Genomic DNA, 115343 nt, shown 5'->3' on the forward strand with positions numbered 1-115343 from the left:
TAACATGAAGATAATTGCTATCGTCACTATTCTAAATAGTGATAGTTTTTTCATTATATTACCTCCTTTCAAGTTTGAAATATAAGTTTATCGCGTCAAAATCCATTTAGGATGTATTTTGTCCAAAAGATGTAATTCCCTACTTTTTGTACTAACCCATGATAAATATGTTTAATGAAAGCCGCAGCAGAAAAGTTTTCTGGTCCTGCACCTGTATTAATCATTTCGCTTTGTGCAATATCAAAAGTTAACACCAGTAACAAAAAGATAATCACTGTTGTTACTATTTTATATAGTGGTATTTTTTTCATTGTATCCCTCTTTTTCAGTTAAAAATATAAGTTTATTTCTCTACAAATCATTTAGAATGTATTTTGTCCAAAAAATGTAATTCCCTACTTTTTGTAACAACTTCCGCTGCTCCTTATTGCAAAATACTTGTTGTTTACTTAGTTATAGGTATGAAGGTACCCTTGAAAACAATAAAAAAAGAGGCTCTATTGAGCCCCTTCACATGTTTTATTAGTCTAACAATGTAAAATCTAATTGCATAATCAATCTTTTGAGAGATGCTTTGAAATCTTTTTTGTTCTCCGACGCACCCTTTAAAAACTTATAAATATTACTTAATAATTCAATACAATCCTTATCATAAGAAAGTCTTACAGGAGCTTTCTCATATTTCTCTTTGTCGCTCAAATCGTATATTTGGTCGAAAATATCTAGTCCAACACTAGGAGTATCAATTAACTTTTTGTTTTGCAATATATTTAATTCTTTTAAGAATATCTCCTCTTCCAATTTTGAATGCTTTAATACCTCATAATAATCGAAATAAATTCCATCATCATCCACTTTGGTTGAGTGTTTCATAATTTTATAAATGAGTTTTCTTGTGTTTCTGTCTAATTCACTTAATGTTTCAGCAAATTCATTTACAAAGATTGTATCTTCGTCATAATATTCTTCATTGGAGAAGACATTTAAAAAACTTGCATAATTATCCCCTGTTTTTAGAACGACGTCTGTATACTCACTTTCATATAGGATGAAATCAGGAACGTTCCTCTTTAAATATTGTAAAATCTCTTCTTTTTCGTCTATTTCTCTTTCATCGATTTCTTTTCCTATTTCTTCTATACCAACAACATCTAATTTAAAGTGGTAGTCTTTAAAAGGATGAAATTTTTTCTTGTATCCTATTATTAAAACAACTAATTCATCGTACGTATTATCAAACTTGTGATTTATGAATTTTTCAATTGAGTCTTTAATTTTTTCTCGTTTGTTTTCAGAAGTAATTTGATAACAAACTCTAGATTGTTTATCGCCTAAATCAATGCCAGGTGTATTTTGTGATTCATGATTCAAGTTTTTCAAACTATAACCATAAATTAAATTTAATAATCCACAAAATAAGTTCTCTGCATCTTTGTTCGCATCGTTATAACCCTGTTTGTTTTCTATTCTTACATTGCATTCAATCCAATTTAATGCCCTGTTTATTTCTTTTATAAGTTTTCCTTCACGACTCATACTTATCATCCATCCTTTTTTATTATTTTTATAAATTCTTCACTTTCAATAATAAGCTATCTCAAAGAAAACATATTAACATCCTCCTTTTTATTTTTCTAATTATATCACATAAATTTAATATTTAGATTAATATATTATCGAAAACATTTTTTTCTAATATGTGAAAGCATATTGATGAAATGAATTACAAATAATATCATTTATATCCAATAGCTGAAGAGAAAATTTCAGTTTTTTTCCAAAAATAAAAAATTCTTGCTAAAATTAATATAGATTTGACTTTAAAATAAATTGCGATTGAAGGAAAAGGAGTGCTTTTAAATGATAAAGTTTTTTAACGGGGTACCAATTATGATAAACAACACAATCACAAAAAATAGTGAGGAAGAAAAGTATTATATCAGTTACAACCCTTCTCACCGAGATTATGGAATAGATACAACGGCTTTAGTTATAACAATAGGAGATAATGAAAGACAGGTATTTTATATACTAAAGGGTAATCATAAAGAACAATATGAAAACTGTAAAAACTTAAAAGATTGTGTTGCTTACTTTGTAAGTAATGAGGAGCATGCACATAAAATTAGTGATAAATTTGAGCATCAACATTTAATTTGACTGTTCGAAACGAAAAGACAATAAGATAACAAAAACCACAAAGGGCTAAGTTCCTTGTGGTTTTTCTTCATTTTATTAGCTAAATCTTGTTTTAATTACGTTGTGAATTAGTGTTTTGCACCTCTGAAAAGACCCTGATATATTTTCAACGATTTTTTATTTTTCTGATTTTACTTTAGACTATTTATGGAAATTCATGATAAGATTTTTAAAATAACATAAGGAGATGGGTAATGATGCAATTAACCATTGATGAAATTTTGAATTTGAAAGTTATTGAGGAGTATGATTATTACATGCCCTTTGATGAATTTGAAATTTTTGAACCATTAAACGGAATTAATGTTTCTAAAATCGAGATGGAAACAAATACGAACTTAAAAGAGAAATCATATGTGTTAGATTTATGTAATGATGGACGAACTAGACAACTAAATGTTATTTTCTATCAAAATCAACCCTTTGTCGTTTATCAATATACAGGTAAAGGTAATGTAGTAAACGAAGCAATCATAAACGAGGATGTTTATAAAGAATTTATTCACGATTATATTTCTGAGTTTTTATCCAAAAAAGAAGTCAAAGTATTTTCTAGAAAAGATATATACGAAATCAGAAATTGCGAAAAAGGTTACTATTTGATTGGTAATAACACATTAGTCTCTAAGATTGCAGCTGCTAGATAAATCATAAATTCATAGTGACTAAAAACAAATAATCTAAAGGAGAGAAATGAATGTTTAATGTTGCGCAAAAATCAGAGTGGGTTCACAACATCATGAAGAATAAAAAGAAGTTTACGAAAAAAGGAATGGAATCTAATCCTTACATTGGGAAACTAGTTAAGATAGATTGGTATATTGAGAACGATGAAGGAATAATGGGCGGTGTAAACTCAATAGAAGCCATTCCAGAAGAACATAAAAATTGGTTCTATGAACAAGGAGCATATATTGTTACTGATGTTATGAATTGGGGATTATCTTCTGTCGTAACATTGGACCATCGTATTCAAGTCAGCGTTTTTCGTGTATATGATATAAAAACGAATAAGTATCTTCAAGTTTTCGAAGGGATTAATGATGTAACTAACGGTGAATACATCCCCTGCCCTATTTGTAACGAAAAGATTGGATATTGTTCTTGTGGTGAGTTTGGAAGAATATAAAAAACAATGAAATTAAATACTTAAAAAGCAGAGAAATATTTCCCTCTGCTTTTTCTAATATAAATTGAATGTCAGTAAATAAAAATAAAAACTAATTTGTTTGTTGTTTTTGCATTTCCATATAATACTCAAAATGATAAAACAGTCGCTCATAAAACTTAGGTGTATCTTCTTTATAGATATTTTTACTTAAAGCTGCAACGAAGTTTTCATTGGAATTTCCGAAGGAATTCATATCTTGTCCTAAAGATAATTTCAAATAAGACATTGTTTCATGCATAAAATGAACATAATTTTCTTTTGTTAACAATTTAAATAATCTAGAAGGCTCTATGCAAATAATTTCGTTTAAATCATAAAGCCATGAGCTTCCCTTATTATCCATTTTCAATTCTTTAAGATGTTCTGTAATCGGACAACATTGTAAAACGTGATATGATGAGAAATCGATATCTTTTTCATCTATTACATATACCGAATCTAATTTATAGTGCAGCGACAAAGAAGAGAAAACGCTTCTATTTAAATATGAAAATCGTTTTGCACATGAATGTATAAATTCGAAAAATTCATCACCGTCTACTTCAACAAAGTTTAACTTCCCTGCTCTTTCAGAAGAATATGCTTCTTCAAACATTCGATGGATTAACTTATTCATAGCAGTCATATAGTGTTCTTCTAAAAATTTATAGTCATCTTCGGATACAATAATTGGTTCGTCACCATTTTCAAGTAAGTATTTCAACTTATTTTCTTCAAAATCATCCTCAAACATAAAACCTTTGTGAAAGAAAGAGCTTCTATACTTTCGTACCGCTTGTTTAATAGCAAATAAAGAAGCTTCTATTACTTCTTCTTTTGTAGATGGTTCCATTGCACATAATTGTTGAGATGAAAAAGAAAGTAATGATTCTAACACTTTTCTTCCTGTACCACGAACACTGTACATTTTGTAATGCATATGTTCAGTTGTATCATTGTGTATAGGAAAAGGACTTACAGTTCTTAAGTGAGAATTCAATGGTTTTTGAATCGATATCGAAGCTTCTCTCAAACTTGAAATCGTTGACTTCCGTGGTCTATACGGTTTTGGTGTATCAGGTTTTTCTATTGGTTTCTTTTCTGTTTGCATATAACCCATTCGTTGTTCTTGTAATTCTGTTTCATTTAAACCCCAAGGATTCCCGAATGCTCTTTTGAGTGTTGGGTCATCTGTGCCAAATATACCTTTCAAAACTGTTTTATCACCAAGAAATACTTTTAATTCTTTCACTTTGTTATCGATATTCATTTCCATCATCCTTTTTTGTTTTTCATTCTATTTTAGCGTAGTTTTCCATTATAAGAATAAAAAATAGTAATAAATTAGATTATTAGACAAATCGGCAACGCATTTATAAACACCAAAAAAGCCCTTAGATTTCTCCAAAGGCTGTCTGCGCATCTTTATTTTTGTTATTAATTATATCCCCAATTTGTTTTTTAATTCGCGGGCGAAAATCTTTGTTTTATCTCGTTGAAGGTTAATAATCTTATACTGGTCGCTTATATATTTGGTTTCATCCTTGTTAAACTTATCATTAAAAGTAACCAAAACATATTGAAGGTCCTCATTCTCACCCCATATCAAGTTATTAGCCCTATGGAAATCTTCATCAATTTTCACTGCATGAGCTGCTTTGACTGAAACCGCTCCTAATACCTGAAATTCTTCTTTGGTATTCCCTACTTGATTTGGATTAATAAGAGCAATGTCAATTTCGTTCTTCCCTGCTACATACTTATTTAGAAACTTTTGATTCGTAACAATGTCGTATTGCTTTGCGTTAATATAATAGGCATATAAATGATATACAAAACGATGCACAATGTATTCTGGTAGGCTTTTATAATTGGCATGTATTCCTGTTAATGCTTTAGAAGTATCTACAAAAGATTGATAGCACTCTCGTACTTCATCACAAGTGATAGTATCCAGGTTTTCTTTAATATAATCGTCCAGTTGTTTTAAGTAATTCACAGATATTTGCTGTAACATAGCTTTTTCCCCTTTTGTTGTTTTTAAGTAGCACGACCTTTGTATTAATTAAACATTGGTCTGTCATATTCCTCTACAATTTCTCAAAATATAAAAAGGTTATTAAATTCGTAATTAAATTATATTTCTCCCATAATGAAATTCAAAATATGTTACAATTCTTTCGAAATATGTTTGAAGATAAAGGAGAAAAAGTATGATAACGACAGCAATAAAAAATGTATACAATGATACAGCTTATGTTTTGGGAACGATAGTGGGTTCTGGAATAATGGCTATAATACTACATACAGATGAAATAAAATTTTTAGAAACAATAATCGCTAGTATGATGATTACAACTACGATTGAGTATTTTCGAATGAAAAATAGAAAAGAAAAATAAAAAGTATGCAAACCCAGAAATTCATAACCTATATCCATAATACATAAGGAAAAATTGAATGGGGTGAAACAAATGGCTAGCAAACCAAAATCGAAAACATATATTGTTCATCATAGAGGGCAAGCAAGTCATGGCGGTTATACTGTATTAGGGAGATATAAAATAGGTGCAAGAAATGAGAAAGAAGCAGAAAATTTCTTAAAAGAAGTAGTCGGTAAACACGCTAAAGTGAAAGTTTACTATGAAGACAAAAAAGAAATAGTATCTCATGGAATTGTAATTAGAGAATGTTAAGTGTAAATAATGAATCGGCAAGCTGTATTCATATAAGATGCCACTGCATATATAACTTCAAACACTGGCAAGTAAAGTATCACATAAAAAAGACCACGTATATATATAACGTGGTCTATCTTAATTTAATGTTTAATCTATTCATACTTTTTTTTGCTGAATATTATTTATCTGATTTGTAGTGATTCTTCCCCATTGAATTTAACTTCTTTCCAATCTAGCAGGTTACAAAAATAGTAATTATCATTAATTCCAACTATATCACTTATCGATAAGGAACGCATTTTATCACCATTCGGTCTATTTTCGTCATTAAATTTATTCCATATATGATTTAAAACCCACGTATCAGAATTTCCCGACAAGCTCTTATCTTCATATTCATACATAAGTTTATAATTATCCCTAAGAATTGTTACATTTGAGTTTGTATAAAATTCTATAAGTTTCGTAGCAAATTCCATATCTTTCAGTTGGTAAATCTTAATATCCATAAATAATCTCTCCATTTTCTATTTTTTATTTATCTTATCACACAAACTATGCGTTTGTTGAAATAAAGATAAGAGGCAGAATAGGTTTTTCTGCTTTTTCAACAACTTATTTTTAAAAGAATGTATAATATATGCAATAACAAAAACATGCACCAAAAGGAGAATATACAATGAATCAAACTATCCAAAAACAAATTATCAATGAAATTCAAAATTTCGATACAATTATTATTCATAGACATGCTAATCCAGACCCAGACGCATTAGGTTCTCAAGGTGGATTACAACATCTATTAAAAACTTCTTTTCCAGAAAAGAAGATTTATGTAGTTGGTGAAGAAGTCGAAGGTTTAACATTTTTAAACCGCATGGATAAAATTTCTGAAGAAATGTATCATGATGCTTTAGTAATTGTGTGTGACACGGCTAATACAAAACGTATTAGTGATAGTCGATACCAAAAGGGTAAAAAACTTATTAAAATTGACCATCACCCGAATCGTGAACCATATGGAGATTTAATTTGGGTAGATACAGAATTTAGTTCTGCTAGTGAAATGATTGCAGAATTAGCTCTACATAACCAAGATGTATTCAATATAAGTAAAGATGCTGCTCGTCTCTTATTTGCTGGTATTATTGGTGATACTGGACGTTTCTTATACAACAACACAACTCAACAAACGATGAAATATACCGGGGAATTATTATCATATGATTTTTCACCACAAGACATTTATAACGAGTTATATAAATCATCTCGTCAAGTGGCTCGTTTACAAGGAAGTGTGTTATTGAATCATGAAGTAACTAATCAGGGCGTAGCATATTTCAAGGTAACTGATGAAGTAATGAAAGAATTTGATGTGAACCAAGTGGAAGCAGCAAACTTAGTTAGTACATTATCAAATATTGAAGGTAATAAAGTATGGGTATTCTTTATCCAATATCCAGAAGAAATTCGTGTTCGTATTCGCTCAAAACAAATTGTAATAAACGAAGTCGCTTATCAATTTAATGGTGGCGGACATCCGTTGGCTTCTGGAGCTACAGTACAAAACTGGGAAGAAGCTTCGAAGCTAATTGAAGCTCTTAATACATTAATAGAAGAAAATGAATCAAAATAAAAAGTCCTCCTATGAGGGCTTTTTTCTAACTCATCACATTTATGAATGAAAAAGGACAAAACCATTAAGATTTTGTCCTTTGAATATGTCTATAATTTATACTTTTTATTAGCACCACTATCTCTTTATAGTGTTTTATTATCTGTTTAGACTCTGCATAAAACTAATTTTATCTCCGACTCTCTCAAAAAAGAAAACAAATGGAGATGATACTAACCCAATTAACAGATTAATTGGAAGCATCATTTTTAAATCGAACAGTTTCCCTCTTGTAATCAACATTAAGAATACAAATGGAACGTAGAACGGAGAAACAAGAATCAATGTAACCATTTGTGAAGTTTTTAGGAATTTCACATATTTCTTCCTAGATTTCTCTCCTCTATTAACAATCGTTTTCTCCCAAAAAGTTAATTTTTTAAGAGATGAATTGTGAAATTTCATGTCATTGTACTCATTAATGCTATTAGATAAATTAAATTCATCCAAAAGGTTACTCATCACACGAGATTCTTCTAAAGAGAGAGAAAATTTATCACTTAATGGCATTGCGGAGAAGTCATTTGGACTTTTAAAATATCCATCAACATTCCAATTTCTTAAATGCTTAGTAAAACAGAATTGTTCTCCTTTCCATTCTACCTTTGCTATATAATACCCTCTTCCGTGCACCATGTCATTGTCTTTGTCTTTAAATTCCACAAAACATGCTTTTAAATCAACAATCTGTACTTCCATTAGTAATTTTGAAACCTTTCTGACGTTAGGCTCTACATTGTTTAATCTTTCCTGGAAAAATCGGTTCCATCTTTCCTTTTCCTTAGTTAAAAAGTTAATTTCATCCTTCATAAATCGTTCTATTTTATTTTTTTTCATTGTTTTGTTATCCCCTTTTTAAGTTTTATAGATTATAAATTACATTTCTTTTTTTGGGGGATAATTTATCAGTTCTAGCGAGAATACCCCTTCCTCAAGCGCGCAACGGTAGGTGGGGGATGAATCGCTCTTTTTTAATTTTCACTATGGATTTGAAAAGAAAATTATTGAAACGTATGTTCGTATTTGGTATGATATTCCTATCAACAACTAGGAGGTGAATATTGTGCCAACTATTACGGTGAAAATTCCATTATACGAACCTACAAAAGCAAAACAAGAAATGTATGAAACTATGCAACAAAATTTTTCCATTGCCTGTAATGATACTTTGGATTTGAAACGAAATCATCCAAAGTTAAAGGCTTCTGAAATTGATAATAAACTGTCTCACATTCAATTACCTTCTACTCTGATTCAGGAATCTAGAAAATTAGGAATCAGCCGTTTTCAGGATTGGAAAAAGAATCAGAAAACCAAAGGTTTTCCTTCGTTTCGTAAGCGAATCTCTATTTTGTTTAATAACCAAAATTGGAGATTTAGATTTGATAATGGTTTTCTGAAATTAGGAATTCCAACTTTAGAAGAAGGCAATCTCACGATTGATAAATATATCCCTTTAAAATCAAATGATTATAACCTATTTTGGGTGAATTACCTATTGAATGGTGAAATGGATAAAGAAAGTAAATATTATCAAAAATCATATGAATCTATTTCAAAACCTAAAAAAGGGAACGGGCAGCTATTTTTTAAAAAGGGACAGTGGTTCTTTTCATTTGTTATCTCTTTCGAGATACAAAAGGAAGAAAAAGAAGAAAAATCCATCGGTGTAGACCGTGGATTACGTTTAATTGCAGTAGCTGGTGATGCTGAAACTGGTAAATACGTAACTTTTAATGGCAAACATATTGGACATATTCGTAGAAAATACTACAAGTTAAGAAGAAAACTTATGAAAGCTAAAAATATGAAGGCTGTTAAACGACTTGAAGACAAAGAACAGCGTATTGTTCAATATTGGAATCATTTGATTTCTAAACGAATTATTGAATTTGCAATTCAATATAATGCTTCTATTATCAAAATCGAAGATTTAAGTAGTATTCGTTCTATGAAAAAATATTGGAAGCGTTCCGATAGAAATATCAATTCTTGGGCTTTCTATGATTTGGAGTTGAAACTCACTTACAAAGCACAATTAGCCGAGCTAAAAGTGGAGAAAGTGAATCCATACAAAACAAGCCAAGAATGTTCAAAATGTGGTAAAGTCAAAAAATCCAATCGAAGAAAAGAATGGTACATATGCTCTTGTGGAAATAAAATAAACGCTGACGTAAATGCCAGCTTCAATATTTCCAAAAAACCATCTATTGATTTGCAAAAAACTGCGGCTTAAACCCGCTGTGTAAGGCTCAATACCTTACATAAGGCACCTGACTGTGCTGAACTCCTAGCCGTTGATGTGCTACCGGTTTTCGTTTGAATAAACGGAGAACGGACTGCGCGGAGGTAACGGAAACCACCTACGGCACTGACCGTTCTATACGCAGTGAAGCTCTCCGTGGGAATCCCCTTCCTCAAAAATTCGTTAGAATTTTAGGTGGGGGAGGATGTCAAAGTGTATATATTAAATCCCATCTTAGTAATTATTGAGATGTCTCCATATACCACTTCGTTCTTGAGGAAGGAACTACAGTATAAAAGGAACTGATTACCGCTCCTTTTAAAACCCTGATATTAAGTAATTGATAGCTTCATATTAACTATAATAATAGCAAGAAAATATGAAAAAAACAGGTACAATGATTTGTACCTGTTTACTACTTATCAAAAACACTAGTCGTATTGATTACATTTTGAATTTCGAAATAACCTCTTGTAGTTCTTCTGATATTTTAGTAAGTTTTGTTAATGAATCTAATACCTCATCTGTCGATTCTAATTGATTTAAAGATGATTTTGTAACTTCTTTGGTACTAGACAAAGCCTTTGTTGATATATTTAATACCTCATTAGAAGAAGCTGCTACTTCTTCAGAGCTCGCAGAAAGTTCTTCTGTTGCTGCTGAAATTTCTATGATTTGTTCATTTACATCCTGCACATTTGCGAAGATGCTATTAAAAATACTTCCAGCATGATTAATGATTTGAACTCCCTCATTCACGGATAACTCACCGTTCTTCATAGATTCAACTGCTAAATGTGTATTCTTTTGAACATTATCTATAATTTCATTAATTTGAGCCGCTGAAGCTTTTGATTGCTCTGCAAGTTTACGAACTTCATCTGCCACAACTGCAAATCCTTTTCCGTGTTCCCCTGCTCTAGCTGCTTCAATAGAAGCATTTAGTGATAATAAGTTTGTTTGTTCTGTAATGTTCGTAATCACTTCCATAACTTTTTGGATTTCTTTTGAATGCTCTTCTAATTCTTTGATTACCTCTGAACTCTTCGATACAGTAGATTGTATATTTTCCATTTTCTTAATAGCTTCTCCTATTACATCATTTCCGCCATTTACTTCTTGTAGTACGCTTCCAGAAGAATTTGTCACAGAAGAAGAAGATTGAGCAATTCTTTGAATACCAATTGCCATTTCATTCATAGCTGTTGTGATATCAGATAAATTCTGAACTTGTGCTTCTGCACCATCTACAACGCCATTTGATACTTTTTGAATATCTTGAGAAAGTTCTTTGTTTTGACTTGATTTGATATTTACTTCTTCTGCATATCGATAAACTTCTGTTGCTCGATTCATAACTCCAGAGATAGTTGTTTTTAGATTTTCTATCATATGATTAAAGTTATGAGCCATTGCTCCAAATTCATCTGCTGAGCGAATATCTAATGTTCCTGTAAGGTCTCCTTTTGATAATTGCAAAGATAAATCTTTTACTTTATTTAAGTTTCTAGTGATATAGCGAACATAGAAGTGAATCGCAACAATAATTACAACTATTAAAACTGCGCTAACTACTATTAAGTTGGTTAGAAGTGTAGAAACTGGTTGTAATATTTCTTTTTCTGATGCAACAATCCCCACTGTCCAATCCGTATTAGGCATATTAGCAAAGTAAATTCTCTTGTCTTCTTTATTTTCTGATTGGAATTTCACAATCCCATTTGGGTCGTTTAATATTTGTTGTCCTATTTTCGCAAGCGATGGATTAGATTCATTTGTAATTTTTTCTTTCATTATCTTAGATGAATCTGAATTTGATAAGTAAGTTCCATCTTTAGACAATAAAAATACATTATCACCTTTTGTCAGTTTTATTTTTTTTATCATATCTTGAATGCCTGAAACATCTAAATCTCCTGTAACTACACCAGCGAACTGTTTGTTTTTATCATAAAATGGATTAGAAACTGTGATTAATGTTTTCTTTAATACCTTGTCATAATAAGGTTCTGTGTAAGATAGCTTCTGATTATCCTTCCCAAGTTTATACCAATCTTCATTTGTGTAATGATTATTCGGATTGTTGTATTCATATGTTACCTTGAAATCATTACCGTCTCTATATTCATAAGTAGACTTTGATATATTATTTTGAGGTTCAAAAAAGACTCCAAAACCATAACTATGTTCATTACTTTTCAATTCAGATTTAATTGAATGATTTAATGTTGCTAAATTCGCATCTTTATAATTCTTATTTTCTAATTCATTTACTAAGATGTTAGTTAGATTAGAATGTGATGAAACTTCTTTTTCAATACTTCCAATAATCCCACGTAATTGGCTATTCATATTTTCATCTATTTCTTTGTTAAGTATGTCTTTGGAATTAGAATAGCTTAATACCATAGTGCCTATTAATCCAACAGAAATAACAGGAACCAGTAAAGCATACGTTTTTGATTTTAAACTTTTGAATTTCATAATAGAACGCTCCTTTCTAAAACATTACATAAGTACGATATAATAATATCAAGTTCCTAAAAAAAGGAAAGTTTTTTGTGTATCTTTTTTGATTGCTCAAATTCATTTACAATATTTTATATCTTTATAATTAAAAACGGGTTTTTATCATAATTCTGAAATAAAAAAGACACCTAGATGTATTTCAAATATCCAGGTGTCTTCTTAATTTTCATATGTTATTGTTTCGATACTGCTATTCTCAAAATTTGTTCTGATAATTTATCTTTCTGTAACGCGAACATTAATCCAGTAAATTCTTCTTTTACGTTCTCTATTACCCAACACGCAAATTCTTTTTGTGTTGATTTAGGAGCTTTTTCAAATGTTGCTTTTACATTTTGTAATATCGCTTCTTTCTTCTCTTCAAATTCATTTCTATAATCAATAAATGACTGTTTGTATTCATTTGGAAGAGAATCAATGATTCCATCGAGTTCTCCGTTTACCCACGCTTTCAGAATATGTGGACGCTCCATAACACGTATACATTTAAATACATGAACATGTTTTGGATTTTTCACTTTGATTCGTTCGTCATTCCCATAGCGAATAACAAAACCTTCGAAATTGTATTCACTATTCTCTGCTACAGAAACAGCTTCTTCAAATGTAAATTCATACTTGTCCGGAATTTTCATCCCAAGTGTATTTGCTAATTCTTTTAATTCTTCGTAGTTATAATCATGTTGTGTAATTGTATGTACAGCACCTACAAGGATTAAATCTTCAAAATCATAAGATGTAACTACTTTTACATCAGGATGAATAACCTCTACAACAAGTGTTGTGTTCTCAGGAACTAGATGTTCAACCTGTTTATATTTTTCATTCCAAATCTGATTTGCTATTTTAGCTGGAACAGAAATGAAGCTGCAATCAGAAGCGAATCGTAATTCTCCATTTAGTATATAAGACAGAGCTTCCATTCCATCATATTTTTCAGTAACTTCAATCTTATGATATGGATAATTTTCATCCAGATATTCTGTAGAAAATTTTCGGTTTTCTCTTTGACTGAAAAATTTAGTAAAGCCTCTTGCTACAATCTCTTCTGTTTGTTCATTTACTACTAAGTTACGGCATGCCATATTAACTCTATTCCATTTGCGACCAAATCTGCATCTTTCCGTATACTTCAGAATTACAATCTTCTCATTTTCTGGATGATGAATTCTTTTTACATTTTTCTTCTCGACTTCTTGCATATATGCTGCTTTAAACTCTTGAAAGTTCATATACATTCTCCTTTAGTGTAGTAGTAACATATCAGTAAGGGAATTGTAGCATATATATGTATTCAAAAAAGGCGTTTTGTATTTTTTTTGAATTCATTATGAAATTAAATAAAAAAAAGAAAAAACCGAGTATCTATCACTCGATTTTTTACTTAACAGACAAAAATATATGAAATTTTTATGTTTACAATCCCCTACTCTGCTCTAATATTAATTTTATATATCTATAAAGAACACTATTAATCTTGTAGTTAAACATTGTTCATTGAATAAAATATTCAGAATTTTAAAACCGACCTATTCTGTTTAAATATATCATCTGTCACTTGCAAAAAGTATGTTTTAAACTTTCATAGTTGAACACTTCTACCAATGTCATGGCTATGATGTATGACTTGTATTTTTTTTCAAACAACAAAGGGATATGAATAGATTTTTTTGTATCCACAAAAGGAAATTTCTTTGTGCACAAAAGTTTTTTTACTAAATCTGAATTCTTTCTTACAAACGAAACAAGTAAAGATACTTGATGTTTTTCCTCTGAGCTTAATTGGTGCTTGGTTAATTCCGATAAACTAATTGAAAACGATTTGAGCACTTTTGCAAAATGTTTGATTTCAATGGAAGCTATTTCCTTGTTGGCGGATTTTAACTTTGAGAGGAGCCGTGTCTTTGTCTTTAGTTCTACGTAGTCTATTCGATTAGTAATTCCTAATTGTTCCGATTCGTTTATAAGGTCCGCAAACAATTTCTGTCCATAGGTAATGAGTTCTTCGGTAGGTTTAGTAACCTCGCGAACCCAGGATTCAATATCATTTGCATATTGTATCGTATTATATGTACTTTTTGTTAGTCGGTCTGAATCGCAAAAAGGGTCTTTTTTCTTTGCTAGTTTTTTTGCAAGCGATAATAACAATCTCGTTTCCTCTCCTCACTCTCATATAATAATATATCTAATATTAAAAACAATATCATAAAAAAATAACAATAACAACGAACACTATTTCCCAAATTTCAAAATGACAAAATAAGAAACCATTTAAATATTGTACTTCCACTATACTATATCTGAATATCAAGAACAAAAGAATTACATCCGAAATGTCTCAAAATAACAAATTCTAGCACTGAAATGCTTATTTAACGACTCAAAAAGAAAACACTTCTCTAAAATAGAGAAGTGTTCTGTTTAAATTGTCTTACCACAAATTATCAACTTCCATAATTGCTTTGGAAATTATATTTTGTATTTCAATTTGCTTTTCGAAGTGTTTCTTTGTATTATCTTCAGTACCAAAAATATTGTGTGCTGATTCGTGTGCGATTGTATCTAGATTGCCAAGGATAAACTTTACATCGTGAATACTTAAACTGTTCTTTCCTAATTGTGTAGAAGAAATGCCGCCGAAATTCAAATCCTTTCGATTCAAGTGAATTTGGTTTCCTTGTGCATAACCATGAACATGTAATTTTTCACGATATATCTTCGTTCCTCTAAGCTGCACAGTCATTTTGCAGTCAATAGAAGAAATATTAAATGTTTCACCCATACCGAGTGTTTTTTCGATAAATCCAAGAAGTTCCATGACTCTTTCTTCTTTTTTTGTTCGAGCACCGATTTTTATTACTTTATAGTCTTTCTTAATAGCAGTTTCTTCTAATGAAGAAACATGCGGGATACCTAAATGTTCCAAAGCATTATCATATAGAACATGTGGAGATACAAATGTATATACACCGTAGTATTCATATTTAGAAATAAGAGATGCATAATCATCTGCTTTATCTTTTTCAACCCAAATGACATTCTTTTTAGACTTAATGTTCTTGATAGATATCTTGTTCATATCATCTTTTTGAATGATGGATGTTTTATTTGGTTTATTCCCTACATAAGAAGTCATTCTTTTATCTTCTTTGAGGCGTTTTGTATCTCTTTTTTCTTCCGTATTCATAACAACTTGATTTGTGCCTTCTTCACTTTCCACTGTTGGCTCAGATTCATTATCTTCCTTTTCCATTACAGCTACGGCTGCTGGTGCATGTTGTGCTGCATAAGTAGCTTGAGAAGAAGATGTTACAGATGAAATGTTTTGTACAGGCTCACAACTACCATTCATAGAAGATGCGTTTTCAATTTCTTCTTTCGTTATCTGAACAACTTCTCCTTCAGCTAATTCATTCATTGTATCCATCATTTCAACTAATTGAACTACATGTGATGAATCGGAGTGACAGACCATTTCATTATTTTCTTTTTGTGTCTTTTCTCGCGTCTCATATTGATTTAGAATACTTTTCGACTCAATCATTAGATACTGGATGTATTCATCTACGTTCATATGATAATTAATAATCTTAGCGAAATTTTTCATTTCTTCGCTGTTACCGATTTTAATCATATCTTTAATAAGTGTTTTTACATCTTTCGTAAGTTGTTTTCTAAGTTCTCGTTCTTTCGAATCGTAAATAATACCTCGTCTATCTGGTGTTCTAAGGTTTACCGCATTTGGTTTCAATAAAATAGAACCGCTTAATCCATCAAAACCCACTTCTGTTACATATCGATGTTCGAAATAAATCTTGATAGTAGAATCATAAGAATCCGTTAAAGACAATCTACCTTCGTATTTCTTATTGTTAAATGTACGAGTATATGAACTTGCTTCAACAATATCAAAGATGTCTTTTTTCTCAACTAGAATCCCATTGATATAAAAATCCATGTCCGGAATAATACTTGCTGCATTTTCAATGTAGTCCATTAAATCATAACGAAAATCACTGATTCTGTTTCCTTTGAGTTCTAATTCAAATCCATTTTTATAATCCGTTGATTCACTGATTGCAACATCTAGTTCTCCTTTGTTTTCATCTAATACCTCTTTGATATTTAATGAACCCTTCCATCCTAACGTACGAACTTCGAACCAATCAGCAATCATATAGATACTAGTGAAGCCTTCACCAAACCCATGTCCAAATCCACTAAAGTCTAATGTAAATAAGACCTCTGGTACTGGGCATCCTTTTCCATTGTCAGAAATGATAATCGTATCATGATGGATTGTAACAAACACTGTCGTAGCTCCTGCTCTTTTCGGATTTTGAACTACTACTTCATCAATAACAGAATAGATATCATTGTATACAATTCCGTCTCTAACCTTTCTTAGTCGGTTCTTAACATTGCTTGTTACTTTTAGTTTTTTCATGGTTATTTCTCCTCTTTTGTCTTTTTTTTGAACAAATTATACCATGTATTTGGAGTAGCAAATAAAATTCGCATAACTTATGAAATGAAAAACGTGCCAATAAATTTGGCACGTTACATAAAAACTATATAGAATTCTTGTTAAATCCAGATACCTATCAAGAAAATAACAATCATAATAAATTGAATAACACCTTTAGCAAATGTTCCGCTTAAGAATGCCATCAATGTTGCAAATGCTACTTTCAGTGATTTACTTGAAGATTTATGTTGCGTGATTTCTACAAGAAATACTAGAACGAAAGGAATCAAAATAACGCCAAACGGTGGCAATATAAAACTGCCTATAATTAAACCAATAGCAGCTGCTCGCGTCCCCCACTTGGAACCTCCTGCTTTTTCAACAAAGTATATATTCGCTACATAATCCGCAACAAACAGTAAGATAGTTAGAACGCCTAATGATATCCAAGTAATCATTGTTAGTTCATGAGGATTAATTGCAAAATGATACAGTAATACGCCGCCCCACACCATAAGAATAGATGGAATAATTGGATAGATTAAACCTACAAAACTTAAAATAAACAATAAAGTGATTAAGCTCCAAATCATAATGTTCATGTGTTTCACCTCTTCTATTAGTATTTATAAAAAATATCTTACTTCCCTATTCATTTTCCTATGTGGGTAAACTCTTTTAATCTACATAAAACAGGAAAAACAAAAAGGGGATTTAATTATAAGGAAATTATAATCTATGTATAATAGGAAAAACTAGGAGGGATGAAAAATGAATAACAAAATACTTAGTTTGTTACTTTTCTGTTTATGTTTCGGTTTAGAATATGTAAGTTTTCAAATAGTTGGAGATTATTTTGATTCGTTAAATTTAATGGATAATACATTGGCTATCATACTGTTTGTGGTTCTTTCATTGTTATACATTTACTTATATTCTGTCTTACTGGAAAAGTTTTTAAATATAGACGCTAAGAAAACAATGATTCGTGTATTAATTTTCTGTTTATGCTTTGCTTTGAATTATGTGAGTCTCACAGTAGTTATGGATTATTTTTATTCACTAATGTTAATCCATAATAAATTAGTAGCTAGTTTAATCAATAATCCATTGGTAGCTATTATACTGTTTGTGATTATTACGTTGCTATACGGTTGTTTATATTCTGTCTTACTTAAAAGGTTTTCAAATGAAGAATATAGCCAAATAAAGTCCGAATTCATAATACGAAAATATTTTGGTATCGCACTACTGATTTTTATTGCGCTAGTGTTATACAATATTGCAACTGCATTGAAATTGTATGGTTGATACATATAAAAAATAAAGCACTATATTTCTAATAAATAGTTCAGATAACGTGGAGAAAATTTAAAAAACACAGTGTAAAAAACAGTCGAATTCACAACGTAATTAACACACGATTTATCGTATAAAATAACAAAAAAACCACAAGGAATAAATGGTCCTTTGTGGTTTTTTTTGTTATTTTATTTTCGTTATGTTCATTAATTATTTAGCCAATCTTAATATCTATAAGTATCATTTCTACGTTTTAATTCTATATTTATTGAATGTTATATTTCCTCAATTGTCTCTCCTTCAATGATTATAGATTCTATAGAATTATCAGTTTGATAAAATACTTCATAAGTCATTTAATCATCTCTTAGCTATGAATTATACGCATGATTTTTCTTGCTTTGTTGATTAATGGTATAAATTCACTATGATAATCCAATTCAACGAAATCATCACTATATCCCTTAAAAGAGTTTTCAACACCTGCTTTTTGTGTAAGAAAATCATATTCATCGTAAGAAATTAAAACACGATTAAACTCTCCGCTTTTAGATACACTAGTTATGTCAGCATTTTGATAAATTTCTTCAATATTCATATCAAACAACTCCTTTAATTTATTGTACATAATGTGTCTAATGTTCATTAACGTATTCTATATCATTATACGCTAAAATTTATTTTTGTTGGAAAATAGGTAAATATTTATCACAAATTAGCAACCGAATTAACACCATAAATAACAAGAATTATGACAACATTAATTACTATGGGATTTACTTTGCTAATTGGTATGTGATTTAGTATGTTTCTCCACAAAAATTGAACTACTTATATTTCTAAGAGTGCTTTATTTTTTAAATATACTCTGGGCTTTTTCAAAATACTCTTGGATTTCTTTGCGTGTGATATTATCATGAATAACTAATTCTTCATCAAAGGCTAATTTCCACTTTTTCTTTGCTGCATCGATTTGTCTCTCTGTTGCTGGTCCTTTTTCATTATATTCTTCTTTTAACTTCATCATGGTATTTAGGAAAACTAAATAATCATCCGGCAAGTCCACATCTTTATTGATATCCTTACACATACCTTTGAAATATTCTAATTGTTTTTCTGTTGGTTTCTTATTTCTTAAAGCATCTACCTTCTTTTGAACCATATGTTTAAGTTCGCCATCTTCGAATTCCAATTCCTCTTCAGACCACTTTTGATTGTATTTTTTTGAACGCATATCCACAAATACTTCTTTCATGAATTCATCAGTTACTTCTGTAATGAAAATCATAGGATGCTCATGGTTAAAAAGTAAAATGTCATTCACTGATTTCGTTAAACTTCTTTGGAAGCTTTTTTTTACGTTTGCTTCTAAATCCTGATATCTCACATTCATTATTAAAACCTCCATATTCCAGAATCTTCTTTGTACTTTAAGTCATTAGTAATTTTAGTTTTGCTCTCTTCTTTCTTTCGTATGTTTTTTTGTATGTCGGGATTGTTATAATTGAGACTTTCCTTCTTTTTTTCGCATTCAATGAAATATTCTAGTCCAATGGACCAACAAGACCGACTACTTTTAAAATTATCAATGCTTTGACCGTATTCTAGTTCCCCTCCTCCTGCACATATACCGCTAAAATTAAATTCGCAGGTTCTACATGTATTCTCTAATTCGAAGGGATATTTACTTTTGTGTTTCAAGACCAAATTCCTTTCTAAACAAATTGTTAATAAACATGGGTCATTTCACTAATATCTACATTCATTCTACGCATAAAAAACGCTTAAATCAATTGATATGGAAATATAAGTATTAAATACCTTTACAAGTTCTTGTTTGAGTAAAATTAAATAATTAATATTTTCTTATGTGTTATTTACAATTTATGTATAATATCGAAAGTAGGAGGGATGAAAATTGAAAAAAATAATACTTAGTGTATTGCTTTTCTGTTTATGTTTTGGTTTGAATTTGTGGAGTTACCAAGTATTTGAGAATTCCAGTTTAAAAGTAAACTTTGCATTAAATACTCTAATAATAACTTTAATTATTAATTTGTTTTGTGGTTATTTTTATTCTGTTTTACTTAGAATATTTACATATAAAAAACTAAAAACAAACATGCAAATACTTATCGTACTAAATTTCTGTGTATTTGTTAGTTTAAATTTTTGGAGCATAATGATAATTGGTAATTTACATTTAAGCGATACATTATCAATCATTGTAGCTGTAATGATTCCCATATTTTATGGATACCTTCATTCTATTGTGTTTAAAAATTTGATATATACCAAGTTGAAAGGTATTAAAAAAATTGTAGCTTTAATGATTCTTTTGATTGTGGCAATAATTTCTATAAATTTTATATTTTTTAGAATGTATGAGTTTTCATTTTCGATGGAAGATGCCTTTGTTGATGAGAATTATTACATATGCCCAGACGGAATTGAAACAATGGACCTTAGTTCATGTAAATAAATCCAATAAAATAGAGTTTTTATGATTTTGAGTAAGAAAATATCATATATAACAACAAATATAAAACTCTTAATTTCAAAATCGTGCAGGTATTAACATTTCATCAAGAAAAATATGTTAATGGAATTTTAGTTTACAATTACGGGGTGACTTATTTTGAAGAAAAAAACAAAAAAGAAATTGTTATATTTCTTATTAGGTTTAATTTTGCTTATATGCTTTTGCTATTTCCAAAACAATTATATAGTTACGACTGAGTATAATTATAGTTCGAAAAAAGTCCCGGAAAGTTTTGATGGATATAAGATTGTACAACTGTCTGACCTGCACGGAAAATCTTTCGGGGAAAATCAAAAACACTTAATGAACAAAATAACAAAGGTAAAACCGAATCTGATTGTATTTACAGGTGATTTGATTGATGCCCATAAATACAATGAAAAAAATAGCCTTTTGTTAATGGAAAAATTAGTACAAATAGCTCCAGTTTATTATGTGACAGGCAATCATGAATGGCGTTCGGGGAAATTTAATTCATTAGAAAAATCATTGAATGATATAGGTGTTCATGTCATGAGAGATACATATGCAGAAATACGAAATGGAAACCAAAAAATGTACCTTTTAGGAATAGACGACCCTTCTTATAGAGATGAATCATATTCAGAACAATCAATAGCAGAAGAACGAATAAAACATTTAAATGATGAAATTAAAGATGAAGCGAATATTAAAATCTTATTATCTCATAGACCAGAATTACTAGCTTTGTATTCAAGATATAATATTGATTTAGAATTTTCCGGTCATGCACATGGTGGACAATTTAGAATCCCCTTTATAGGAGGGGTAGTTGCGCCAAATCAAGGATTATTACCGAAATACACATCTGGTATGTACGTTAAAGATAATACAACTATGATTGTAAATCGAGGACTAGGAAATAGTATTATTCCACTTAGGATATTCAACCAACCAGAGATAGTTGTTTTAACCTTAAAGAATGAAAATAGTTAAATACAACAGTTTATTGTTAATAGAAAAAAGAACATGAAATTCAAGTCTTCGTGTTCTTTTTTTATTTGTTACCTATTTTGTGTCCTATATAATTAATCCCTTTTATGCTGTTCACAAAAACTTTTCCCTAAAAACAAATAACATGTCTTAAAAAACATGTATCATAGCCTATGAGGTGAGAACATTATGGGAAAAATATTTATAAATTTTATAGTTATGATTAGTGTGTTGTTAACTGGATGTTCATATAATGACGTACAGGTTAAAGTAAATGGCAAATCAAAAGTAATTTCAGAAAGTGCATTGAGATTAGTTTCTTTAAAAAATAGATTACCTGTAAAAAGCTCAGTACCTGCAACTGAAATAGCTGATATCAAAATTGAGCACAATGGCATTCTACATGAAATATTTATTGTAGGAGATTCTGCTATTGTTTATTTTAATGATAGAGAAATTAAACAGTATGAAATATCGTTAGATGAATTACAAAAAATTCAAAGAGAAATAAAATAAAAAAGACTATTTATCTTGATATGTATAAACTAAGTTTTCTTACTTACATAATCCAAAAATATATTCTCTTGAACAAAGCATATAGTAACCGGTTTGCAGCGATGGAAAGATAGTTATTCAAAGAAATGTTTAGAATGAAAACAACTCGAAAAGTTATTTTAATGATATTTAAATTAACACAAAATTACATTTCTTCATCCATATAAATGACATTTCAAAAAAAACATGTATCATAATATCGGGTGATAAAGTTATGGGGAAAGTATTTATAAGTTTTATAATTATGATTAATCTATTCTTGGCTGGGTGTTCAAATGATAATGTAAAAGTTACAGTAAACGGAGAACCTAAGGTGATTTCTGAGAATGTATTGGAAATGATTTCGAAAAAAAATGAGATAGCTGTAAAAAGAGACATAAATCCAAATCAAAAAGGCGATATTGAAATCAAATATAATGGTATTTTACATAAAATATTTGTTGGTAAAAATTCTGCTATTGTTTATTTTAAGGATGAAAAGATTACACAATATGAAATATCGTTAGATGAATTACGAGAAATTCAAGAGAGAATAAAATAAAAGCCTACTCAGTTTAAAAAAACCACGTCATCGTGGCTTTTTAATTTAATACCTTATAAACAGGACATTCATCTTTTAAAATCCTGTAGTCATTTTATCTACTATAGATTTTCTAATAGGTCCAAAGAAATACTCAAACCAACCTATTTTCTCTATTTGTACACCACTATTTGGTTTTATTAAATTATTGTAACTGTTAGGTGTACCAACAAAAATAACTGTTTCATCTTTCATATTAGATTTAAGAATAATATAGTGTTCTTCTCTAATTAAATCTAGGTCGTTTTTCTTAACTTTTTCATTGAATTCTCTTGAGTGATTATGATATTTATATACAGATACATAATCAAACAACAAAACAAAAGAAAGTACAATGAGTGTTGCCCATAAAATCTTTTGTTTTTTCATATACCTATCCCCTTTTTATTCAAATCCCTTTCAAACTTTACCATAATTTCACTTTAAAACAAGAAATTATTTATTCCCATTTATTTAATCCGGAAAATCTCCCTTTTATGTTCAAAGAAATATAGACTAGTTAATTATTTGTGAAAAAAATACTATTAAAATATTAATTTTTTCACAAATAAACACAAATTTACGGTAACATAGTTAAGTGATGTTTTAGAAATAGAAAAGAGGTTTAATTAAATGAACAAAACGAAACGATTAATTCTTATAGATGGAAATAGTTTGCTAAGCTCTTCTTTCTTTGGCTCTATGGATTCTGCTGCTTGGTATAAAGGTGATAAAGACAAAGTAAGAGAGAAAATGATGAAAACGTCAACCGGTCAATATACTAATGCTGTATTGGGTATGACAAAAATACTATTAAAAGTATTTAAAGAACAAAATCCAGAATACATGGCAGTAGCATGGGATGTAAATAGAGATACATTTAGACGTAAAATTTTCCCTGAATATAAAAGTCATCGCGGCGATACCGCTGATGAATTACGTTCACAGTTTCCGGTTATGAGAGATGTATTGGATGCTATGGGAATCGCACAATTCCGTTATGAAGGTTTCGAAGCCGATGATATAATTGGTTCATTATCTACAAAATTCGAAACTGAAGTACCTGTTTTCATTATGACTAAAGACCAAGATGCCCTTCAGCTTGTATCAGAAAATACTCGCGTTTGGTTAAATACATCTACGGCGAAAGATAAAATAAGTGAGTTCTTTGGGGACTTGCCAAAAGGCGCATACAATGTTCCTTCTAATTATTTTGAATTTACTCCGGAAACTTTCCCATTCTATTATAAAGGACTTAGTCCTATTCAAATCATTGATTTAAAGGCTGTTGAAGGTGATAAATCAGACTTTATTCCTGGAGTAAGCGGTGTAGGAGAAAAAGCTATTTATCCGTTATTGAATGAATTCAAAACAATTGAAAATATATATGAATACATAGAGAATAACGATGAAAAAACAGCAAAAGAATTCTTTAAAGAATTAGGGATTAAACGTTCTCCGTTAAAGAATTTAAAAGAAGGAAAAGACATGGCATTTATGTCTAAAAAGTTGGCTACTATTAAATGTGATATGGAACAGCTGCAAGAAGTTACATTAGATAGTTTAAAAGTAAATATTGAACAAGAAAAGATGAATAAAAAATTCAAAGAACTTGAATTCAATAGTCTTATTAAAGATAAGAAGTAAAATAAACTCTCATAACTATAATGACAAAAACCACACTTAATATGTAATAAGGGTGGTTTTTATTTTATGTTTAAACGTAAATATTGAAAGAATGACCAGTAAATTCATTAAGGGCAAATTTAAAGGTTTATTACAATGATGCAAATAGGTATGCATAAGGACACCGGACACCTATTTGCATTATTCATTAGGTAATAAAGTCAAATCGTTTGTGTGAACAAAATTCCCTTTGTAATTCCAATCATCGGTTAACAAAATTTCAAATTCTCTATTTTCTAATTCTAATAAAATATATTTATTTATATTTTCAAAAACAGGAGTAATCTGAGCCATTTTCTCTGCGTATTTTTGACATGATGCAACTTTAATGGGTTGCAAATATTCATTGTATTCTTCATCAGTTCTTAGTTGTTCAAGTTTTTTTTCATAATGCGCTATTTTGTTTTCTGTACTAATTATATTATCGTTATTGTTTGGGACGTAGGATTTACTTAATTTATTAAACTTTCTTTTCATTGTTTTTAAATTTTTATTCATATTTTTTCTTAATTCATTCTCTATCTTTTCTTTTATCATTAAGACTGCGTTAGGGTGCAAGATTTGACCCTTATGTTTCTCGTCATATTCCGATTCAACTATTTTTTTTATATCTTCATCAAACGTATTTATCTTATTTTCAAGTTCATTTGCTTCTTTTTTATAATCATCCATACGTTTGTTATAACCCAGCAATGTTGTTTTCAAATCTCTTATGATATTTGGGATGTTTTTTTCACTTTTTATTCTATTTGATTCTTTTTCATACTCTTCAAAAGCCTCTTTATAAATTAAATCACTATCTGTAGCATCGAAATCAATTTTTATATCCAGTTCATTCTTTCCATTAGAATACATTAGTGATTTCTCTATATTTAGTTTTAATTCAACACTATTTTCAGTAGCAATTAGATTGTAAGTAAAGCGGAAATCAACCTTATATTTTTGTTTATACTTAAAAAAAATGAATTTAAAATCATCCTCTTTAGCATATGCGTTACTTGCGACGTTAAGAAGAATATTGAGGTTCCCATAAATAATTAATTCTGGTTCTTCAAATTTTTCGTCGCTATATGGATACCAATTGTCTGCAAAATATATTTTTTTAATGTTCATATCAATAACATCGCAATTTTTAAGAGCATTTAATTGAACTGACATAATATTATCTACCACCTTTTCAATTTAACATATACATTCTATACAGAATTCTGCAAATTTGTTAGAAATATAATCAAAAGAAGGCATTTAGATATGTCTGTTATGTAACGATTTCGTTATGAACTGTGGAACATTCACCGCAATAAAAATTATCCCTCTACAAACTATCGATGTAAGAAAAAAGGTCTTTGTATAACAACAGCAGATAATGAGTAATATTTAATAAAACAAAAAAAGACTCATCAAATTTTTGATAAGCCCTTCTCAACTTTTATTATAACTATCATCATCGTTCAATAGCTCTATCATTTTCTGTGCAAAACGAATAGATTTTTCTTTTGTTTCTCTGCTCTTTTCAACAAACATATCCCAATTTTCATGATTCATAAATTGTTTTGTTTCAATGTACCACTTTCCACTATTTCCAAATCTTTGTTGTGCCTTTATTTCCTTTTCCGTGCATTTTTTGCGAACTTCTTTAGCCGATATGCCAAGTATAATAGTTGCATCTAAAACTGTAATAAATTCGGGTATATTATATTCTTTGCGCAGCATTTCAAATTCTTTATCCTGTTCCTCTTCGCTCAGGTGATTATTCATGTTCTGTGCCCCTTCTATATTTAATGTTGTTTATTATAGTGATTAAAACAATACTTTCAATGATTTATGCGACAAACGAATATTTAAATATTTTTATGTATCTTCTCATTATTATTTATATTTGTCATCAGTATAATGAATACCTCTATCCCCTTCTTTATTCCATATTATATTTTTCGAAGCGGGAGTTAATATTTCTGGTCTCCCCAAGAAATTAATAAACAAAAAAAGAGTGGAAATCCACTCTTTTTTACAATTTCACTTTCCCTTCTGTCTCTTTTTTAATTTCTGAGAGAATCTCTTCCGGATTAAATCCGCCGTCTCGAATCGTTTTCTCAACGAATTGTCTCATCGTTTTAGGTCCTAATTTTTTTAAATCTTCATTATCAAGCATGCTCTTCACCATCATTTTTACCCGTTTTTTTTCTACAATCGATTGAACTTCTTCTCTACTAACTTTCATTTTTCCAAGCACCTCCAAAACTTTATTTAATGCATCTCCGTCAATTGCGTTAGCGATAAAATAAACAATGTTTGCTGCTATTTTTTTTGCAGTTTCTTCATCAGTCGAAGATGTAACAACTTCAACAACTTCTTTTGTTACATCTTCGACTGGAATGTTTCCGTTGTTCATATAAGGAATATAAGTTAATGCAATTTCTTCTGCCTTAGTTATTTCCTTATTAGTGTAAATTTTTCCCTTAATTTGCTTTAATAATTCTCGTCCATCTAAATCTGGTAGGAAAATTGCATCAAATTTATATTTCATAGTTCCATAATCTAAAGATGTTTCCCTTTTTTCCAACGGATAATCTTCAATATAAATAACACATGTGTAAACTTTTACTCCAAACGCTTCAATTAGTCGTTTGTCGTAATCATACCATCGCTTCAAGTCTTTTATTAAATATTTCACTTGATACTCCAAATGCAAGATTGAACCATCCTCAAGAAAAAAACAATTATCAATGGTTCTTTCTGCTGGTGAATCCCATTCTTTCCTTTTTGGGAATTCTTGTGGACCTGGCTTCAAAACAGGAGCATAATGTAAACCGAAATATTCAAGCAATCGTTCTCCGCCTTTTACATCAGTAAACAATATTTTTTGTCCGGAGTCTTTGTTTTTTCTTTCAACATTTGAATAACTTGTACGTTTTCTACTATTCCCTTTTCTACCCAAACATTTTACCTCCATTATACGCATTATTTTTGTTTTCTTTCAATTGCGCACAGATATTTTACCATTATTTTTAAAAATAAGAAGAAAATAAAATCAATCACTTATTTCATTATCTAAGCTATAATTGTAACTCGCTATAAAAAACGCTCCTATCATATATAATTTCTATTAAAAATTATATATGATAGGAGCACATATTGAATCAATCTAAATGGGATAATAAGATAATGGAAGGAATAAAAAAAAGGTTCGATGCCTTCATTCGAGACTTGTGTAAAGAACACTAGCTACATACAAGATGGCGATGTATTACTTATTGTTTTTCCAAATGATTTTCAAAGAGAATGGCTTTTTAAAAACACCTTGTGTTATTGTTCAAATTTTCTACTGCCGTTCTACAAGCTAGGGATTTACAAACTACCTTTAGCTATTTTTCAAGCCATTACTAAAACCCACAATTTCTACTTTTAGTATAAACAAGAGTTGCTGTAATATCAACTTTCACGCACTCATCCACTATGATTTTATTTTTTATAAATACCAAAGAATCATTGGTATATCTATATTTATTAAAAATCATTAGGGGATATCAAGCGCTTAATTCTTCATGTCATTACGATATTTTTCAAAATCGAATTTCTTGTATCCTGTGACCTCATCTACTATCATAAATTGCTCTCCATCTTCAATGTAATAGATAGAACCGATAGATTCTGAACAAGGAATTTCTTTGTTGTTTGGATGTGTTCGAATAGAGAAAGTAAACAAATTCATTTTCGCTGCTAATCTTGATAGTTTGATTTGTTTCTCTTCGAACGGCATTTTTTCATTATAAAATAAATCCTTATAATCTTCCCATACCGTAGCACCTTTAATTGACTTTTTCGATTCTTCATCGTGAAATTCATAATTTAAAAACAGTGTAATACTGTCGTCATCAATTAATTTCATTCGTTTTGCTACTTCTTTGAAATTTAAGTGCTTTACATCGTTAGTAAAGTTTTCAAAGTTTTGCTTGTGATAGCGTAGTTTATGTTCTTTCATTCTCTGTAACGGCAACTCATAGAAGCGTCCAAATTCCTTTCCTATCAACATCTTTTGTACGTCAGGATGATTTAAATCCTGTTCTAAGCGCCAATCTCCCTTATAAACCACGTCAGCTTCATCAATATGAAAGAAAAAAACCTTCCCAGCTCGCAAACTAGAACGATTAATACGACCACAAAACTGTTCTTCCGCATCCAGGATAGATATATCTTTGAGCCCTATGTCCATATCAATGTCCACGCCAGCTTCTATTACTTGTGTTGCTATGACGACGACATCTTTGTTTATGAAAATTCCGTTTTCATCTTTCTCATTGATAATAGACAGAACCTTTTTCCGATAACTAGAGCTGTCATATCCCGTTAGTTCTACAATAATCCTCCCTTCTTTTGTATGATTCTCTTTCATTTTATTAAACAACTCTCTTGCCGTTTTCGTACTGATGCACTCTATCAAGATTCGTTTCGGTCCTTCTTTTTCTTGAATATCACTTATAATGTTCTGCAATTTATCCAAAGAGAAGGTATTATCCTTTAACAACGAAAAATCCAACTCTACTCGATTTTTAAATAGCTTATTCAAGTAATATTTTTTGGCATTCGGTAGAAGATTTACTCTTGGAACAACAGCCTTTTCTTGTAAATCTAGTAAGAAATTCAAATCAGGAATTGTTGCTGACATTAGTACAATTTTAATATTCATTAGTTTGCTGATTTTATAGAAAAACGTAATAATTTCAGCCCAAATTGAGTTTTTATATCCTTGAATTTCATCCAAAACAATAACACTGTTGCAAAGCTGCACGAATGACAGATTAGATTCTCTTCCAATTCCAAAAAAACTATTAAACAGATTTACATGGGACGTAAGTGTAACTGGATATAACAACATTTGCTTTCGGAGCAATTCTTCTTTGTAATCAATGTCTTCTTCTTGGTCCTTTGTTTCTTTGTCATTTTCATCTTTGGTTTCATTTACTTGAACAATTGGTGTGACAGAATTCACGACCTGCATACGATACGTATCTCCAATTTCTTTGCCGAATACATTGTTTAAAGTGTCTTTTGTTTGCTCGATAAGCGCATTGAATGGAAATACGTATAGAATCTTGTTTAGACCTTGATGAGAGTCTAATAACTGCAATGATAAATGGATTGCATTGTTAGTTTTCCCGCTTCCGGTAGGTGCTTCTAAATAAAATAGTTGTTCCTGACTATTCGTCTTTATTTCTCGTTCTACCTCTAGGAAAATATCAGAGCGGAGTGCGTTAATAGGCGCATTTTTGAAAAATGTATCATCTTTAGAATATGCTTTTATCCCTTTATAGATAGGGATGCTCTGGTACTTGTTTAACAAAGCTTTAGTGTCTTTTTGGTTCAAATAGTAAGAGTTAGGTTTCTCACCTTTAAAGAAGGCATAAGTAGCCTTGAAATCGCAATGGACTATTGCTGAGAAAAGTAATTTTGAAAGTAAATAAAATTCAAATTCTGATATATTCCGTTTACTTGCATCCACCTTTGTTAACTTCTTAAAAGAAAATGACTTTAATCGTTCTTTTTCTTTATAGAAATCAACATATGGACATTCCTCATCTGTGATTTTTTCGTGTAAATCCTGTAATTTCATCAAATACTTTTCCATTCCATCGTTTGTACCATTTACTTCCCCCATATTTTCCAAGTGAGTATGATGCCTAGAGATAATATAAGAGAATGTGAAGACGACACGACGCAAGAATCCTTTTGTCTTTACATCTTTGAATCCACTTTCTATTTGAGGTATGAAAATATCTAAATACAATAGACTCGATAACAAGGAATGATTCGTGTCCGAATACTTATATGATGGTTGAAATGGTAATGGATTTTTCATCGTTTTTTGTTGGAATATAGGATTAATTTTTCCTAAATCGTGCAGGTATACCGCTTGCTTAAATAGCATGATGACAAAATCTTTTACAGTATCGTTTAATGATTGTTCTTTTCCGTAATGCATTTCATCTACAATTCGATGAAGCGTATCTTGTAACTTATTTTTCACCATCAATTCATGTAAAAAATAGATTGTTAAATCGGAATGTTCTTCTAACGTTTCCACTTTATCTGTTTTTGTATGGGCAAGGATGTTTTGCTCGGTTATATAGTGTGATATATTCTGCATGTTTGTCGTCCTTTCTATAAAAAAGAGAGGCATTTGCCCCTCCTCTGTTCCCTTATATAAATACTAAGACCTTATCTTCCGTCTCATACATGTGTTCAAACTCTATATTTTCCATATACATATTGGTGTATACAAGTGGTTCTAAATTATATAAAATCGTTTGTTCCTGTAAAGAAGTAGGCATATTTTCTCGGAAAAAGAAATCATCTTCTTCATCGAATGTATCCTCTTCAGTATCAAATTCTATTTCTTCACTCAACGGAAACAGAGATTGAATATAAGATACTTCCTCCACTTCAGAAATATTTACCCATCTAGGATTGATTATAGAAGCATAGTGGTCGTTTTTGCCTAGGTACGGAATGAACTCCGCTTTCTTATTGATTAGATAATCAGCTAAAGTATCAAACAATCCTTCTTCCATTTCATCAGAAGGAATCAAATAAATTGTCCAATGGGGATTTTCTAACCATTGTTCTTTTACAATCAAGTTGCTGCCCTTATTCGCAAATCCAGTTGTATTCGTAAATGTTTGAATTTTACGAGAGAAATAGCCTCTGTCACCATGCGGAACAATGCTGATACGTAAGTCTTTTAATTTTTGATAAAACTCAGGGAAGATTCGTTCTTCCCCTGAGTTGTTTCGTTTTGCTTGAGAATAACCATCTAATCCGATGATTGCTCCTAATATGCCTGTTAACGCTACCTTGTGAATATGACTATATGTGAAATAGTTTTCTTGATTCACATCGGGTTTTTTAAAAAAAGCGAAATCGCCTTTTAGTTCAAATGCAATTCCTTTCATGTTGAACCCTCCACCCTATTTTAATTTACTTCCTGTAAACACCTGAAGGTATTGTACATCTATATCTAAAGCATCTAATTTTGCTGTTTCTACTTCTACATTCAGAGGGTTGTAGTAGATTTCTACTGTTTTCACAGCATCTTTCACATCACTTAGAAGGTTAGCTAGGTTAGCAAGGTTATATATCGCTTTTTCACCTTCAAAAGTAACATCGACATATTTATTCAAGTTTGGTAATAATGCTTTTGATTCGTCTTCGAGTTCCACAAATAATGCAAATTCTACGAAGCAGCCAGCCTTTGTGTTTGTATTTAATGCTAAAGGTCCTAAACGAGCACCTAGTTTGAATGCTTCGTATGCTTCTACTGTGTAGCCTTCGAATCCTTCAATTAGACCTTCCCATTCTTTTACGTTATTCGGATTTACGGAGAAAGGATAGATATAATGCATTCTGTCTGCAAATATTTTCTTTCCGATTGTTCCTCTGTCTGCATCTTCATTGTTTGTATTTCGGAATGGAGATAAAATATCTTGCGTTCCTACTTCTGTATTCAAGAATACGTTTAATCCGTCTACAAATTGAACAGGTCCTGTAACCCCTATATTTACCTCTTTAGTAGCAAATGTTCCTCCGAAGTTTAGTACATCTACACATTGGAAGATATTTTCTAATGTTTTTTGCACATTCACAGGAGCTTCTCCAAAAAGAGATTCATATCTTTCTTTTAAGTCTGCTACTTGTAATGTATCTTTTTTTCCTTTTACTATTGATTTTATATAGAGCACATTATGACCCTCGTTTTTCCAAAACTGTCTAATTGGATATTTTAATGCTTTATCAGAGCCAAAATGTGTTCCGTTTGCCATAGATTTTGGCTTTCCTGTAAAATCAGCATTCCAATTTGCCATTTCTGCCTTTACACCGATAATTCCATATGCGCGATTATTCATTTTTGTCATTGTTCGTCATCCTCCGTTTTTCTATCTTCTGAATCATTTTCTTCTTTAGATTTCTTCTCTAAGAAAAAGTTTTCACTTGTGATACCATACAAAAGTGCTTCTGAATCAATGTTTGACATTCTTCCTTCAATTTCATAGTCAAGTAGTATATTTGTTGCTTTTAATAATTTGAAGTTATTTATAGAAATTGCATGACTATAATGTTTAAGTAATTCTCGTAGTTTTGTTTTAATGTTAGCGCCATTATTTACATTTACAATTTCCTCAAACATACCGATTGAACGATGTTTCGCTTTACTTTGATACATTAAGTAGTAAGCTAATTGACCAGCTAATATATAAAATTCCTTGTCGTTTTCGATTGATGGGTTTTCGTGTTCCTCTTTGACTTTTTCTTTCACATTTTGATAAGAATCTTTAAACAAGTAACTCAATTCTTTCACTCCTTCAATGTTTAGATACAGCAATAGTGACATTCCAAAGTTATAAGCATTACGCACACCTGCAAGTTTCAATCCTTCAGCCATACGAATTTTTTCTCTTATCAATTGGAACACCATTTTTTGAGCAACCGGACGAATTGTGATTGTAGTTCCAGTTTCCAAGAAATCAAACAATGCTTTTTTATTCATCATGAACTCGTCTTTCATGACGGCTGTAAACACGTTTGGTTTTGTATTTGGTTCAGAATCTAGGAAGTTTTCATGTAAAAACCCATTAAATAGGTATTTGCTAATAACTTTTAATAATTGCTGTTTATCCAGGATAGCGGGATATGCGTCAACGTTAAAACTTGCAAGGTGATTCTCGAATTTAAAACCCTTTATTGTGTTGCTTGTACTAAAAGGAATATTTTCATAGAAATCAATCGTTCCATTTTTATCTAGTTTCACAATTTTTGTACTTGATGAATCTTCTTCTTTTATAAAGATTGGTCTCATCTTTCCTTGTGATTCTAGCCATTTGTAAACGTCTTTTTGTGCTATAGCTTCTTGTACGGAAACAAGATTTGTTACTTTTTGTTCCTTTGACAAATGAAACTGATACGGTTTGTTGTCATTTACCGTGAAATCAATTGCGGGAATGCCTTTTAATTCACCATCCGCCATCATATTGAACTGATTTTTGGAAAAAATTCTTGGATAGATGTACAAGTCATATTCCTTTTCGTAATACTCCATAGGGACATCTAGAAACAACTTAATATAAGCACTTTTGGGTTTTACATGTTTAACGATATCTTCCGGAAGCTCACGAAAGAATTCTCGTATCTTTGTTATATTTTGAGAATAAAATTCTTTTGTGCGTTGATACAATGACTCTCTTTCGTCTGAATCTATATAACTCATAAGTTCCGGGAATGTTTCTCTTGCGATTACTAATTTTGCATCATTCTTTTTCACAAAAGGAAACATACTTATCATCTTCTCAGTAATAGACGGGCTATCCAATCTATTTAAGAATTGATTCGTATGTATAATTAGATGTTCATCCGTCAAAGTGCTTTTGTACGTAGGAAGCTGTTTGAGTTCGTTAAACGATTCAATTTTCATGAAAAGCGTAAACGGATTCGCGCTCCAGATAACTCTAGCTGGTATATCTATTACTTTGTTAGAGTCGTTATTCAAAATACTGCTGCAAGCATCTAATTTCTTGTACGAATCAACAAGATTAGGATTACGAATTGCTTCTCGTTTTTGATTGATAACCAGAATGCTATCTAAAACATCTTGTTTTTGTTCTTCAATGCTTTTATCAATGGATAACGTCATATATATACCTTCGGATAAGGTATATACATCTAGCGGTAACGTGGGTATTCGTTCCTCTAGTTTTTGATACTGTTGGATTAAATCCTTTATCACGAGTTCACACCACCTTTAGAAGTATTTTGCATAACAATATCCGGCACCGATGCTAGAGTTCTTCTCTCCAATGCCTGAACCTAAAAGAAGTTGTCCAATTTCTTGGGAGAGTGCATCTTCGTTTATTTTGATAGTCATTTTATGACCTAATAATTTAATGCCTTTGTAATGAGTTGCAATTGGTACTCTGTTTCCTAAATGAATCATTTTGATGAAGTTGTGGTCTCTTGGGATATCTTTCCCAGTAAAATCTTTGTATTTTTTGATTCCATTTGCTTCGATTTTATTTTGTAACACCATCAAGCTATGGTTTTTAGACAGCCAAGGCTTTCCGTCAACCGTTACAATAATCGGTGTGATAGTTGTTAATTCCTCAATCATCGGTGTTTTAATAACCTTTAGTTCTACAGCTAAAACTTGAAAATGATGATTTCCTTTTCTCAAGATGCGTTTCATTTTTTCGGCAAATGTTTGATTCGTAGTTCGAATACGAAACAAATACACTCTGCCTTTTTTGTATGTCCCATCTGATTCTATTGGATATAGATTGTTAAAAACATAATGTTTGTATTTACGAGATGTATGTAAATTACAAAGCCATTTATCTTCTTCCATACAACAATTCAAGAAAAAACCGATGTGCTGCCTTGTTTCCAAATGATGCATGTCTTGTTGTAAAAAGGCTGTGACACTTAATTCATGTACGAGCATCTTTTTTCTCCTTCGTTAGTATTTTATTTAAAACGTAATTACTTTGTAATTACTTCGTTTCCTTATATTACAAATTTTTAGTTGTATTTGCAAGTGCTTTCGAATAGAAGATAAAAAAATCCCGTTTCTTATTTGTAAGAAACGGGATTTCTTTAACATCTTATGTTATTGTTCAAGGGTTTTATTCACAATTTAATTAAAAAACTAAATTTAAAAACATCTTATGTTATTGTTCAACTTTGCTAGTTTGCTATATTTAAATAAGTTTTCCTATTTAAAAACATCTTATGTTATTGTTCAAAACTAGAAACTGGCACACCATAAATATTCTAAATTTAAAAACTACTTTTAGTTATTTTTCAATAAAAAAACACAAGCGACGAAGATTATCGGAGACATATTTAAAAACATCCTATGTTAGTATTCAAATCATACAACAAAATCTATGTAGCGAACAGCATCATTTAAAAACATCTTATGTTATTGTTCAACGTGACACCCATAGAGGTGGCTAATATGCTAATCTTATTTAAAAACATCTTATGTTCTTATTCAACTTTTTTAAAGGAGTAAAATGTCCACAATTATTTAAAAACATCCTATGTTAATTTTAAACACAAATCGGAACAAAAGTGTTTTATGCCCCTTAGTATTTAAAAACATCTTATGTTAGTATTCAATGAGAAAATTGATGACACTAATAGTAAACTATTTAAAATCACCCTATGTTTGTATTCAACTATTAATATCGCGATTAATAAAAGCAATATGTATATTTAAAAACATATTATGTTCTTGTTCAAATCTATTTACCATTAATTAGGGCAATCATATATACAATTTAAAAACATCCTATATTACTATTCAATAGACGCGTTGCACAAGAAAAAGATTCATTTAAAAACATTTTATGTTATTATTCAACCTTTACATGAACAAGCATTCCGTTTAATGGGCGTATTTAAAAACATCTTATGTTAATTTTCAACTTATTTTTATCATGTAAGTGGCTGATTATTTAAAAACATCTTATGTTCTTATTCAACTATATCTGGTATGAAGTTGAACAATTAACTTTATATTTAAAAACATCTTATGTTACTATTCAACTGTCTGTAACTTCTTGCTTTTTTTGCTGCATTAAAATTTAAAAACATCTTATGTTACTATTCAACCCCAGATAAACCAACTTTTTCTATTTTCATCATACACAAAAATCCTTTTCGCATCAATCATTTTATATTTTTCACAATCATTCTAAAACCTTGATATATTTGGTGGAACCGTTACAGAAAAGGATTAAACTATGATTTTTTATAAAAAACAGGTTATATATCATCTATATAACCTGTTTTTTTGCTTTCAATGAAACATTAAAATTTATACAAAAACATTTAAAATCAAAATAAGAATTAACGCTACCACTGATAAAATCGTTTCTAATGCAGTCCATGTAAGTAATGTTTCTTTAACTGTCATACCAAAGTATTCTTTGATTAACCAAAAACCAGAATCATTTACGTGAGAAAGAATTAGAGAACCTGCACCTGTTGCAAGAACAAGTAATTCTAAATTCACTCCAGGCATAGTTGCTGCGATTGGAGCAACGATACCAGCAGCTGTCATCATAGATACAGTAGCAGAACCTGTTGCTACACGAATCAATGCAGCGATTGTCCAAGCTAAAAGAATTGGTGAAACATGAGAATCTTTTGCTATATCAGCAATATATGTTCCGATTCCAGAATCTAAAAGAACTTTGTTAAATGCTCCACCTGCACCAATTACAAGTAGAATACTTGCTGTTGGAGCTAAAGCATCATTTGTAAATTTTAAAATCTTATCGCGATTAAACCCTCTTGCATATCCTAAACTAAAGAATGAATATAGTGTTGCAATTAATAATGCCACGATTGGGTCTCCAATGAATTTCAAAGTTTGGAATATCATTGTGCCTTTTTCCAATGTTAAATCTGCTACAGAAGAAGATAACATTAAAAATACAGGAATTAAAATGGTGAACAATGTATTTGCAAATCCAGGAAGCTCTTTGATTTCATCTTTGTTAGATGTTAATTGTTCTCCCATTTCTTTTGGAACAGTTTTATGTATTCTCTTTCCAATCCATTTACCGTATAGTGGACCAGCAACAATTGCTGTTGGAAGACCTATTAGTAAAGAATATAGAATTGTAATACCAACATCTGCTTTATAAATACCTACAGTTGCCATTGCAGCTGGATGCGGAGGAACTAATCCGTGTACAACTGATAAACCAGCAACTAAAGGAACACCGATAGCTACTAATGAAATTCCAGTTTCCATAGCAATCGTAAATAAAAGTGGAACTAATAATACGAAACCTACTTGGAAGAATACAGGAATACCAACAATAAATGCAACGAACATCATAGCCCAATGAACGTGTTTTTTGCCAAAGCGGTCAAGTAATGTGCGAGCAATACGTTCTGCCCCACCTGATTCTGCCATCATTTTTCCTAACATTGTACCTAAAGCTAATACAATTGCTAAAAATCCTAATGTATTTCCCATTCCAGCTTTAATAGAATCTATAATACCTGGTGTGGTTGCCGGGTCAGACGATACAATCGGCATACCTGTTGCAAGACCTACACCAATAGCCGTAATTAATAACGCAACAAACGGGTTCATTTTTGCCCAAGTGATAAGCAAGAGCAAAGCTACGATTGCTGCTAATACAATAAATAGCAACATAATATATCCTCCCTAATCAAAAGTAACCATGTCTTTGGAATTGTGAGATGATATCAAAATCATCTTTTAGTTTGTGATATAAACGGTCATACATATAATACATCTCCATATATATAGCGTTATTCTCTAGATTTGGTTCATGTTGATGTGTAATATGAATCTGGTTTTTTACATCTTCTAAACTATGAATGTGTTTTGTAGCTAAAAGAACGAGTGAAGCTGCTCCTAAAGCAGAAGCTTCATGACTTTCAGGAACCAACACTTCCCTTCCTGTTACATCGGACAATATTTGTCTCCATGTTTCCGAACGTGCAAAACCACCAGAAGCCCTAATAATAGAACTAGTCCCAGTTAAAGAACGGAGAGCAACACCTACAGAGAATACACTTAAGATGACTCCTTCTAAAACTGCGCGAATAAAATGCTCTCGTTTATGGTGCAAGCTTATACCGAAGAATACGCCTCGTGCATTTGCATTCCAATATGGAGCTCGCTCTCCTGATAAGAACGGTAAGAACAATAAGCCATCAGCTCCAGCTGGAACCTTTTCAGCATATTGAATCATTAAGTCATAAGGGTCTACCTGTAAACGCTTTGCAATTTCTTTTTCTGTGCCGGCAAATTCATCGCGTAACCATCTAAGCATAATCCCCCCATTATTGGTTGGACCTCCAATTACCCAATGGTCATCTGACAAAGCATAACAAAACGTTCTTCCTTGCTCATCCACTAATGGTTTATCAGCAACTGTACGTATTGCTCCACTCGTACCAATTGTTACGGCTGTTTCTTTTGGACTAATAGCCCCTACTCCGACATTCGCTAATACGCCATCACTCGCTCCAATTACAAACTTAGTAGAAGTTTGTATACCCATACGAGATGCGAATTCAAATTTCATGTTATCTAAGATATGAGTGGTTGGTACCGGTGTAGATAATTTGTTTTTATCTAAATTTAGTAAATTTAATACATCTGTATCCCAATCCAAATCTTTTAAATTGAACAGCCCCGTAGCAGAAGCAATAGAATAATCTACTACATATTCACCGAAAAGATGATATAAAACATATTCTTTAATAGAAATGAACTTATGCGTTTTTTCGTACAGTTCTGGTTCTTCTTCTTTAAACCACATTAATTTTGATAATGGAGACATCGGATGAATTGGTGTCCCTGTTCGTTTGTAAATCTCCATTCCGTTGTATTCATTTAATATTTTTTTGGATTGCTGAACACTTCGGTTATCCGCCCAAACAATCACTTGTGTGAGAGGGTCACAATTTTCGTCCACAGCGATTAACGAATGCATAGCGGTACTTATACCAATCCCAACAATCTGCTGCGCTGTAACGTTTGCTTTTTGTATAGAAACGGAAATGCTATCAATAAATGCATTGAAAATAGTTTGTGGGTTTTGCTCAGCCCATGATGGTTTTGGATTAAATAATGGATACTCTACCCCGTGAGTTGCTAAAACATGACCTTTCATGTCAAACACTACGGATTTTGTACTAGTTGTTCCAATGTCTACTCCGATTACCACTTCAGAACGATGCATTTATTCATCACCTACCTTATAATTGATTAATAAATTCTTTTTTTACTTCATTGTTATGTTTCATTCTCGGATTTGGAACCCCTTTCATTTTTTTAATAAAATATAAAATGCGAAAAATTTATTACTTACCACGTCCTTAAAACATATAATTCTAATAAAAGGATAGAATTCAAATGAGTCTAAATACCCAACAAATATTTTATTGATATAACAAAAAAGCAACCAATCGGCTGCTTTTAATTACATATTTATTGTGGTGGTATAAATTGCTTTATTATGCTTCAAACAAAGTTAAGCAGAAACAACAGAATTTCTAGGTTCTTTCATGAGTAATGCCAATCTCTGTTCTTCCCAATAGGAAGCACCCTCTTGGCAGAAAACATGTTCATGTTTCTCTAATAATGTCACCATTTCGGAACTTCCTATATTATCAATGACAAATTTATATTTTTTAATACGTCCGCCCTTTTGGATTAAAAACTCCGATATCTGAATATCATCATGAATAACTGAAAAAGATAGACCTTCATCTCCCTCTTCATTCACCTTATTTACATCGGCTCCTGCTTCAACTAAAAGCTTTATGGTTGTATAATCATCTCTTCTCAAAGCTTCTGCTAAAGGGAATTGTTTCATTTTATCCCCTTTCATTAAGTCTATACCTAATGTTAGTAACTCCTTTATCCATTCATGATTTTTGCGAGCTATAGCATCAAAGAGAATCGTTTCCTCGAAAATAATTGGTTCATATACTAACTCTGGATAATTCTTTAAAATTTCCATACATTGATTTATCTTGTTGTCCGAATAATAAACATACACATCATTTTTTGGATTCATGTTTTTTTGCTCCTTTGTTTTTTGTATATATTGTAGACTATTTCTAGAAAATTGTGCTAAAAATAAATTTCTGAAAAAATTATAAATAATAAAAACCAAATCCAAAATTTTTTTCTGAATTCATGACATTTCAAAACCCAATATGCTATAATAGCCAAAGCAATTAAAAAAACAAAACCATATATATTCATATTACTTATGTTTTCAGCACAATTTCGTAAAGACTAGAAGAATACATTCTAGCTTTTTTATTGTGTTTATAATCATATGTAAGAACATTGAATGTTCGGAAAGGAAAAGGTGATTGCAACATGAAAAGACAACTGATTGAGGTACGTGTAAGTAGTAATTCTGATTTAAATTCTAAAAAAATTGATGGTCTTAATATCGAGCGCGTTTGGACTATCTATGATGCTCAATTACTAGAACAAATCAAAAAAAATCCAGAAAAACTTAATGAAATTAACTTAGAAGAGAACAAAGGATTGTTTTTTGAACATAAAAAAAGTGATTGGAATGTAGATGAAGACAATCTATTTTGGTATTACACAAGATTAGCAAGCCGTAATGACAGAATGAACGTTATTTTAGAAATTAATGAATAAGAAATTCTAAATAAATAAATTCAGAAATTACCTACACATTCAAATATCGGTCTCTCAATACAAATAAGTAAGAGCGGACTTTTATCCATTTGTTGCATATAAACAAAACGCAACAAGTAGATGACCTAAATATACATATATTGATAATTTCAGGGTATTCATCGCAATAAGTGATGATAATTGATACATAATGAAAACAAAAATAGTTATGCCTATTTAGATTAGTAAAAGGAGACTCTTTTTATGAGTTATAATGAATCAAAAACAGTGTTAAGAGCCGAACTTCCTATGTTAAGAGGAAAAAGCATTCATGAAGCATACGAATACTTCTCCCCTCTTCTTGGAAAACCAGATTATGTGGATGAATGGGATGGAAAAGTGGAACTCTTTCAATACATGAACTCGAAACATGACTACGTTCCAGTTGAAAAACATGTATCTGGCAAAGAAAGTGATACGCGATGGGGCGTCGATTACATTCTTGCATATGCGAATGATTACGGAGACAAAAAAGGTAAGGCGAATCATTCTCTAAAAGAATTGCGAAGCATCGCAGAAGAAATGGCAAAGAAATTCGAAGTCAATCCTGAAGATTGCAGATTGGTATCCTATACTTGGTACAATGGTAGCGAGGAACCAATAGAATTCGAATTATAATAGATTAACTACAAAACAAGGACCGTGTTCCTTGTTTTTTTTGTATATGGACACCTGATAATGAAGGTTGCTCATTTATTTATAGAAAAAATGACAATCCTTCCAAAAACATCTTATAATATAGAAAACTCTTGAGGTGATATTATGTCAAAATACAACATAACAAAAGCTTGGTTAAACCGCCCTACTCTAAAATTTATAGATGGAGCTTGGACTGCAAAAGGAAGATTTAAACTAAATACCGGAACAGCAGGAAAATTCGAACTAAAATTCTATAATGGATATCAAAATGAGTTTTTCATAACCTTTTTTCCTGAATCCTATAAAAATATTCGGCAACAAACATTTAATAAACATGAAAAAGAATTCCAAAAGCAAGCAGCTGAATTAGTAAAAGTACAAATTCATGAACGTTTAGAAGAAATACGAGCTGCGGAAGCGGAGTTATCAAATCCAAGTATAAAAATTATTACAGCATATGCACAAAGCGGAAATATCGGAGTTAAATTTAAAATCGGTGAAAACCCCGAAAGGTTTTTGGCTCTTGTTAAAAAAGGTGACGCTGATTGGAAATTTGATATGTTCTTCTTAAATGGAACAACCGCTGGAGTTGTAACTTCTACTTGGTTGCAAGAATTATGGGAATTGGCTCAAGAACATGAAGATATAAAATTACCATTGCTATTTTAACGTATCTTTTGGTATCCTCCCCTACTTGTTCAAAGAATAAATATAAGGTGAAATATAAACAAAGGAGAATGGAAATGGATAAATTCAATAACCTGGTGACGTTTTTAAAGAACAATGGATATTCAGTAGAAGTTGAAGAACGCCGAACATATACATTTGCAAGAGTTACTGGAAACAACATATTAGCAGGTTTTTGTACAGAGCATGATAAAAATCATACACATGCTGCCTACGGCTACATTAACGGTAGAATTTCTGCTGACCATGTTGCTTGTTTCGATAGGTGGCGCAAATGCCCGATGCAATTAGATTTACCTTCTAGTAATAAGGAAATGGAATATGTATTAAATCAATTAAAATACTGGGGCAGTGATGAAGGTCACGAAATGTCTGAGGAATACAATTATGAGAAATGGGTTTTAGATTACTCCAATATGTAGTTATGCAACGAAAAAAGAGAGAAATTCCAATGTAATATTATTAACCAATGAATCATGAGCCTTACATAATACGGGTTAAAGGAGAAAAATGAACATGTTTAGAAATACACAAGTGGAAATTGATAAAGTAAAAGAACAACTCTCAAACGGAAATTCACGATTTGAAAACGGTAAAGCTTTAACTGAAATTCATGTATCTGAATTAAATAAGTTATTGGATATCGCCTATAAACATGAAGAAGAAAATTATAAGATAAAACAATTGCTTCAAGGATTTTTGCTTTGGGAAGAAATGTTTCCCTGCATTAAGCAATATAACAACTCCCATCCTGCTTTAATCAATGAAGACTATGAAACTTATAGAAAACTTATATCTGAAACAAAAGCAGTTTTACAGAATTTTTCAGATAGATAGTTACAAAACAACATAATAATAGATACATCAAAAGACGTTCAATTAACTGAACGTCTTTTTTACATATTTTGTGGCAACAATTAAAACACATTTTCCGGAACGTTTTTCATGTCCCCACCGGCGGAGAACCGCAGGGTTGCCTTCCTGGGTGAGCTGAATTACTCCAACTCCAATAGGTAGCTAGCTTAGAATTTAGATTCTAAGTAATGTGGACCAACGGAATTTAACCCTAAACCGCCTGGGCAATGCTGTACGCTACCTAGTACATGAGCACATTGTATTACTTTTTTTGTAATCCAATAGTGCTATAGGTATATTTACATAAATATCATTTTTATCCTTTTTATCTATTGAAGTGCACTTAAACCAACGAGAAATATAGAAATCATTAAAATTAATTCATAATGATAAAATAAATCCAGAAAACACAAAAAAACAAAATGAATAATAGTAAAATGGGTCTATACAAACCATAAAAAATACATATACGATTTCTGGAGTTGAAAATTATGAAAACCATTATTAAAAATGCAACGCTATTCCCTATTGTCTCCCCTTCCTTTAAAGGAGACATTTTACTAGAGGATGGTCTTATTAAAAAAATAGAAACTCATTTAGAAGAACAAGCCGATAATATTATTGATGCCGACGGACAGTTTGTATTTCCTGGTTTCATTGATGCGCATACACATTTAGGAATGTACAATGAAGGTGTAGGTTGGGAAGGAAAAGATACAAATGAAGTAACACAACCAGTAGCTCCTTTTGTACGAGCAATTGATAGTGTCAATCCTCAAGATATTGCTTTTGAAGAAGCAATACAACATGGAATTACCACTGTTCAAGTCCTTCCTGGTAGCTTTAATCCTATTGGTGGCTTAACTAGTGTTATTAAAACACATGGAAAAAATGTTGATTCTATGATTTTAAAAGCAAATAATTCTCTAAAAATTGCATTAGGTGAAAATCCAAAAAGTAAACATAACCTTACTCGAATGGGTATTATCGCTTTAATTCGAAAAGCGTTTGTTGATGCTATGACAGAAAAAGAAACGTTTGAAAATGTACATTTAAAAAGGGTATTAGCAAGAGAAATCCCTATTCGTGTACACGCACATCAAGCGAATGATATTTTAAGCGTGATTCGTTTAGCAGAAGAATTTAATTTGGATTTACGTATTGAGCATTGTACAGAAGGACATTTCATTGTAGATGAGCTAATAAAGAATAAACCTTTTGTTACATTAGGTCCTACAATGTCTGCAAGAAGTAAATACGAAACAAGAAATAAAACATTCGACACTTATAAAATATTATCTGATGCCGGTCTTGATATTTCCATCACTACAGACCATCCATACATGGAAGTTAGATATTTACCTCTAGCAGCTGCTTTAGCTGTGAAAGAAGGATTATCTGAAGAAGCAGCATTAAAAGCAATTACCCTCCACCCTGCTCGTAATCTGGGTGTAGATAATCATGTAGGTTCATTAGAAGTTGGAAAACATGCAGATATTGTAATTTGGGATAAGCATCCTTTTGATATCATGGCAAAAGCAACAATGACCTTTATTAATGGTGAGCTTGTTTATACAAAAAGAAAATAAAAAATGACAAAAGTAGCGATACTCCTCTCTATTGGTAACGGGCTCCGTTATAAGGGAGGAGTTTTCGTTTAATAGGACGAATTTTGATGTATTGGTTCTTTCGGCTGTATTAAGCAATGAGAAGGAACTATAATGCATCCAATGAATATAAAAAATGGAGGCGATTCATATGATGGTAGTTACCACAGAAAACATTGAAGGATACAAAATTGTAGAAGTTAAAGGACCTACATTTGGTCTAATTGTAAGAAGTAGAGGTCTTGGCGGTGATATTATGGCAGGTTTGAAATCCCTAGTAGGCGGAGAAATTAAACAATATACCGCTATGCTTGAAGATTCAAGAAAAGAAGCTATGGACCGTATGATTAAAAATGCTACGCAAATGGGAGCAAACGCAATTATAATGATGAGATATGACTCTGGAGAAATCGGAAAAAATATGAGTGAAATCGTGTCATATGGCACTGCTGTTGTTGTGGAAAAAATATAATGAAATTCGTTATAGGATATTATGTCTTAGAAGTTATAATACTTATTGTATGCATATTGCTTGGGTATTTTATATATGACAAACGGTTTAATCGTAATCACGGTGAGAAGGTTCCCAATGGATTTCAATCGACAGAAGAAGTAAATATTGACCCTGTAACTGGAGAAAAAACAAGAGTGTATTACAATCCTGATACAGGTGAAAGATTTTATAAAAAAGAAAAATAATAGCAAAGAAATTAACATATCGAAAAAACCACGTTTTTTTATAAGTTGTGGTTTTTTTGTTTGTTGCTATGTAAAATTGACACATATTTATCCTTGCTAACAGACCCCCTTCCCCTACTGAATTGATGTTTCACAACATTTTTATGAAAATTTACCCAAAATAATAATTTCAATTTACAATGTATAGGTAAATTAAATAAAAAATGCTCGAAATAAGAAAGGAAGATTTAAAATGTCAAAAGAACTTAATGGAATTATTAAAAACTCTTTATTTGCAATGGTAGATTTATTCTTGGATTATGTTTCTGGAGAATGCGTAGATAGTCAAATAGAAAATATCTCAGAATTTATCATCGACTGTACGAATTTAAAACCAGAAGAACCTGAATTTGAAATCATTAAATTAAAATTCGAAGAAGAGTTTGAAAATGCGAATTTCTTTGTTGACCTAGAAAAAGATGAAGTTACGGAAAGAATAGAAAAAGCAGTTACAAAACTAGTTCAAGATTTAGAAGTTCCACCACTCGTTTTACAAGCGATTAATAAATCTTATTAATCTTTCAACGAGTCCTAAAAAGTAAATAAATACATAGCAGAAGATGGTACATAATCTTCTGCTTTTTTGTTTTGCTTTTTCCTATGACGTACCAAGATACTCATTAGGTCTATAATGCGAATTTTGAAACTTTAACCCACATAAAAGGTTTATAAGTAAAAGCTTTAATATTATATATGTCTCGAATTTGAGATTTTAATTGATTAATGACGAAACTATGTTATTTTTCAATTGTTTTAAAGACGAAAGGTAGATGTAAATAAATGATGAATTTTGAAGAATTAGCAAAAGCAAGGCGTTCAGCTGTTAACTTCGTTGAGGGAGTAGAAATGACAGATGAAGATTTCCATAAAATTTTTGAATTAACAAAGCTTTCCCCTTCTTGTTTCAACTTACAACATGCTCACTATGTTGTTGTAAGAGATAAAGAAACAAAAGAACTTATTAAAGAGGCTGGTTTCCGCCAACACAAAATACACACGGCTTCTGCTGTTGTTTTGGTATTTGGTGATAAAGATGCTTATCAAAACGTAGAAAACATCTATATGGGCATGAAGATGTTGAAAATGATTGATGAGTGGGAATATGAAAACATCGTAAATGGAGCAAGAGGCTTATATGAAAGCAAAGGCGAGCGTTTCCAAGAAGAAGAAGCAATCCGTAATGCTGCATTAAGCGCAATGTCCTTCATGTATGCTGCACAACATTATGGTTGGGAAACATGTCCGATGATTGGCTTTGATGAAGATACCATTAAATCTATATTAAACGCTCCTGATAACATGAGACCAGCGCTTATGATTACAATTGGTAAAGGTGATGAAACGAAGATTAGAAAACGCGGATACAGAAAACCTATGGGTGAATTCGTAAAATTTGATTCGTTTTAATCTAAAAAAAGACTTATCCTAATTCAACAGGATAGGTCTTTTCTGTATTTAAGTTCACTGGTTAAATATTTTTATCTGTTTAAAATCTTTATCCTCTAAGCCTTTTGTATAAACTTCTATGTTATTAGCATTTATTTTTTTATTAATTTTATAATTTTCTACATACTCATTGGGATGCTTATGGTAGCCTATCTGGTAAGGGAGTGGACGATTAGATTTGCCTTTTATTATATAAATTCCAACCTTCTTTTTGTTATTTTTCATGTAGTAATTTTCCACTGAATCAACATAACCTAAACCAACAGAAATTACAGTTTCTTTGTTGTTGATATAGTTGATTCTATATGCATTTTCATAACCAAAATACTGCCCATAAATTTGATGATTTTCTTTAAATTCAATTTGTTTTACCTGAAGAGGACCAAAATACCAATACGCATAATATAAAAATGGGAAGAAAAAAATTATAGTAAGGATATAAAATACGATATTTTTCTTTTTCAATTTAAAACCTCTCTTCGTTTAAATTTGATGAATTTTTCTAGATTTATAATTAATAAAATCTAAATTGTTAATATAATAATTTTGAATTCTCAAAAGTAAACGAAGATTTATTGATTTATTGAATAAAAAAGAACCCTATTTACTCGTTAATAGAGTAAATAGGGTTGGTTTAATGTAGTGTATACTTTGGCTGGTTACAATACATTGGCTCCACAAGTAGGATTCGAACCCACGACAGATATGTACATCTGCTCTACCACTGAGCTATTGCGGAATGAATGATGAGCCGAGTGAAGGAGTTGAACCTTCAAATTCGTCATATGTGCCATACACTTAAGAGGATTCGAACCTCATGACGCTGAGTGCCCTCAGTGCGTTTGCCAATTTCGCCAACTCGACATATTTAAAAGCGGGTGATGGGAATCGAACCCACGCTATCAGCTTGGAAGGCTGAAGTTCTACCATTAAACTACACCCGCATATATGGTGGACCCTGTAGGACTCGAACCTACGACCGGACGGTTATGAGCCGTCTGCTCTAACCAGCTGAGCTAAGGGTCCAAGTGAAAAGGAACAAAAGTCCCTTTACCTTTGAAAATAGCTGAGATTACACTTTTTCAAGAGCACCTTTAGAGACATTATTGATTCGTCTCTTATCCACATACTCCCTTTCGGCAACTATGTATTGCTCACGACTGCCTTTTTAAATAGGTGGCGGTTCCTATATGCTACGTCACTACTCAGTAACTCCTATTCCGTGAATGGTGCCCCACTCTAAGTCTCCGCTAAGAGAACCGTGCAATTCATTACTAAACAATCCAAGAGTTGCGCTCTTTTCATGTCCCTCATTCCACCAAAGTAGTGAGGGATTAAGTCGCTTTCGTGCCGTAGAGGAGCAGGCTTTCGCTTTGTATTAGATATACTTAATAAAGTAAATTCACCAATTGAATTTTTAATTAGATTCTTATTTGACCGACGACGTGCTACTCCAGTGGATTCGTAACCTTTTGGATTACAAAATACCACACGCCATCATATCCTTTCCCTGACCAGGTACTTAGACCGTAACAAAAGGTACCATGCCATCCCGACATTTCTCTTCTGTTACTGGCTACCGCCTTTAGTTGTCACGCCTCAGACTCTGTAACCTCCCAATTCCCTCTTGTTTCTTAACTGTTTGGCTAGAGTGTATGCAGCCGCCGAGCCGCTACTTCCTATGTCAGCGTTGCCCAATAGGTTTTTCTCTCAGTGTCATGAAACTATCTCCGCCTTCATACGAAGACAAGGAGGGTTGGTTCTGCTTAGATTGACTGTCGTAAGACAGCGATAGGTTGTCACTCTACCTTTACATAGCTCACACTATGCTATCAGCGCCAAGCCACTATATATATGATTGACACGGCTAAATGCCGTAGAACGCAAGGGTTCTTTGCAAGACCAATCATGAAATCTTACGAGATATTGGCTAACTTGGGAATTGTTATTCTTACACCAGGTTACTTTTCAGTTAACTCCATCACTCACCCACGAGTCATGCCAATGTAATGACCAATATATGTACCGGGCTAGCATTTCGCTTAGTCACCGGGGTCGATATTAAGCAGCCGTTTCGGTCAGCATCAATACCTGGGAAACACTAAGTAAGTATTTACACCCTACTCATGTTTTTTTCGTACTAGGTAAGGATTTTCACCTTACATGGTAGCCGCAAATTTTATCAGGAAAGCAGCTGTCTCTTTACCCTGAAACCCTATACTCTAATCCACCCGCCTGTTTGCACATTTGTCTATCCTTTTAGGGGCTGTGGTTCCTGCACTTCGGGAATTCTTTCTTCGCTACCTATCTCAACCCACGTTGCGTTAGCGTCTACTTATTCCGCCACTAATTCGAAAAGGTTATTTCCCTTATCGGAGTCCTTAAACTCCGAACAGTGAATGAACACTGAAATCTGTATGTTTATTCGAGAGGTACTGTGTGTTTTGCGGATTAAGAAACCCGATAAGAGAAATAAATAATTAAAAATTGGGCAAAGATTTACACTCTGCATGATATATATCCCTATTCTGTCACCAATGGTTAACTTATGTAGGAATCATATCATATTGAAAAAATGTTTTGTTGATTTTCTGGATTTTTTTAATTTTTTTCTGAATTTAATTTGTAATAGGTAAGGATTTACACCTCACATGGAAGCGAAACGTCTTCCTAGATTCGTTCATTTCTTCCCGTCATCTATCGCGTCTACTTATTCCGCCACTAAAACAAATCATACTATGATTTTGAAGACAGTAGGCGAACCCAATTCAGCGTTCATCTTCAAAATGGAGCGGGTGATGGGAATCGAACCCACACTATCAGCTTGGAAGGCTGAAGTTCTACCATTAAACTACACCCGCATGAGAATTTTATAATTCATCCTCTTCTACCATTCGAGAATGGCAATGTTGACAAATTAAATTAATATTAGCTCCACAAGATTTACAAACAGAAGACCTAGATTCATAACAATGTTTGTTAGAACAATGAAACGTTGCTATATCATGACAATACCCACAATGTCCCAAGTAAATCACTCCTCTAAATTAGCTTATGAGAGATAAAAAGAATCTTATATGATAGCGGTTATATACGGTTACGACGTATCCCTGTACTCCCTACAGTAAACGTCCGGGCTACTCAGAACGGGAGAGTTGTTATGGGCTGTTCTTAACATATTTAAACCTGATTGGTTCCCTAACCTATGTTCTTTTCACTTGTCTATCATATAAGATAAGATGTTGGTGATTGTGCATGGAGTTGGACCAATAACACAATCATGATATGTATGGTCTTCAGTGACAGGACTCACACCTGCTACTTCGCTAGCCTCGCGCTGTTTTGCTGCGGATAAAATTGGCTCCGCATAAACTACACTGAAGATGAATGGCTCCGCAAGTAGGATTCGAACCTACGACCTATCGGTTAACAGCCGATTGCTCTACCACTGAGCTATTACGAAATAATGAATGTATAAGTTATATCCATTAGGCAAAGGTCGAGCAACGTACCTTTACCTTTCTTTCCTTATACTCTTTTTTGAAATATAAGGTTATGGAGAAAGTTATAATGGGTTGGGCTCAGAATGATGAGAATCCATTCCCTAATAGATATAACAATATGATAATGGCTCCGCAAGTAGGATTTGAACCTACGACCTACCGGTTAACAGCCGGTTGCTCTACCGCTGAGCTATTGCGGAACGATGAATGTGTACTTTATATCCATTAGGCAAAGGTCCAGCGACGTACCTTTACCGTTTTCTTATATTTCCGTCGAAATATAAGATTGATTTCGGAGAAACCCATCATGTTAGGGTTCGGAATGCTGCAATACCATTCCCTAATGGATATAACAATATGAGAAACTGGACTTACAGGTTTTGCACCTGCATCCACTTATGTATAGAGTATTATACATAAATGAAACTAGATAATGACGAACGTTCCTTTTCACCTTTTTACTGAAAGTCCATAAGGACCTTCAGCTACCTATGCTTGACATTTTACAAGCTTAAATCCAGTTTAATAAAATATGTACCCTAAAACCCCCTACTCTCTAGTAGAGCTTGCCTACAATAATAGGTCTTATAACTTTGGTACAACGTTATTAGGGAGGGTTCGCACTTACCAGCGTTGACCCAATTCGTCACGCCCTAATACAAGTTTTCATTTGTGTTGTCTTGGATTGGTAAGTTTCCACATTCACCACACAAACTTGTAGAGGAAAAAACATTAGAATGCTACTTCAAATGTCTTTTGCTATCGGATTGTGGTTTATCCTACAGTTTTCACATTCAGCACACAAACTTTTAGAAAACATTAGAACGCTACTTCACATGTCTTTTGCCATCGGGTTGGCTGGGTTCCCCTTATCCACTGTTCATCCTACAGCACCATGAGGTAGGACTTACGATGATGACAACCGTATGGTGTTTTTACGGGAGTACACCCTTCCCAAAAGTTAAACTAGTTGGATTCCCACCAACAGACGATTCATACTAGGTCTTATTTCGATATCGTCTACGTTGTAGGGCTTTCACCTACTACAAACCTAGTAAGTTAACACTATTTGTGTCTTAATCTCATATTAAAATAGGTTGAAGACCTTAAACCACTTGGCGCTTTGGCTCTAACTTTGTCTTCGAGGACTTCGGGGTACGTATCACCAGTGTCCGGTTCTACGGTTTTCGTCTTGACCTGTTCTCAGTTTTTCCCCACTTTTATCTCTCCCCTATTTGACACTAGGCTAAAGAGGCAGGGAGTGGTTTTACCAGTCTAGGTGATTATGTGTGGAATCGAACCACATTCGACTTATCGCGAAATCGTCTCACAACAAGCCAGAAGCATAACCATATTTAGCTCCGTAACTAAGTTTCAAAATTACAACATACCGACTAAAAGCCAGTTTCTATGCAAGTGAATTACTACGGAATTACGAATATATAAGTTATATCCATTAGGCAAAGGTCCAGCGACGTACCTTTACCTGACCGATTTAAGCTGGAGAATAAATTACATAGACTTGGAATAGTCTTTCCAAACAATTCCCTAATAGATATAACAAATATAATGGGTGGCTCCGCAAGTAGGATTTGAACCTACGACCTACCGGTTAACAGCCGGTTGCTCTACCGCTGAGCTATTGCAGAATAAATTGGAGCCGGAAGGTTGGATTTTCACCAACAACCTAGGATAATAGCACGATGCTTCTTCCGACATATTAAAAAGCGGGTGATGGGAATCGAACCCACGCTATCAGCTTGGAAGGCTGAAGTTCTACCATTAAACTACACCCGCATGAGATTTCAACCCCTCCATCGAAACCCTTGTAAAGTCTCAGTACACGTCCTTGTTAACTATACCATTGATGGCGATTGTCCTAACGGCATTCGTCACATCCCTTACAATATCCCTGCTGAAAAAAGAAAACAAGTCTTCTTTATACAACTGACCAAAGGTAAAAATTACGGATTAAAACATAGGATATTTATTTTCAAACGTTAAAATTTCATTTGGTAATTTCTCATACCAAGCAGGCAGAGAAAATTTAAATAAATAATAACGACATGCTTTATATTTTTTTCGAACTATTATAGAAGAATGATAATTCACGTTGTATGCGTGACAACGATGAACTTTTTCTAAAAAAGAAAGATAGCGATGAAAACAACGTTGAACTACATGAAGAGAAGGTTTTGTTGCATTTGTTTTATGAACAAACATATGTCTGCAACCAATCAAATATCGCAACACTTCTCGTTCTTCTATGATGTTCTCTTTTTCCGATAGCTCAATTCCCCATGTTGACAACAAATCATGTCCCCACTTTTCATTATCAAAGTGATTCAATATTTCGTCATAACGGTTCTGAATATCGGCTATCGCTTGGAAGTATTTTAAATGCATTAGCATTCACTTTCTTTCGTTTTAGATACTCTCATAAAACATTTTTTTAAGATTGAGGTTAACATCTTTAAAAATACATGAAACCATTTTAGATTTCATGTATTGTATGTTGGAACAAAAGTCAATCAGAGAAACAGTTACCAGAATCACTAACGTGATGAGAATTATGATTATTTTGGTGATTACAACTATTATTAGATTCGTAATAGTTTGATTGGTATGAATTCGTATTCGTTTGCATTGCAGAATTTTGCATTGCGCGTTGCTGACGTCTACGTTTTTCTTCCTCTTCTTTGCGACGATTGTACATATCCAACACCTCACAATTTTATATAATTTATCAAGGGAAGCTTATTTTGAAGGGTCATATGATGTGTCGCATTCAGTTAGAATGAAATGCATCGGATTATTACTTCCCTTGATAAAAACGTCCCTGGAGAGATTCGAACTCCCGACTCTTCGCTTAGAAGGCGAATGCTCTATCCGCTGAGCTACAGGGACATGATTGGTGGACCCTGTAGGATTTGAACCTACGACCGGACGGTTATGAGCCGTCTGCTCTGACCAGCTGAGCTAAGGGTCCAAGACTTAATTTTAAAGGGTTAATTATTCCCTTTCAAAGAGACTAGTTACCTACTAATTATACAAAGTATAATCCTTCGGTAGCATGCCAACCACTCCTAATAGCCTCTTTGGAAAGGAACAACCGTTCCATCCTATTAAATTATCGTTAGGAAGATACTATTTTTGTAGTCCCTGTCCATCAAAGTGAACCGCTATTGCAATTCGACTTCCAACTTCCCTACGATTGTATGGGCGTAGAGTTTGAAGGATAACTTATTTTCGAAAGGCTGAGATTACACCTTATCAAGAGCATCTTTAGAGACATTATGGATTCGTCTCTTATCCACATAATCCCTTTCGGCAATTATGTATTGCTCACGACTGCCTTTTCTGAATGGGTGGCTTTTCCCATCTACTACGTCACTACTCAGTAACTCCGATTCTGTGAACGATGCCTCGCTCTAAATTCCCGCTAAGGAAACCATGCAATTCATTACTAAACAATCCAAGAGTTGCGCTCTTTTCATGTCCCTCATTCTATCGAAATAGTGAGGGTTTAAGTCGCTTTCGTGCCGCAGGGGAGCAGGCTTTCGCTTGTTGTATCGTTGAATATACTTATTATAAATTCACCACGAATTTTAATATTTATAAATATTAGGTTAGTTTTTGACTGACGATGTGCTGCCCCAGTGGATTCGTAATCTTTTGGACTACAAAATACCACACACCATCCTACTCTTTCTCTGACCAGGTACTTAAGCGGTTAAATAGGCTACCATGCCTTTCGACACTTCGCAAAACTATCCAACTGGTTATCGCCCTTGCGTGTCAACACTCGGACTGAATAACCTCTCCGTTCTCTCTCATTTCTTAACTGTTCAGCTAGAGTGTATGCTGCTGCCAAGCCGCTACTTCCTATGTCAGCGTTGCCCAATAGGTTTTTCTCTCAGTGTCATGAAACTATCTCCGCCTTCATACGAAGACAAGGAGAGCGGATTTTGCTTGGGTTGACTGTCGTAAGACAGCGATAGGTTGTCAATCTACCTTTACATAGCTCACACTATGCTATCAGCGCCAAGCCGCTACGAGATATTTATTTGAAAGATTTATCGTTTTATTTCCGAATACTTTATAATCAAGAATCCTATATTTCTTCGAAAAATTGATAAACCCTTTTTTTAGTTTCTATTTTTCTAGGTTTAATTATATTATGTATAAGAAAATAAAGATTATATATTATTTGCATTGCTTATGTTTACTTTGTACACACAGTATATTAAATCCAGAATCAAATTGCAATAGTTTTTCTGAATTTATTTTTCTTTTTTTGAATTTAATTTCAAAGGCTTTATACACCTGTTTACTATACAATGTAAATCATTTCGTACGCTTACTATATACAAAATCAAAATGTATTTCAATGGGTTTTTCTGAATTTATTGTTTTTATTTTGAAAATTTTAAAGGGATTCTTGTTTCGAATTGATAATTCATTATACGAATTAAAGATAGAATAGCTTTTATATGAAATACTACAATGTGAATGAAAAAGACGAATCGAATAAAAAAGTATTAAAAAAAAGCTATTTTATTAGAAAAAAATGGAATCATATGTATAATATGAATGTTTTTATGAATAGAGGTGAAAAACGTGAAGTTTTCAGAATTAAAAACTAACGCTCTTGAAACAATTAAACCACATAAGAAAACTCTTTATAAAGGAGCTGGGATATTTTTATTCGTGACAGCAATATTTATGTTAGCATCTATTATTTTAAATGCAAATAACCATGATGATGCTGCTGATAATATTGATGCTATACGTGATTTATTAATATATCCTATTATTTTAGCAAACATTGCGATGGTAGCTAGAGTTTATAAAGGCGAAACTATTAAAGCGAGTGATGCATTGGAAAATTATTCATCATTAAAAAGATTTGGAAAGGCATTATGGGCTTATATATTGCCTGCTTTGTATGTGCTTTTATGGACATTACCAGTCATCATAATTACGCTTGTAATTACTGCGATTGCTGGAATTTCGTTTGATGATATAAACTCGTTTGCTCCTAGTGTTGGTGCAATTTGTTCAGTAGCTGCATTAGTAATTGGTGTAGTTGGAATTTCAATAGTAAAAGGACTGCAATATGCTTTAAATCCTTACATTTTGGGTGATAATCCAGATATGTCTGTTAATGAATCTATAACTTTAAGTAAAGAATTAATGAAAGGATACAAAAGAAAGTTCTTTTTATTTGGTTTATCATTCATAGGGTGGGCTCTTCTTATTCTACCTACTTTAGGCTTAATCCTTATTTGGTTACTTCCTTACTGTGCCGCAGCTACATATGAATTTTATAATCATATAAAACGCGAAAAGGCAGAAGAAAATAAGAATGCAAGTGATAATGAATCTGTTAGCACTGATGAAAATGCAAAAACTGATGAAACTACAGATGCTGAATAATTAAAAAGGATGATTCTTAATGAATCGTCCTTTTTTTATGTAATCATTTATCTAATTTACTCTCTTCTTACTATTTTTCTTTTCGGCTCTGTTAAAGAACGATGTTGATTTTAGACATAAAACCGTGTGAATAATGAGATTTGGCACCTTCGTTTAAATTGAGTCTAACTTGATAAAAATTTTTTCTACCTAGTTAGATGTTCTTTGAATATCTGTTTAAAATAAGGTTTAAAATCTATTTCAATCATTTGTTGTGAGTCTTCATTTATAACTGTTAACAATATGCTTGAATGGTCTTTTTTGTTTGTCGTAATCTCAAATTTTTCAACCTGTTTTAAATCTAATAGTGATAATAATCTATTTGAATCTCGTTTGGTTACTTTTATTTTCACTTCCCCATATGAGGGAGAAAGGATAACAACAAAGTCTTCATCTCCGTTAGAGAATCGGTAAGTTGCTTCATTGTAATAAAATGGGTCACTGGTATCCAATAAAGTTGGTTCAGTCTCAAATAAGGAAAGTAAGTCGATTTCGCTAGGAAATACGGGCATTTCGTCCACCTCTTTGATATTTAAATTTTGTACAGTTCTGGTTCCATTGTTAACTATGTACTTATATTATATCTTATTTTATTTGCAACAGACCTGCTAAGCTAATTTAATAATCAACAACAGACTTTAACAGAGCCTTCTTTTTAAATAAATAACAGACCATACACCACTACCAATCACATTGTATATAAATGCTCTTGATACAAAAACTCCTTCTATCGAAAAAAATAATAAGAAAGTATTAAAAAAACTATATTATTAGAAAAAAATGGAATTCAATGTATAATATTAATGTTTTTATGAATAGAGGTAAATAAACGTGAAATTTTCAGAATTAAAATCTAATGCTCTTAATACAATTCAACCACATAAGGAAGCTCTTTATAAAGGAGCTGGGGTAGTTTTATTAGGATGGTTTCTGTTCCTTATAGCTGCTCTAATTTTACAGAATAAAGGAATGAAGGATGCCGCTGATAATGTTACTAGTTTACGTGGCTTGTTATTATATCCTATTATTTTAGCTAATATCGCAATGGTGGCTCGAATTTATCAAGGAGAAACTGTTCAAGCAAGTGATGCATTGAAAAATTACTCATCCTTAACAAGATTCGGCAAAGCATTATGGGCTTATATATTGCCTACTCTTTATATATTTTTATGGATATTACCTATAATCATATTTATGGTTATATTTCCACGCACCGATATCGGTTTATTAATTTCAAGTGATGAAATTGTTACAAAATGTACTTTCGCTATATTAGTAATATTATTATTTAGAATTATAATAGGAAAATCATTACAATATGGTTTGAACGCTTATATTTTAGGTGATAATCCAAATATGTCTGTTAACGAATCTATAGCTTTAAGTAAAGAATTAACGAAAGGATATCTAATAAAGTTCTTCTTATTAAGTTTATCCTTTATAGGATGGGCTTTACTTATCCTACCTACTTTAGGTTTAATTCTTATTTGGTTAATTCCTTACTACAATGCAACTGTATATGAGTTTTATAACCATTTAAAACGCGAAAATGCAGAAGAAAATAAGAATGTAAGTGATAATGAATCTGTTAGCACTGATGAAACTACAGATGCTGAATAATTAAAAAAAGACGATTCCTATGAATCGTCTTTTTTTGTTATGTAATCATTTGTTTAATTCCCTCTTCTTATATGATTTTTCAATATAAATGGTTCTGAAATAGCAGACCCTAAACCTCCACCAACCACGGTATATATAAATACTCTTAATGCAAAACCATCCCCTACTGAAAAAAGGTAAAGAAAAAAATAATTGAAATAACAAAAGACAAGAACTTTTACGCTCCAAGAATAGAAAACATACTAAGGGGATATGAAGATGAAATTATTTGATAGAGAAGTAATTGTTTCCTTTCTTTCAGGAAGCCATAATCGAAATCTAGACACAGAGACTTCTGATAAAGATTACAAAGCGTTTGTAATGCCTACATTCGAAGATTTATATACAAAAAATCAGTTTAAAGATACACAAGTTACACCAACAATAGATACAGAAGTTCATGATATTAGAGCATTAGAGAATTTATTTTATAAATCTAATATTACATACTTGGAATTATTATATTCAATTGAAATTCAGACATATGGTTACGATGAAATGGAAGAAATCTTGTCTATGAGAGACGATATTGTAACTATGCACCTAGGTAATTTCTTCAATGCTAGTTTTGGAATGTACAATTCCCAGATGAAGATTTTAAAAAATCTAGAAAAGAATTTAACCCCATCTAATATGCAGCAATACAACAAGAAAGCTATGTTAGCTATTCACTTTTTAAGTACATTAATTAAATTCTATGAAACTGGTTTTTCTGATTTCAAAAGTTCCTTTACATATAATGATGCTGAAAGAGCTTATATGTTAGGGATTAAGCATGGGAACCATTCTGCCGAGGAAGTAAAAGATATCATTCAAACTAAAGTGGACCAAACAAAAGCATTGGAATCTATGTACTTAAAACAACCTGTAAATGAAGCTACATTAGAAAAGATACAAAAATTAACTCGTTCAATGGTTTTGAAAAGCTTATAATAACCGCTTAAGCAGTGTTATTTTGTATATGAATTACCTACAAAAAGATAATTAAAAAAGCTATCTGTTAGGAAAAAACAGATAGCTTTTTTACTATTTATTTAGTTCGTAAGTTTTTCCATTTTCATAAAAAGAATTGCTAATATCCGGAAGCGGCGGTAATTCTTTAGGCGTGAGATATACTTTATTATTTTTTAATTGTATCGTAAGTTCGAGCGTCATTTCGCTTCTTCCACTTGGAACTTTCACTTTAGCTGTTCCATTTGCATCAAACGTAACATCGAAGTCTCCTAAATCATCTACTTGAACATTTCCACAACTCATTGCTTTTGTACCAAATGCAAGTGCTTGAGAGTGAGCAGTAGCTGTATTGGAACTTTTAAAGTTTAAAGATAGATAGACACCATTATCGCAGTCTCCATGACCCATATCACGCCATTCTCCATTATATGACTGAAAATTATTTGTCGTTTGCTGTGATTGAGTTTTTGTTGAAGAAGAAGCGGTAGAACCATTTTCTTTATTCTGTTCTTTTCCTTGTTCAATTTGTGCTGCTTGTTGCGTTTCTGTTTCTTTTTTCTTTGCTTCCTCTTGTTTAGGTGATTCTTTTATTGTTGACTCTTTTTTTGCTGAATCTTGTTTCGTTGGTTCTTTCTTTGTCAATTCTTGTTTTGTAGATTCTTTTACTGTTGATTCTGGAACCATTTCAAATTCGAGCTTATATGATTTATTTATTCTTTTTCCCTTCTCATTCTTTAACTTATCCGTAACATGTAAGGTAAAATTCTGCTTTTCTTTAAGGTCAACCAAAGGTGTTACAAGGATTTGGGTATCTTGTACCTTAGTCTCAATTTCTACTTTTTCTTTAGTTGCGTTTTCTACATAGATTACATTTTTAGTTACACTTGATGCATCTACTTTTTCTCCTAAATCAACAACAACTGGTTTCCCCTTTGTAATGTTTTCTTGTTTAGGTAGAATACTAGTCTTTGTTGCATCTGTTGCTTTTTCCGTGTTTTCTACTTTCACCTCTGTTTCTTCTGAAGTTCCTCCACAACCGGTAAGGATACTTGCAAAAAGAAATGCAGAACATGCCATTACATATTTCTTTTGCATATTACACTCCCTTTCATTCATATTTTTTCCATTAAATTGTATCATTCATTGTAAATCTAATCCAACAGTAAATTCTTTATATATAAAAAAGTACCGTATTGGTACTTTTTTATATAATAAATCAATTAATTTTGTTCAATCTTATCTGCATATCCAAGTTTCTCAAGTGCATCAATAGCGGAGTAATCTAACACTTCTGAAAAAGAATTAAATCCTTCAAGAATCCCTTGCTCCGACATATAAATCATACGTTCGTCTCCTTCTTTATAATGATTATTTATACGAATTCCATAGAATCCATCCGAAAAGCTTTTTCCTTGTGTATCAGTAACACCGCTCACCATAAGGTTTATTTTGATTTTCTGTCCTTTTAATGTGTAATTGCCTATACGCTCAATATCATAAGAAATTGTTCCATTAGTTAAATTTTTAACGCCACCGATGGAAACTAATTCTTTTCCTAGAGCAATACCTTGCTCCATTCTAGCGTGGTATTGCTGATAAGTAATAGGTGTTCCTAGCTTTCCTTTCCCATCAACATAATAATAAGTGTCTTTAACTAGTTCACGGAAGTTAATTGTAGCAGTATTAGATTTTGCATCCCATTTCACATTTGCTCCCATACCTTCAGAAATGACTTTTACAGGAACATAAACCTTTCCGTTTATCATTTGTATCGGTACGTCTAAAGGTATTTTCTTATCATTCACAAAAAATGCTTTTTGACCATTCGTTACTTCTATCTTTTTTTCATTGTTCGTGTAAATTATTTTTTTAGTTTTATTATCCCATTTAGCGTTTCCTCCTAAATGGTTAGGTAACAGATTAATTGGTACTAATAAACGATTGTCTTTCATAACAAGCCTATATTTTCCATAATCAGAGAATTCATCTAGAAAAAGTTTTATATTCTTATTTTTTTTAGCTTTTTCTTGGAAATTAATTGAGACAACATTAGATTTGGCATCCCATTTCACCTTCGCCCCCATTCCTTCAGAAAAGACTTTTAAAGGAACATAGACCTTTCCATTAATGGTTTGAACCGGCACGTCTATAGTTTTTTTCTTACCATTCACAAAAAATGCTTTTTGACCATTCGTTACTTCTATCTTTTTTTCTTTAAACTTTACAGTATTTTTTTTAGTTTTATTATCCCATTTTAGATTTGCCGACAAAGAATTAGCTGTAGGTTGAAGTGGCACTAATACCCGATTATTTTTCATGACAGGTTTGTATTTTGTATTAAGTTTTTTCTCATTAACGAAAAATGCTATCTCCTTTTCCTTAGAAACAGGTTTAGAAATAGGTGGTTTTTTAGTGCTATTGCCTACATGTTTAACATCTGCGCTTACTGTTTGAGCTGCTATTCCAGAGAACAGCATTCCAGCCGCTAAAATACTACTAATTGTTTTTTTCATTAAATAAATTACCTTCCTTCTATATATAAAATAAGATTTCTAAAATACTTTATGTAAAATTATTCCTTTTGAAATTTTTGTTATGTTAACACAAAAAATATAGTTTGGCAAAGAAACTTTATATAAAAAAGCAATCTACATAATATAGATTGCTTTCCATAGATTTACTTTGCAAAGTTCCCTATTTTCATCATACAAGTAAAAATATTATTTACATGTAGCTAAATCGTTAACTGCTGTTCCATCCGGACAAATATAATTGTTACCGTCCTCTTTATCAGGGAGATTTTCGATATAGCCTAAATCCTTAAGTACATCCTTAGCCGAATAATTAATTGCCTCTTGTACTGTTTTAAAATCTTTTTGTTTTAATTCTTTTTCTTCTTTTAGGTCTCCAGTTTTTTCATTGCTTACAATGCCTACAAATTCTTCATTTAAAAGAATTGTACCTGTTGAATTCGTATCACCAATCAAAATTGAACTAACATTTAACTGCTCTCCTTTAACAGTATGTAACCCGTTGTGCATAATGAAAGCGTGATAAGTTCCATCTGTGAGGTCTTTTGTGATTTCAGCACCTACAAGTTCTCTACCTTCTGTAACACCTTGCTCTGCTCTAGTCAAAAATTGATACATAGTAATTGGAACTCCTAATTCACCTTTGGTATTGGAATAAAAATATTTCATTGAAACCATTTCCTGTGTAGTAATTGTTACAACTTTTTCTTTTGCATCCCAATTTACTTTTGTTCCAAGACTTTCAGATACAAAACGTAATGGTACATATACTTTACCATTGATGATTTGTACAGATTCATCTAATTTTGTCTTTTTACCATTTACCCAACCTTCTTTTTTACCGTTTGTAAGTTCTATCTTTTTGTTTTTATGTGTTACGGTTACTTTTTTAGCCTTATTATCCCATTTAAGGTCAGCATCCAAGTATTCAGAAATAGGTCTAAATGCAACCAATATACGATTGTTTTTCATGACAGGATTTACTTCAGAACCAAACGGAATCTCATCGATATATACCTCCATTTTCTTCTTTCCAGAAATCGATACTGTTTTCTGTTTCTGAGAAAACGGATTAAATTTATGCTCTAGTGGATTTACATCTGCGCTAACTGTTTGTGTTGCCATTCCTGAGAACAACAATCCAGCTGCTACAATACTACTAATTGTTTTTTTCATTAATAATATACCTTCTCTCTATTTAAAAAAATATTAAAATTGATTTAGTTTCTTTGTAAGATTATCCGTTTGTAAATTTATTCCTTTGTAATTTTTTAGAATATTATCATAAAAATAAAATTGTGGAGAAAAACATAGCATCTGCGTTCGTTTTTTGAAAATATATAAGATTATCAGAAATATTATAAACAGAATGCTGTTGGCATAAGGAATTACAAGGCATTTTGTAAATATAATTATAAGGGGGAATACGATGAAATTAATTGCAATAGATTTAGATGGAACACTGCTTTCTTCTAATAATGAAATCAGTGATATAAATATAAATGCTTTAAAGAAGGCACAAGAACAAGGGCACGTTGTTGCTATTTGTTCAGGTCGTGCACCAGAATCGGTACATGGTTTATTAAATTCATGTAAGTTGAATTGTCCTATTGCTGCAAGTAATGGAACAGTTGTAAAGATTGGTGAAAAAGTCATTGGAATGACATCAATCGAAAAAGAAAAAGTTGCTAATATATGTGAAATATTAGATAGAGAGCAATTCCCTTTCAGAATTTACACAAATGATGGGATTTATATACCAAGCAATTGGGAGTACCGTGTAGAGAATACGTTAAGTGACCCTAGCATCCCAGAAGAATATCGTAAACATCCACACTTTAAAAGAATGCTAGAACATCCACAAGGACTTGCTGGCGGAATTAAAACATTTGATGTTATTCACGCACTGTTGGATGATGAATCATTACTTGTACAAAAGTTTTTTGTTTTGACGATAAATCCAGAAAAGAAAACAAAATTAAACAATTTATTAAATGAAGTAGAAAACATAGGTATCACATCATCTGCTCCTTTTAATATTGAAATCATGAACAAAAATGGGCATAAAGGAATTGGGTTACAAACGCTAGCGGAATACTTTAATATCCCAATGGAAAATACCGTTGCAATCGGCGATAATTTCAATGATGTTCCTATGTTTAAAGCGGCTGGACTTGCAATTGCTATGGAAAATGCAGAAGAAGATGTAAAAAAACTGTGTGATGTTACGACACGTTCTAACAACGAACATGGTGTTGCTCATGCCTTTGAAACATATATTCTTAAATAGAATTAAAGATGGACTAGATACGTCAGAAACAATAAAAGCAGTTGAACCTTTTTTAAGATTCAACTGCTTTTATATTGGGCTCTTTTTGTATGAATCTTTGTTTATAAGAATCTTTAAAATATATTTGAATCTGTTTCGTTATTTATACCAAAAACGCTTTTCAACAAGCCAACCATTATCAAGTGAAGTTCCATATTCGTACCAACCTTTTTCGCACCATTTCTTAAGGATATACTCCGCTCTTTTATGGTTTATTGGTAAACGATTAATAAGTTCTCTAGGGCTTAAACCGCTCAATTTAACTAATTCATAGAACATCATTTCTTCACTTTTTCTTAATTGAAGAAGTCTCTTATACTGTTCCTTGCTCAAAAAAATCACTCCTATGTAATGATTACTAGAATGCTTTTCTATTTTCAGCTTACATGTATTGCAATTACGAAAAGAACCTTATATTTTTATTAATATGATTCTGGATTTTCATTGGGAACCTCTAGAAAAAAAGTATCTAATTCTTCTTCTGTAAGTTCTCCATCTCCATTATCTAAAACATACTTGTTCCCTTTGATATCTGTTATGACAAAATCATCTTTAAAACTTCCAAATCGAAAAGAAAATGTATCGCCAATTTTATATTTCATCTCTATCTTCTTCGCTTTCTACTGTATTCATTTCTCTTATGATTTCTAATATATCGGTATGATTGAAATAAAAGAAATTTTCTCCATGTTTTATACCATTAGAACTCTTGGAAAACTCTCTTTTCATTCCAACCGGATAAGGTACACCTATATAATCCCAACATCTAAAAGATTCATGATTAATAATTCGGTTCCCTATAATCATGTAGTTAACGGCTTCTTCATAATCGTACTGCGGTTCTACTTTCGCTACTGTTCCAATCGGTAATAATACTTCGTTCATGTTTCATCCTCCAGGTGTTTGATTCACACATTATTTTCTATGTTTTATTTGTAACGAGGTGATTGTTTTAATTTTTTAACATGTAGTTGTATCCTTGTATAAACATTACAGGCAATCGTTTATAATCAGCAAAACCATACAAACCGCAAGAAACAAATGGATGTACTTCAATGACAAAACAACCATCTTTATTTATCCCAACATCTAAGGTATATGAATTTGGACCCTTTGTATAAGAACTTATCATTTTTTCAATAAGAGAAATATTAGGAAACAACCTGAAGTCACCTGTGTAATGTTTCAATCCTACTAATTCATTTTGACAAATAAATGCTCTCCATTCACTTTCAATATCTATAACATCTGATACAAGATATTCACCGTCAGGTAGTACATTTACATCAGAAACAACATCCGTAAATGATTTATATTCTGAATTAGACTTTATAAATTTTTCACCTAAAAGAGAAATATTGTTTTTATTAGCTACATAAACGTTTCTATTCAAAAATTCATCTGTGCTTAGCTCATGAGGTATATTAATAGGTTTTATGCTTTTTTTATCTTTATGATGATGCTGCTCTAAGTATTGGAACACAAATTCTAAGCTACCTACTGGAATAAAGTCTTTATATTCCCCTGCTTGCTCTGACAAAACATAATTATACACTTTCTCATTGTAAAACCAATTATTATATTCTATGGCTTTTATTAAGTGAAAACCAAAATCATGCTCTACCCTATTGTTTATCGTTTGTATTAAGAATTTTTTCATATATAGACACCTTTTTTATTATTCTTCTTTTTCTTTTTCTTTTAGATAAGCATATGTATAGCTAATATATACACTTACTATGCCGTAATCATTTGATAAAATATTCTCAATTTGAGACTCAATGTTTTTTCTTTCTGGGAAGAAGAGGTCTTGTGTTTCATCTTTTTCCGGATAAATCTTTATATCAATTCGCAACTGTTCCGGGGGACTTTTAACCAATGACGTTGATGTTATGTTACGGAAGACTACACTGATTTCAACATCATCGGCTGCTTCTTTCCCGTAATTATTTTCTAAGAAAGATGTTACCTTATCTCTAATGGGATTAATATGCTTGTTATAAACCTTGGCATAATTAAAACCATCTAAACTCTCATACCCTAGAATTATTATTGGTAATAGTACAGGAGTTAACATAATCCAAAACCAATGATTCCAACCATACATAAGTAAAAAAGCAACGCTCATAACGATAGATATTGCAATAGGAGACATAATAAACCATGCCACAGGAGTTGCTAGAAAGCCTGTTTGTGCATCTCCCCACTTATAGCCTATAAACACGCAGGCAATGAATAATAATAACAGTAACATCCACATAAACATGCTCCTTCTCTATTCAGTTGTTATTCAAAAGATGAATATAGTAATTATACAAAAAATATATTAGATTTTGGTCAAAATCCGTTTTTAAATTATGTAGCAACGGATGAATATTAGAAATCAACATATCGGTTATTAAAACAAGAAAACCACAAAGAATAATTTCTTTGTGGTTTTAAATTAAATTTACTTTCTCATCATACTTACTGGTGAATTATTATCTTGTTGGAGTTACAACTTCTTCCCAAATTCGTTCTAACATTACTGTTTTCACATCTCTTATAAGACTGTAACCATATTGCTTATATTCCTTTTTATCTGCTCTAATACGAACAGTATTTTTTGTACCTTGCAATTCATAATTCACAGTGTCATTGATGTTAATATCCACATCATCAGACAAACTACTATCATATGGATACAACCAAAATTCGCGGTCATAAGAGCAATCTCCAACTCTCTCATTGTTTTTATAATCCACAACTAAGAACAATCCTTCTTTTCCTTCAACTTCAACTATTTGTCCAACTATTTTTTCACTCATTATCCTTCGCTCCTTGTTTCATTTTTTTGGATTTAATATTTATTTTTAATTACTTTCAAATTATACAAGAATTTTTGTTTTTGGAAGAAAAAAGAAGAACTATTGAAAGGCTGCCTTTAATGACATTTTAGTTGTTTCACTTCATTGACCTTTTCAGTTAAAAATGCACTAAAATATGAACCTATTTGGCTTGTTGGTAACGTATTCTCATAACGTTTAATGAAATCTAACGAAATATCTTTTTTCGATAAGAGTGTTTCCCATTCAGGCGTTAATCCCTGTCCTTTTCGTATACTCTCCATCATTTTGAAAGCAAGTGATGGTTCAATGCTTTTTTCAATAAGAAAAGGCATGATATCCCTGCCAGATAAGAAATCGAAACGACTATCCCAATCCTTCGATACGCTTTCTATTACTTGATTTTTTTCACTTTCCGTCAAAAGAAATTCAAATAGTCTCTCTTTGATGAAAACTAGTCTATTAAACTCCATAATATCTCTCCGCTCTAGTTGTTTTATTTTTATCATTGTAGCACCAATGGTTCGTTTATGAAAAACAATAAGCTCTGCAAAAGTGACATAAAAAAAGACTCTGTTTTATAGAGTCTTTGCGTGTAAATTTACTAAACACTTATTTTAAGCTGCATAACCATTTCATCGAAAATAGCATTAGCATCATGTACAGTTTTCTTAATTTCTGGATTTGCTTTTTGTAAGGATGCATATAACACAGTCATATCATCTTTTTCTTTAGCAATTATTTCTTCTGTAGTTAAATCAAGAAACAAAGAAATAAAGTGATACATCTTAACATTGAATACGCAAGAAGTAGCTTCTATGCGTTCTAACATAATCGTGTTTATATTATATTGAATTGCTACTTCTTCTACTGTTAAACCTAATGATAATCTTTTTTCTTTCACCATTTTCGCTAATTCATAACTTGTATATTTAGGGCGTTCTGATGGTTTTAGATGTGCATTATCCCAAATCGTCATAATTTCATCACCTACCCTATTTTCTAAAATTCTAGCAAATCTTCTCCAGAAACATATTGTTCACATGATGGGCAATCGAATTGACCGCCTTCTATTCCCTCCGGTAGCGGGTCACTGCCAAATGTGATAATTGCTATTCGATTATATTCGTTCCATTCTTCTTCTGTTGGACAACTTCTACATAATGGACATTCGTATCGTTTTTCAGGTGTTTTCATATTCTTCCCTCCATCCAATAGTTTCTGACATTACATATTTCTAATTAAGATATATTATTTCACTTATAATCCTTTTAAAATTTAATCTTTATCAATATATTTAATTACTGTTACCTCTTGTGGAATTACTTCTCTAACAATGGTCACACCATCACTTTGTTTTTCTGTTGCACCAACTTCTTTTTCAACTCTGAAATAAGCAACTTCATCCTCTGTAGTGATTTTATAAACTCGAATTTCCCAATTCGTCCATCTGTCTCCTCTGTCTTCAGTTTCAGAATATACGCTTTCTGCTTTATCATGAAACCATAAGTCCATTAAGGTTTTAGCGGTATCTTCCATTCCACCAAAGTAAATACTATTGATATTTTCTTGTATAGCTTTTCTAATGCTTTTCAATGTATTCATGATTTTACCTCATCAGATTCATTTTTATCAAATTCAAATTTTTCAATGAGAATTTCTGTTTTAACAACTTTTAAAATTTCTCCGCCAAAATATTCTTGTGCTTCCTTTAGGTTGTCAATAATTTTATTTTCCTTATCATTCCACAAATATTTAGGTGCGTTTCCCCATGTAGGGGTTAAACCACCGGTGAATTTATAAGCATTTGCTATATCATCCGTGAATGAGAAGTTTTCTACGTTTTCGTCCCATTCTTCCCAAGCATTACAAAAATACCCTCTATCAGTCTTTAAGACATGAAATTCAGAAATATTTTCTCGTTTATTTTCTATAGGCTTCATATTTTCACCTCATAAAATTCAATTTTTTATCCAATTCTATTGCAAATCTTTTGGAGTTCATCTATGTATTGTTGTAATTCCTGTTTGTTCATTGCTGAAAATTGTACCATTTGCCATTTGCCCTCATCGTTTTGCAATCTATGAAGAATTGTTGCAGAATTCATATTTTCGGTGATAACAGCAGATGGATTGTGTAAAGGATTGAAATTGCTATCTTGCTTAACTTTAGGATAAATTACCGTTCTACTTTCTTCTTCGCTGTATTTAATATGCATAATAATATCTCCATTTATTAAATTAAGTTTTATTTATTTCTTATAAATTTCTAGCTTTTTAACAACACAATCTCCTAGTGTTCCTGTATTAATTTGCACAGTAGAAACACCAACTTTATGACCTTTTGCTACATAAAAATCGAAAAGTTCATTTGCTTGCTCTGGCGTGTGACAATAAATAATATCTAGTATATTATCATATAATTTCATTTTCATCACCCTTCGTAAAATTGGGTTTTTATACTTTTTTCAGATACTCTACTGGAACCTCTCCTGTATGACTCTGCAAATCAACTACCTTCTTTCCTAGAAACATATACTCGTCTGAAACTACTTCATACTTTGTTTTGTCGTTCCCAATGATAAAAACAACAATATCACCCTTCTTCATTTTCATCACTCCTTTATAAAGTTAGGTTTTTATTCATTTAAAATTTTCCACTTAGCCTGAAATATATTACCGCCAACCTGCAAAACGTTCTCTGTACCTTCCCATCGGATTTCTGTATAACCTGTAATTGGACTAATGTATTTATATACGATTCCTCCAACATATCCATTTGCAACAACCTTTGCTCTTTGACCGATTTCTAGACGATGTATCATTTCCCCTGTTGAAAGGATTTCATCCATATAATCGCCTCCCCTATTCTCGAATTCATTTTTTATGAGTTTCACTATCTAGAATTGTTTTTCCCACGCAATAGCAAATATAAATCGCAGAAAAAAAGCATAGATATATAGAATACCTTCCTAAAACGAATTCTTCTTGATTTTTATAAATGTATACAGGTAGCGCTAGGTACATGATAATCACTAATCCAAATGCGGTTCTTGAAGTGAAATCAGATATTAAACGTAAAATCTTCATTACGTCACCTCATTCGTAAGTTTGTTTTTCATTAAATATTTTCACTATGGGCTATTTTTTGATTTATCTCTTTTAATTCAGACTTCCACTCTAGTAGTTTTTCTTTTAGCTTCTTTGTAGGCTCTTCTCCATAAATATCTAGAGATAAATCAATTTCAATTCTTACTATTTGACCTTGCACATACCTTTTAGCATAGAGTAAAATTTTCTCTTCCATCTAAGCACCTCATTGAACTCAGTTTTTGATGATTACCAGTTGCTTGCAAACCCTTTGTTAAAAGCGTTATTAAGCCTTTCACACCATTTATTAGCCTGTTTTAGTGATAATCCATCTGAGATATATTCCCTACCATGTTTATCAATAAAGAATATTGCCCAACCTTTATTAGATTCTTCTACTTTATATTTAGCATCTTCCACTTTATACATCTCCTTTGTAAAGTTCAGTTTTTATTCATCTTCATATTTCACTAGCTTTTCAATATTGCTTAAAGGTGTCCAGAATGTGCCTCTATCATAAGCTAGGTTAACCATTCCTGTTTTTCTTCTAACGCTACAAACATCATAATAATGTCCATCCATTAACGCCATCCACTCAAACTTTTTGATTCTTCCTTTTGGTAGTTCATCAACCGTCATTTAGCATCGTCCCTTCATAAAGGTGAGTCCTCATCCAATTTCTTTTTTAAGTTTCGTTATTTCTATGCCTATGCGTGAAATTTCATGATTCACCTGAATCTCTTTAATTTCTTCCGGTGTTAATTTTCTTAGTAGCATTAATTCCTTTACAAGAATTGATGTGTTTACAGATTTTGCGATATGGGAAAGCCCATGTAGGAATTTAGTCCGCCTTTAGGCATGGGATGAAAGTATCGCTTTTGCGTAGCAAAACATGGTATGCTTCATTCATAGTCATGCAAAAGACTCTAAAACAACTGTTCTCTGAAAATAGAATACATATCAGGTTGGAGTAGCAAATTCTTCTACTCCGTAAAATGTATTAAGTCGTCAAGAACAAGACGTTAAAACATTTGAGAACCAACAATCTGTACGGTATGGTCACAGTACCGTAGCCCACGAACCTATATGGTCTGTTGTGGGAGTGGTGATGGCACACCGCAATCTTGCACGTCAGCGATACCAGAAATGGACTTCGCCTTTGGTAGCAAGAATCCCACTGACGTTAGTCAGCTTGCCCCTTTAGGGGTGGGAGTGTCAATAGAGATTCATGTTGTGTATTAGGCATTTTGCAATTCACTCATTAGTTCTTTGAATGATTCTAAACGGATATTATCGCTTAATCCCATATCTGTATTTTCGAATGATGTTTCTCCGATGATTTGATAAACAACTTTGCAAAATTCAGCATTTCTTTGTAAAAAATCATTTGTCATAGAAATATGTTCTATTAAAACAGAAATAATATGAGGATGATTTAATTCGTTTTTGTGATGAAAAACATAGTTTTGTAATTCTATCTCTTCACAATCCAAAATTGCAACTTTGTTGTGTAATTGTGCTAGAGCTTTGACATGGTGCCAGATTACTTCTGTTACGTTTTCAAATTTCAACATAGAAAATTCCTCCTATATGCTGTTTTCTTTTAGTTTTCCTTATCATTGAAATAGAGAATTGTAGATTTATATATTTCTTTGATTATTTTCCTGTTGTTCAATTAAATCCAACAAAAATTGGATATCATCTAAACTTATGTAATCCATGTAATCATAGTTTGAACAATTAGAACATACTTCTTTTATCTTTTGTAATCTGTTTTCGTTTTTCATTTTGTTGAAATCATCCAAAAAGATTCTTATCTTTTCTTCTAGAACTTCTAGTGTTTCGAAATTACGATAAAATCGTTTTGATTCCAATCCCCACTTATAAGATTTAATCAAAGTGTCTTTATCCATGTAATGAAAACCAACTTCGACAAGTCTATTTTTCAACAAAATTGTCTGCTCTTCACTTAATCCTGGAATAATGACCATATTTTTCTCCTTTTTGTTGGTTTCTACCATTTTAGCATATCGAAACTGCTGAATGTTTGAAAATGGGGATTTTTTTCGGGTATGAATAAAACAATTAATTTTTTTAAAAAATATTCCTTTTAAATTCATAACAAATTCTTTCAGAAATCATCATACTTTGATAGAACATCTTCTCGTATTTTCTCAATCCTAGTATATCCCACTCACATTTAATAATATAATGACGACAACTCGTTGTTATCTATAAGCAGGGCATAAAAAAGGAATGGAGAATCTTATACATCACAGGAATGTTACACCTGTATATCTTCGGAAAGGTTGTGGGAAGTATGGAAGTTCGAGGACTACATCCTAAGAAACATCATACTTACATCTTTGTAAACTTTCCGGGCGTTAAGATGAACCACTCGCCCAGCAACAATGACCAATTGCTAGAAGCGAACGAAACATCTTTATGCATCGAATTGGACAGAAGACAACAAGTAAAATCCTATTTTCTTGTAAAAGATGAGCTGATTCAATTACTTGAAACGCCTCGTAGAAGAAAAACAAAAAAGTCTTCTTTTCTAATGGTAGAACTGGTACATTCCCTACTAGGCAAAAAAGAAACAAAACGAGTTGCGCATGTACTGTCGGACGAAGCATCTATTGTACAACAAGCTACTCCTACAGGGCATGAATATGTGCTTGTTATTAACGAACAAGAAGTGGCTGTGATTGCTACTATTGAAATTAAAGAAAAAGTAGCTATGACAGCTGGAGAAAAAGAAGAGTATGCGCAGCAGATTATAACTGAAAAGCAAAATGAATCACTGAAACAGAAATCTGCGCTGCACCAATTCATTGAGTCTTACTTACGGCAAGGCGTGAAAAGCTTATATGGTTTAAGAATGCTGCAAGTCGTAGAGAAAATGAATCTAATGAGGATTATGAACGAGGAAAACAAAGGACAAGTTATAGGGCATAACCCTGCCGCATTAGAGTTTATTGGTCCGGGTGATTTTACTCCTCCACCAAGAAATACATGTACTTGCGCGTGAAAGTCAGTTTAAGGCTATTCATAGCAAAGGAGGATAAAGCAATTTATACATTTCAAGAGCACAGGCAACGGAAGCCTTCTATATATAAGAGAGAAATGAAAGGAGTGTATTTTAAAACAATTACATAAGGAGGTCAATGGACTCTTAGGAGAGGAGCTGCAACCAGGTTGTAGCTTCTTTTTTTGTCTTTTCATCCAAAATTAAGATTTAATGGTACAATCATTGAAATTGAATATTGGTAAAAAATCATAAAACAAAAGGAGAATTACTATGGAAATGACTATATCTATGGAATTAGCAGAAAAAGCTTTAACGGAGGAAGAAATTCAAAATTTGAAGAAGCTTTATGATAAAGTGGAAGCATACAAAGAAAAGTTGAAACTAAAAAAAGGTGACAAACTAAAACGTAAGCGAGATGGAAAGATTTTCACTTATGTTGATAGAGCCCCTTACGGATTCAATAATGCATATGTAGAAGAATTAGAGCATTATGTTCACTTATCTGACTTTGAAAAAGTAATAACAGACTAAATTATAGTAATAAAACCCTACCGGAAGGAAGAAAAACATGAAAGAACAATTGGAACAAACAATCAATGCTTTATCTGATGCATTTCGAAAAGAGTCTGAACAAAAATACGCTGCCTGGGCAGAAAGTATAGTGAAAGAATATCACTACTTAGATATTCAAAAACCTGAAGAGTTTTCTTTGTTGCTATCACAAACACTTGATGAACAAGCAGATTTACTTGTTCGTATAGCTCTTTCTCACATCGATATGGATAGTAGGAAAAAACACAAGCTTGAGTTTGTATATCTGCAATACCAGTTTATTGAACGCCATTTAGAGAGTATTATCTTACCATTCGAAGGACATGGTTGCTCTACGGACAAAACACGTTGGTTAATTGATACCTATGTTAAATATCTTATATCGGGTAATTTGCCGACAGTTGAAGAGAAAAAATACTGGCATCCTAAACGTGGCGAAGTTTGTGATTGGGTAGAATGGATAGATTCAATGTATGACCTTTATTATGGTAAATTCGAACAATATGCCCTAATAAAACATAAAATAATGCAATACTATAAACCAGTAAATGAATGAATGAATAACAATATAACTAATAAACATACAAAAGGTTAACAATATAAACGAAAAAGTCCCGAATCTATTAAATAGAATCGGGACTTTTTTTATTTATTTAATATTATTAATATGGAATAATAAGCCATTCCTTTAAATATAATAGATTAGATTCTACTAAAAGGGAGGGGAAAAATCTTGCCAAAAAGAACCTATATACACCAAATGTTAATCAGAACGAAACATAGTCTTAAAATCGGCATTGTAGGACCTTGTAGAGCAGGAAAATCATCAATGGTAAAAAGTCTTACAGAACAACTAATCATTCCTAATTTACATGATGATGAATTATTAAAAGAGATTCCAAATCAACTTCCTACTATACGTTCCGGTCGCGAGATTGCTACAAAAGAAACTGTGTATGTACCAAAAGAATGTGTTGAAGTAGATTTAATACCCGAAGAAAAAACTCTTATGCAAATTATTGAATTTGTAGGATGTAGAACACATGGAATGAAGGGATACGCAAATAGTAATGATTCCAATACAAATTTAGCAGAGAAAACAAATGAAAAAGGTTTGTTTGAAGAGTTATTTGAGGGTGTTCTTGAAAGCCTATTTGAAGAAAATAACTCAGTAATCACCGAGGATGATGCTTTGACGAATGAAGCAGATATTGTGTTTATAGTTACTAGTGATGGAACAATTGGTACTATCCCCCACCGCTATGCATTTGTTGATGCGGAAAGAACGTCTTTGGCTCAAGTAAAAAAACCGCACATCATGCTATTAAATTCTTCATGTCCTGAAGATGAAAAGACAAAAGAATTAGCAAGTGAACTAAATAATATGTATAAAATCCCGGTAATTCCGGTGTCTGTATGTGACTTAACAAAAGAAAAAATATATTATCTCCTGGAAGCAATGTTTTATGAGTTTCCATATGAAGAAGTTGATTTGGATATACCAGAATGGATTATAAAACTTGAAGAAACACATCCAATCCGAAAAGAAATAACAGGTTTCTTAATTGAAACAATGAAAGAATTCACATCCTATTCAAGATTAGGGAAAGTGATGCAAAAACTTTGTAGTTCTTCTTTTATTGATAAAGTTGAAGTTATTGATAATAATACAGAAGAAGGATTACTTAAACTAGAATTAACTTTATCTGCTGCACTCGAAAAACAGTACAATAGCAAAAGTAAAAAGAAACAAAATAAATCTTAATGTCCCTGGACCATTCCCCTAAATCTTGTTGGTGATGCAGTGTTCTTTACCAATAAGGTAGTAGTAGTTATTTTGATGCTTTTAAAAGGACGTAAATAAGAAAGAGCCTGCTATGATTTAAACATAACGGGTTCTTTTTTTTGAGAAATTGTATGAATTATGAAGCATATTTGACAAACCTTCAGTTAAACCCGTTCTTTTTCCCTTCCCCATTTATCTTATTTCTTTTTTATTTTTTTGAAAAAATACCATTTTTATCATACTAGATGGATTGACACAACTTTGATAATATGTAATAGGAGAAGTATCGGGTAATGTAGGAGGCTCATATTGAAAGACTTTAAAATTAAATTTAAAAATGGAAGAAAAGAATTGGAATTAGAAGCAGGTAGCATTGAAACACCTGATGAATGGCATTTTATTAAACATATTCTTTCTTCATTTGAAATTCACACAGGAGACCTAGAAATAGATACCCTACATGAAGTAAAAAAGGAAGAGAAACTTGAAACATTAAAAGAAGGATACAATACTTTGAACACTGGTGTGCAAGGTTTACATCGCCCAGTTAGCGAATTTGAGAATTCTTCTATGATTCATGCATTTCAAAAGGCTAAAGAAAAAAGCGGAGCACAAATCCTGTTAAATGAACCTCCGACTTTTAAAAATTCTTCAGCAAGCATTCGAACATACGGAGGCGTTTCTCATTATCAGTGTTATTATATTTGCCCAAAATGCTTAGATAAAAACAAAAGATATATATTACCTGATACGAAAACAATTGTTTGCAAAACATTCACTTGTGGAGAAGTTATGGATGTGCGCGATGCAACTAATAAAGGGTTTCCATATGAAGATGTATACCACAATGTCTATATCGCAGGTACCTTTGTGCGTGTAGGAGGCTCTCCTAAAACAACAGAATCACCTGCTATGTAGAGTGTTTTTTTGAAAAACACCCTTTTCGCGAGCATTGTTGTTTTGCTACAAAAAAAGACTTAGTTAAACTAAGTCTTTTAATTTTTTACTGCATATTTTTATCGTACGACGCATCAATTAGGTTGATGTAGCTGCAAGTCCTTTGACATCATTAACACGTTATGTCCTGTTTGTGCAGGTATTGTCTTTCCTACTTGAGAATCCCACCTAACAATGGTCATTACGCTTGGTGGCATTGGATTCATAGCAACAGAAGTGCCAATAACTTTTCTACCCCATTGTTTAAAATATTCTTCATTCGTTTCCACTCTTGTACCTACTGGAAATGGATGCATTAATAATCCTCCTCTAAGATGCACTTTCTTTCAAATGTTCACCTTAATTATAATTCATATCGAATAATTTTGTTGAAAACAAAAAAGTTTTGGGATTATACCACTAAATATTAATGATAATTTACAAATTAACATTATGAAGCAATTGAGTTAAAAGTTTCGCCTAAATCAAAATCAGGTTTGAACTCATATTTTGCCAATTCATAGTACATAACTTCGCTTTTTTCATGTCTTGGATTTGGAGAATCGTATGCTCTTAAAATTATATACAAATTCCCATTGATGACTACAGTATTCCCATAGCTACATTTTGTAGGGACGTCTTTTAATTCACCTATTTTTTTGCCTTTGTTATTATAAACCTTATATTTGTATCCTTCTCTGCCACCTGTTCCGTGATAAGACTGTCTTATCTTTAAATCATATTCCATTTCAATATCCATTTTAATCCCTCCATATTATCCGATTAAGAATTATAAACGACTATCCAAAAAATCTTGTATTTCTTTTGCTTGATTCGCATATACACCTTTCACATCTTCATGTTGAATTTCTGCTTCACATTCAAGCCAAACCTTTAGTTGAACTAACCACATTTCCACTTTAAATATATCTTTTGGGTCAGTGATAGGATTCATATTGTATTCCTCTTTCTTGTTTTGAAATATCAATTTAATGAAATAAGCAACTCTAATCTCCTAGCCAAATAATTATCCAGTAACTCTGGCTCCATTTTGTCTTTGTGTTTTTCTAACACATCTAGTTTTTCTGGAGTATTTACAAACCTTAGTGCGCCATACTTTCCATTTCTATCTTTAAGATTCATATTAAATCCCTTTTCTAACAGAAAATCTACTACTTCATGGTTTCTAATGTCTTGAAATAAAATGGGATAAATACGGGATTTCTCCTTTTCCAAACTGGCTCCGTGTTCTAATAATGATTTCACGATTTTTAAATTTCCGCTTTTTAAAGCTAAAAGTAGGGACGTCTCCCCCCATGCATTTTCACAATTTACCTTAGCACCTAAAGATAACAAATATTGAACTATTTCATATTCTCCGTTTCTGCAACCGCACATTAAAATAGTTTCTTTTTTATGACATTGCAAATGAATATTTGGTTCCAAATCAACAAGATACTTTAACATATCTAGCTGTCCATTTGAGGCAGCGATGTGCAAAGCAGATTTTCCCTCATTAGAAATATTTAAAATAAACGCTCCGTGTTCAATTAATAATTTTGCTATATTCTCTTCTTTAAGAATTAATGCCATTCTTAGTGCTTTTCCAAAAATAGTTTTAGTGTTTACATCTGCACCCTTGTTAATTAAATATCTAACCATTTCTAGATTCTTATAGAAAATGGCATTTCTTAATGGAGAAAATTGTTTAGAATTTATCACGTTTACATCTGCTCCATGTTCAATTAACAACTTAACGATACTGAGATTTCTTTTTTGAGAAGCCAAAATAATAGGACGGTCATGACTCCCAAAAATTGCATCTACATTAGGGTCAAATCCATAATCCAAAAGAACTTTGACTCCTTTAGTATTACCATTGTCTATTGCAACGTACAGTGCATTTTTCTTGTTTCTGTGTACCTGGTCCATTACTTGTTTCTTATGGTATCGCAAAATAAGCTCTAATTGTTTTACATATTTCTCATTCGAAGCTGCATAAATGAATAATGTTTTAAACAAACTATTTTTATATGTTAAATCAATTTCGTTGTTGATTAATTTGTTTTCAAAGTCTTCGCTCTTTAATATCTTTGAAAATTTCATAATACGTTCTCCTTTATACATTTCATTAGGATTTCCCATCATTCTTTATTCAATAGTTTGTAACAACATAGCAAACCGGAGTTCTAGATACTTTTCTAGAAGTTCGGGTTCCATTTTTTCTTTATGTTGTTCTAAAACCTCTAATTGGTCAATTGTTTTAGAGAAATGCAAAGAAGCATAGTCATTTTTATTAAATCTGTTTCTTTCGTTGATGTTCATTCCGAATTCTAAGAGAAAATTAATACTTTCACAATTTGAGACATAGTAAAAAGGATTTTCCTTTTTTATAATTTCATATAAGTTCAGACCATGTTCTAATAGTAATTGAATTAACTTTAAATTACCGTCGTTTAAAATATTTAAAATACCCATAACTTCTTTTGAAGAGGTTGCTTTGATATGTGCGCCACAAGCAATTAAGTATTCAACAACATCGTAATGTCTATGCATACAAGCTATCATAACAGGCGTTTGCCCTGCCCTATTGGGTTGATTCACCGGTATGCCACTTTGTACAAAATACTGAACCCTTTTCAGACTACCTACTTGTGCAGCTATATGGAGCGCTGATTCTTTCATTTCATTATGTACATCTACAATAAGGGCTCCAGAATCAATCAAGAGGTCGGAAAGACCATCGTTTCTATCTAATAAAGTTTTTTTCAATGCTGTTCCATGTATGCTATGAATGTTTACATCTGCACCATTGGCGATTAAAAAATTCACCATTTCCATGTTTGATTGGTAAATTGCTATCATTAATCCCGTTGTATCGTTCCCGTCTTTTTCGTTAATGTCAGCACCATATTGCAGCAGTAACTTGACCAAAATAAGATTTCTTTTTCTGATTGCTAATAGAATAGGTGTTTCTTTCCAAGCATATGATTTAACGCAATTGGGATTGGCGCCATGTTTTAATAATAACTCTACTCCAAGAACGTTTTCGTTTTCAATTGCATGAAATAATGCTGTATCAAAGCCTTCGTGTAACGCATTCTTTTTGTGTTTCAAAAGCAATTCTAAGTGTTGGATGTATTTATCAGATGTTAGTGTATAAAGAAAAAGATTTAAACCATTTTCATCACGTTCATGTAGCGGAAGTTCATCTCTAAGCATTTTATGTATAAATTCAGAATCGTTTAAAATACAATTAAAATTCATAATTACTTCCTTTCTATGTTATCCCCTAAAATTGTCATAGAAAAAGCAACGAATAATTTGATTAATCCGTTGCCTGTTAGGTTTAGCCATTTGTTGTTCCTGTTATGAATTATGATTGTTCCGCTTCTTTAAGAATACGAACATCTCTAATCAGTTCAGCGCATTTTGTTTCAAAAGAAATGACTTGGCGAATACAAAACCTAATAGCCTCTCCTTCTGTCATACCTTTAAACGATGAAAAATCTAAGGCGTCTGTATTCCCATTTCTAATTTCCTTGTCTTGTGTTTTATAAAAAGAGATATATCCTTCTGCTTCTTTTATTTCCGTTTCAATACGATTAATCTCATTCGTTATTGCTTGTAATAATAATTCTTTTTTTCTTGTCATAATAAATAACCGTCCTTCTAGATTAATCTATTTCATACTAATTCCCGAAATGATTTGTTAAACATTTCTTTTTTCGAGGAATTTCATCTACTTAACAATTATATTTATCACCATTTAAATGTCGGAATCTTATCGATTGGCTCTGACTTAAGGAGCTCATAGAAAATAGGCTTCCATAATGACATAAATCACCGTTGTAATTCCGCTACTTTCTTATGCCATTCTGTAGCAGCTTTTTATCTGTAATCGATACCCAACTTTTCTGCTTTTTTCACTATACCAAAATAGAACGTGTATTTGTATAATTTTCGAAAAAATATAAAATCCAAAATATTCCTACCATGAATATAAATCATAAATTAGTATTGTCTAGCATATCGAATTCCGTTTATTTCAATGATTTCTGGAATTTCATCATCTTCTGATTCCTTTACAACAACAACTTTTTCGTATCTTTCCACTTTGATTTTTGGAAAGTCCGGAGAATTTTTTTCAATTAATTCCATCAACCAACAATCGCCCTGATGAATGGAATCATGCAGACGTCCATCTTCATCTATTAAAACGTACTTATTTACCGTAATTTCAGAAATAAAACAAATAAAATCGTCATAAAGAACCTTGTCTCTTACTTGAAAGTTATCTGCCATCATTTTCCCTCGTTTGTTTTAATTATTTATGGATTTAATATGCTGAATCGTTTGATTTCGTAATTCCAACAAATGCTGCATTTGTTGAGGAGTTAAATGTCGTTGCTTCTTTCTTAAAAATGTATTAGTAGAAATAAACCATTCATTCAGCTGCTCTGTAGATAATTCCATATCATTCTGAATTACAGCGGCAACACACTCAAACTCTTTTCCATAACTCATCCAAGCAGAAAATAATTCCTGGTTAATTTGAATTTGGTATATTTTACTTTGTGTCATACAAGAACTTCTCCTTAAGGGAATATTATATTCGCATTGTATCATTTTGAAAATAGCTATTGTTTATTTTTCTAAATTTATTCCCATACAAAAAAGGAGCATACGCCCCTTCCTATACCTATTATTTTGTTTTAAAAGCCTTTTTGTAACCTTCAAGACCACCAAAGTCTATTAAGCCCACATTTCCGCAATTTAAACAACTATGCGGAATTGTTCCTCCAAATCCCATCGCATGGGACATGTGAGGCTTGTTTCTAACATCTTCATATGATTTTGTTTTGTCGGCTAATTCCCCAACACCATTAGGATAATACTTACCGTAATGTTGAATAGCTCCCTTATTTCCGCATTCCAGGCAAATTGCATCTTTTTCAATTGAATATAGATTGATTGACCGATTCAATTAACTCACCGCTTTCTACTAGTTCTTAATGATTAGTTTTCTTTTCTTTTCATCGCGAGAAATGGACTGATTAACGTGTATTGTGTACCAAGACCATTTCTAGAATCCAAATCACAATAATATCCTTTTATATAAGGATTAATGTGTTCATCATATTCAACCTCTGTATAGACTGTTTGATAACCATTCCCGCAATGTTCACCTAATTGTTCATATCGAAAGAATTTTATTTCATCAAATGATTCTTGTAATAGGTGATATATTTGAGAAGGAAATATTTCGCTTATATTTACATATTCCACTTCTATTTCTTCTTCTGAACCTTTATGCAAGCATAAATCATGTTTTGTGTTCAAATGAGTCATGTTTTGTATTATATGTACTGGTACGAAAGAATTGGTATCATTCATTTATTTTCACCTCTTGAGCTATTATATATTTCTAACATTTTCATATAATTTTGTTTTGTTTGCTAGTCGTTCATATCGACGATTTTACCATCGGGATATTGATTTAGGTTTACTCATCGATTTCACCGTTGATTTCGACAATTTCCCCGTTAGGGTATTCTTTTACCATTTTGCCATCTTTCATATACACGATAGCAGTATTAGCAATTTTAGCATCAATACGTGCCAAATCACCCGTTGTTGCTAAATACTTTTCTACAGATTTACGTTTCAATGCATTCATAATAGCATTTCTCTGCTTTTCTAATGGATTATCTTCGTTCGTCATTTTAATCCTCTCTCTCTATTTAGGATAATAAAACAAATGTATTAAAGAATAACGAGTTATATATAGTTCTTACTAATATTATATATATTTAATGAAATATAACCAGAATTATTATTCAGATAAACGTAGTATAATTGGGGAAGTATTTATCCTACTAATCTATCATTTTATATTTTAATTGTTTTCGTTTTTAAAAAACTTACATTATGAAAAAAATATTTAGTTTAAGACGAAAATTGATTTCTGGATTATAATACAGAAAAAACGGAGGTTTTGTGAATGAATCGATTTAAAGCGTTGTTTACGTTACTTAATGTTAGGAAGTCCATACCTTTTGTTATGGAATTCATGTCTAGTAAAGAGGTGAAAAAAAGCAAAAAAATGTTGATTGTTGGTTTTACAATCTTATATTGTATTTCTCCAATCGATATTATACCGGACTTCATTTTAGGATTAGGTATTCTCGATGATGTAGCTGTTGTGTCTTGGGCATTGAAATGGATGGTAAATTCTTCTCCAAAGTCTCTGAAAGACAAATATCAATTACAATAGAAAATAAAGAAAATTAATGAGATAGCATTTTTGCTATCTTTTTTTGTTATTCAAAAAAATGTTAGTGGGATTTTTAGAAAATTTTTAGAATTTATTATCAATATGTTTTACAGCATAAAACAAAAAGAACCAATAACCTCCCCTAGTAAGAGTTTTGAGGTTACTGGCTGAAAGAGAATGGCTGGATGGTTGATTGCTCTCATCAATTACTGTTCCCTGCTACTTAGAAATTATTACGATTAAAATAAAAAAAATGTCAAAAAATTTTTCTAGAGAATTGATAAAAAATTGGAATTTTGTATGCTGAAAACGTTTATACAACAAAATATATTGGAGGAAACCCCATGATTAATAACTTCGGACGTATTCAAACAGCTATGATTACACCATTTAATAAGAATTTACAAATTGATTTTAGTGAAGTGTCTCAATTAGTGGAACATTTAATTGCAACAGGTACCGACTCTATCGTAGTAGGAGGAACAACTGGAGAGTCCCCTACTCTTACGCATGAAGAAAAATTAATGTTATTTAACCATGTGAAGAATGTAGCAGGAGAAAGAGTATTAGTCATTGCAAACGTAGGCTCTAATAACACAAGAGATTCCATTACATTTGCAAAAGAAGTTGAAAACCAAGGAAAAGCTGATGGAATTATGTTAGTAAATCCTTATTACAACAAACCTTCTAAAGAGGGATTATATCAGCATTTTAAAGCCATTGCCGAAAGCACAAAACTTCCAATAATGTTATACAACATCCCAGGAAGAACGGCAGTGAATACACCAGCTGAAACTATCATTGAGTTAGCAAAAATCCCTAATATCGTAGCTGTAAAAGAATCTAGTGGTGATTTATCTCAAATCGCAACAATTATTGAGCATACCCCAAAAGATTTTTATGTGTACAGTGGAGATGACAACTTAACGCTTCCTATCCTAGCTTTAGGTGGATACGGTGTTGTGAGTGTAGCAAGTCATATTATAGGAAATGAAATGAGAAATATGATAGACGAATTCCTTGTTGGAAATACATATGAAGCAGCAAATTTACACAGAAAGATGCTACCTATTTTTGAAGGTATATTTTTCACAACAAATCCAGTACCAATCAAAGCGATACTAAGAGAATCTGGATTCAATGTAGGTTCTGTTCGTCTTCCATTAGTTGATATTTCTGTAGAAGAAGAACATAAAATTCAAAATCTTATGCAACAAATTCAATCTTTGCAAGCAAATAAATAAAATCATTACGTGAATATTATAAAATGATTCTTCCATCATCAAAACCTTGGTATTATGCCAAGGTTTTTTTATGTTTTACTTTTCGCTGTTTTCGTAAGGTTTGTCAGTATATAATTTAATTAAAATATTATTTGAGGTGATAGCAATGGCTACCAATACAACATTTAAAATAGATTTAGATACAGGAAATTTTATTGTGACGAGCATTGAAAATGTTTATGACTTCAATTTCCCAATTCCAAAGATAATAGAAAGTTACTACTTTGAAAGTGAATGGAATTTTGATAACGATTTAATCAAATTTCATATGGATAATAAAGATGCTTTCCATCATTTAGAAGACCAAATAAGCACCTTCCACAAGGTTGCAAATGCCGCTAAAAGTCATCACTTTTCAGTAATGAGATACGAAAGAATATGACATATTAATGAAATAGCTCTATCATTTGGGAACGTCAGCAAATAAGAGCAAAAAATATTTTTTTAAATTGAAACCGTTACCATTCAATTAAACATTGAGAAATTCTGAATTTGCTTTTTTATTATGGATTTAAAATCTAAAAAAAGTATTGAAACACACATTCTGAATTGGTATGATGTTTTTGTTGATTCAAAAGGCATAATACATACACTCTTTCGAACTAGGGGTAGCACAGCAGCTTAGGATGCTGTGTAAGAGCTCGAAATACATAATGTAACTGGCTGAAAAACTCATTTGGTTTGAGTTTATAAAAAGGTCCAGATACAACAACTAAAAAAACATACAAAAGGAGAATTTTTATGAAACTAATTGTTAAGAATATCGTTCAACGCACATTATTAAACTGTATCGAAGAAGGAATTATTGGTGTTGCCAAAATTGATTTTTACATGAATCAAATAGAACTCCGTAAATAGAGAGTAGAAATACTTTAATATATACATCCTGTCGTCATGATGGGGTGTTTTTGTATGAATTTTTGGTTTTAGAAGGACAACAAATATAGTAAGACATTTAGTAAAAAGGACTGATAAAATGAGCAAGCCATTTTGGAAATCTAACTATTTTTGGGTATTGATAGATGTATTAATGATAGCTATTTCCTTGTATTTATTATCACCTGCTATTCGTTCTATCACATATATATTCCATAATTTTTCTTCTTCGGAATTTCCAAATTACAATCCGAGTCCTAAGGAACTATGGGGTGTATTTGCTGTTATATTAGGATGCTCACTTCACATCATCGGAAGTATATTCTTCAAAAATAAACAAATAAACATCCATAAATAATTACGGATGTCTATGACTTCCCATCAAATTACATGCTACTCAAAAAAAGAGCCTAACTCATCTGGGCTCTTTTTTTGATAAAAAGTATACCTAATAATTATATGGAATTAAAATAATCTGCGCTACGTACCATTGGAGAACAATCATTTAAATTATCTAATAAGATTTCAAACACAAAGTCTTTATCTTCTATGTATGGTTTAATAGCAGCCCAATTAATACTACCCTTCCCTAACTCTCTTCCATCGTGCTCTTGACCAAAGCTATCCACGACATGAAGGTATTTTACAAAAGGAGCTGTTTTCTTTACGATATCCAGTAATTGCTCATTGTCCCCTTTTGTTGCGATATAGCTATGACTAATATCTAAATTTAAATCTAAGTTCAACGGTTTAATAACATGTTCCAATAAATATGGATTGGTGTGAGCGAATAGCCCCTCTATCGTATCTTCCCATAGAAAAACTTCTCTTCCGAATTCGAGAATTTTTTCGATTTCTTGTTTCATTTCTAATGTTTTTTCCAAAGTAAGGTGATTAGAGCTTTCCGTACCTGCATAATGACAATGGATAATACAACGAATATCTTCTTCTTTGCATAGCTGAGCTAACACACTAGAAGACCATTCATAATAGTTCTTAACTTCTTTATCTTCACTTAAAATATCAAGAATCTTTCCATTAACTCTGGTTGGGTGATGAAGAAATACCTTTATCCCCTTTTCTTTTAAAAAACGAACCTTTTTGCGTATATTTTCTATGTCCTTTAAAGAGTCTTCATCTAAGAAAAACTCTATGATTTCCGGATTATATTGCAATCTGTCTTGAATCGAAATATCACTAATATTACTTTTTAATCGATTTCTAACCATATGTACCCCTTCTTTCTTCTGTTAAACCTTTTCATTATAGCCGAATTTGAAATGAATAATCTGAAATTAGATATTTTTTTCTAAAAATTACTTATTTTTTTATTTCTTTTAAAGGAATCTATGAATCTATTATTGATTATGTTATATTGCATTAGAGTAAAAATTAAGAATACATATTTTAAAACAAAAACAAATTAGGAGGATGTAACATGTTTAATAATTTACTAGCAAAAATGGGCGTTGGCGGCGCAAAAGTTGACTTAGTGTTAGAAAGTAACCAATGGTCAATTGGAGAGACTATCCGAGGTCATGTAAATATACAAGGTGGAAGTGCAGAACAATTTATTAACAAGATTGATGTAGAGTTCAAAATGAAGTACACAACAGGAGAATTTGAATACATGAAATCACTCAATCTTATTCCTGTTGTTTTCAATACAACTATTGGTGTACGTGAACACAAACAGATTCCTTTTGAAACAGTGATTCCTTTAAACGTTCCGATTTCAAAATACAATGTTTCTTATTTTTTCCATACTCATTTAGATATTAGTGGTGCAGTAGATGCATATGATAATGATTACGTTCAAGTTATTCCTAATGCAGATATGGACAACGTATTCCATGCGTTGCACCAAATCGGATTCCATGAAAAACAAAGTTTTGGAAAATATGATGGAAACAAACAGGAGTTTGAATTCTATCCACCGCACAATTATTCAAACGTTGAAGAATTAGAAATCGTATTGGAAACTACACCAACGGGAATAAAGTTACAATTAGAATTAGATATGAAAGGTTATTATCGCGAAACAGAATTGAGACAGAGCATTTTTATTCCAACACAAGTATTACAAAATTATAATGAATTAAAATCATTGTTGGAATCCAAAATCAACGAAACGATTTCTCATTACTCTATGCAGCAAAATCATCACCAATCAACGCAGCATCAAACACATTATCAACCTGGTTCTCATCATGGTCATCCACAATATGGACATCAGGAGCATCATGGACATGGGAATCAGGAGCATTACGAACACCATGAACGCCACGAAAGTCATGGACATAACAATGGACATAGTAATTCTAATATGATGATGGGAGTCTTAGGGGGATTTGCTGCTGGTGTGATAGCAGATGAAATATTTGAGGAAATATTTGAGGACGATGACGAAGGCAATGACGATAATGAAGATTGATATGGAAAATGAATAAACGAATATAAACAGCATTGATAGCAAAAAAGCCACAAAGAATCACTTTCTTTGTGGCTTTTACTTTGTTGAATTTTAAAAACTTACTGTTCCTTACAGGTTTTTCTTTAAGTAGTTTCTGATTTTATCAATAGCCTCTTCGCTGCTATAGTGCATCTTGCTTTCCTCTACCAAAATCTCGCTAACATAAGCAATCGTCTTGTGATATTGCAACAGGATTTCTTCTGCTTCGGTTTTAACTTCTTTTTTTCTAATCTCTCTCACTAATTCAATATGCATAAATAGTCCCCCACTCTTCTCTCGTCATGAATCTCTTCTCTTTCATCTATTTTTATTTTAACCTACTATTTCTTTTTCGAAAATTGATACACATTACATATGATGAATTTCGGGCTTCTTTTGACATATAACACAGTGTATATATTACTAATTTTGTCTTTTGTATGACGAAACTTTATTTCTTTTGAAAAAATACGTGTTCATAACAAAGAAAAAGCAAAAAAAAGGAGAATATATGTAACGTCAGTCCAAACTATGCCAGCGCAACATTATCCGTCTCGTTGTTTTCTCTGATGAGACGTTTTTTTGATGTCGGTATAGTTTCTTCTCACGAAAATTAAATAATGGAAGGGAGAAAATGGTGTGAAATCCAGAAAAAATTTTAAAAAGATGATTTCACTACTGGCTTTATTATCCCCCGCCTTGCTTCTGGGTGGTTGTGATGTAAAATCAGGAGTCTTAAATCCACAAGGTCCTGTAGCCAGATTACAATTAGACCTTATTTCTTGGTCTACCTATTTTATGCTAGGCATTGTTGTAGTTATGTTTAGTTTGTTTACATTTATTGTTTGGAAGTATCGAGCAACACCAGAAAACGAAGGATATCAACCACCGGATGTTCACGGCAATTTATTATTAGAAATCATTTGGACTATTATTCCTGTTATTGTCATTGTCGTAATAACCATTCCAACAATTAAATCTATTTATCAATTAGAAGAAATACCGAAAGAATACAAACATGTAAAACCAATTACTATCAACGTTACTTCAGCAGAATGGAAATGGATTTTTAGTTATCCAGAACAAGGAATTGAAACGGTAAACTATGTAAACATTCCGAAAGGAACACCAATTAAGTTTCAATTAACATCAGTTGGAACAATGGGTTCTTTCTGGGTTCCAGAATTAGGCGGACAGAAATATACAATGCCTGGTCATAATATGGAACTTATTTTAGCAGCAGATAATCCTGGTTCTTATCTAGGACGTAATGCGAACTTTAATGGCGAAGGATTTTCTCAAATGACATTTGAAGTTCTATCCCAAACTCAAAAAGATTTTGATAAATGGGTAAAAGATGTGAAAAGAACTGCACCAGAGCTAACAAAGAAAAAATATGACACGATTTTAGAACATGGTTCTGTAGGTCGTATGACATTCAACGGAACTCACTTAAAATGGGTAAAACCATCTCATCATCATGGAGAGAAAACAGATACTAAATTAGACAAAAAACAAGAAGAACATTCTCATCATGATATGGAAAACATGGACCATATGAATATGGATGACATGGAACATATGGATGGAATGGAACACGAAGGTCATTCAAATCATCACTAATATAAATAGAAAAGGAGTGAAATTCATTGAAGCTAGATGAATTTTTCGTTACAGGAGACCCCATTATTTATGGGGCAGATGCCTCCATCGCATTAGCGACTATCGGTATCATATTTGTTTTAACTTATTTTAAAAAATGGAAATGGCTTTGGACGGAATGGCTAACAACAGTAGACCATAAAAGAATAGGTATTATGTATATAGCTGCTGCTGTGTTGATGTTATTCCGTGGCGGCGTGGACGCATTAATGATGCGTGCCCAATTAACGTTCCCTAATATGCATTTTCTAAATCCAGAGCATTACAATGGAGTTTTTACAACACACGGAACGATTATGATTTTATTTATGGCAATGCCATTCTTAATGGGTCTTATTAATATTGCCATTCCGCTCATGATTGGAGCAAGAGATGTTGCTTATCCATTACTAAATGCTTTTAGTTTTTGGTTATTCTTTGTAGGAGCGATGTTATTTAACATTGCATTCGTTATTGGAGGTTCTCCTGATGCGGGTTGGACGATGTACTTCCCTTACGCAGGAACGGAATTTACTCCGGGCGTTGGAAATAACTTTTATGCAATTGCACTGCAAATTGCCGGTATAGGTACCTTAATGACCGGTATTAACTTCTTAGTTACTATCTTAAAAATGAGAGCACCTGGCATGACGTTAATGAAAATGCCAATGTTCGTTTGGTCTGTAGTAGCTATGTGTATCATCATTATCTTTGCATTCCCTGTATTAACGGTTGCATTAGGTTTAATGACATTTGATAGATTATTCGGAGCCCATTTCTTCACGTTGGCTGCTGGCGGTATGCCAATGCTTTGGAGCAACTTGTTCTGGATTTGGGGACATCCTGAAGTATATATCGTTGTACTTCCTGCTTTCGGTATTTATTCAGAAATCATTGGTACCTTCTCTCGTAAACGTTTATTTGGATACGGTTCAATGGTATTCTCAATGTTATCAATTGCGTTTTTAAGTTACTTCACTTGGGTTCACCACTTCTTTACAATGGGGAATACACCAGCAGTTAACTCATTCTTCTCGATTTCAACTATGTTAATTGCAATTCCTACAGGAGTGAAGTTATTTAACTGGTTATTGACGATGTATAAAGGAAGAATTGAATTTCCGCCGGCAATGCTTTGGTCATTAGCATTTATTCCAACCTTTGTTATTGGTGGGGTAACAGGCGTTATGCTTGCAATGGCTTCTGCGGATTATCAATATCACAATAGCTATTTCTTAATTGCTCACTTCCATTACACATTAATTCCAGGTGTCGGTTTTGCATTATTTGCAGGCTTACATTATTGGTATCCAAAAATGTTTGGACATATGTTAAATGAGAAATTAGGTAGAATTGAATTCTGGTTATGGATGATTGGATTCAATGTATGCTTTATCCCACAATTCCTTTTAGGATTAATGGGAATGACTCGTCGTATGAATACATATCAAGAAGGTCTTGGCTGGACTGGATTAAACCAAATCTCTACAGTCGGAGCAGTAATGATGGGTATCGGTTTCCTTGTACTTGGATACAACATTTATTGGAGTGCTCGTTACGGAAAACGCGATACAACGGGAGACCCTTGGAATGGTCGCACATTAGAGTGGTCAACACCAACACCTATCCCACATTATAACTTTGCACAAATTCCTGTTGTGAAAAGTGTAGATGCGTTCTGGGAAATGAAGAAAAATAACGAATCTACATTTAATGAAGATGATGTAAAACCTATTCATATGCCAAGTAACTCAGCAATGCCTATCCTTACATCAGTTGCATTTGGTATCGCTGGATTTGCAGCAGTATTCTCTTGGTGGTGGTTAGCGATTATTGGTTTAGTAGGAATCTTTGCTGGCTTAGCCTATCGTTCTCTTGATACTGATGAAGGATATTATGTAAGTAAAGAAGAGATTATTCGCACAGAGCGTGCAGCTAGAGGTGATAAATAATGGCTAGTCATTTAGATACATCATTACCATTAGAGTATCAATCAGAACAAAGCAGATTAAATATTTTAGGTTTCTGGATTTTCTTAGGAGCAGAGATAGCGTTATTCGCTACTCTCTTCGCTACCTATTTTGTATTACAAGGAAAAACAGCAGGCGGTCCTGAACAAATGGACTTATTTAAAATAAAAGATGTATTAATCGAAACACTATTATTACTAATTAGTAGTTTTACATGTGGGGTTGCTATCTTCCATATGAGAAACAATAACAAAAAAGGGTTAATTACTTGGTTAATCATTACACTGTTATTAGGTGCTGGATTTATATATTTCGAAGTTAGTGAGTTTATGCATTATGTATCTCATGAAAATGCAACACTTCAAACAAGTGCCTTTCTATCCGCATTCTTCGTTTTGCTTGGAACACATGGAGCTCACGTAAGTCTGGGTATTGCTTGGGCAAGTTTATTAATATACCAATTATTCCGAAGTGGATTAACACCAGTTACAGCAAGAAAAGTATTCATTATAAGTTTATATTGGCACTTCCTTGATGTTGTTTGGATATTCATCTTCACATTTGTATACTTAGCAGGGTTGGTGAATTAAATGGAACAGAATCATAAAAAATATCCAATCGGTCACATTGTAGGCTTAATATTATCATTGGTCATGACATTTTTAGCAATCGGAGTAGCTTTAATGTCTCCCCTTTCTAAAACAGTTATTATGACCATTATCGGTTCTCTGGCTTTCTTACAAGCAGGCATGCAGCTATTTATGTTCATGCATGTAAACGAAAGCGAAAATAACAAGGTTCAAGTTGGAAATATGATTTACAGCTTAATAATTGCTTTAACTATTATTGTCGGTTCTATTTGGGTAATGCATGGTTAATTAAAAATAAACATATAGAACAATAAAGGCAGCGAGATAATAATCTCACTGCCTTTTTCATTTCGAATAATTTCAAATCAAATTTCTTCTAAATATTTATGATGTTTTCATCAATTTCAGGAATTCCCTCTTCGAAAATTTTCAATGAACGTGTTAAACAATTCAACTCATATATCTCCATAATCGCTTCAGGTCCGATTTTCTCTGGATAAGTAAGTGCAATAGCATTCTTGAAAAAATTCGGGTCGTGTTCTTTACCTTCCTTGCATTTGGAAGTTGTTAATGAATCAGTAGATACTTTGATAACATATAGTTTGTTTGCAACTCTCATTTGTTTAATCTTATCAGGGTCTTTTTCATCTCGAATGGCACTAACACGCAATGTATTGGAAAATGTAATTACATCTTCTAATGTAGTCGTAAAATATATTAATCCATCAATTAACGAAGGAATTAAGCCGTTTTTTAAAATAGACTCCACATGTTGTGGCTTAGTTATATGAAAAATATGTTCGGGCTTTTTTAACATGTATTTTATACCTCCTATATGTTGATTAGTTGCTCTATTGTATGTTACTAAATATAACCCTAAAAGGTTAAGAAGTATACAACTCCTTATCCTATTTTACCTTAAATGGCATTTAAAGAAATACAATTAAAAAAGGTAACGCTAAAAATTACCTTTTCATGAAATTAGGATAAATTACCTTACTACATTGCCAATCTCAATAATCTCTTCTATCTCAAATGTCCCCTTTTCGTTAGATGTGCTTTCAACAATAACATCCCATACCTTTTTCCCGTCAGTTACTCTCCATGTATTATCCGAATTTACACCTTTTCCAGAAGTAGGTTCTTTTAGAATTTTTAATTCTTCTTTTGTAAGTTCATGTACATTTTCCAATACAAATTGTTTTTCTTGGTCATGAAGTCTGTCTACCTCGTTCGCTACGAAAATTCCAAAAACAAGTAATAAGCTAGCCATTATAATGCCAAATATAGTTAACACTTTCTTTTCTTTTTTGCTAAACATAAATGCCTCCATACTATGAAAACAGCTTTAAAATAATGCAATTTAATAAATTTCTAACGCATTATTATCATTAACAATAATTATTAGCAAGTAATTTACATAAATTTAAAACAAAGTGATAAGTGTTTTTAATGAATCTCCATCAAATAGTCTTTCTATTTCTTCAACATTTTTGTATGTTAAAATAACTTTTTCCGTAATTTCCTTTTTTAATTGTTGAATTATGTTAGTATCCCATTGTAATCTTTTTTATGAATTCGAGGTGTTTTAAGTGGACTTTTTAATAATTTTAATATTATTCTTTTCCATGATTTTGGTAAACTTATTTTCTCCCATAATACTCAAACAAAAATACAGATTGATATCAATTGCAATTACGGTGTTTACGTTAATTGGAATATCTCCTATTATGTTATTCATAATATTCAAAGGAGACCCTGAATCAGATATGTATGGTTATGTATTTATGTCTTATTTAACTTATCCTGTGATATTTGCGTTAGCAATTATTAATATCATAATGATTGTGAAACAAAAAAAGAAAAAAGGATAAAGCGTTCATTTTATAAATACTTATTCTAAAGAATCCCTTTTTTTAGAAATTTGAGGTGTTTAAAATGAACAGCTATATGTTGCCCGATTTAATAGTCTTATTAATGATTGTATTATTCTTCGCTTTAGCGATTTTGGTAAACTTCGTTTCTCCCATGATACTTAAACAAAAATACAGATGGTTATCCATAGCAATTGCGGCTGGTACGATATTTTGTTTTATAAATCCTATATACAGCTGGATAATCAGTCCAGGACATGATGTTCCAGGGAATTGGCATTGGTTACTTATAGGTTTAGTGAGTTCTCCCCCTTTGTTAGTTTCGTTATCATTATCAACTATTAATGCCATAATGATTTTGAAACAAAAATAAAAAAGGATACAGAATTCATTTTATAAGTTTTTTAATACTTATTCTAAAATATGAAAAAAAGCATTCAAATTTTATTTTTGAATGCTTTTATTTTTCTCTTTTTTATCATATCGTTTATTTAAAAAATAAAAGATAAGAAAACTTATAATGCACAAAGGTATAAAACAAAAAAACATATAGAGAAAGGTCATTAATCCACTCGTACCGCTTCCACTTGATGGCGGATTGGTAAAGTTATCAAACATCCATATAATAAAACCAGTCACTGATGGAACCATAAGAGAATTTAATAAAGTCCAAAAAAAACATTTACCTTGAGAATGTTGTTTAGCAAATATTTTATTTTGTAGAAAAACACCTAAAATTAGTACAGGAAGATAAAAAATAAGTACGGAAGTCAGGGCTGTCATGATTAGAACCCACCTTTCTTTTGAAATTATTCCCACTGTATCATAAATACAAATGAATTTACCAAAAAAAGCATTTATTTTTTTGAAACATGAAAAAAGCCCCTTATCTAGGGGCTACATGAATATTAATGTTTTACTGAAAACGAGATAATACCGCTTTATCTGAAGAAATTTTTTGGAACCAATGTCCTTCTTTTCCAAAGTTTCGAATCGTTGCAATATCTCCCTTCTCGCCTAATCGGAATTTGCCTAATTCTTTTTGTAATGCTAAGAATAATTGTTTTCGAACCCCTCTTTTATAAAAATAAGATGAATTTGCCTCCGTATTAGATAAGACATAACAACCATCTTGCACTTGAAGCAGCTCAAATTTTCCTGTGGCTAGAGATTTCGTTACATTTCCAATTTGAATATTACTAGAGATGTTTAAAATTAATTTTTCTCCATACAACGAACCTAATGTATCTTCTACATCATGGGTGATAGTAACAGACCATTTATATTTTAAAACAGAGTAAATATGCTGTTTGAAACGTTGAGGAATAAGGATATCTGCTTCTGGACATGATTTGCTATCCCTTAAAGCAATTATCACATTATCAATTTGTTCTCGATGTTTCGAAAGCTCTATTTTTTCAATTTTAAATAGCTCTTCTGCTTTATCAAAATCAGCATTTGTAAAATCTTTTGCTAGTTGCACAAAACCTATCACTCTTATCATATCTTGTAAATAAGTTTTATTATCTTCAAAGAAGCTTAAGAAGTATTTGTAGTTGAAATCTCCTACAGAAATTTCCTTATCCAGAAATTCATTCTTTTTATATTGAACAAGTGCTTGATAGTTATCTTCCCCTATTGATGGATTATAGCATTCTAAAATAAATTCACTTTGCTCATGGAAAGGATAAACTACTTTATCTGAATTAAGTACCGGAACACTTACTCCACCATATAAGGTGATACTACCAGTGTTACCATCTAAGAGTTTCTGCATAGTTTCGTTTACATAGTCTCTTGCAACGGAATACTTCGTAATATGCTCCGTTAATTCTGAAACCCGTCTCAAGTCAGTTTTAAAATGCTTTAAACAATATAACAACATTTGTTTGCTTACATCGGACAATGAGAAACCTAATTCATATTCAAATTTAAATCCGCGAATAAGAGTAGATAGAGGTGTACCAAAAGATGCTACGACTAGTTCCTTATTTTCAATATCCTGTAATGCGCCTTCGCTTGCAAACACTTCTCCGTTTTTATAATAAAAATTACGGAAACGGAAATCAAAATACCATAAACGTTCCACATGATATAAAGAAATAACTTGGAATCGAAGACCTTTATAATTGAATCTAGTAATCTCTCGAATGGTATCCCAATTGTTGATGGCATAACCACTGCTTCTGTGGTCTTCCGTTTGAATATTTTCTACACCAGGAATATTTTCAATGTATGACTCCTCAAAAAAGGCATAATCGACGTAAATATCTACATCATTGATAACATTACCCTTAATAGAATGTGAACCAAGTTGATGAATGTACAGATTACTAAATGCTCCGCCTGCAAAACAGTAATGTTGTTGAAGTTTTTTCATTTTATCTTCATCTGTTTTCACTTCAATTTGATTATTTATAGACCTTCCTCTTTTTTGAATTTCTTTATGAATCATGTCTTGAATATAGTTTTCCATTTCTACAACAATCTGCGGAATTTCTACGTTTAATTTAACCAGTTTCATTTTTTAATCATCCTTTTTTATTTGATTATAACGCGGTTTTGTTTTAGGAGTTAAAAAATGAACAAAAAGCCCACTTTTTAAAAGCGGACTTTAAAAATTATAATTCTATTTTAATAGTTGCCTAATCCCGTAAAGAAATAACCATCTTTTTCTTTTTTAAATCTCATGTTCCACTCACACTTAATGCCTTCTTTTGTTGAAGTAACATGGACAATATTAGGTTTTTTCTCCTTGACTTCATATTTGAAATCACCTTCGTCCATTTTGTCTACAATCCCATAGTCATTTGCTAAATCAATCATGTGACTAGTTGGAAAAGACATTGCATCGGAATGATTTACCTCATTAACGATTTCTGTATCTCCAGAAGTTAAACCTTTCATCATTGTTTTTGCAGCTTCCTCTGGGGTATCATTATTAGCTCCACAACCTCCTAATAATCCAGCAGCTAAAAGAAATGGTAATACAACACGCTTTTTCATAGTAATCCTCCGTTGACTTATATATGTTTTTTATTTTATATACGACATATCATATTCATTAAATATCGTAATATGTCGCATTCTCTATATTGAGTATATACCTTGTATATACGTAAGTCAATCTTCATTTTTCACTTTTTGAATTTTTTTCTAACAAATTCAAAATATCTTTTTCGAAATCCATAATATATAAGTGCAACAAAGAAAATAGCATTCAGAAAAGGAATTATTCTTTGGCACAAAAATCCAATTTCGTTTTATAATTATCTATATAAAATAAAAAATACAGGGGGATTTATATGGTAACGTATACAAAATTACAACATATTAATTTAAAAACTCATCCGGAAGTAAATGAAAGATGGGTGCAAAATCGCATTGCTGAAGACCCTGAAATTTTAGGACTAGGAGATTTAACATTAAAAGATATGGAACGACGACAACCAACCGGTGGAAGATTAGATATGTTGTTCCAAGATGATTCTCGTCGGTACTGTGTGGAATTACAACTAGGGAAAACGGATGAAACACATATTATACGAACGATTGAATACTGGGACATCGAACAAAAAAGATATCCAGATACTCCTCATGTTGCGGTTATTATTGCAGAAGAGATTACATCTAGACTATTTAATGTCATTGGAATCCTTAATCGAAGTGTTCCATTGATTGCTATACAATTACATGCTGTTGATGTAAATGGTGAAGTTGGATTACAATTCGTTAAGGTATTAGATGAATCCTCACTCCCAACTTATGAGGAAGATGAAGAACCACAAGTGTCTGTGGACCTTCCCTATTGGGAAGCGAGAGCTTCTAAAGAAACCGTTTCTTGGTGCGAAGAAGTATTGAACATCGTCCGAGAAGCGACTAATGAAAGTTTAAATTTAAATTATACAAAACGATATATTGGATTCGAAGAGTCAGGTATAGTAAACAATTTTGTTGCAATTGTACCGAGAAAGAAACGTATCAATCTGCGTATTCGTTTGACACAATCCGAAGAGATTGATGCTTTGATTGAAGAAGCTGGGTTGGACAGGTTGGAATATAATAAGAAGTTCCGTTTCTATGTGCTACCTGTATCCAAAGAAGATATTGTAAATAACAAGGAACTTTTACAAAGCTTATTTGAGATGGCATATGAAGGATAGTATTAAGTACCCTTTTACCAAAAAGCTAAACATGAAAAACTATTAAAAGCTGCTATTATCAGCAGCTTTTTTATCAATAGTATTTTCTTTTTATTTTCATCCATATAATCATATTTCATGATATTATATATAAAATAACTAGGAGGAATTTCAATGGATAAAGAACAAAAAAGAATGCAGATGTTTAACTTTAAGGGAATGGAATTAAATTATTGGATGTTAAAGGATTTCACAACGTTAAAAACATACGTGAACACCAGTCATGATACTCGTTCCTTAGTTCAAGATGATAAAGGAAATCTATATCTGTACGTTTTTCATGAAGAGATGAGTTTTTCCGGACCAGACGTCATGACTGAATTCTTCTTTTTAGTTAAAAATAAAGAAGAAGCAGGCGAAAAAGCAACTGAATCTGCCTTCTCATTACGTTCGGAGTTTGATTATATCCACATTCCGTATGATTGGGATATTTCTGTAAGAGAACATACAACAAAATAGAATTATAAGAGTCGCTATATTATATCTAGCGGCTTTTTTAATGTATTTTAGTCGAAAATAAAATAAAAAAACCCGTTAACTTTTAGATTTAACGGGTTTTATGTATTAATTATATATGTTTCATCTTAATTAAGATTACGTGCTAATTGTATCAATATACGTAATTAATTGAATAACCTAGCTCATTTAATTTATCGCAAAAAAGGTCCCTATTTTTATATTCAGCTTTGAAAAATATCTTTGTTTGCTTGGTATTTTCTTCAGTTGGCTTGTAAATATACCCCAAAACCATTAGGGCACGAACCAAATTTGTTGCTTCTGCTCCATAAATGTACATGCTTCTGATTCCTACGGGCTGTTCAGTGAAGGGAACGTTTTTAAACATCTCTATAATATCTTTCTTTATTCGCTTATAGTTTGTAAGGTCTGCTAGATATTCATATTTATCTACGTTTGCAACGACATCTGCTCCAAGAGAGTACCAATTTTCATTTATAAGTTGTAAAAATTTTGTGCAGGGTCTATTTTCAAGTTCTTTCACGACTTCATGAATGATTTTGCTTATTTTAATACGCTCACTTTCTCTTTTGGTCCCAATACCTAGAAATATTTTGCTATGCATTATTGAGAAATAAAGCATGTTATTCATTCCTTCATAATCGAATGAAAATTCTCTTCTCACCCCTTCTAGTTTTAATCTGGTTTCCTTAAGAACAAACCCCTCTTTTTCAAATAACGCAATAAACTCTTCTACTTCAAAATATTCATCAATAACACCTTTTTCCATAGTATAACCATCCTTTTTTCTTACTATTATAAAGCAAAAAATAAAATCACTTATTAAATATTAAAAATACATAATTGGATATTGATTATTTTCCCAAATACCCCAAGATGTGATAGTTGTGCTTTTGAATTAATAGATATATAATTCATTTATTCGAGTTAGAAATTCGACACAATACTCTATTGCGCAATCTATTCCCTAATAGGTTGCTTTTTTTTATTGTATTTCTATTTATTCATGATATAAAGTTGTCGTTACATAAGTGGATTAGGAGTTGAGTTTATTATGTCTGATGAAAATACAAAAGATGGTATTACCAAAGAAGAAGCGATAGATAATACAAAGACAATTTCAGAAAATGAAACACCAGAAATAACAAATAATGAAATACATAATGAAACAGAAGAAAAAATAAATACCGAAGAGAAAAAAGAAAGCGAAGAAGAAAGAAAAGAAGAAAAACCAGAAAAAGAAAGAAAAAAACTTAATTTAAAAAGCTTTTCTTGGTTAGGAATCATTTTTCTTGCTTTCGTAGCATTTGCTTTTGTATACACATATACTATCAACAAAGGAAATGTTGCTCAAAATACATTGATTATCCAAAATGAAATTTCAGATACCAATAACTTACTTGAGTTATATACGGTAACAAATGATGATAGATATATAATATTAGCATACGGAAAGATAAAAGGAATGGATGAATTATTAAGACAAACTTTATTGAATAGAGAATCTATCGACTTTTTTACTGTTTCTGATTCCTATTATCAATTTCTTTGGTATTTAGGTGAAAAGTCTTCTTATTTTGAAGATGTTATAAAAGGAAGAAAAGAATTAACGAAGTATGACATCAAAGAAATGAAATTGATATTAAAAACAATTGAAGAAGAAGTATTACCTACGACATCTATTGATGATTTTATGCAAGAAACGGATATAATCATCGAAAATTTATATATGCAATATTAAATTAAACACAAAAACATCTTGAAAAGTTTTCAAGGTGTTTTTTGTATTAATATCAAATACAGAACCCATTTTATTACGAATTGTTCCACTTATTTACATCTAATACACAAAAACATGAAAACGTTTTAAAAACGTGGAAAATCCTATTTTATCGCACATGAATTGAAGGGGAAATTAATTTTATTTCCAAATAAAACGTAATACGAGTCATAAAATACAACATAAGGAGGACCATTACATTGAACAGCGTTAGACTATTTATTTCAGTTATTATTTCTTTATTTATTTCTTATTATTTTCTTATGAGCCCTTCCCCGCTCGCCATGTCATTTACGCTGCCTTTTTACATCTTAACATCCATTGTGGTAGCAATAATTGTGTTATTGATTAAAAATCCTACTACAATGAAGACAAAAATAGGGCTATTGATTGTTTCTTGTTTCATTAGTTTTGTTGGGTCGTTGGTAATTGAGTTAGAAGCTGATGAAACGAAACTAAGAAAAATCGAAATGCTACGTATGAATGAACAATACAATTTAGCATTAACATCTCATGATGCTTATGCTAAATTTGATAACCGCATATTAACGGTAAATAATATTGAAGATAGGTACGTTGATATAAAGCAAGAATTTCACTTATATAATGAATCAGGTGACTTACTTCGTACCTACACCGCTGACGAAATAGTTAAAGAAATACGAGATGTACTACCTTTTTCAGGAGAGCAAAAAAACCGCGTTTATTTTAATGGTGTGAACATGAACACAGGTGGATATTTTTCTTTAACAAAAAAAGAACCTGAACTACTTTTAAGCATTGCCTATGAGTTAAATGAAAAAGAAGCTAAGGAAGTAAAAAAAGATGTACCTCCTATCTCTGGGAAACACATTACGTATCACAAAATATTTGAATACAAAATAAAAATTGATAAAAACGGGAACATCGTAAAAGATAAAAACCTTCTAAAATTATGGTTTGTAGGAAATGAATCTGAAGAAATAATTGCACCTTATAAATCAATTAATTACCCACTATATTTAAATGATTATGAAAAATAAAGTATATCTAAACATTTCCTAATGAAATATTTTAAATAGCATAAGAATTAGCATATCAATTACAAAGTAAATGATATGCTTTTTATTTTTGTTTAAAATTAAATAGTAGAAATCAAATTTCTTAAACCAACAGGATTAAATAGTGAAATTAAAATGAAGGGATAGTTAATGGCTATCCCTTCATTGTGTTTATTGATGTTATTTACTTAGAGAATTCCGTTGAAAATTACATTGTTCTCGTTACTTTTTTGAATTTGTATTCTCTGTAAAGGTCTTTCCTTTCGATAAATACAAAATACTCATTAATTCCATCCTTAAAATAGTATTCACCTAAGATTTGGTTTTTATCATTATGACTTCCACTATCCTCAACTTGATTACCATTTAAATCAAATAGTATTCCTTCAACCCACGGTTTTTCTGTTTTCTTAATTTGGATATCTACTTGGAATTTGTTTGGGAATGTTACATTGCATACTAAATAACTTCCACCGTCCAAATGAGCGGTATTTAAAATACTCTCCACTTCTTTTAACTTTTCTTTAGAAATTAGTATTGTTTGTTGGTATATCATTACTTTTTCTCCTTATCTCTTTTGTATTTCTATTTAATTTTACTAGGACTTCTCACTCCAAAATCAAATCCATTTCGTTAGTTTTTAACCATTTCTCTTTATCTTCTACTACTATCTCTTTCTTTCTGAAAATGATAAAGGTAATTCTAAAGATTCTCATTTATATTAATGCTATAATGAGAAAAAACAAAGGATGGTACATGATGAAGAAAAATATTGTAGATTTAGCAATAATGGAAGCAGCATCCTACCTGGAAAAACTGAATACATCTAGAATATATCAAAATATTGTAGAGAAATACATAGATAAACATAACAAAGGGATTTTTGTGGATTTTACCTTTAATACCAATACTGCTACTGGTTTATTCCGTTATTTTGAAGGTATTTATAACTTTAAATCTTCTAAAGAAGTAACTAAACCCTTTAGCCGCGACAAGGTTATTAAAATTTCGAATTTAAATAGCAAAGTGAAAAAAAAGAGACGAGAATTAAATGATAAAGAAGAAGTTTATAAAAAAATACAGTCTCGTTATCGAAAATTAGCCTTGCATTTTGGTTTAAAAATACCGAAAGCATACGAGTTACCTGAAGATAAATTTAGTCATTTGATTGATGCTTATTCAAAAGGCGACACCGTACATGTATCCACTTCTGTTTTAGAGCTAGAATTAGAGAATATAGCCAAACAAATAAAGATACAATACGATTTGGAAGCAATGCTTGGAAAAGTAAGCAACAATATACCTTATGTTGAATATGAATTAAAACATATAGAAGAGGAATTTTTCAAATGTGTGCTGAGAACATACTTTTCCGTTATCCGAGAGCACTCCAGCAGATTATTTGATAAGGAAAAAGTGTATGTTATATACAATGAAAAAGAATGGCTGCGTATGTATAAAGAAGAGCGAGAAAGAACAAACAACTTGAATTCTGTACAGACCATCGGAGACTCATCGAAAATCGATACATTTATGATTCTCTTCATACAAAAGAATTTTAATATGTTCGATTTACAAGTAAATAAAGGAGAGTTTTCTTATGCAATAGGAAATCGTTTCACGCGAACTCATTTTAAAAATACTCCAGATGAATACAACGAATCTAACTTTGAAAAATGGGAAAAGACTTTATTATCATTCCAGAAACAGCATTCTGAATTCTCTGTTGCAGTCTCTGTGTATAATGATATTGTAGCAAGTGTTGGAAAGAACGAAGAAAGTGCTCATATTCTCTTAAAATATTTATTCGATAAATTCCCTACGGAACTTATTAATGAATACAACTATATCACTGGAGAAAAACGAAAAGCCAGGGAAAAACAAACATCTTTTAAACCAAGAAGCATAGAGTTCCCTACTATTATTCAAACGTTTCCGAATTTGAATTTTGTTATTCGACAAGTGCAAGATATGAACTATTGGTATGCTCTTCAACAGAAGAAATATAATGATGTAATGTGCAGCATTTCTAACGATGAATACGAATTAAAACTGTACGAATTAAAAGAGACTACGGATTTTCAATAAATCTCTTACAATGTTTTCTATTATAGATTTAACGTTAAAATTATGATGTTATTTCACAACAGACTAGTTATGAAAAGAGGAATATACAAATGAAAGATGCTATTCATGATTGCTATGTTTCTGTAACAGGAAAAATCCCAACTGAGGAACAAATTACAACAATTGAAACCCTTTTGCCTACTCGTGTAAAACATTTAGCTTATGAGTGGAGCTGGAATGATACCGAAGTAAGGGATACAATCTATGTTTTGATTGAGGATAACTTAGATAAGATTCAATCCATAAACAATTAAAGAAATCAAAATTCAAAAAAGCACGATGCATATCGTGCTTTTTCTTATACTAAAACGTATAAACACTTCAACTATATTGTTTGTATTCCCTAAGAGAAAAAGAAGACTTAAAATAAGCCTTCTTCAAATTCAAAATTCTACTTTTCTTTACAATTTGTTCTTTGTTTCAACATCTTAATAATCACTGAATAATCACTGACATTGAATTCTTCAACATTAATAACTTTGTAAAAATTAGGCTCATACTCAAATTCTTTGAGCCATACACTTAAAACTTCATTGATTCTTTCTTCCAGTACCGCTTGATGATTTTCATCAACTTGATATAAGAAACTTTCTGCATAATCACCACATTGCTCGGTAACACTTTCATACATTGAATCCATTAAACCATCTACTGAAACATGAGTGCTAGGGTCAACAGATTGACCTACGTACAATACTTTATGTTCGCTTCCATATTCTCTAATTGCTTCATTAATTGCTTCATCTTTTGTATTTAATGAACCTGTGAAATTTTCTCCATTATAGCTATAGCACCACTTATGTTCCATGTTTCTTTTCTCTCCTTTGTACTGACAAAATTATCTTTAATCCAAATTAATTATATAGCAAAACACAGAAATTAGTTAGAATAATATTAATTTGATATGAAACTATAATTAAATAAAGTAGTAAATACAGAAAAACATCCCTATAGCAGCAAAAAAACGCATTGGAAATAAGTAATCCATTGCGTTTTATGACTAATTCTAATTTCTTACTGTTCATCATCGATTTCTAATTCAACTACCACTTTAGTTGGTGTCCAATCGAATGCACGATATCGAATATTTTCTTTTTGTAAGAGTTCCGAAAATCCATCATATTCTTCTGTTTTTATGATAACTTTTCCCTCTTCTTTTAGAACTTTAAGATTTTTCTTTTGATTTTCCATACTAATCCACTCCCGTATATATTTTATCCTTGGTATTTCTTTATCTTTTGAATTATAAACCAAATATATAATATGGATTAAAAATATTTTAGTTTTTAGGATTTATGTACTTTTTAATATCGTGTCCAATTTCCCAACAACTTGTACATTTGTGGATTTTCATCTACGAATTCACATAAAAGAAGAAACTCCTTGAAAGTAAGTCTTCTGACTCCTAATTTATAAGTATCTCTAAATGAAACAAATTGTAGTTTGCCGTTTTGCATAGTTGTTACGAAATCTTCACCTTTCCCTATTCCATAAGGTAGCGTCCGTACAGCCTGTAATTTAAAATACAGGTCTTTTAGCTCTTTATCTGATAAGAGATGTAGGTCTATATTGATATTTTCGTCTGTACAGGCTTTTGTTAATGATTTGATAAAACTCTCTTTCGCTTTCTGTTTCATAGCTAAAACCATCCCCCTGGTACTTGTATCTAATCATTTAAGGTCGTATCCAATTAGTAATATTCCATTCGTTACGGAATGATATTTCCCTTTTCATCCCTTCTGGTAATGAATGTTGCTAACGGAGGGTTGTTTATTAATTTTTCAAGTGCTTTTTCTTTGTTTCCGTTATTAGAAATTAATGCAGCTTTGCAATCGAGTAAACTACGATTTGAAAGTTGTTGTAAATCGTTTATTTCTTCCATTGTGGGTTTATAACAAAACATCTTATTCACTTCCTTTATCTTTCTTAACTGATAAAAATGATTATACTAAAAACAAAAAATAAATTGATTACATTTACCAAAAACTATTCCCCTCCCTACTCCTACCAATCGTTGATAATACTGACAAATTGACAAAAAATAGCATCCGTATTTTTTTATTTTTTAAGTGATGTTATTCAGGGTTTAGGAAAAAAAATTATAATTTAAATTAACAAATTAAAAATGGTGCTATAATATCTGCAACTTTGAATAAAGGTGCCAATGCTTAAAAGAGAATCTAGTGAAAATCTAGAGCTGTTCCCGCAACTGTAAACACTAACTAAATAAGTAAACCACTGTATGAAAATCTGAAAAGGTATTTGTACGGGAAGGTCTTAGGATAGAACGAAGTGTAAGTCAGAAGACCTGCCTATTATTCAATAGAGTTTTATTTTCTTCGGGAGTTAGGGGGATAAAGCGATGGAATTTAGTTGTAAAACTAACTCTTACGCCATCGTTTTATCCACTCTAACCAGGTGGATTTTTGTTTTTTAAATAAGGTAGGTGTTTAACTATGCTAATTGTATTTGATTCTAAAACAGGAAACGTAGAACGATTCGTTCAAAAAGTGGAAATGGAATCATTAAAAATTGAGTCTGGTCTAATTATACCTGAACCATTCGTCCTTATTACCTATACGACTGGTTTTGGACAAGTTCCCCCTTCTGTTGTTGAATTTCTAAAAGAAAATCATCACAATATGCAAGCAGTAGCTGCGAGCGGAAATCGCAATTGGGGACAAAATTTTGGTAAAAGTGCTGATATAATTTCAGATTTATATAATGTTCCGGTCATCGGAAAGTTTGAAATGTTTGGAACAACAAATGATGTACATAATTTTATAGAAGGAGTGATGGAAATTGAAACATGTCTTGCTTAATAATGAAATAACAATTCAAAAAGATGGGTTCTTCCAATTAGAAAAGGACAAAGAGGCTGTTGTTGAATTTGAAAAAGAAGTAAAAGAAAAATTAATAACTTTTAAAACTGTGGAAGAAAAAATAAGATATCTTCTAAAACATGATTACTATTACCCGGTAACATCAGAATACACAATGGATGAAATAAAAGAAATCTTTAAAATTGCTCATTCCTACAAATTCAAATTTCAATCTTATATGGCAATTTCAAAATTCTATAAAGAGTACGCTTTAAAAACAAATGATAACAAAAATTATTTGGAAACATATGCGGATAGACTTGCGATTGTTTCTCTGTTTTTAAGTCGTGGAAACATAGAAAAAGCTAGAAAATTAGTACGTACAATGATGGAGCAAAGATATCAACCAGCTACTCCTTCTATGATGAATGCAGGACGTAGTAAACGCGGTGAAATGGTAAGCTGTTTCTTATTAGAAATGGATGATACGTTAAACTCTATCGGCTTTAATATTAATACTGCTATGCAATTAAGTAAATTGGGCGGAGGAATTGCATTAAATATCAGTAAGTTAAGAGGAAGAAGTGAACCTATCAAAGGTGTAGAGGATGCTGCTAGTGGTGTAATTCCAGTAATGAAACTATTAGAAGATGCATTTGCATATGCCAATCAACTTGGACAAAGAAAAGGTGCCGGGGCAGCGTACTTAAATATTTTCCATTGGGATGTTATTGAATTTTTGGATACAAAAAAAATAAATGCCGATGAGAAATCCAGAATACAATCTTTATCTATCGGACTAATTGTTCCGCAAAAATTCTTTGATTTAGCACAAGAAAATAAAGATATACATGTATTCGCGCCTTATTCTGTATTTAAAGCATACGGTAAACACTTAGACGATATGGATATTGATGTAATGTATGAGGAATTGTTACAAAATCCAAAAGTTAAAAAGCGTAAACTAGATTTAAATGCTCGCGAAATGTTAACAAAAATCGCACAAACACAGTTTGAGTCTGGTTATCCGTATCTTATGTTCAAATCAAATGCAAATAAACAACATGCATTAAAAGATATTGGCGACATCAAAATGTCGAACTTATGTTCGGAAATTTTCCAACTAATGCGCACATCTACTATCAATGATTATGGAAAACCAGATGAAATTGGTTTAGATATTAGTTGTAACTTAGGGTCTGTAAATATTGTAAACGTAATGGAAAGCGGAAAATTCCAAGATACTGTACATGTAGCAATGGATGCCTTAACATCTGTTTCTGATATGACATCTATTGAAAATGCTCCAGGTGTTAAAAAAGCAAATGATGAGATGCATTCTGTAGGCTTGGGGGCTATGAACTTACATGGATACCTAGCAAAAAATAAAATTAGTTTCGAGAGCCCAGAGGCTAGAGACTTTGCGCGTACGTTCTTTATGATGTTGAACTATTACTCTATTGAAAAAAGTATGTTAATCGCAAAAGAAAGAAAAACTACTTTTTCTGGATTTGAGAAATCAGAGTATGCAAAAGGAACATACTTCAAAAAGTACAATGAAACAGATTATTCTCCAAAAACAGAAAAGATAAAAGCGTTATTCACTGATATCCATGTCCCTACTCCTGGTGATTGGAAACGACTTGCAAAAGAAGTAAAACGTTTTGGATTATTCCACTCATATAGATTGGCAATTGCTCCGAATCAAAGTATCGGTTACATCCAAAATGCAACAAGTTCTGTTATGCCGGTAGTAGAGCAAATTGAAGCACGTACAAATGCAAAAAGTACAACGTACTACCCAATGCCTTATCTAACAAGAGAAACATTCTGGTATTACAAATCTGCTTACAATATGAATCAATATCGTTTAATTGATTTAATTGCAGAAATTCAACCACATATTGACCAAGGAATTAGTACGATTTTGTATGTAACAAGCGAGGCAACTACCCGCGATTTATCTCGACTTTATGTATATGCAAGTAAGAAAGGTTTAAAGAGTTTGTATTATACAAGAACAAAAAAATTAACAATGGAAGAGTGCATAGCTTGCGCGGTATAATGCGCACTCTTTCCCTTATTTTTGATACGGATTGGGAGGAATTACATTGAGAATTGCAGTTAACTGGAATCAAAATGAAGATGAGTTTACACAGATGTTTTGGAAACAAAACTTCACACAAATTTGGTCTGAAGAGGAAATTAGTGTTTCAAATGACAAAAACGTTTGGGACCAATTAAGTAAAGAAGAACGAAAAACTTTTGTTAAAGTATTAGGTGGTTTAACCTTGTTAGATACAGAGCAAGGTGGTGAAGGTATGCCGCTATTACTTTTACATACAAAGGGACTACAAAGAAAAGCAGTTTTAAGTTTAATGGGAACAATGGAAGAAGTACACGCGAAAAGTTACAGTCATATATTTACGACTCTGCTTCCTACTGAAGAAATTGAAGAATTATTTGAATGGGTAACAGAACATCCAAGGCTTCAAATGAAGGCGAATAGAATTGGTAGTTATTATGAAAATCTATTAAAAAAGGACGTTACCAACAAAGAGCTATATTTAGGTTATGTAGCAAGTGTATTTTTAGAAAGTTATCTCTTCTATAGTGGATTCTTCTACCCTCTTTATTTAGCTGGTCAAGGTAAAATGATTGCAAGTGGAGAGGTTATCAATCTGATAATTAGGGATGAGTCAATTCACTCGATTTTCATCGGATTACTTGGTCAAGAGTTATATACAAAATTAACTCCAGAAGAACAAAAAGAAGTAGATGCAGAAACGCAACAATTACTTCTAGACCTTTATGAAAATGAATTAGAATATGCAAAAGAATTATACACAGAGATTGGATTATATGAAGAAGTAGCTACATACGTGAGATATAATGCAAACAGAGCACTTATGAATTTAGGTAAAGAACCTTATTTCCCAGAAGAGCCAATTAATCCAATTGTTGAAAATGGATTAAAAACAGATACAAAAAACCACGACTTTTTCTCAGTTAAAGGAAATGGTTATATCAAATCATTAAACGTTGTTCACATGAACGATGACGATTTTGATTTCTCTGATGTCGAGACAAATGACATTATCTAAATCTACAAAACAAAAAAAAGCACCGCCTAGTTTAACCTAGATGGTGCTTTTTTTGTTATTCTGATTCGGTTGTTTTCATTTCTTCAATGAGCTGCTCAATCTCAGTTATCGAACACTCTATCCGTTCTGCGATTCCTTTAACATCATAGCCCAGTTCTAATAGCTGTTCTATTGCAAATTTGGTCCATACGTTCATTTTTTCTTTGTTTAAACGATATAATTCCACATTCTCTTCTTCTGTGATGTTATGAAAAACATCGTAGCACTCTTGTCCACATATGTAAGCTTCGTATCCGTGACTTAAACATCCAGTTTGCTTACTACAAACTACGCACTTACCTGTTTCATGTAAGGAAAAATAACCATATTTTGTGTCTTCCCCTTTGATAAACATTTCACGTTCTTTGGGCGTTAATTCAATAGGCTTAATACCTTTTTCGTTGCAGTATGTCGTTAATTCTCTTAATTTATAATGATATTTTTTCAATGAAAGCACTCCTAAGAGATTTATTATTTTTACCTAACGTAGAAAAGAGCTCTTGTAAGCATTTAATTTCTTAACAAGGTCGTCTTCATTTTCATATTCAATGAAATGTTTCGAAACGGCATGATAACTACCGGCAATCTTTTTCCCTTTTTTATAGATGCAAAGAATCGGAACTTCTAGCATATCTGCCCATCCCAGCTCGATTCCCAAACCAGTTGCATGCTCACTTCCCTCTGCTATCATAAGCGAACAAGTTTTCAAAAAATCTTTAGAATTGAATAATTCTTCGCTGCTTTCATGAGGAAATACAACATTGTTTGTTTTGAAAAAATCCGTTTTTTTAATTGCCGGATATAATTCTTCTAAATAATTAATGGAATTTGGATGACCAACATAAATATTTTTCTGTTCCAAAAGAATCTCCCCTTACTACTATTTTGTTTTCCAAATACTATGGTTTGATTTTTAATTTTATTTTTTGTCCTTATCTTTATCAATGATTTCTAACCAATCCACATAATAGTCAATTGCATCTTGAAAATCCTCTAATTCAGAATACGTATCAAATTTACGTTCTATGGTACCACTTAATCCAGTTAAAGTAAAAGGTGGTAAATACTCTTTCCCAAAATGTTCAACAGAAGGCATTGTAAAATTCTCGTATGGAGAATCTACAATTTTATAGCCGTCTTTAACTTTTTTCACTTCAAAAATAGTATAATTAGGACCGTATCTTCCTGCTGTTTTTCGAATCGTATATGTTCGATTCTTTGTTAATTCCTTGTATTTCTCATTTACATAGTAATGAATTTTTAAGGTAGCAGGGAAATCAGATTTCTTCATCGTTTCTATCGTTTTCCCGTTTTCCAATCTAAGAAGTAACACTTCGTCATTGCTGTCACATGCAGCTAATAAAAGCATAATACAGAAAAGTAAAATAATGCTTAGATGTTTCTTCATGATGAAAACCGCTGTACATAGTATATCAATTTGAATAAATCCAAATCTATATTCATAAAAACTTCTGCATTCGTAAGCTATTTAATGCTTGGAAGTGCTTATGACGGTATTACTAATGACCAGCAGCAGTTACACCTCCTACTATATTGTATAATTGCTATTTCGATTGAGAGAAGATTGTTTCCAAAATTCTTTCAGTGATTATATACGTCTATTTTAACAATTACATATGCATTTGTACGCAAATCTAAGTTTTGTTTTTATAATCATTTTCACAAATAGAATAAAAATTTAAAAGGAATAAGGAGAGTTTTTAGATGAAACATACTGTAAGTAGAGAAATAGGATTAGCTTTGGATTGTGCTATTAGAGAATTCACATTAGAAGAAGTTCTTGATGTACCAAAACGTTTCAATAGATGGAACAATGAGTGTGAACCTTTAAACGAAATTAGTACATATCAACTAGCACAATACATTATTGAAGGATATACTTATCCTAAATCTAAAGAAGAAAAAATCGATTCATTTGTTGATTGGTTTCAAGACTATAATCAACATGTCCCTTATCCAACTAGAAACAGTAGTTACCGTAGAGGGCGTAGAAATACATTAGAAGAAATTGAAAACAAACTAGTTGAATTAAATCTGTTAGAGAAAGAAATGGAATAACTGCTTCAATAGCACTTCCTCCACAATAAGAGTAGGATATTGAGGTAAATGAAAAAGCATTAGAATACCGTATTCCAATGCTTTTTTTATTGTTAAAATACTTTTATTTAAATTTCTATTATTTATTATTTCTTTCTTTTCGCAAGCGAAATTCTCTTCCATGACCTTGAATTTCTTCAACAGTCATAGCATCTGTGCATTTAATATATTTTTTAATTCCGTTTTTCTCTATATGCAAAATTCGACTTTCAATGTTTTCTAAGACTGTCCACATGTGGTCATGTTCGATTTCTTTATAGAACCTTTCAAAAAGGTCATCAACTTCAGAACAAGCTGCGGTTAATTTCCAAGCGACATCCTCATCTCTTAAAATAACGTTTACACCTTTTTCAATTTCTTTTGTTACTTCTTCGCATTTTTTTAGATAAATAGAGTTTGAAGAATTTGATGTTTTGAGATAGTAGTGGTACCTGTCATTTCCTAAATCAATTAAATTTACGGATTCTATCTTTGCTTCGATGAATTGAATTAAGTTTCCATTTTGATAAAACATAGCTCCTACGCCTGTATATATCTTACACACATCTGCATAGATATAGCCGCCATCACATTCTCCATGTGTAAAATCAGTAATTTCCCAATACGTCTGCTTCATAAATACAGCTCCTCTTATTCAGTATGTATTATGTATAAACAAATTATAACATATCATATACACTGTATATACATAATATGAACATAGTACATAAACATAAAAATATCTGTTAAATAAACAAAAAAGCCCTGTATAATAAGGGCTTAAATGATGTATTAGTCTATTTCTTCTTCAAAAAATTTCTCATTCATCTCTTCCTGAAATGATTCGTCAAATTTTGAAATATACGGGATGGCAGCAACCAGTTCCTTTTGTTTGTCATCCAAATATTCTTTTAACCATTCTATTTGTCCTTCATACCATTCAGGGAACTCGTCATCTTCTACAGGAATTTCAATATGCTGATGATTCTGTATTCTTCTTTCTCGTTTAACACGAAGAACTTCTTTTATCTCTACTATCATTAAAGAGTCAGCATACGTTAATGTTTTTGCGCTCAAATCTAATTGATAGATATATCCAACATCTTCGTTCATTACATATTGTTTGTTTTGATATTTGAAAAAGATATACTCACCTGCTGTTAGATAATCAACAATTACTAAAAAATCTTTAATTTGATTATGATACGGATTATTTTTGTAACGAAGTCCTTGTTTCTTTAAGGACCGTTTGAGTATACCAACTTCATCAGAAGTTAGCCTTCCTCCATGACGCATTTTTTTCTTCATCTGTTTTGTGATTTTGCTTGGTTTTTTCGTCTTAGCCATATCACACCATCCTTTTTGTTCATTATATCATGGTGCGAAATACCTTGATAAAACAAACAAATAAATGAAAAAGTCCCTGCAAATGAAAAAATCTGGTAAAATCTAAAAAACTATTTAAGGAGAGATAAATTATGTCATTTCAAGATGTTTGGGAATATGCTGAGGAATACGCGCCTTCCGGAAAGATGGTATTATCGTTAATTCGAGAAGGAAACGAACACAAAATTTGGAGATTATACAAATATTACAGCAGATGTGGAGACTGGGAAGTAGTTGATGACATGAAAAGGGTTATTGATAAGTTAGATAGACCTGAATTGTTAAAGGAACGAAGTCCAAAATATGATTCTTCTGATATTAATGCTGAATTTGATGAGCCAGTTAAGGTAGATTCATACGATAACGATAAAGAAATATTCTTGAAATTAGAACAAGGTCGTTACACAATCACTCTTACTGCCGCTGTGGATGAGGATGAGGATGATGACGAAGAAAAAGATGAGGATGACCTAGAAGAGCAAGAAAAAGAGAATGAAGAAGATATCCTATTCGATTTCGTTGTATTCGATGCATATGATAATAGAATTGACGTCGGACTAAGATGTAAAAATAAATCTTATATAGAAGTTGAAGAATATGATGATGGAATTTGTAAAATCGTCGTTTGTCCAAAAAGCAACCAAGATGTAGAGATTGTAATTAACGAATGATAAAAATACAGTAAAAACCATGTAAGACCGTACAAATTTGCGGTCTTTTTTAGTTTCCAAGAAAAACTATGAATTAATTATGGATTTCTTGAAAAGTCTTTTTTGACAAAATAAAAATGAGAGGGAAATCCCTCTCTCCTTATTATGCCCATCGAGAACACTCGCATCCTTTGCCTGCTGAAGTTACGCTACCGCACTGTTCACAGACCGCATATGAATTTACTCTACCATTAACGTTTGAACGATGGCTTGATGTATGAATAGAATTTGCTAAAACAGGTTGATAACTCTTCGTTAATGCTTGTTGAGCGCCTCCGACTGTTCCATATACCGTACTAACAATTAATTCAGAATAATTCGGAATAACTCGTAATTCAAAATCACCTGTTCCTGTACGATTTAGAAATACACATTTAAGAATTTTACCTGAAACGATTGCAAATACTTCTTGTCCTGGTCTAACAAATCTTGTTCCCATCATAATAAGTATTCCGCCTTTTCATTAAGATATATATATCATACTATGTATGCGCTTTATTTCCAATTATTACAGCCCAATTACTAATGATGATTTTTTATATGATTGATTATCTGTTCGTATTGTTTCATACGGCATAATCTATTTCACTTTCATTCCTGTAGAAATACTTTCCGTCATCTGTCAAAATTGTATACGACCAGCCTCTTTCCCATTCGCGGTCTAATACTATTCCAACAAGATTAGTTTCTTTGCATTTTACCCTATCATCTATTTTAAACAATGAAATTATCCCCTTTGCGGTATTAGTCAACTACGTATTGATTTCAAATACACACCATGTTTATTTAGAAAGTCGAACTAAAAAACAGTGCATTCGACTTTCTAATGTTGTTCCATTAACATCTTTAATTTATTAGACTCATACTCTTCCGTTCCAGATATATCATATACCGATTCTAATATAGAGTCCTCTTCAATAAATCCTACAACAGGTAATCCTTTATAACGTTTAAATCCCCATTTCCTTAGATTAGAACGTCGAACTAAGTGCAAATGGTCTTCTGTTCCAATTTCTTTTATATCGAGTTTTTTATGTTGTTTAAAAAATGCAGTTCTGTCATAAAGAGGTATACAGGAATTTGTTTGCACATCTTCATCCTTATGGACAAATATGCTTGGTTCTTCGCTTTTTTTAACGGGCATACCTATCGAACCACATTTTCCTATACTCAGAAATCTACGTCCGCTCTCAGCAACTTCTTTATAATATCCATTAGCCGAGAACAGTTTACCATTTGCTAGCGCTTCAGCTTTTGTTAACCAATCCTTACTCATTCTTCCTCGTAATTTTCGATTCATTTCATTCTCCTTTCTGGTGAAAGTTATCTATTTTGTTTCACCCTTTATTGGAAAAAATAAAGCAACCAATGAATGTATCTTGGTTGCTCTGTTATTATTTTGAATTTAGAATCTCTAATGTTTTTTTCTCTCCACTTTCTCTTCCTTGTAATACGTAAGCCATATTACCATCAGTTCCATTCTTAAGAACTAATTCTTCAATGTTAGGTCCTCTTTTAGGCTCTTCTTCAATACTTTCATACCACCATAAACCAGTAACACCAGGCACTTCAAAACCTTTAGATTCTAAAGTTTCTCTCATTCCTTGCATTACTCCAAAAAGAAGAAATGATTCTTTTTCATCTGGTCCATGTAGCAAACGTACTTGGTCTGCATGTTTAAAAGTGTCCGTTAATTCATTGATTTGTTTTTCTGTTAATTTCATGGTTGTTCTCCTTAAAATAGCATTAAGCGCTATATGTTATTAAAAACATATCAAAAAATAAATTCTTTTTCAAATGAAATATTAAAAATAGTTAAGATGATTGAATCCAATCTTGTTTATTTTCGCAAAAGGCGCCACAGTCAGCACATTTGTAGCTACTTTTATATACTATATTATAATCATGATTAATCCGTCGTTGTTTTTCGAATGTAAGGTTCGTGCTTCGGCAATAGGCACAAGTTACAATGACTCCGCCCTTTTGGTGGTTAATATACAACAAAACCAGCTGAATTTTTTTTAGAAACGTTAACGGTTTGCTCAAAGGAAGCTCTCCCTTGCATGTATTTTATAAAGAAATAGTCCAATGATAGAATCCTTATGAAAACTAAAACTGAATCTGTTTTTTCGTGATGAATGAAGTAAATGCATTTGGATGTTCTTCAGCAAATTCTTTAATTGATAATAAAATTTCCTCATGGTAATTAGGATTTTCACTGAATTCTTCATCATCTTTATGGCGTTTTGCCCAAAGGTAGCAATCTACTAATTCCCCTAGCTGCTGTTCCGGTGTTAATGGTTCAATCCATTTCGCAGTTAATGATGCAAAATTACCTGTTCCATTTTCTTTTTCTAACTCTTCGCGATAATTGTCGATATAAGATTTAATTTCTCTGCCATTTTCAGCTTTGATTTTGAATCCTTTAAACGTGTAAAAAGAGTGAATCTCTTCTGGCGCATCAAGAGCATCGATAATGAATCCAGAAAATGTTCCGTTTTCCACTAGAGCTAATTCAAACTTATTAAAAATAGGATTCAATACAATACAAAAATTCTCCGGGTATTCGTAGTACAAAGTCTTAAGCGGCAGCTTATCACCTACCTGAAAAGTAGAAAGAGACCCTCCACTATGCCAAGTACGAATGATTTGAACTCCTTCTCCTGAAAATATTGGGTTATAAAAGCAATTAATTTCTGCTTCATAACGTTCATCTACTAAATAGTCACATGCTTTCATTTTAAAAGCCCCCCCCTTAAAATATCTAAAATCAATATATCAATTTTGAATTTAAAAAAAATAAAAATCCCAAAAAAATTCGGGATTTTATAAACTTAATAATTCTTGTTTCTTATATTCTTCTAGAGATATGAAGTGTTCGTTTATTTTAGTGCCATCATTCGGCTTCAAGTAATATATTTTACCTTCTGAATCAGGAGAATCTTCTTCACAACTAACGTTTCTAGATAACGCTTCTACATTCGTTGCTCCATATGTTTTCACCTTATTATATGCTTCTTTTCGTTCTAAAAACTCTGTTGTATCTGTTACGAAATCTTTTAAAATATAACCAACAACAGGTGTTCCTTGTTTTCCATTTTTTGTTTCCATTGTTGTTGTAACTGCCTTTAATAGTGTA

The 115343-nt window shown here is 31.7% G+C and carries 139 protein-coding genes, 11 tRNA genes, 1 pseudogene and 1 riboswitch (2 of these 152 running past the window's edge); of the genes and pseudogenes, 51 read left to right on the top strand and 100 right to left on the bottom strand.

Annotated elements, in window-relative coordinates:
• The 3 genes from PDL00_RS05745 to PDL00_RS05755 all read right to left on the bottom strand — a co-directional run.
• Positions 1–54 carry the 5' portion of a hypothetical protein gene (locus tag PDL00_RS05745; RefSeq protein ID WP_270727390.1) on the bottom strand. 111 nt of this gene lie to the left of the window's left edge, so the window shows 54 of its 165 coding nt (coding positions 1–54); it begins with the start codon at positions 52–54; its stop codon lies off the left edge, out of view.
• 41 nt (positions 55–95) lie between these two features.
• Entirely contained in the window at positions 96–311 is a 216-nt protein-coding gene (locus tag PDL00_RS05750; RefSeq protein WP_270727392.1) for a hypothetical protein, read from the bottom strand.
• 211 nt (positions 312–522) lie between these two features.
• On the bottom strand, positions 523–1536 hold the full coding sequence (locus tag PDL00_RS05755; protein ID WP_270727394.1) for an SMEK domain-containing protein: 1014 nt from the start codon (positions 1534–1536) through the stop codon (positions 523–525).
• Between the two features lie 324 nt (positions 1537–1860).
• Between PDL00_RS05755 and PDL00_RS05760 the strand changes: the two genes are divergently transcribed.
• The 3 genes from PDL00_RS05760 (at position 1861) to PDL00_RS05770 (ending at position 3328) form a co-directional block, all read left to right on the top strand.
• Positions 1861–2160, top strand: a complete 300-nt coding sequence (locus PDL00_RS05760) for a hypothetical protein (RefSeq protein WP_270727396.1) — start codon at positions 1861–1863, stop codon at positions 2158–2160.
• Between the two features lie 233 nt (positions 2161–2393).
• Entirely contained in the window at positions 2394–2846 is a 453-nt protein-coding gene (locus tag PDL00_RS05765; protein ID WP_270727398.1) for a hypothetical protein, read from the top strand.
• A gap of 50 nt (positions 2847–2896) precedes the next feature.
• The gene (locus PDL00_RS05770) at positions 2897–3328 is read left to right on the top strand and encodes a hypothetical protein (protein ID WP_270727400.1); all 432 of its coding nucleotides are present in this window, start codon (positions 2897–2899) and stop codon (positions 3326–3328) included.
• A 91-nt stretch (positions 3329–3419) separates the two neighbouring features.
• Here PDL00_RS05770 and PDL00_RS05775 read toward each other — a convergent pair whose 3' ends face one another.
• Positions 3420–4619, bottom strand: a complete 1200-nt coding sequence (locus tag PDL00_RS05775; RefSeq protein ID WP_270727402.1) for a hypothetical protein — start codon at positions 4617–4619, stop codon at positions 3420–3422.
• Positions 4620–4790: 171 nt separating this feature from the next.
• Positions 4791–5366 carry a hypothetical protein gene (locus tag PDL00_RS05780; RefSeq protein WP_270727404.1) on the bottom strand — a complete coding sequence of 192 codons (576 nt, stop codon included), beginning with the start codon at positions 5364–5366 and terminating at the stop codon, positions 4791–4793.
• A gap of 196 nt (positions 5367–5562) precedes the next feature.
• Here PDL00_RS05780 and PDL00_RS05785 point away from each other — a divergent pair, with 196 nt between their 5' ends.
• Both PDL00_RS05785 and PDL00_RS05790 read left to right on the top strand, forming a co-directional pair.
• Entirely contained in the window at positions 5563–5751 is a 189-nt protein-coding gene (locus tag PDL00_RS05785) for a hypothetical protein (protein WP_270727408.1), read from the top strand.
• A 72-nt stretch (positions 5752–5823) separates the two neighbouring features.
• Positions 5824–6045 carry a hypothetical protein gene (locus tag PDL00_RS05790; protein ID WP_270727411.1) on the top strand — a complete coding sequence of 74 codons (222 nt, stop codon included), beginning with the start codon at positions 5824–5826 and terminating at the stop codon, positions 6043–6045.
• A 167-nt stretch (positions 6046–6212) separates the two neighbouring features.
• On the opposite strand, the gene PDL00_RS05795 is transcribed toward PDL00_RS05790, so the two are convergent.
• Positions 6213–6539, bottom strand: coding sequence for a YodL domain-containing protein (locus PDL00_RS05795; protein WP_270727414.1), 327 nt, complete (start codon positions 6537–6539; stop codon positions 6213–6215).
• Positions 6540–6721: 182 nt separating this feature from the next.
• Between PDL00_RS05795 and PDL00_RS05800 the strand changes: the two genes are divergently transcribed.
• The gene (locus PDL00_RS05800) at positions 6722–7666 is read left to right on the top strand and encodes a DHH family phosphoesterase (RefSeq protein ID WP_270727820.1); all 945 of its coding nucleotides are present in this window, start codon (positions 6722–6724) and stop codon (positions 7664–7666) included.
• 138 nt (positions 7667–7804) lie between these two features.
• Here PDL00_RS05800 and PDL00_RS05805 read toward each other — a convergent pair whose 3' ends face one another.
• On the bottom strand, positions 7805–8542 hold the full coding sequence (locus PDL00_RS05805) for a hypothetical protein (protein ID WP_270727417.1): 738 nt from the start codon (positions 8540–8542) through the stop codon (positions 7805–7807).
• A 226-nt stretch (positions 8543–8768) separates the two neighbouring features.
• Here PDL00_RS05805 and PDL00_RS05810 point away from each other — a divergent pair, with 226 nt between their 5' ends.
• Positions 8769–9941, top strand: coding sequence for an RNA-guided endonuclease InsQ/TnpB family protein (locus PDL00_RS05810; protein ID WP_270727421.1), 1173 nt, complete (start codon positions 8769–8771; stop codon positions 9939–9941).
• Positions 9942–10394: 453 nt separating this feature from the next.
• Here PDL00_RS05810 and PDL00_RS34840 read toward each other — a convergent pair whose 3' ends face one another.
• The 6 genes and pseudogenes from PDL00_RS34840 to PDL00_RS05835 form a co-directional block, all read right to left on the bottom strand.
• Entirely contained in the window at positions 10395–11363 is a 969-nt protein-coding gene (locus PDL00_RS34840) for a methyl-accepting chemotaxis protein (RefSeq protein ID WP_420107068.1), read from the bottom strand.
• Positions 11337–12434 (bottom strand): annotated as a pseudogene (locus tag PDL00_RS34845) (PDC sensor domain-containing protein); the annotation flags it as partial. The gene PDL00_RS34840 and the pseudogene PDL00_RS34845, both read right to left, overlap by 27 nt.
• Before the next feature lie 218 nt (positions 12435–12652).
• Positions 12653–13711, bottom strand: coding sequence for an RNA ligase (locus PDL00_RS05820; protein ID WP_270727427.1), 1059 nt, complete (start codon positions 13709–13711; stop codon positions 12653–12655).
• A 322-nt stretch (positions 13712–14033) separates the two neighbouring features.
• Complete coding sequence (locus PDL00_RS05825) at positions 14034–14627, bottom strand: hypothetical protein (protein ID WP_270727430.1); 594 nt, start codon at positions 14625–14627, stop codon at positions 14034–14036.
• 283 nt (positions 14628–14910) lie between these two features.
• Entirely contained in the window at positions 14911–16926 is a 2016-nt protein-coding gene (locus tag PDL00_RS05830; protein WP_270727432.1) for a hypothetical protein, read from the bottom strand.
• Between the two features lie 140 nt (positions 16927–17066).
• The gene (locus PDL00_RS05835; protein ID WP_270727434.1) at positions 17067–17549 is read right to left on the bottom strand and encodes a DUF456 domain-containing protein; all 483 of its coding nucleotides are present in this window, start codon (positions 17547–17549) and stop codon (positions 17067–17069) included.
• 169 nt (positions 17550–17718) lie between these two features.
• Between PDL00_RS05835 and PDL00_RS05840 the strand changes: the two genes are divergently transcribed.
• Positions 17719–18258, top strand: coding sequence for a hypothetical protein (locus tag PDL00_RS05840; RefSeq protein WP_270727436.1), 540 nt, complete (start codon positions 17719–17721; stop codon positions 18256–18258).
• 358 nt (positions 18259–18616) lie between these two features.
• On the opposite strand, the gene PDL00_RS05845 is transcribed toward PDL00_RS05840, so the two are convergent.
• Both PDL00_RS05845 and PDL00_RS05850 read right to left on the bottom strand, forming a co-directional pair.
• Positions 18617–18847, bottom strand: coding sequence for a hypothetical protein (locus PDL00_RS05845; protein WP_270727438.1), 231 nt, complete (start codon positions 18845–18847; stop codon positions 18617–18619).
• A gap of 252 nt (positions 18848–19099) precedes the next feature.
• The gene (locus PDL00_RS05850; protein ID WP_270727440.1) at positions 19100–19642 is read right to left on the bottom strand and encodes a hypothetical protein; all 543 of its coding nucleotides are present in this window, start codon (positions 19640–19642) and stop codon (positions 19100–19102) included.
• Between the two features lie 525 nt (positions 19643–20167).
• Between PDL00_RS05850 and PDL00_RS05855 the strand changes: the two genes are divergently transcribed.
• The 4 genes from PDL00_RS05855 to PDL00_RS05870 all read left to right on the top strand — a co-directional run bounded on the left by PDL00_RS05855 (position 20168) and on the right by PDL00_RS05870 (position 22841).
• Positions 20168–20731: a hypothetical protein gene (locus PDL00_RS05855; protein WP_270727442.1), complete on the top strand. Its 564-nt coding sequence runs from the start codon at positions 20168–20170 to the stop codon at positions 20729–20731.
• A gap of 156 nt (positions 20732–20887) precedes the next feature.
• Positions 20888–21748: a metallophosphoesterase gene (locus PDL00_RS05860; RefSeq protein WP_442868309.1), complete on the top strand. Its 861-nt coding sequence runs from the start codon at positions 20888–20890 to the stop codon at positions 21746–21748.
• 186 nt (positions 21749–21934) lie between these two features.
• Entirely contained in the window at positions 21935–22261 is a 327-nt protein-coding gene (locus PDL00_RS05865) for a hypothetical protein (protein ID WP_270727444.1), read from the top strand.
• Between the two features lie 253 nt (positions 22262–22514).
• Positions 22515–22841 (top strand): hypothetical protein, encoded by a 327-nt coding sequence (locus PDL00_RS05870; protein WP_270727446.1) that lies wholly within the window; start codon positions 22515–22517, stop codon positions 22839–22841.
• A 75-nt stretch (positions 22842–22916) separates the two neighbouring features.
• On the opposite strand, the gene PDL00_RS05875 is transcribed toward PDL00_RS05870, so the two are convergent.
• The gene (locus PDL00_RS05875) at positions 22917–23249 is read right to left on the bottom strand and encodes a hypothetical protein (RefSeq protein ID WP_270727449.1); all 333 of its coding nucleotides are present in this window, start codon (positions 23247–23249) and stop codon (positions 22917–22919) included.
• Between the two features lie 243 nt (positions 23250–23492).
• On the opposite strand from PDL00_RS05875, the gene PDL00_RS05880 reads away from it, so the two are divergent.
• Positions 23493–24506 (top strand): 5'-3' exonuclease, encoded by a 1014-nt coding sequence (locus PDL00_RS05880; protein ID WP_270727452.1) that lies wholly within the window; start codon positions 23493–23495, stop codon positions 24504–24506.
• 180 nt (positions 24507–24686) lie between these two features.
• Here PDL00_RS05880 and PDL00_RS05885 read toward each other — a convergent pair whose 3' ends face one another.
• The 11 genes from PDL00_RS05885 to PDL00_RS05935 all read right to left on the bottom strand — a co-directional run bounded on the left by PDL00_RS05885 (position 24687) and on the right by PDL00_RS05935 (position 40168).
• Positions 24687–25703, bottom strand: a complete 1017-nt coding sequence (locus PDL00_RS05885; RefSeq protein WP_270727454.1) for a hypothetical protein — start codon at positions 25701–25703, stop codon at positions 24687–24689.
• Between the two features lie 264 nt (positions 25704–25967).
• Positions 25968–26303: a hypothetical protein gene (locus tag PDL00_RS05890; RefSeq protein ID WP_270727456.1), complete on the bottom strand. Its 336-nt coding sequence runs from the start codon at positions 26301–26303 to the stop codon at positions 25968–25970.
• A 250-nt stretch (positions 26304–26553) separates the two neighbouring features.
• Positions 26554–27483 carry a hypothetical protein gene (locus tag PDL00_RS05895; RefSeq protein WP_270727457.1) on the bottom strand — a complete coding sequence of 310 codons (930 nt, stop codon included), beginning with the start codon at positions 27481–27483 and terminating at the stop codon, positions 26554–26556.
• A gap of 597 nt (positions 27484–28080) precedes the next feature.
• Positions 28081–30690, bottom strand: a complete 2610-nt coding sequence (gene cas3 / locus PDL00_RS05900) for a CRISPR-associated helicase Cas3' (RefSeq protein ID WP_270727460.1) — start codon at positions 30688–30690, stop codon at positions 28081–28083.
• 52 nt (positions 30691–30742) lie between these two features.
• Positions 30743–31495, bottom strand: coding sequence for a type I-B CRISPR-associated protein Cas5b (gene cas5b / locus PDL00_RS05905; RefSeq protein ID WP_270727462.1), 753 nt, complete (start codon positions 31493–31495; stop codon positions 30743–30745).
• Between the two features lie 15 nt (positions 31496–31510).
• Entirely contained in the window at positions 31511–32455 is a 945-nt protein-coding gene (locus PDL00_RS05910) for a type I CRISPR-associated protein Cas7 (RefSeq protein WP_270727463.1), read from the bottom strand.
• Positions 32452–34320, bottom strand: coding sequence for a hypothetical protein (locus PDL00_RS05915; RefSeq protein WP_270727466.1), 1869 nt, complete (start codon positions 34318–34320; stop codon positions 32452–32454). The genes PDL00_RS05910 and PDL00_RS05915 overlap by 4 nt, the downstream gene beginning before the upstream one ends.
• A gap of 15 nt (positions 34321–34335) precedes the next feature.
• Positions 34336–35031: a CRISPR-associated endoribonuclease Cas6 gene (cas6, locus tag PDL00_RS05920; RefSeq protein ID WP_270727468.1), complete on the bottom strand. Its 696-nt coding sequence runs from the start codon at positions 35029–35031 to the stop codon at positions 34336–34338.
• Between the two features lie 1380 nt (positions 35032–36411).
• The gene (locus PDL00_RS05925) at positions 36412–37767 is read right to left on the bottom strand and encodes a GntP family permease (RefSeq protein ID WP_270727472.1); all 1356 of its coding nucleotides are present in this window, start codon (positions 37765–37767) and stop codon (positions 36412–36414) included.
• A 16-nt stretch (positions 37768–37783) separates the two neighbouring features.
• On the bottom strand, positions 37784–39328 hold the full coding sequence (gene gntK / locus PDL00_RS05930) for a gluconokinase (RefSeq protein ID WP_270727474.1): 1545 nt from the start codon (positions 39326–39328) through the stop codon (positions 37784–37786).
• A 291-nt stretch (positions 39329–39619) separates the two neighbouring features.
• On the bottom strand, positions 39620–40168 hold the full coding sequence (locus tag PDL00_RS05935) for an ankyrin repeat domain-containing protein (protein WP_270727477.1): 549 nt from the start codon (positions 40166–40168) through the stop codon (positions 39620–39622).
• A gap of 311 nt (positions 40169–40479) precedes the next feature.
• Between PDL00_RS05935 and PDL00_RS05940 the strand changes: the two genes are divergently transcribed.
• From PDL00_RS05940 to PDL00_RS05985, 10 genes are all read left to right on the top strand, one after another.
• Complete coding sequence (locus PDL00_RS05940) at positions 40480–40773, top strand: hypothetical protein (protein WP_270727480.1); 294 nt, start codon at positions 40480–40482, stop codon at positions 40771–40773.
• 243 nt (positions 40774–41016) lie between these two features.
• Positions 41017–41430, top strand: coding sequence for a hypothetical protein (locus tag PDL00_RS05945; RefSeq protein WP_270727482.1), 414 nt, complete (start codon positions 41017–41019; stop codon positions 41428–41430).
• A 144-nt stretch (positions 41431–41574) separates the two neighbouring features.
• Positions 41575–42120, top strand: coding sequence for a hypothetical protein (locus PDL00_RS05950; RefSeq protein ID WP_270727485.1), 546 nt, complete (start codon positions 41575–41577; stop codon positions 42118–42120).
• 74 nt (positions 42121–42194) lie between these two features.
• Positions 42195–42560, top strand: coding sequence for a hypothetical protein (locus PDL00_RS05955; RefSeq protein ID WP_270727487.1), 366 nt, complete (start codon positions 42195–42197; stop codon positions 42558–42560).
• A gap of 94 nt (positions 42561–42654) precedes the next feature.
• The gene (locus PDL00_RS05960) at positions 42655–42975 is read left to right on the top strand and encodes a hypothetical protein (protein ID WP_270727491.1); all 321 of its coding nucleotides are present in this window, start codon (positions 42655–42657) and stop codon (positions 42973–42975) included.
• Positions 42976–43484: 509 nt separating this feature from the next.
• Positions 43485–44582: an amidohydrolase gene (locus tag PDL00_RS05965; protein WP_270727493.1), complete on the top strand. Its 1098-nt coding sequence runs from the start codon at positions 43485–43487 to the stop codon at positions 44580–44582.
• Between the two features lie 169 nt (positions 44583–44751).
• The gene (locus PDL00_RS05970; protein WP_098007017.1) at positions 44752–45072 is read left to right on the top strand and encodes a YbjQ family protein; all 321 of its coding nucleotides are present in this window, start codon (positions 44752–44754) and stop codon (positions 45070–45072) included.
• Positions 45072–45299: a hypothetical protein gene (locus PDL00_RS05975; RefSeq protein ID WP_270727498.1), complete on the top strand. Its 228-nt coding sequence runs from the start codon at positions 45072–45074 to the stop codon at positions 45297–45299. Before PDL00_RS05970 ends, PDL00_RS05975 begins: the two co-directional genes overlap by 1 nt.
• 232 nt (positions 45300–45531) lie before the next feature.
• Entirely contained in the window at positions 45532–45855 is a 324-nt protein-coding gene (locus PDL00_RS05980) for a hypothetical protein (protein WP_270727500.1), read from the top strand.
• 263 nt (positions 45856–46118) lie between these two features.
• On the top strand, positions 46119–46745 hold the full coding sequence (locus tag PDL00_RS05985; protein ID WP_240527636.1) for a nitroreductase family protein: 627 nt from the start codon (positions 46119–46121) through the stop codon (positions 46743–46745).
• Between the two features lie 54 nt (positions 46746–46799).
• On the opposite strand, the gene PDL00_RS05990 is transcribed toward PDL00_RS05985, so the two are convergent.
• The 14 genes from PDL00_RS05990 to PDL00_RS06055 all read right to left on the bottom strand — a co-directional run bounded on the left by PDL00_RS05990 (position 46800) and on the right by PDL00_RS06055 (position 53276).
• A complete protein-coding gene (locus PDL00_RS05990; protein WP_270727502.1) occupies positions 46800–47249 on the bottom strand; it encodes a hypothetical protein in 450 nt (149 codons plus the stop codon).
• Between the two features lie 205 nt (positions 47250–47454).
• Positions 47455–47523: transfer RNA gene (locus PDL00_RS05995), tRNA-OTHER, on the bottom strand.
• Between the two features lie 10 nt (positions 47524–47533).
• Positions 47534–47648: transfer RNA gene (locus PDL00_RS06000), tRNA-OTHER, on the bottom strand.
• A gap of 9 nt (positions 47649–47657) precedes the next feature.
• Positions 47658–47728 (bottom strand) — tRNA-Gly (locus tag PDL00_RS06005).
• A gap of 5 nt (positions 47729–47733) precedes the next feature.
• Positions 47734–47810: transfer RNA gene (locus PDL00_RS06010), tRNA-Ile, on the bottom strand.
• A 1761-nt stretch (positions 47811–49571) separates the two neighbouring features.
• Positions 49572–49645 (bottom strand) — tRNA-Gly (locus tag PDL00_RS06015).
• A gap of 527 nt (positions 49646–50172) precedes the next feature.
• Positions 50173–50247: transfer RNA gene (locus tag PDL00_RS06020), tRNA-Asn, on the bottom strand.
• 165 nt (positions 50248–50412) lie between these two features.
• Positions 50413–50487: transfer RNA gene (locus PDL00_RS06025), tRNA-Asn, on the bottom strand.
• 1374 nt (positions 50488–51861) lie between these two features.
• Positions 51862–51936 (bottom strand) — tRNA-Asn (locus tag PDL00_RS06030).
• A gap of 77 nt (positions 51937–52013) precedes the next feature.
• Positions 52014–52084: transfer RNA gene (locus tag PDL00_RS06035), tRNA-Gly, on the bottom strand.
• A 174-nt stretch (positions 52085–52258) separates the two neighbouring features.
• On the bottom strand, positions 52259–52693 hold the full coding sequence (locus PDL00_RS06040) for a hypothetical protein (protein ID WP_270727504.1): 435 nt from the start codon (positions 52691–52693) through the stop codon (positions 52259–52261).
• Between the two features lie 121 nt (positions 52694–52814).
• On the bottom strand, positions 52815–53003 hold the full coding sequence (locus tag PDL00_RS06045) for a hypothetical protein (RefSeq protein ID WP_270727506.1): 189 nt from the start codon (positions 53001–53003) through the stop codon (positions 52815–52817).
• 118 nt (positions 53004–53121) lie between these two features.
• Positions 53122–53194, bottom strand: a tRNA-Arg gene (locus tag PDL00_RS06050).
• A 5-nt stretch (positions 53195–53199) separates the two neighbouring features.
• Positions 53200–53276, bottom strand: a tRNA-Ile gene (locus tag PDL00_RS06055).
• Between the two features lie 1631 nt (positions 53277–54907).
• Between PDL00_RS06055 and PDL00_RS06060 the strand changes: the two genes are divergently transcribed.
• On the top strand, positions 54908–55726 hold the full coding sequence (locus PDL00_RS06060) for a DUF975 family protein (RefSeq protein ID WP_270727508.1): 819 nt from the start codon (positions 54908–54910) through the stop codon (positions 55724–55726).
• 185 nt (positions 55727–55911) lie between these two features.
• On the opposite strand, the gene PDL00_RS06065 is transcribed toward PDL00_RS06060, so the two are convergent.
• Positions 55912–56277 (bottom strand): hypothetical protein, encoded by a 366-nt coding sequence (locus PDL00_RS06065; protein WP_270727510.1) that lies wholly within the window; start codon positions 56275–56277, stop codon positions 55912–55914.
• Between the two features lie 319 nt (positions 56278–56596).
• Here PDL00_RS06065 and PDL00_RS06070 point away from each other — a divergent pair, with 319 nt between their 5' ends.
• Positions 56597–57385: a DUF975 family protein gene (locus PDL00_RS06070; RefSeq protein ID WP_270727512.1), complete on the top strand. Its 789-nt coding sequence runs from the start codon at positions 56597–56599 to the stop codon at positions 57383–57385.
• A 258-nt stretch (positions 57386–57643) separates the two neighbouring features.
• Positions 57644–58357, top strand: a complete 714-nt coding sequence (locus tag PDL00_RS06075; RefSeq protein WP_270727514.1) for a DNA polymerase beta superfamily protein — start codon at positions 57644–57646, stop codon at positions 58355–58357.
• 93 nt (positions 58358–58450) lie between these two features.
• Here PDL00_RS06075 and PDL00_RS06080 read toward each other — a convergent pair whose 3' ends face one another.
• From PDL00_RS06080 to PDL00_RS06090, 3 genes are all read right to left on the bottom strand, one after another.
• Complete coding sequence (locus tag PDL00_RS06080; protein WP_270727516.1) at positions 58451–59473, bottom strand: Ig-like domain-containing protein; 1023 nt, start codon at positions 59471–59473, stop codon at positions 58451–58453.
• A 125-nt stretch (positions 59474–59598) separates the two neighbouring features.
• Entirely contained in the window at positions 59599–60891 is a 1293-nt protein-coding gene (locus PDL00_RS06085; RefSeq protein WP_270727517.1) for a copper amine oxidase N-terminal domain-containing protein, read from the bottom strand.
• A 207-nt stretch (positions 60892–61098) separates the two neighbouring features.
• Positions 61099–62085 (bottom strand): copper amine oxidase N-terminal domain-containing protein, encoded by a 987-nt coding sequence (locus PDL00_RS06090; protein ID WP_270727519.1) that lies wholly within the window; start codon positions 62083–62085, stop codon positions 61099–61101.
• A gap of 253 nt (positions 62086–62338) precedes the next feature.
• Here PDL00_RS06090 and PDL00_RS06095 point away from each other — a divergent pair, with 253 nt between their 5' ends.
• Positions 62339–63199: a Cof-type HAD-IIB family hydrolase gene (locus tag PDL00_RS06095; protein WP_270727521.1), complete on the top strand. Its 861-nt coding sequence runs from the start codon at positions 62339–62341 to the stop codon at positions 63197–63199.
• Positions 63200–63337: 138 nt separating this feature from the next.
• Here PDL00_RS06095 and PDL00_RS06100 read toward each other — a convergent pair whose 3' ends face one another.
• The 20 genes from PDL00_RS06100 to PDL00_RS06195 all read right to left on the bottom strand — a co-directional run bounded on the left by PDL00_RS06100 (position 63338) and on the right by PDL00_RS06195 (position 71272).
• A complete protein-coding gene (locus PDL00_RS06100) occupies positions 63338–63571 on the bottom strand; it encodes a hypothetical protein (RefSeq protein ID WP_270727523.1) in 234 nt (77 codons plus the stop codon).
• A gap of 89 nt (positions 63572–63660) precedes the next feature.
• Positions 63661–63840, bottom strand: coding sequence for a hypothetical protein (locus PDL00_RS06105; protein ID WP_270727525.1), 180 nt, complete (start codon positions 63838–63840; stop codon positions 63661–63663).
• Entirely contained in the window at positions 63830–64123 is a 294-nt protein-coding gene (locus PDL00_RS06110) for a DUF4176 domain-containing protein (protein WP_270727527.1), read from the bottom strand. The genes PDL00_RS06105 and PDL00_RS06110 overlap by 11 nt, the downstream gene beginning before the upstream one ends.
• 67 nt (positions 64124–64190) lie before the next feature.
• Complete coding sequence (locus PDL00_RS06115) at positions 64191–64898, bottom strand: ATP-grasp domain-containing protein (protein ID WP_270727529.1); 708 nt, start codon at positions 64896–64898, stop codon at positions 64191–64193.
• Between the two features lie 18 nt (positions 64899–64916).
• Positions 64917–65498 (bottom strand): hypothetical protein, encoded by a 582-nt coding sequence (locus PDL00_RS06120; RefSeq protein ID WP_270727531.1) that lies wholly within the window; start codon positions 65496–65498, stop codon positions 64917–64919.
• A gap of 220 nt (positions 65499–65718) precedes the next feature.
• Complete coding sequence (locus tag PDL00_RS06125) at positions 65719–66045, bottom strand: hypothetical protein (protein WP_270727534.1); 327 nt, start codon at positions 66043–66045, stop codon at positions 65719–65721.
• Positions 66046–66161: 116 nt separating this feature from the next.
• Positions 66162–66536 (bottom strand): hypothetical protein, encoded by a 375-nt coding sequence (locus tag PDL00_RS06130; protein WP_270727536.1) that lies wholly within the window; start codon positions 66534–66536, stop codon positions 66162–66164.
• A gap of 131 nt (positions 66537–66667) precedes the next feature.
• A complete protein-coding gene (locus PDL00_RS06135; RefSeq protein WP_270727538.1) occupies positions 66668–67042 on the bottom strand; it encodes an XRE family transcriptional regulator in 375 nt (124 codons plus the stop codon).
• 23 nt (positions 67043–67065) lie between these two features.
• Positions 67066–67260 carry a hypothetical protein gene (locus PDL00_RS06140; protein ID WP_270727540.1) on the bottom strand — a complete coding sequence of 65 codons (195 nt, stop codon included), beginning with the start codon at positions 67258–67260 and terminating at the stop codon, positions 67066–67068.
• Between the two features lie 81 nt (positions 67261–67341).
• Positions 67342–67668 carry a hypothetical protein gene (locus tag PDL00_RS06145; RefSeq protein ID WP_270727542.1) on the bottom strand — a complete coding sequence of 109 codons (327 nt, stop codon included), beginning with the start codon at positions 67666–67668 and terminating at the stop codon, positions 67342–67344.
• On the bottom strand, positions 67665–68006 hold the full coding sequence (locus PDL00_RS06150; protein ID WP_270727545.1) for a hypothetical protein: 342 nt from the start codon (positions 68004–68006) through the stop codon (positions 67665–67667). Before PDL00_RS06150 ends, PDL00_RS06145 begins: the two co-directional genes overlap by 4 nt.
• Before the next feature lie 26 nt (positions 68007–68032).
• Positions 68033–68281, bottom strand: coding sequence for a hypothetical protein (locus tag PDL00_RS06155; RefSeq protein WP_270727548.1), 249 nt, complete (start codon positions 68279–68281; stop codon positions 68033–68035).
• 33 nt (positions 68282–68314) lie between these two features.
• On the bottom strand, positions 68315–68491 hold the full coding sequence (locus tag PDL00_RS06160) for a hypothetical protein (protein ID WP_240527607.1): 177 nt from the start codon (positions 68489–68491) through the stop codon (positions 68315–68317).
• A 28-nt stretch (positions 68492–68519) separates the two neighbouring features.
• Positions 68520–68672, bottom strand: a complete 153-nt coding sequence (locus PDL00_RS06165) for a hypothetical protein (RefSeq protein WP_270727550.1) — start codon at positions 68670–68672, stop codon at positions 68520–68522.
• A 29-nt stretch (positions 68673–68701) separates the two neighbouring features.
• The gene (locus PDL00_RS06170; RefSeq protein WP_270727553.1) at positions 68702–68914 is read right to left on the bottom strand and encodes a hypothetical protein; all 213 of its coding nucleotides are present in this window, start codon (positions 68912–68914) and stop codon (positions 68702–68704) included.
• A 269-nt stretch (positions 68915–69183) separates the two neighbouring features.
• The gene (locus PDL00_RS06175) at positions 69184–69369 is read right to left on the bottom strand and encodes a hypothetical protein (RefSeq protein WP_270727556.1); all 186 of its coding nucleotides are present in this window, start codon (positions 69367–69369) and stop codon (positions 69184–69186) included.
• Positions 69370–69401: 32 nt separating this feature from the next.
• Complete coding sequence (locus PDL00_RS06180; protein ID WP_170953090.1) at positions 69402–69572, bottom strand: hypothetical protein; 171 nt, start codon at positions 69570–69572, stop codon at positions 69402–69404.
• A 30-nt stretch (positions 69573–69602) separates the two neighbouring features.
• Positions 69603–69791, bottom strand: a complete 189-nt coding sequence (locus tag PDL00_RS06185) for a hypothetical protein (RefSeq protein ID WP_098006851.1) — start codon at positions 69789–69791, stop codon at positions 69603–69605.
• Positions 69792–70390: 599 nt separating this feature from the next.
• Positions 70391–70726 (bottom strand): hypothetical protein, encoded by a 336-nt coding sequence (locus PDL00_RS06190; protein WP_270727560.1) that lies wholly within the window; start codon positions 70724–70726, stop codon positions 70391–70393.
• 66 nt (positions 70727–70792) lie between these two features.
• Positions 70793–71272, bottom strand: a complete 480-nt coding sequence (locus PDL00_RS06195; protein WP_270727562.1) for a hypothetical protein — start codon at positions 71270–71272, stop codon at positions 70793–70795.
• A 200-nt stretch (positions 71273–71472) separates the two neighbouring features.
• Here PDL00_RS06195 and PDL00_RS06200 point away from each other — a divergent pair, with 200 nt between their 5' ends.
• From PDL00_RS06200 to PDL00_RS06220, 5 genes are all read left to right on the top strand, one after another.
• Positions 71473–72183 (top strand): hypothetical protein, encoded by a 711-nt coding sequence (locus tag PDL00_RS06200; protein ID WP_270727565.1) that lies wholly within the window; start codon positions 71473–71475, stop codon positions 72181–72183.
• A gap of 270 nt (positions 72184–72453) precedes the next feature.
• On the top strand, positions 72454–72714 hold the full coding sequence (locus tag PDL00_RS06205) for a hypothetical protein (protein WP_270727567.1): 261 nt from the start codon (positions 72454–72456) through the stop codon (positions 72712–72714).
• Positions 72715–72751: 37 nt separating this feature from the next.
• Positions 72752–73291, top strand: coding sequence for a hypothetical protein (locus PDL00_RS06210; protein ID WP_270727570.1), 540 nt, complete (start codon positions 72752–72754; stop codon positions 73289–73291).
• Between the two features lie 177 nt (positions 73292–73468).
• Positions 73469–74500 (top strand): stage IV sporulation protein A, encoded by a 1032-nt coding sequence (locus PDL00_RS06215; RefSeq protein WP_270727573.1) that lies wholly within the window; start codon positions 73469–73471, stop codon positions 74498–74500.
• A 330-nt stretch (positions 74501–74830) separates the two neighbouring features.
• Positions 74831–75439, top strand: coding sequence for a hypothetical protein (locus PDL00_RS06220; RefSeq protein ID WP_270727575.1), 609 nt, complete (start codon positions 74831–74833; stop codon positions 75437–75439).
• Positions 75440–75552: 113 nt separating this feature from the next.
• Here the strand turns inward: PDL00_RS06220 and PDL00_RS06225 are convergent, their stop codons facing one another.
• From PDL00_RS06225 to PDL00_RS06275, 11 genes are all read right to left on the bottom strand, one after another.
• Positions 75553–75774, bottom strand: coding sequence for a hypothetical protein (locus tag PDL00_RS06225; RefSeq protein ID WP_270727578.1), 222 nt, complete (start codon positions 75772–75774; stop codon positions 75553–75555).
• Between the two features lie 134 nt (positions 75775–75908).
• A complete protein-coding gene (locus PDL00_RS06230) occupies positions 75909–76217 on the bottom strand; it encodes a hypothetical protein (protein ID WP_270727581.1) in 309 nt (102 codons plus the stop codon).
• Positions 76218–76247: 30 nt separating this feature from the next.
• Positions 76248–76412 (bottom strand): hypothetical protein, encoded by a 165-nt coding sequence (locus PDL00_RS06235; RefSeq protein ID WP_270727584.1) that lies wholly within the window; start codon positions 76410–76412, stop codon positions 76248–76250.
• Between the two features lie 29 nt (positions 76413–76441).
• Complete coding sequence (locus tag PDL00_RS06240) at positions 76442–77563, bottom strand: ankyrin repeat domain-containing protein (RefSeq protein WP_270727586.1); 1122 nt, start codon at positions 77561–77563, stop codon at positions 76442–76444.
• A gap of 45 nt (positions 77564–77608) precedes the next feature.
• Positions 77609–78724 carry an ankyrin repeat domain-containing protein gene (locus PDL00_RS06245; protein WP_270727590.1) on the bottom strand — a complete coding sequence of 372 codons (1116 nt, stop codon included), beginning with the start codon at positions 78722–78724 and terminating at the stop codon, positions 77609–77611.
• A gap of 109 nt (positions 78725–78833) precedes the next feature.
• Positions 78834–79112 (bottom strand): hypothetical protein, encoded by a 279-nt coding sequence (locus PDL00_RS06250; protein ID WP_270727593.1) that lies wholly within the window; start codon positions 79110–79112, stop codon positions 78834–78836.
• 359 nt (positions 79113–79471) lie between these two features.
• Positions 79472–79762 carry a hypothetical protein gene (locus PDL00_RS06255; RefSeq protein WP_098517713.1) on the bottom strand — a complete coding sequence of 97 codons (291 nt, stop codon included), beginning with the start codon at positions 79760–79762 and terminating at the stop codon, positions 79472–79474.
• A gap of 18 nt (positions 79763–79780) precedes the next feature.
• Positions 79781–80041 carry a hypothetical protein gene (locus PDL00_RS06260; protein WP_098007244.1) on the bottom strand — a complete coding sequence of 87 codons (261 nt, stop codon included), beginning with the start codon at positions 80039–80041 and terminating at the stop codon, positions 79781–79783.
• A gap of 121 nt (positions 80042–80162) precedes the next feature.
• A complete protein-coding gene (locus PDL00_RS06265) occupies positions 80163–80444 on the bottom strand; it encodes a hypothetical protein (protein WP_270727597.1) in 282 nt (93 codons plus the stop codon).
• Between the two features lie 32 nt (positions 80445–80476).
• Positions 80477–80854: a hypothetical protein gene (locus PDL00_RS06270; protein WP_270727600.1), complete on the bottom strand. Its 378-nt coding sequence runs from the start codon at positions 80852–80854 to the stop codon at positions 80477–80479.
• A gap of 109 nt (positions 80855–80963) precedes the next feature.
• Positions 80964–81182, bottom strand: a complete 219-nt coding sequence (locus PDL00_RS06275) for a hypothetical protein (RefSeq protein ID WP_270727602.1) — start codon at positions 81180–81182, stop codon at positions 80964–80966.
• Between the two features lie 279 nt (positions 81183–81461).
• Here PDL00_RS06275 and PDL00_RS06280 point away from each other — a divergent pair, with 279 nt between their 5' ends.
• The 3 genes from PDL00_RS06280 to PDL00_RS06290 all read left to right on the top strand — a co-directional run bounded on the left by PDL00_RS06280 (position 81462) and on the right by PDL00_RS06290 (position 83399).
• Positions 81462–81734 carry a YkvA family protein gene (locus tag PDL00_RS06280; RefSeq protein ID WP_270727605.1) on the top strand — a complete coding sequence of 91 codons (273 nt, stop codon included), beginning with the start codon at positions 81462–81464 and terminating at the stop codon, positions 81732–81734.
• 344 nt (positions 81735–82078) lie between these two features.
• On the top strand, positions 82079–82978 hold the full coding sequence (gene dapA / locus PDL00_RS06285) for a 4-hydroxy-tetrahydrodipicolinate synthase (protein WP_270727609.1): 900 nt from the start codon (positions 82079–82081) through the stop codon (positions 82976–82978).
• A gap of 145 nt (positions 82979–83123) precedes the next feature.
• A complete protein-coding gene (locus PDL00_RS06290) occupies positions 83124–83399 on the top strand; it encodes a hypothetical protein (RefSeq protein ID WP_270727612.1) in 276 nt (91 codons plus the stop codon).
• A gap of 949 nt (positions 83400–84348) precedes the next feature.
• On the opposite strand, the gene PDL00_RS06295 is transcribed toward PDL00_RS06290, so the two are convergent.
• Positions 84349–85122: a sugar phosphate isomerase/epimerase gene (locus PDL00_RS06295; RefSeq protein WP_270727615.1), complete on the bottom strand. Its 774-nt coding sequence runs from the start codon at positions 85120–85122 to the stop codon at positions 84349–84351.
• A gap of 209 nt (positions 85123–85331) precedes the next feature.
• On the opposite strand from PDL00_RS06295, the gene PDL00_RS06300 reads away from it, so the two are divergent.
• Complete coding sequence (locus PDL00_RS06300; RefSeq protein WP_270727617.1) at positions 85332–86327, top strand: sporulation protein; 996 nt, start codon at positions 85332–85334, stop codon at positions 86325–86327.
• Between the two features lie 108 nt (positions 86328–86435).
• Here the strand turns inward: PDL00_RS06300 and PDL00_RS06305 are convergent, their stop codons facing one another.
• On the bottom strand, positions 86436–86621 hold the full coding sequence (locus PDL00_RS06305; RefSeq protein WP_270727619.1) for a hypothetical protein: 186 nt from the start codon (positions 86619–86621) through the stop codon (positions 86436–86438).
• Between the two features lie 363 nt (positions 86622–86984).
• Between PDL00_RS06305 and qoxA the strand changes: the two genes are divergently transcribed.
• The 4 genes from qoxA to qoxD are packed head-to-tail and all read left to right on the top strand — an operon-like array spanning position 86985 to position 90834.
• Positions 86985–87968: a cytochrome aa3 quinol oxidase subunit II gene (qoxA, locus tag PDL00_RS06310; RefSeq protein ID WP_270727621.1), complete on the top strand. Its 984-nt coding sequence runs from the start codon at positions 86985–86987 to the stop codon at positions 87966–87968.
• 26 nt (positions 87969–87994) lie between these two features.
• Positions 87995–89938, top strand: a complete 1944-nt coding sequence (gene qoxB / locus PDL00_RS06315) for a cytochrome aa3 quinol oxidase subunit I (protein ID WP_270727624.1) — start codon at positions 87995–87997, stop codon at positions 89936–89938.
• On the top strand, positions 89938–90546 hold the full coding sequence (qoxC, locus tag PDL00_RS06320; RefSeq protein ID WP_270727627.1) for a cytochrome aa3 quinol oxidase subunit III: 609 nt from the start codon (positions 89938–89940) through the stop codon (positions 90544–90546). Before qoxB ends, qoxC begins: the two co-directional genes overlap by 1 nt.
• Positions 90547–90834 carry a cytochrome aa3 quinol oxidase subunit IV gene (qoxD, locus tag PDL00_RS06325; protein WP_270727630.1) on the top strand — a complete coding sequence of 96 codons (288 nt, stop codon included), beginning with the start codon at positions 90547–90549 and terminating at the stop codon, positions 90832–90834. It begins immediately after the preceding gene.
• An 88-nt stretch (positions 90835–90922) separates the two neighbouring features.
• On the opposite strand, the gene PDL00_RS06330 is transcribed toward qoxD, so the two are convergent.
• The 5 genes from PDL00_RS06330 to PDL00_RS06350 all read right to left on the bottom strand — a co-directional run bounded on the left by PDL00_RS06330 (position 90923) and on the right by PDL00_RS06350 (position 95426).
• Positions 90923–91363 (bottom strand): hypothetical protein, encoded by a 441-nt coding sequence (locus PDL00_RS06330; RefSeq protein ID WP_270727634.1) that lies wholly within the window; start codon positions 91361–91363, stop codon positions 90923–90925.
• A 174-nt stretch (positions 91364–91537) separates the two neighbouring features.
• The gene (locus PDL00_RS06335) at positions 91538–91867 is read right to left on the bottom strand and encodes a hypothetical protein (RefSeq protein WP_270727635.1); all 330 of its coding nucleotides are present in this window, start codon (positions 91865–91867) and stop codon (positions 91538–91540) included.
• Positions 91868–92864: 997 nt separating this feature from the next.
• The gene (locus PDL00_RS06340; RefSeq protein WP_270727638.1) at positions 92865–93203 is read right to left on the bottom strand and encodes a hypothetical protein; all 339 of its coding nucleotides are present in this window, start codon (positions 93201–93203) and stop codon (positions 92865–92867) included.
• 133 nt (positions 93204–93336) lie between these two features.
• On the bottom strand, positions 93337–94944 hold the full coding sequence (locus PDL00_RS06345; RefSeq protein WP_270727640.1) for a hypothetical protein: 1608 nt from the start codon (positions 94942–94944) through the stop codon (positions 93337–93339).
• A 110-nt stretch (positions 94945–95054) separates the two neighbouring features.
• Entirely contained in the window at positions 95055–95426 is a 372-nt protein-coding gene (locus PDL00_RS06350; RefSeq protein WP_270727642.1) for a hypothetical protein, read from the bottom strand.
• 299 nt (positions 95427–95725) lie between these two features.
• Here PDL00_RS06350 and PDL00_RS06355 point away from each other — a divergent pair, with 299 nt between their 5' ends.
• Positions 95726–96583: a hypothetical protein gene (locus PDL00_RS06355; RefSeq protein ID WP_270727644.1), complete on the top strand. Its 858-nt coding sequence runs from the start codon at positions 95726–95728 to the stop codon at positions 96581–96583.
• Between the two features lie 153 nt (positions 96584–96736).
• Positions 96737–97081, top strand: a complete 345-nt coding sequence (locus PDL00_RS06360) for a hypothetical protein (protein WP_270727646.1) — start codon at positions 96737–96739, stop codon at positions 97079–97081.
• A 151-nt stretch (positions 97082–97232) separates the two neighbouring features.
• Here the strand turns inward: PDL00_RS06360 and PDL00_RS06365 are convergent, their stop codons facing one another.
• Positions 97233–97868: a hypothetical protein gene (locus PDL00_RS06365; protein ID WP_270727647.1), complete on the bottom strand. Its 636-nt coding sequence runs from the start codon at positions 97866–97868 to the stop codon at positions 97233–97235.
• Positions 97869–98153: 285 nt separating this feature from the next.
• On the opposite strand from PDL00_RS06365, the gene PDL00_RS06370 reads away from it, so the two are divergent.
• Together PDL00_RS06370 and PDL00_RS06375 are read left to right on the top strand one after the other, a co-directional pair.
• Complete coding sequence (locus PDL00_RS06370; protein ID WP_270727650.1) at positions 98154–98840, top strand: hypothetical protein; 687 nt, start codon at positions 98154–98156, stop codon at positions 98838–98840.
• A gap of 239 nt (positions 98841–99079) precedes the next feature.
• Positions 99080–99901 carry a hypothetical protein gene (locus tag PDL00_RS06375; protein WP_270727653.1) on the top strand — a complete coding sequence of 274 codons (822 nt, stop codon included), beginning with the start codon at positions 99080–99082 and terminating at the stop codon, positions 99899–99901.
• Between the two features lie 226 nt (positions 99902–100127).
• Here PDL00_RS06375 and PDL00_RS06380 read toward each other — a convergent pair whose 3' ends face one another.
• On the bottom strand, positions 100128–100475 hold the full coding sequence (locus PDL00_RS06380) for a hypothetical protein (RefSeq protein WP_270727656.1): 348 nt from the start codon (positions 100473–100475) through the stop codon (positions 100128–100130).
• A gap of 203 nt (positions 100476–100678) precedes the next feature.
• Between PDL00_RS06380 and PDL00_RS06385 the strand changes: the two genes are divergently transcribed.
• Positions 100679–102007, top strand: a complete 1329-nt coding sequence (locus tag PDL00_RS06385; protein ID WP_270727658.1) for a hypothetical protein — start codon at positions 100679–100681, stop codon at positions 102005–102007.
• A gap of 89 nt (positions 102008–102096) precedes the next feature.
• Positions 102097–102300: a hypothetical protein gene (locus PDL00_RS06390; RefSeq protein ID WP_270727662.1), complete on the top strand. Its 204-nt coding sequence runs from the start codon at positions 102097–102099 to the stop codon at positions 102298–102300.
• A gap of 137 nt (positions 102301–102437) precedes the next feature.
• Here PDL00_RS06390 and PDL00_RS06395 read toward each other — a convergent pair whose 3' ends face one another.
• The 4 genes from PDL00_RS06395 to PDL00_RS06410 all read right to left on the bottom strand — a co-directional run bounded on the left by PDL00_RS06395 (position 102438) and on the right by PDL00_RS06410 (position 103949).
• On the bottom strand, positions 102438–102854 hold the full coding sequence (locus tag PDL00_RS06395; RefSeq protein WP_270727664.1) for a hypothetical protein: 417 nt from the start codon (positions 102852–102854) through the stop codon (positions 102438–102440).
• Between the two features lie 206 nt (positions 102855–103060).
• Positions 103061–103237: a hypothetical protein gene (locus tag PDL00_RS06400; protein WP_270727667.1), complete on the bottom strand. Its 177-nt coding sequence runs from the start codon at positions 103235–103237 to the stop codon at positions 103061–103063.
• A 113-nt stretch (positions 103238–103350) separates the two neighbouring features.
• Positions 103351–103683 (bottom strand): hypothetical protein, encoded by a 333-nt coding sequence (locus PDL00_RS06405; protein WP_270727670.1) that lies wholly within the window; start codon positions 103681–103683, stop codon positions 103351–103353.
• Positions 103684–103754: 71 nt separating this feature from the next.
• Complete coding sequence (locus PDL00_RS06410) at positions 103755–103949, bottom strand: hypothetical protein (RefSeq protein ID WP_270727673.1); 195 nt, start codon at positions 103947–103949, stop codon at positions 103755–103757.
• Between the two features lie 236 nt (positions 103950–104185).
• Positions 104186–104377, top strand: a riboswitch (cobalamin riboswitch).
• Between the two features lie 125 nt (positions 104378–104502).
• On the opposite strand from PDL00_RS06410, the gene nrdI reads away from it, so the two are divergent.
• From nrdI to nrdF, 3 genes are read left to right on the top strand one after another with little or no spacing between them, the layout of a single operon-like run.
• Entirely contained in the window at positions 104503–104868 is a 366-nt protein-coding gene (nrdI, locus tag PDL00_RS06415) for a class Ib ribonucleoside-diphosphate reductase assembly flavoprotein NrdI (RefSeq protein WP_270727675.1), read from the top strand.
• Positions 104849–106933 carry a class 1b ribonucleoside-diphosphate reductase subunit alpha gene (gene nrdE, locus PDL00_RS06420; RefSeq protein WP_270727678.1) on the top strand — a complete coding sequence of 695 codons (2085 nt, stop codon included), beginning with the start codon at positions 104849–104851 and terminating at the stop codon, positions 106931–106933. Before nrdI ends, nrdE begins: the two co-directional genes overlap by 20 nt.
• A 52-nt stretch (positions 106934–106985) precedes the next feature.
• Positions 106986–107972, top strand: coding sequence for a class 1b ribonucleoside-diphosphate reductase subunit beta (gene nrdF / locus PDL00_RS06425; protein WP_270727827.1), 987 nt, complete (start codon positions 106986–106988; stop codon positions 107970–107972).
• Positions 107973–108027: 55 nt separating this feature from the next.
• Here nrdF and PDL00_RS06430 read toward each other — a convergent pair whose 3' ends face one another.
• Genes PDL00_RS06430 through PDL00_RS06440 form a run of 3 tightly spaced genes read right to left on the bottom strand, consistent with a single transcriptional unit; the run spans position 108028 to position 109419 of the window.
• Complete coding sequence (locus PDL00_RS06430) at positions 108028–108459, bottom strand: hypothetical protein (protein ID WP_270727681.1); 432 nt, start codon at positions 108457–108459, stop codon at positions 108028–108030.
• A 33-nt stretch (positions 108460–108492) separates the two neighbouring features.
• Positions 108493–108873 carry a hypothetical protein gene (locus PDL00_RS06435; RefSeq protein ID WP_270727683.1) on the bottom strand — a complete coding sequence of 127 codons (381 nt, stop codon included), beginning with the start codon at positions 108871–108873 and terminating at the stop codon, positions 108493–108495.
• Between the two features lie 57 nt (positions 108874–108930).
• Entirely contained in the window at positions 108931–109419 is a 489-nt protein-coding gene (locus tag PDL00_RS06440; RefSeq protein WP_270727686.1) for a hypothetical protein, read from the bottom strand.
• Positions 109420–109736: 317 nt separating this feature from the next.
• Between PDL00_RS06440 and PDL00_RS06445 the strand changes: the two genes are divergently transcribed.
• Positions 109737–110090, top strand: coding sequence for a hypothetical protein (locus tag PDL00_RS06445; RefSeq protein WP_270727689.1), 354 nt, complete (start codon positions 109737–109739; stop codon positions 110088–110090).
• Between the two features lie 118 nt (positions 110091–110208).
• Here PDL00_RS06445 and PDL00_RS06450 read toward each other — a convergent pair whose 3' ends face one another.
• Entirely contained in the window at positions 110209–110745 is a 537-nt protein-coding gene (locus PDL00_RS06450) for a hypothetical protein (protein WP_270727692.1), read from the bottom strand.
• 155 nt (positions 110746–110900) lie between these two features.
• On the bottom strand, positions 110901–111455 hold the full coding sequence (locus PDL00_RS06455) for a hypothetical protein (RefSeq protein WP_270727695.1): 555 nt from the start codon (positions 111453–111455) through the stop codon (positions 110901–110903).
• Positions 111456–111586: 131 nt separating this feature from the next.
• Between PDL00_RS06455 and PDL00_RS06460 the strand changes: the two genes are divergently transcribed.
• Complete coding sequence (locus tag PDL00_RS06460; RefSeq protein ID WP_270727698.1) at positions 111587–112165, top strand: hypothetical protein; 579 nt, start codon at positions 111587–111589, stop codon at positions 112163–112165.
• 142 nt (positions 112166–112307) lie between these two features.
• Here the strand turns inward: PDL00_RS06460 and PDL00_RS06465 are convergent, their stop codons facing one another.
• The 6 genes from PDL00_RS06465 to PDL00_RS06490 form a co-directional block, all read right to left on the bottom strand.
• Positions 112308–112646 (bottom strand): hypothetical protein, encoded by a 339-nt coding sequence (locus PDL00_RS06465; protein ID WP_270727701.1) that lies wholly within the window; start codon positions 112644–112646, stop codon positions 112308–112310.
• Between the two features lie 381 nt (positions 112647–113027).
• Positions 113028–113504, bottom strand: a complete 477-nt coding sequence (locus tag PDL00_RS06470; protein ID WP_270727702.1) for a hypothetical protein — start codon at positions 113502–113504, stop codon at positions 113028–113030.
• Positions 113505–113598: 94 nt separating this feature from the next.
• Positions 113599–113928, bottom strand: a complete 330-nt coding sequence (locus PDL00_RS06475; RefSeq protein WP_098517750.1) for a hypothetical protein — start codon at positions 113926–113928, stop codon at positions 113599–113601.
• A gap of 91 nt (positions 113929–114019) precedes the next feature.
• The gene (locus PDL00_RS06480) at positions 114020–114250 is read right to left on the bottom strand and encodes a hypothetical protein (protein WP_098517751.1); all 231 of its coding nucleotides are present in this window, start codon (positions 114248–114250) and stop codon (positions 114020–114022) included.
• A 63-nt stretch (positions 114251–114313) separates the two neighbouring features.
• Positions 114314–114943, bottom strand: coding sequence for a hypothetical protein (locus PDL00_RS06485; protein WP_270727706.1), 630 nt, complete (start codon positions 114941–114943; stop codon positions 114314–114316).
• A gap of 87 nt (positions 114944–115030) precedes the next feature.
• A protein-coding gene (locus PDL00_RS06490; protein ID WP_270727709.1) for a hypothetical protein crosses the window boundary here: on the bottom strand, positions 115031–115343 show its 3' portion. Its footprint extends 413 nt past the window's final position; 313 of the gene's 726 nt are visible here — the last part of the coding sequence; the start codon falls outside the window, past its right edge; it ends in the stop codon at positions 115031–115033.

It is taken from the genome of Bacillus cereus group sp. TH152-1LC, assembly GCF_027710505.1.
In the GTDB taxonomy this organism is placed as follows: Bacteria; Bacillota; Bacilli; order Bacillales; family Bacillaceae_G; genus Bacillus_A; species Bacillus_A mobilis.

Coding starts and splice junctions, on each gene's coding strand:
- PDL00_RS05750 (WP_270727392.1), bottom strand. CDS start 311: ATGAAAAAAATACCACTATATAAAATAGTAACAACAGTGATTATCTTT.
- PDL00_RS05755 (WP_270727394.1), bottom strand. CDS start 1,536: ATGAGTCGTGAAGGAAAACTTATAAAAGAAATAAACAGGGCATTAAAT.
- PDL00_RS05760 (WP_270727396.1), top strand. CDS start 1,861: ATGATAAAGTTTTTTAACGGGGTACCAATTATGATAAACAACACAATC.
- PDL00_RS05765 (WP_270727398.1), top strand. CDS start 2,394: ATGATGCAATTAACCATTGATGAAATTTTGAATTTGAAAGTTATTGAG.
- PDL00_RS05770 (WP_270727400.1), top strand. CDS start 2,897: ATGTTTAATGTTGCGCAAAAATCAGAGTGGGTTCACAACATCATGAAG.
- PDL00_RS05775 (WP_270727402.1), bottom strand. CDS start 4,619: ATGAATATCGATAACAAAGTGAAAGAATTAAAAGTATTTCTTGGTGAT.
- PDL00_RS05780 (WP_270727404.1), bottom strand. CDS start 5,366: ATGTTACAGCAAATATCTGTGAATTACTTAAAACAACTGGACGATTAT.
- PDL00_RS05785 (WP_270727408.1), top strand. CDS start 5,563: ATGATAACGACAGCAATAAAAAATGTATACAATGATACAGCTTATGTT.
- PDL00_RS05790 (WP_270727411.1), top strand. CDS start 5,824: ATGGCTAGCAAACCAAAATCGAAAACATATATTGTTCATCATAGAGGG.
- PDL00_RS05795 (WP_270727414.1), bottom strand. CDS start 6,539: ATGGATATTAAGATTTACCAACTGAAAGATATGGAATTTGCTACGAAA.
- PDL00_RS05805 (WP_270727417.1), bottom strand. CDS start 8,542: ATGAAAAAAAATAAAATAGAACGATTTATGAAGGATGAAATTAACTTT.
- PDL00_RS34840 (WP_420107068.1), bottom strand. CDS start 11,363: ATGGCTCATAACTTTAATCATATGATAGAAAATCTAAAAACAACTATC.
- PDL00_RS05820 (WP_270727427.1), bottom strand. CDS start 13,711: ATGAACTTTCAAGAGTTTAAAGCAGCATATATGCAAGAAGTCGAGAAG.
- PDL00_RS05830 (WP_270727432.1), bottom strand. CDS start 16,926: ATGAAAAAACTAAAAGTAACAAGCAATGTTAAGAACCGACTAAGAAAG.
- PDL00_RS05835 (WP_270727434.1), bottom strand. CDS start 17,549: ATGAACATTATGATTTGGAGCTTAATCACTTTATTGTTTATTTTAAGT.
- PDL00_RS05840 (WP_270727436.1), top strand. CDS start 17,719: ATGAATAACAAAATACTTAGTTTGTTACTTTTCTGTTTATGTTTCGGT.
- PDL00_RS05845 (WP_270727438.1), bottom strand. CDS start 18,847: ATGAATATTGAAGAAATTTATCAAAATGCTGACATAACTAGTGTATCT.
- PDL00_RS05850 (WP_270727440.1), bottom strand. CDS start 19,642: ATGAATGTGAGATATCAGGATTTAGAAGCAAACGTAAAAAAAAGCTTC.
- PDL00_RS05865 (WP_270727444.1), top strand. CDS start 21,935: ATGGGAAAAATATTTATAAATTTTATAGTTATGATTAGTGTGTTGTTA.
- PDL00_RS05870 (WP_270727446.1), top strand. CDS start 22,515: ATGGGGAAAGTATTTATAAGTTTTATAATTATGATTAATCTATTCTTG.
- PDL00_RS05875 (WP_270727449.1), bottom strand. CDS start 23,249: ATGAAAAAACAAAAGATTTTATGGGCAACACTCATTGTACTTTCTTTT.
- PDL00_RS05880 (WP_270727452.1), top strand. CDS start 23,493: ATGAACAAAACGAAACGATTAATTCTTATAGATGGAAATAGTTTGCTA.
- PDL00_RS05885 (WP_270727454.1), bottom strand. CDS start 25,703: ATGTCAGTTCAATTAAATGCTCTTAAAAATTGCGATGTTATTGATATG.
- PDL00_RS05890 (WP_270727456.1), bottom strand. CDS start 26,303: ATGAATAATCACCTGAGCGAAGAGGAACAGGATAAAGAATTTGAAATG.
- cas3 (WP_270727460.1), bottom strand. CDS start 30,690: ATGCAGAATATATCACACTATATAACCGAGCAAAACATCCTTGCCCAT.
- cas5b (WP_270727462.1), bottom strand. CDS start 31,495: ATGAAAGGAATTGCATTTGAACTAAAAGGCGATTTCGCTTTTTTTAAA.
- PDL00_RS05910 (WP_270727463.1), bottom strand. CDS start 32,455: ATGACAAAAATGAATAATCGCGCATATGGAATTATCGGTGTAAAGGCA.
- cas6 (WP_270727468.1), bottom strand. CDS start 35,031: ATGCTCGTACATGAATTAAGTGTCACAGCCTTTTTACAACAAGACATG.
- PDL00_RS05925 (WP_270727472.1), bottom strand. CDS start 37,767: ATGTTGCTATTTATTGTATTAGCAGCAATCGTAGCTTTGCTCTTGCTT.
- gntK (WP_270727474.1), bottom strand. CDS start 39,328: ATGCATCGTTCTGAAGTGGTAATCGGAGTAGACATTGGAACAACTAGT.
- PDL00_RS05935 (WP_270727477.1), bottom strand. CDS start 40,168: ATGAATCCAAAAAATGATGTGTATGTTTATTATTCGGACAACAAGATA.
- PDL00_RS05940 (WP_270727480.1), top strand. CDS start 40,480: ATGAAAAGACAACTGATTGAGGTACGTGTAAGTAGTAATTCTGATTTA.
- PDL00_RS05945 (WP_270727482.1), top strand. CDS start 41,017: ATGAGTTATAATGAATCAAAAACAGTGTTAAGAGCCGAACTTCCTATG.
- PDL00_RS05950 (WP_270727485.1), top strand. CDS start 41,575: ATGTCAAAATACAACATAACAAAAGCTTGGTTAAACCGCCCTACTCTA.
- PDL00_RS05955 (WP_270727487.1), top strand. CDS start 42,195: ATGGATAAATTCAATAACCTGGTGACGTTTTTAAAGAACAATGGATAT.
- PDL00_RS05960 (WP_270727491.1), top strand. CDS start 42,655: ATGTTTAGAAATACACAAGTGGAAATTGATAAAGTAAAAGAACAACTC.
- PDL00_RS05965 (WP_270727493.1), top strand. CDS start 43,485: ATGAAAACCATTATTAAAAATGCAACGCTATTCCCTATTGTCTCCCCT.
- PDL00_RS05970 (WP_098007017.1), top strand. CDS start 44,752: ATGATGGTAGTTACCACAGAAAACATTGAAGGATACAAAATTGTAGAA.
- PDL00_RS05975 (WP_270727498.1), top strand. CDS start 45,072: ATGAAATTCGTTATAGGATATTATGTCTTAGAAGTTATAATACTTATT.
- PDL00_RS05980 (WP_270727500.1), top strand. CDS start 45,532: ATGTCAAAAGAACTTAATGGAATTATTAAAAACTCTTTATTTGCAATG.
- PDL00_RS05985 (WP_240527636.1), top strand. CDS start 46,119: ATGATGAATTTTGAAGAATTAGCAAAAGCAAGGCGTTCAGCTGTTAAC.
- PDL00_RS06040 (WP_270727504.1), bottom strand. CDS start 52,693: ATGCATTTAAAATACTTCCAAGCGATAGCCGATATTCAGAACCGTTAT.
- PDL00_RS06045 (WP_270727506.1), bottom strand. CDS start 53,003: ATGTACAATCGTCGCAAAGAAGAGGAAGAAAAACGTAGACGTCAGCAA.
- PDL00_RS06065 (WP_270727510.1), bottom strand. CDS start 56,277: ATGCCCGTATTTCCTAGCGAAATCGACTTACTTTCCTTATTTGAGACT.
- PDL00_RS06075 (WP_270727514.1), top strand. CDS start 57,644: ATGAAATTATTTGATAGAGAAGTAATTGTTTCCTTTCTTTCAGGAAGC.
- PDL00_RS06080 (WP_270727516.1), bottom strand. CDS start 59,473: ATGCAAAAGAAATATGTAATGGCATGTTCTGCATTTCTTTTTGCAAGT.
- PDL00_RS06085 (WP_270727517.1), bottom strand. CDS start 60,891: ATGAAAAAAACAATTAGTAGTATTTTAGCGGCTGGAATGCTGTTCTCT.
- PDL00_RS06090 (WP_270727519.1), bottom strand. CDS start 62,085: ATGAAAAAAACAATTAGTAGTATTGTAGCAGCTGGATTGTTGTTCTCA.
- PDL00_RS06095 (WP_270727521.1), top strand. CDS start 62,339: ATGAAATTAATTGCAATAGATTTAGATGGAACACTGCTTTCTTCTAAT.
- PDL00_RS06105 (WP_270727525.1), bottom strand. CDS start 63,840: ATGAAATATAAAATTGGCGATACATTTTCTTTTCGATTTGGAAGTTTT.
- PDL00_RS06110 (WP_270727527.1), bottom strand. CDS start 64,123: ATGAACGAAGTATTATTACCGATTGGAACAGTAGCGAAAGTAGAACCG.
- PDL00_RS06115 (WP_270727529.1), bottom strand. CDS start 64,898: ATGAAAAAATTCTTAATACAAACGATAAACAATAGGGTAGAGCATGAT.
- PDL00_RS06120 (WP_270727531.1), bottom strand. CDS start 65,498: ATGTGGATGTTACTGTTATTATTATTCATTGCCTGCGTGTTTATAGGC.
- PDL00_RS06125 (WP_270727534.1), bottom strand. CDS start 66,045: ATGAGTGAAAAAATAGTTGGACAAATAGTTGAAGTTGAAGGAAAAGAA.
- PDL00_RS06130 (WP_270727536.1), bottom strand. CDS start 66,536: ATGGAGTTTAATAGACTAGTTTTCATCAAAGAGAGACTATTTGAATTT.
- PDL00_RS06135 (WP_270727538.1), bottom strand. CDS start 67,042: ATGACGATTTGGGATAATGCACATCTAAAACCATCAGAACGCCCTAAA.
- PDL00_RS06140 (WP_270727540.1), bottom strand. CDS start 67,260: ATGAAAACACCTGAAAAACGATACGAATGTCCATTATGTAGAAGTTGT.
- PDL00_RS06145 (WP_270727542.1), bottom strand. CDS start 67,668: ATGAATACATTGAAAAGCATTAGAAAAGCTATACAAGAAAATATCAAT.
- PDL00_RS06150 (WP_270727545.1), bottom strand. CDS start 68,006: ATGAAGCCTATAGAAAATAAACGAGAAAATATTTCTGAATTTCATGTC.
- PDL00_RS06155 (WP_270727548.1), bottom strand. CDS start 68,281: ATGCATATTAAATACAGCGAAGAAGAAAGTAGAACGGTAATTTATCCT.
- PDL00_RS06160 (WP_240527607.1), bottom strand. CDS start 68,491: ATGAAATTATATGATAATATACTAGATATTATTTATTGTCACACGCCA.
- PDL00_RS06165 (WP_270727550.1), bottom strand. CDS start 68,672: ATGAAGAAGGGTGATATTGTTGTTTTTATCATTGGGAACGACAAAACA.
- PDL00_RS06170 (WP_270727553.1), bottom strand. CDS start 68,914: ATGGATGAAATCCTTTCAACAGGGGAAATGATACATCGTCTAGAAATC.
- PDL00_RS06175 (WP_270727556.1), bottom strand. CDS start 69,369: ATGGAAGAGAAAATTTTACTCTATGCTAAAAGGTATGTGCAAGGTCAA.
- PDL00_RS06185 (WP_098006851.1), bottom strand. CDS start 69,791: ATGACGGTTGATGAACTACCAAAAGGAAGAATCAAAAAGTTTGAGTGG.
- PDL00_RS06190 (WP_270727560.1), bottom strand. CDS start 70,726: ATGTTGAAATTTGAAAACGTAACAGAAGTAATCTGGCACCATGTCAAA.
- PDL00_RS06195 (WP_270727562.1), bottom strand. CDS start 71,272: ATGAATTTAAAAGGAATATTTTTTAAAAAAATTAATTGTTTTATTCAT.
- PDL00_RS06200 (WP_270727565.1), top strand. CDS start 71,473: ATGGAAGTTCGAGGACTACATCCTAAGAAACATCATACTTACATCTTT.
- PDL00_RS06205 (WP_270727567.1), top strand. CDS start 72,454: ATGGAAATGACTATATCTATGGAATTAGCAGAAAAAGCTTTAACGGAG.
- PDL00_RS06210 (WP_270727570.1), top strand. CDS start 72,752: ATGAAAGAACAATTGGAACAAACAATCAATGCTTTATCTGATGCATTT.
- PDL00_RS06225 (WP_270727578.1), bottom strand. CDS start 75,774: ATGCATCCATTTCCAGTAGGTACAAGAGTGGAAACGAATGAAGAATAT.
- PDL00_RS06230 (WP_270727581.1), bottom strand. CDS start 76,217: ATGGATATTGAAATGGAATATGATTTAAAGATAAGACAGTCTTATCAC.
- PDL00_RS06235 (WP_270727584.1), bottom strand. CDS start 76,412: ATGAATCCTATCACTGACCCAAAAGATATATTTAAAGTGGAAATGTGG.
- PDL00_RS06240 (WP_270727586.1), bottom strand. CDS start 77,563: ATGAAATTTTCAAAGATATTAAAGAGCGAAGACTTTGAAAACAAATTA.
- PDL00_RS06245 (WP_270727590.1), bottom strand. CDS start 78,724: ATGAATTTTAATTGTATTTTAAACGATTCTGAATTTATACATAAAATG.
- PDL00_RS06250 (WP_270727593.1), bottom strand. CDS start 79,112: ATGACAAGAAAAAAAGAATTATTATTACAAGCAATAACGAATGAGATT.
- PDL00_RS06255 (WP_098517713.1), bottom strand. CDS start 79,762: ATGGCAGATAACTTTCAAGTAAGAGACAAGGTTCTTTATGACGATTTT.
- PDL00_RS06260 (WP_098007244.1), bottom strand. CDS start 80,041: ATGACACAAAGTAAAATATACCAAATTCAAATTAACCAGGAATTATTT.
- PDL00_RS06270 (WP_270727600.1), bottom strand. CDS start 80,854: ATGAATGATACCAATTCTTTCGTACCAGTACATATAATACAAAACATG.
- PDL00_RS06275 (WP_270727602.1), bottom strand. CDS start 81,182: ATGACGAACGAAGATAATCCATTAGAAAAGCAGAGAAATGCTATTATG.
- PDL00_RS06280 (WP_270727605.1), top strand. CDS start 81,462: ATGAATCGATTTAAAGCGTTGTTTACGTTACTTAATGTTAGGAAGTCC.
- dapA (WP_270727609.1), top strand. CDS start 82,079: ATGATTAATAACTTCGGACGTATTCAAACAGCTATGATTACACCATTT.
- PDL00_RS06290 (WP_270727612.1), top strand. CDS start 83,124: ATGGCTACCAATACAACATTTAAAATAGATTTAGATACAGGAAATTTT.
- PDL00_RS06295 (WP_270727615.1), bottom strand. CDS start 85,122: ATGGTTAGAAATCGATTAAAAAGTAATATTAGTGATATTTCGATTCAA.
- PDL00_RS06300 (WP_270727617.1), top strand. CDS start 85,332: ATGTTTAATAATTTACTAGCAAAAATGGGCGTTGGCGGCGCAAAAGTT.
- PDL00_RS06305 (WP_270727619.1), bottom strand. CDS start 86,621: ATGCATATTGAATTAGTGAGAGAGATTAGAAAAAAAGAAGTTAAAACC.
- qoxC (WP_270727627.1), top strand. CDS start 89,938: ATGGCTAGTCATTTAGATACATCATTACCATTAGAGTATCAATCAGAA.
- qoxD (WP_270727630.1), top strand. CDS start 90,547: ATGGAACAGAATCATAAAAAATATCCAATCGGTCACATTGTAGGCTTA.
- PDL00_RS06330 (WP_270727634.1), bottom strand. CDS start 91,363: ATGTTAAAAAAGCCCGAACATATTTTTCATATAACTAAGCCACAACAT.
- PDL00_RS06335 (WP_270727635.1), bottom strand. CDS start 91,867: ATGTTTAGCAAAAAAGAAAAGAAAGTGTTAACTATATTTGGCATTATA.
- PDL00_RS06340 (WP_270727638.1), bottom strand. CDS start 93,203: ATGACAGCCCTGACTTCCGTACTTATTTTTTATCTTCCTGTACTAATT.
- PDL00_RS06345 (WP_270727640.1), bottom strand. CDS start 94,944: ATGAAACTGGTTAAATTAAACGTAGAAATTCCGCAGATTGTTGTAGAA.
- PDL00_RS06350 (WP_270727642.1), bottom strand. CDS start 95,426: ATGAAAAAGCGTGTTGTATTACCATTTCTTTTAGCTGCTGGATTATTA.
- PDL00_RS06355 (WP_270727644.1), top strand. CDS start 95,726: ATGGTAACGTATACAAAATTACAACATATTAATTTAAAAACTCATCCG.
- PDL00_RS06360 (WP_270727646.1), top strand. CDS start 96,737: ATGGATAAAGAACAAAAAAGAATGCAGATGTTTAACTTTAAGGGAATG.
- PDL00_RS06365 (WP_270727647.1), bottom strand. CDS start 97,868: ATGGAAAAAGGTGTTATTGATGAATATTTTGAAGTAGAAGAGTTTATT.
- PDL00_RS06370 (WP_270727650.1), top strand. CDS start 98,154: ATGTCTGATGAAAATACAAAAGATGGTATTACCAAAGAAGAAGCGATA.
- PDL00_RS06380 (WP_270727656.1), bottom strand. CDS start 100,475: ATGATATACCAACAAACAATACTAATTTCTAAAGAAAAGTTAAAAGAA.
- PDL00_RS06385 (WP_270727658.1), top strand. CDS start 100,679: ATGAAGAAAAATATTGTAGATTTAGCAATAATGGAAGCAGCATCCTAC.
- PDL00_RS06390 (WP_270727662.1), top strand. CDS start 102,097: ATGAAAGATGCTATTCATGATTGCTATGTTTCTGTAACAGGAAAAATC.
- PDL00_RS06395 (WP_270727664.1), bottom strand. CDS start 102,854: ATGGAACATAAGTGGTGCTATAGCTATAATGGAGAAAATTTCACAGGT.
- PDL00_RS06400 (WP_270727667.1), bottom strand. CDS start 103,237: ATGGAAAATCAAAAGAAAAATCTTAAAGTTCTAAAAGAAGAGGGAAAA.
- PDL00_RS06405 (WP_270727670.1), bottom strand. CDS start 103,683: ATGAAACAGAAAGCGAAAGAGAGTTTTATCAAATCATTAACAAAAGCC.
- PDL00_RS06410 (WP_270727673.1), bottom strand. CDS start 103,949: ATGTTTTGTTATAAACCCACAATGGAAGAAATAAACGATTTACAACAA.
- nrdI (WP_270727675.1), top strand. CDS start 104,503: ATGCTAATTGTATTTGATTCTAAAACAGGAAACGTAGAACGATTCGTT.
- PDL00_RS06440 (WP_270727686.1), bottom strand. CDS start 109,419: ATGAAGAAACATCTAAGCATTATTTTACTTTTCTGTATTATGCTTTTA.
- PDL00_RS06445 (WP_270727689.1), top strand. CDS start 109,737: ATGAAACATACTGTAAGTAGAGAAATAGGATTAGCTTTGGATTGTGCT.
- PDL00_RS06450 (WP_270727692.1), bottom strand. CDS start 110,745: ATGAAGCAGACGTATTGGGAAATTACTGATTTTACACATGGAGAATGT.
- PDL00_RS06455 (WP_270727695.1), bottom strand. CDS start 111,455: ATGGCTAAGACGAAAAAACCAAGCAAAATCACAAAACAGATGAAGAAA.
- PDL00_RS06460 (WP_270727698.1), top strand. CDS start 111,587: ATGTCATTTCAAGATGTTTGGGAATATGCTGAGGAATACGCGCCTTCC.
- PDL00_RS06465 (WP_270727701.1), bottom strand. CDS start 112,646: ATGATGGGAACAAGATTTGTTAGACCAGGACAAGAAGTATTTGCAATC.
- PDL00_RS06470 (WP_270727702.1), bottom strand. CDS start 113,504: ATGAATCGAAAATTACGAGGAAGAATGAGTAAGGATTGGTTAACAAAA.
- PDL00_RS06475 (WP_098517750.1), bottom strand. CDS start 113,928: ATGAAATTAACAGAAAAACAAATCAATGAATTAACGGACACTTTTAAA.
- PDL00_RS06485 (WP_270727706.1), bottom strand. CDS start 114,943: ATGAAAGCATGTGACTATTTAGTAGATGAACGTTATGAAGCAGAAATT.